95 protein-coding genes (2 of these 95 running past the window's edge) are annotated in these 115,343 nt (G+C 43.4%); 37 read left to right on the top strand and 58 right to left on the bottom strand.

The window, feature by feature from the left end; translation table 11 throughout:
* On the bottom strand, positions 1–229 hold the 5' end (the start) of the coding sequence (locus GQS54_RS09265; RefSeq protein ID WP_166423703.1) for a DNA internalization-related competence protein ComEC/Rec2. Its footprint begins 2,060 nt before the window's first position; the window shows 229 of its 2,289 coding nt (coding positions 1–229); its start codon is at positions 227–229; its stop codon lies beyond the left edge, outside the window.
* A 49-nt stretch (positions 230–278) separates the two neighbouring features.
* On the opposite strand from GQS54_RS09265, the gene GQS54_RS09260 reads away from it, so the two are divergent.
* Positions 279–818 carry a DUF2062 domain-containing protein gene (locus GQS54_RS09260; RefSeq protein ID WP_166423702.1) on the top strand — a complete coding sequence of 180 codons (540 nt, stop codon included), beginning with the start codon at positions 279–281 and terminating at the stop codon, positions 816–818.
* A gap of 93 nt (positions 819–911) precedes the next feature.
* Here GQS54_RS09260 and GQS54_RS09255 read toward each other — a convergent pair whose 3' ends face one another.
* The 4 genes from GQS54_RS09255 to smc are packed head-to-tail and all read right to left on the bottom strand — an operon-like array spanning position 912 to position 8,107.
* A complete protein-coding gene (locus GQS54_RS09255) occupies positions 912–1,250 on the bottom strand; it encodes a DUF3392 domain-containing protein (protein ID WP_166423701.1) in 339 nt (112 codons plus the stop codon).
* Between the two features lie 3 nt (positions 1,251–1,253).
* Positions 1,254–3,287 carry an NAD-dependent DNA ligase LigA gene (ligA, locus tag GQS54_RS09250; RefSeq protein ID WP_166423700.1) on the bottom strand — a complete coding sequence of 678 codons (2,034 nt, stop codon included), beginning with the start codon at positions 3,285–3,287 and terminating at the stop codon, positions 1,254–1,256.
* A gap of 49 nt (positions 3,288–3,336) precedes the next feature.
* Positions 3,337–4,599: a cell division protein ZipA gene (gene zipA / locus GQS54_RS09245; protein WP_166423699.1), complete on the bottom strand. Its 1,263-nt coding sequence runs from the start codon at positions 4,597–4,599 to the stop codon at positions 3,337–3,339.
* 22 nt (positions 4,600–4,621) lie between these two features.
* Positions 4,622–8,107, bottom strand: coding sequence for a chromosome segregation protein SMC (gene smc / locus GQS54_RS09240; RefSeq protein ID WP_166423698.1), 3,486 nt, complete (start codon positions 8,105–8,107; stop codon positions 4,622–4,624).
* Positions 8,108–8,321: 214 nt separating this feature from the next.
* Between smc and cysZ the strand changes: the two genes are divergently transcribed.
* Positions 8,322–9,050, top strand: a complete 729-nt coding sequence (gene cysZ, locus GQS54_RS09235) for a sulfate transporter CysZ (RefSeq protein WP_166423697.1) — start codon at positions 8,322–8,324, stop codon at positions 9,048–9,050.
* On the opposite strand, the gene GQS54_RS09230 is transcribed toward cysZ, so the two are convergent.
* Positions 9,047–10,099, bottom strand: a complete 1,053-nt coding sequence (locus GQS54_RS09230; RefSeq protein WP_166423696.1) for a 2-dehydropantoate 2-reductase — start codon at positions 10,097–10,099, stop codon at positions 9,047–9,049. The two genes, cysZ and GQS54_RS09230, sit on opposite strands and share 4 nt — an antisense overlap.
* A gap of 120 nt (positions 10,100–10,219) precedes the next feature.
* On the opposite strand from GQS54_RS09230, the gene GQS54_RS09225 reads away from it, so the two are divergent.
* The 4 genes from GQS54_RS09225 (at position 10,220) to GQS54_RS23255 (ending at position 14,661) form a co-directional block, all read left to right on the top strand.
* On the top strand, positions 10,220–11,446 hold the full coding sequence (locus tag GQS54_RS09225; protein WP_240919882.1) for a GGDEF domain-containing protein: 1,227 nt from the start codon (positions 10,220–10,222) through the stop codon (positions 11,444–11,446).
* Positions 11,447–11,450: 4 nt separating this feature from the next.
* Positions 11,451–12,689: a glycosyltransferase gene (locus GQS54_RS09220; RefSeq protein WP_166423695.1), complete on the top strand. Its 1,239-nt coding sequence runs from the start codon at positions 11,451–11,453 to the stop codon at positions 12,687–12,689.
* 187 nt (positions 12,690–12,876) lie between these two features.
* Positions 12,877–14,256, top strand: a complete 1,380-nt coding sequence (locus GQS54_RS09215; protein WP_205967696.1) for a diguanylate cyclase — start codon at positions 12,877–12,879, stop codon at positions 14,254–14,256.
* A 105-nt stretch (positions 14,257–14,361) separates the two neighbouring features.
* Positions 14,362–14,661 (top strand): 2OG-Fe(II) oxygenase, encoded by a 300-nt coding sequence (locus tag GQS54_RS23255; RefSeq protein ID WP_166423694.1) that lies wholly within the window; start codon positions 14,362–14,364, stop codon positions 14,659–14,661.
* 15 nt (positions 14,662–14,676) lie between these two features.
* On the opposite strand, the gene GQS54_RS09205 is transcribed toward GQS54_RS23255, so the two are convergent.
* Positions 14,677–15,402 (bottom strand): DUF3307 domain-containing protein, encoded by a 726-nt coding sequence (locus GQS54_RS09205; protein WP_166423693.1) that lies wholly within the window; start codon positions 15,400–15,402, stop codon positions 14,677–14,679.
* Positions 15,402–16,025, bottom strand: a complete 624-nt coding sequence (locus GQS54_RS09200) for a MarR family transcriptional regulator (protein ID WP_166423692.1) — start codon at positions 16,023–16,025, stop codon at positions 15,402–15,404. The genes GQS54_RS09205 and GQS54_RS09200 overlap by 1 nt, the downstream gene beginning before the upstream one ends.
* 250 nt (positions 16,026–16,275) lie before the next feature.
* Here GQS54_RS09200 and GQS54_RS09195 point away from each other — a divergent pair, with 250 nt between their 5' ends.
* Complete coding sequence (locus GQS54_RS09195) at positions 16,276–16,491, top strand: DUF3565 domain-containing protein (RefSeq protein WP_166423691.1); 216 nt, start codon at positions 16,276–16,278, stop codon at positions 16,489–16,491.
* A 107-nt stretch (positions 16,492–16,598) separates the two neighbouring features.
* Here GQS54_RS09195 and GQS54_RS09190 read toward each other — a convergent pair whose 3' ends face one another.
* Entirely contained in the window at positions 16,599–17,576 is a 978-nt protein-coding gene (locus tag GQS54_RS09190; RefSeq protein WP_166423746.1) for a purine nucleoside permease, read from the bottom strand.
* A 264-nt stretch (positions 17,577–17,840) separates the two neighbouring features.
* Between GQS54_RS09190 and GQS54_RS09185 the strand changes: the two genes are divergently transcribed.
* Positions 17,841–18,380: an isochorismatase family protein gene (locus GQS54_RS09185; protein ID WP_166423690.1), complete on the top strand. Its 540-nt coding sequence runs from the start codon at positions 17,841–17,843 to the stop codon at positions 18,378–18,380.
* Positions 18,381–18,413: 33 nt separating this feature from the next.
* Here the strand turns inward: GQS54_RS09185 and GQS54_RS09180 are convergent, their stop codons facing one another.
* The 9 genes from GQS54_RS09180 to GQS54_RS09140 all read right to left on the bottom strand — a co-directional run bounded on the left by GQS54_RS09180 (position 18,414) and on the right by GQS54_RS09140 (position 34,676).
* On the bottom strand, positions 18,414–20,144 hold the full coding sequence (locus GQS54_RS09180; protein ID WP_166423689.1) for a SufS family cysteine desulfurase: 1,731 nt from the start codon (positions 20,142–20,144) through the stop codon (positions 18,414–18,416).
* A gap of 150 nt (positions 20,145–20,294) precedes the next feature.
* Positions 20,295–20,897: a hypothetical protein gene (locus tag GQS54_RS09175; RefSeq protein WP_166423688.1), complete on the bottom strand. Its 603-nt coding sequence runs from the start codon at positions 20,895–20,897 to the stop codon at positions 20,295–20,297.
* 2 nt (positions 20,898–20,899) lie between these two features.
* Complete coding sequence (locus GQS54_RS09170; RefSeq protein ID WP_166423687.1) at positions 20,900–21,289, bottom strand: DUF2750 domain-containing protein; 390 nt, start codon at positions 21,287–21,289, stop codon at positions 20,900–20,902.
* 484 nt (positions 21,290–21,773) lie between these two features.
* Positions 21,774–23,816: an exodeoxyribonuclease V subunit alpha gene (gene recD, locus GQS54_RS09165; RefSeq protein WP_166423686.1), complete on the bottom strand. Its 2,043-nt coding sequence runs from the start codon at positions 23,814–23,816 to the stop codon at positions 21,774–21,776.
* Positions 23,810–27,772: a UvrD-helicase domain-containing protein gene (locus tag GQS54_RS09160; RefSeq protein ID WP_166423685.1), complete on the bottom strand. Its 3,963-nt coding sequence runs from the start codon at positions 27,770–27,772 to the stop codon at positions 23,810–23,812. Before GQS54_RS09160 ends, recD begins: the two co-directional genes overlap by 7 nt.
* Positions 27,769–31,257, bottom strand: coding sequence for an exodeoxyribonuclease V subunit gamma (gene recC, locus GQS54_RS09155; RefSeq protein ID WP_166423684.1), 3,489 nt, complete (start codon positions 31,255–31,257; stop codon positions 27,769–27,771). Before recC ends, GQS54_RS09160 begins: the two co-directional genes overlap by 4 nt.
* A gap of 222 nt (positions 31,258–31,479) precedes the next feature.
* The gene (locus GQS54_RS09150; RefSeq protein WP_166423683.1) at positions 31,480–32,133 is read right to left on the bottom strand and encodes a peroxiredoxin-like family protein; all 654 of its coding nucleotides are present in this window, start codon (positions 32,131–32,133) and stop codon (positions 31,480–31,482) included.
* A 226-nt stretch (positions 32,134–32,359) separates the two neighbouring features.
* Positions 32,360–33,523, bottom strand: coding sequence for an L-dopachrome tautomerase-related protein (locus GQS54_RS09145; RefSeq protein ID WP_166423682.1), 1,164 nt, complete (start codon positions 33,521–33,523; stop codon positions 32,360–32,362).
* A 151-nt stretch (positions 33,524–33,674) separates the two neighbouring features.
* Positions 33,675–34,676 (bottom strand): zinc-binding alcohol dehydrogenase family protein, encoded by a 1,002-nt coding sequence (locus GQS54_RS09140; RefSeq protein WP_166423681.1) that lies wholly within the window; start codon positions 34,674–34,676, stop codon positions 33,675–33,677.
* Between the two features lie 248 nt (positions 34,677–34,924).
* Here GQS54_RS09140 and GQS54_RS09135 point away from each other — a divergent pair, with 248 nt between their 5' ends.
* Positions 34,925–35,101, top strand: a complete 177-nt coding sequence (locus tag GQS54_RS09135; protein ID WP_166423680.1) for a hypothetical protein — start codon at positions 34,925–34,927, stop codon at positions 35,099–35,101.
* A 279-nt stretch (positions 35,102–35,380) separates the two neighbouring features.
* On the opposite strand, the gene GQS54_RS09130 is transcribed toward GQS54_RS09135, so the two are convergent.
* Positions 35,381–35,761: a DUF6789 family protein gene (locus GQS54_RS09130; protein WP_166423679.1), complete on the bottom strand. Its 381-nt coding sequence runs from the start codon at positions 35,759–35,761 to the stop codon at positions 35,381–35,383.
* Between the two features lie 438 nt (positions 35,762–36,199).
* Here GQS54_RS09130 and GQS54_RS09125 point away from each other — a divergent pair, with 438 nt between their 5' ends.
* The gene (locus tag GQS54_RS09125; protein WP_166423678.1) at positions 36,200–38,200 is read left to right on the top strand and encodes an ATP-binding protein; all 2,001 of its coding nucleotides are present in this window, start codon (positions 36,200–36,202) and stop codon (positions 38,198–38,200) included.
* A 199-nt stretch (positions 38,201–38,399) separates the two neighbouring features.
* On the opposite strand, the gene GQS54_RS09120 is transcribed toward GQS54_RS09125, so the two are convergent.
* Positions 38,400–38,876, bottom strand: coding sequence for a GNAT family N-acetyltransferase (locus GQS54_RS09120; RefSeq protein ID WP_166423677.1), 477 nt, complete (start codon positions 38,874–38,876; stop codon positions 38,400–38,402).
* A 547-nt stretch (positions 38,877–39,423) separates the two neighbouring features.
* Here GQS54_RS09120 and GQS54_RS09115 point away from each other — a divergent pair.
* The 4 genes from GQS54_RS09115 (at position 39,424) to corA (ending at position 44,616) form a co-directional block, all read left to right on the top strand.
* Complete coding sequence (locus tag GQS54_RS09115) at positions 39,424–41,679, top strand: TonB-dependent receptor (RefSeq protein WP_166423676.1); 2,256 nt, start codon at positions 39,424–39,426, stop codon at positions 41,677–41,679.
* Positions 41,680–41,688: 9 nt separating this feature from the next.
* Positions 41,689–42,765, top strand: a complete 1,077-nt coding sequence (locus GQS54_RS09110; RefSeq protein WP_166423675.1) for a dienelactone hydrolase family protein — start codon at positions 41,689–41,691, stop codon at positions 42,763–42,765.
* 20 nt (positions 42,766–42,785) lie between these two features.
* Positions 42,786–43,268, top strand: coding sequence for a Rid family hydrolase (locus tag GQS54_RS09105; RefSeq protein ID WP_205967689.1), 483 nt, complete (start codon positions 42,786–42,788; stop codon positions 43,266–43,268).
* A 280-nt stretch (positions 43,269–43,548) separates the two neighbouring features.
* Complete coding sequence (gene corA, locus GQS54_RS09100; protein ID WP_166423674.1) at positions 43,549–44,616, top strand: magnesium/cobalt transporter CorA; 1,068 nt, start codon at positions 43,549–43,551, stop codon at positions 44,614–44,616.
* A 39-nt stretch (positions 44,617–44,655) separates the two neighbouring features.
* Here corA and GQS54_RS09095 read toward each other — a convergent pair whose 3' ends face one another.
* Positions 44,656–45,369: a VIT family protein gene (locus tag GQS54_RS09095; protein WP_166423673.1), complete on the bottom strand. Its 714-nt coding sequence runs from the start codon at positions 45,367–45,369 to the stop codon at positions 44,656–44,658.
* A gap of 294 nt (positions 45,370–45,663) precedes the next feature.
* Between GQS54_RS09095 and atpD the strand changes: the two genes are divergently transcribed.
* The 10 genes from atpD (at position 45,664) to GQS54_RS09045 (ending at position 53,198) form a co-directional block, all read left to right on the top strand.
* The gene (gene atpD / locus GQS54_RS09090; protein ID WP_277344129.1) at positions 45,664–47,130 is read left to right on the top strand and encodes a F0F1 ATP synthase subunit beta; all 1,467 of its coding nucleotides are present in this window, start codon (positions 45,664–45,666) and stop codon (positions 47,128–47,130) included.
* The gene (locus tag GQS54_RS09085; protein ID WP_166423671.1) at positions 47,120–47,509 is read left to right on the top strand and encodes a F0F1 ATP synthase subunit epsilon; all 390 of its coding nucleotides are present in this window, start codon (positions 47,120–47,122) and stop codon (positions 47,507–47,509) included. The genes atpD and GQS54_RS09085 overlap by 11 nt, the downstream gene beginning before the upstream one ends.
* Positions 47,510–47,513: 4 nt before the next feature.
* On the top strand, positions 47,514–47,876 hold the full coding sequence (locus GQS54_RS09080) for an AtpZ/AtpI family protein (RefSeq protein ID WP_166423670.1): 363 nt from the start codon (positions 47,514–47,516) through the stop codon (positions 47,874–47,876).
* Positions 47,866–48,192: an ATP synthase subunit I gene (locus GQS54_RS09075; RefSeq protein ID WP_166423669.1), complete on the top strand. Its 327-nt coding sequence runs from the start codon at positions 47,866–47,868 to the stop codon at positions 48,190–48,192. The genes GQS54_RS09080 and GQS54_RS09075 overlap by 11 nt, the downstream gene beginning before the upstream one ends.
* The gene (locus GQS54_RS09070) at positions 48,182–48,901 is read left to right on the top strand and encodes a F0F1 ATP synthase subunit A (RefSeq protein ID WP_166423668.1); all 720 of its coding nucleotides are present in this window, start codon (positions 48,182–48,184) and stop codon (positions 48,899–48,901) included. The genes GQS54_RS09075 and GQS54_RS09070 overlap by 11 nt, the downstream gene beginning before the upstream one ends.
* A complete protein-coding gene (locus GQS54_RS09065; RefSeq protein ID WP_166423667.1) occupies positions 48,901–49,179 on the top strand; it encodes a F0F1 ATP synthase subunit C in 279 nt (92 codons plus the stop codon). Before GQS54_RS09070 ends, GQS54_RS09065 begins: the two co-directional genes overlap by 1 nt.
* Before the next feature lie 3 nt (positions 49,180–49,182).
* Positions 49,183–50,004 carry a F0F1 ATP synthase subunit B gene (gene atpF / locus GQS54_RS09060; RefSeq protein ID WP_166423666.1) on the top strand — a complete coding sequence of 274 codons (822 nt, stop codon included), beginning with the start codon at positions 49,183–49,185 and terminating at the stop codon, positions 50,002–50,004.
* A 29-nt stretch (positions 50,005–50,033) separates the two neighbouring features.
* Positions 50,034–51,611 carry an alternate F1F0 ATPase, F1 subunit alpha gene (locus tag GQS54_RS09055; RefSeq protein WP_166423665.1) on the top strand — a complete coding sequence of 526 codons (1,578 nt, stop codon included), beginning with the start codon at positions 50,034–50,036 and terminating at the stop codon, positions 51,609–51,611.
* Position 51,612: 1 nt separating this feature from the next.
* Positions 51,613–52,515, top strand: a complete 903-nt coding sequence (locus GQS54_RS09050) for a F0F1 ATP synthase subunit gamma (RefSeq protein WP_166423664.1) — start codon at positions 51,613–51,615, stop codon at positions 52,513–52,515.
* Between the two features lie 320 nt (positions 52,516–52,835).
* Complete coding sequence (locus tag GQS54_RS09045; protein WP_158769577.1) at positions 52,836–53,198, top strand: carboxymuconolactone decarboxylase family protein; 363 nt, start codon at positions 52,836–52,838, stop codon at positions 53,196–53,198.
* A 132-nt stretch (positions 53,199–53,330) separates the two neighbouring features.
* On the opposite strand, the gene GQS54_RS09040 is transcribed toward GQS54_RS09045, so the two are convergent.
* From GQS54_RS09040 to GQS54_RS09025, 4 genes are all read right to left on the bottom strand, one after another.
* Positions 53,331–53,549, bottom strand: a complete 219-nt coding sequence (locus GQS54_RS09040) for a DUF6500 family protein (RefSeq protein WP_166423663.1) — start codon at positions 53,547–53,549, stop codon at positions 53,331–53,333.
* A gap of 99 nt (positions 53,550–53,648) precedes the next feature.
* Complete coding sequence (locus GQS54_RS09035; RefSeq protein ID WP_166423662.1) at positions 53,649–56,204, bottom strand: excinuclease ABC subunit UvrA; 2,556 nt, start codon at positions 56,202–56,204, stop codon at positions 53,649–53,651.
* Positions 56,205–56,764: 560 nt separating this feature from the next.
* A complete protein-coding gene (locus GQS54_RS09030) occupies positions 56,765–57,418 on the bottom strand; it encodes a SpoIIE family protein phosphatase (protein ID WP_166423661.1) in 654 nt (217 codons plus the stop codon).
* A 6-nt stretch (positions 57,419–57,424) separates the two neighbouring features.
* A complete protein-coding gene (locus GQS54_RS09025) occupies positions 57,425–59,119 on the bottom strand; it encodes a universal stress protein (protein WP_166423660.1) in 1,695 nt (564 codons plus the stop codon).
* 534 nt (positions 59,120–59,653) lie between these two features.
* Between GQS54_RS09025 and GQS54_RS09020 the strand changes: the two genes are divergently transcribed.
* The 4 genes from GQS54_RS09020 (at position 59,654) to GQS54_RS09005 (ending at position 66,733) form a co-directional block, all read left to right on the top strand.
* On the top strand, positions 59,654–61,969 hold the full coding sequence (locus GQS54_RS09020) for an EAL domain-containing protein (RefSeq protein WP_205967688.1): 2,316 nt from the start codon (positions 59,654–59,656) through the stop codon (positions 61,967–61,969).
* A gap of 396 nt (positions 61,970–62,365) precedes the next feature.
* On the top strand, positions 62,366–64,072 hold the full coding sequence (locus GQS54_RS09015; protein WP_166423659.1) for a methyl-accepting chemotaxis protein: 1,707 nt from the start codon (positions 62,366–62,368) through the stop codon (positions 64,070–64,072).
* Positions 64,073–64,986: 914 nt separating this feature from the next.
* On the top strand, positions 64,987–65,766 hold the full coding sequence (locus GQS54_RS09010; RefSeq protein ID WP_166423658.1) for an SDR family oxidoreductase: 780 nt from the start codon (positions 64,987–64,989) through the stop codon (positions 65,764–65,766).
* Between the two features lie 139 nt (positions 65,767–65,905).
* Entirely contained in the window at positions 65,906–66,733 is an 828-nt protein-coding gene (locus GQS54_RS09005) for an enoyl-CoA hydratase-related protein (RefSeq protein WP_166423657.1), read from the top strand.
* 738 nt (positions 66,734–67,471) lie between these two features.
* On the opposite strand, the gene GQS54_RS09000 is transcribed toward GQS54_RS09005, so the two are convergent.
* The 12 genes from GQS54_RS09000 to GQS54_RS08945 all read right to left on the bottom strand — a co-directional run bounded on the left by GQS54_RS09000 (position 67,472) and on the right by GQS54_RS08945 (position 82,205).
* Positions 67,472–68,488: a LacI family DNA-binding transcriptional regulator gene (locus GQS54_RS09000; protein WP_166423656.1), complete on the bottom strand. Its 1,017-nt coding sequence runs from the start codon at positions 68,486–68,488 to the stop codon at positions 67,472–67,474.
* Positions 68,489–68,500: 12 nt separating this feature from the next.
* Positions 68,501–69,964 carry an MFS transporter gene (locus GQS54_RS08995; protein ID WP_166423655.1) on the bottom strand — a complete coding sequence of 488 codons (1,464 nt, stop codon included), beginning with the start codon at positions 69,962–69,964 and terminating at the stop codon, positions 68,501–68,503.
* 16 nt (positions 69,965–69,980) lie between these two features.
* Complete coding sequence (locus GQS54_RS08990) at positions 69,981–70,988, bottom strand: LacI family DNA-binding transcriptional regulator (RefSeq protein ID WP_166423654.1); 1,008 nt, start codon at positions 70,986–70,988, stop codon at positions 69,981–69,983.
* A gap of 6 nt (positions 70,989–70,994) precedes the next feature.
* Positions 70,995–72,155 (bottom strand): aldose epimerase family protein, encoded by a 1,161-nt coding sequence (locus GQS54_RS08985; protein WP_205967687.1) that lies wholly within the window; start codon positions 72,153–72,155, stop codon positions 70,995–70,997.
* 378 nt (positions 72,156–72,533) lie between these two features.
* Positions 72,534–74,102 carry a sodium/sugar symporter gene (locus GQS54_RS08980; RefSeq protein ID WP_166423653.1) on the bottom strand — a complete coding sequence of 523 codons (1,569 nt, stop codon included), beginning with the start codon at positions 74,100–74,102 and terminating at the stop codon, positions 72,534–72,536.
* A gap of 356 nt (positions 74,103–74,458) precedes the next feature.
* Positions 74,459–75,223 (bottom strand): DUF1080 domain-containing protein, encoded by a 765-nt coding sequence (locus GQS54_RS08975; RefSeq protein ID WP_166423652.1) that lies wholly within the window; start codon positions 75,221–75,223, stop codon positions 74,459–74,461.
* A 148-nt stretch (positions 75,224–75,371) separates the two neighbouring features.
* On the bottom strand, positions 75,372–75,971 hold the full coding sequence (locus GQS54_RS08970; RefSeq protein WP_166423651.1) for a gluconate 2-dehydrogenase subunit 3 family protein: 600 nt from the start codon (positions 75,969–75,971) through the stop codon (positions 75,372–75,374).
* A 2-nt stretch (positions 75,972–75,973) separates the two neighbouring features.
* A complete protein-coding gene (locus tag GQS54_RS08965) occupies positions 75,974–77,659 on the bottom strand; it encodes a GMC family oxidoreductase (RefSeq protein ID WP_166423650.1) in 1,686 nt (561 codons plus the stop codon).
* Positions 77,660–77,700: 41 nt separating this feature from the next.
* Complete coding sequence (locus GQS54_RS08960) at positions 77,701–78,600, bottom strand: TIM barrel protein (protein WP_166423649.1); 900 nt, start codon at positions 78,598–78,600, stop codon at positions 77,701–77,703.
* On the bottom strand, positions 78,593–79,813 hold the full coding sequence (locus GQS54_RS08955; RefSeq protein WP_166423648.1) for a nucleoside permease: 1,221 nt from the start codon (positions 79,811–79,813) through the stop codon (positions 78,593–78,595). The genes GQS54_RS08960 and GQS54_RS08955 overlap by 8 nt, the downstream gene beginning before the upstream one ends.
* 107 nt (positions 79,814–79,920) lie before the next feature.
* The gene (locus GQS54_RS08950; RefSeq protein WP_166423647.1) at positions 79,921–80,973 is read right to left on the bottom strand and encodes a sugar phosphate isomerase/epimerase; all 1,053 of its coding nucleotides are present in this window, start codon (positions 80,971–80,973) and stop codon (positions 79,921–79,923) included.
* A gap of 74 nt (positions 80,974–81,047) precedes the next feature.
* Positions 81,048–82,205 (bottom strand): Gfo/Idh/MocA family oxidoreductase, encoded by a 1,158-nt coding sequence (locus GQS54_RS08945; RefSeq protein ID WP_166423742.1) that lies wholly within the window; start codon positions 82,203–82,205, stop codon positions 81,048–81,050.
* Between the two features lie 305 nt (positions 82,206–82,510).
* On the opposite strand from GQS54_RS08945, the gene GQS54_RS08940 reads away from it, so the two are divergent.
* Entirely contained in the window at positions 82,511–83,527 is a 1,017-nt protein-coding gene (locus tag GQS54_RS08940; RefSeq protein WP_166423646.1) for a LacI family DNA-binding transcriptional regulator, read from the top strand.
* 74 nt (positions 83,528–83,601) lie between these two features.
* On the top strand, positions 83,602–84,504 hold the full coding sequence (locus tag GQS54_RS08935) for a sugar phosphate isomerase/epimerase (RefSeq protein ID WP_166423645.1): 903 nt from the start codon (positions 83,602–83,604) through the stop codon (positions 84,502–84,504).
* An 81-nt stretch (positions 84,505–84,585) separates the two neighbouring features.
* Here GQS54_RS08935 and GQS54_RS08930 read toward each other — a convergent pair whose 3' ends face one another.
* Positions 84,586–85,050 carry a GNAT family N-acetyltransferase gene (locus GQS54_RS08930; RefSeq protein WP_166423644.1) on the bottom strand — a complete coding sequence of 155 codons (465 nt, stop codon included), beginning with the start codon at positions 85,048–85,050 and terminating at the stop codon, positions 84,586–84,588.
* A gap of 97 nt (positions 85,051–85,147) precedes the next feature.
* Entirely contained in the window at positions 85,148–86,278 is a 1,131-nt protein-coding gene (locus GQS54_RS08925; RefSeq protein ID WP_166423643.1) for a hypothetical protein, read from the bottom strand.
* A gap of 80 nt (positions 86,279–86,358) precedes the next feature.
* Here GQS54_RS08925 and GQS54_RS08920 point away from each other — a divergent pair, with 80 nt between their 5' ends.
* The 5 genes from GQS54_RS08920 (at position 86,359) to GQS54_RS08900 (ending at position 92,632) form a co-directional block, all read left to right on the top strand.
* Positions 86,359–87,441, top strand: coding sequence for a VOC family protein (locus GQS54_RS08920; protein ID WP_240919880.1), 1,083 nt, complete (start codon positions 86,359–86,361; stop codon positions 87,439–87,441).
* Positions 87,441–88,445 carry a VOC family protein gene (locus GQS54_RS08915; RefSeq protein WP_166423641.1) on the top strand — a complete coding sequence of 335 codons (1,005 nt, stop codon included), beginning with the start codon at positions 87,441–87,443 and terminating at the stop codon, positions 88,443–88,445. The genes GQS54_RS08920 and GQS54_RS08915 overlap by 1 nt, the downstream gene beginning before the upstream one ends.
* Before the next feature lie 25 nt (positions 88,446–88,470).
* Positions 88,471–89,169, top strand: coding sequence for a helix-turn-helix domain-containing protein (locus GQS54_RS08910; RefSeq protein ID WP_166423640.1), 699 nt, complete (start codon positions 88,471–88,473; stop codon positions 89,167–89,169).
* A 167-nt stretch (positions 89,170–89,336) separates the two neighbouring features.
* A complete protein-coding gene (locus GQS54_RS08905) occupies positions 89,337–89,903 on the top strand; it encodes a VOC family protein (RefSeq protein ID WP_166423639.1) in 567 nt (188 codons plus the stop codon).
* A gap of 260 nt (positions 89,904–90,163) precedes the next feature.
* Positions 90,164–92,632, top strand: coding sequence for a TonB-dependent receptor (locus GQS54_RS08900; protein WP_166423638.1), 2,469 nt, complete (start codon positions 90,164–90,166; stop codon positions 92,630–92,632).
* A gap of 149 nt (positions 92,633–92,781) precedes the next feature.
* Here the strand turns inward: GQS54_RS08900 and GQS54_RS08895 are convergent, their stop codons facing one another.
* From GQS54_RS08895 to GQS54_RS08880, 4 genes are all read right to left on the bottom strand, one after another.
* Complete coding sequence (locus GQS54_RS08895; protein WP_166423637.1) at positions 92,782–94,716, bottom strand: EAL domain-containing protein; 1,935 nt, start codon at positions 94,714–94,716, stop codon at positions 92,782–92,784.
* Positions 94,717–94,981: 265 nt separating this feature from the next.
* Positions 94,982–96,196 carry a cell division protein ZapE gene (zapE, locus tag GQS54_RS08890; protein ID WP_166423636.1) on the bottom strand — a complete coding sequence of 405 codons (1,215 nt, stop codon included), beginning with the start codon at positions 96,194–96,196 and terminating at the stop codon, positions 94,982–94,984.
* 136 nt (positions 96,197–96,332) lie between these two features.
* The gene (locus GQS54_RS08885; RefSeq protein ID WP_166423635.1) at positions 96,333–97,211 is read right to left on the bottom strand and encodes an alpha/beta hydrolase; all 879 of its coding nucleotides are present in this window, start codon (positions 97,209–97,211) and stop codon (positions 96,333–96,335) included.
* Between the two features lie 235 nt (positions 97,212–97,446).
* Positions 97,447–98,367, bottom strand: a complete 921-nt coding sequence (locus tag GQS54_RS08880) for a LysR family transcriptional regulator (protein ID WP_166423634.1) — start codon at positions 98,365–98,367, stop codon at positions 97,447–97,449.
* Positions 98,368–98,500: 133 nt separating this feature from the next.
* Here GQS54_RS08880 and GQS54_RS08875 point away from each other — a divergent pair, with 133 nt between their 5' ends.
* On the top strand, positions 98,501–98,962 hold the full coding sequence (locus GQS54_RS08875; protein WP_240919879.1) for a PACE efflux transporter: 462 nt from the start codon (positions 98,501–98,503) through the stop codon (positions 98,960–98,962).
* Between the two features lie 389 nt (positions 98,963–99,351).
* On the opposite strand, the gene GQS54_RS08870 is transcribed toward GQS54_RS08875, so the two are convergent.
* Positions 99,352–99,774 (bottom strand): PaaI family thioesterase, encoded by a 423-nt coding sequence (locus tag GQS54_RS08870; protein WP_166423633.1) that lies wholly within the window; start codon positions 99,772–99,774, stop codon positions 99,352–99,354.
* 695 nt (positions 99,775–100,469) lie between these two features.
* On the opposite strand from GQS54_RS08870, the gene GQS54_RS08865 reads away from it, so the two are divergent.
* On the top strand, positions 100,470–101,435 hold the full coding sequence (locus tag GQS54_RS08865) for a nitronate monooxygenase family protein (RefSeq protein ID WP_166423632.1): 966 nt from the start codon (positions 100,470–100,472) through the stop codon (positions 101,433–101,435).
* 158 nt (positions 101,436–101,593) lie between these two features.
* Here the strand turns inward: GQS54_RS08865 and GQS54_RS08860 are convergent, their stop codons facing one another.
* From GQS54_RS08860 to GQS54_RS08795, 14 genes are all read right to left on the bottom strand, one after another.
* Positions 101,594–101,905, bottom strand: coding sequence for an EthD family reductase (locus GQS54_RS08860; RefSeq protein WP_166423631.1), 312 nt, complete (start codon positions 101,903–101,905; stop codon positions 101,594–101,596).
* Positions 101,906–102,100: 195 nt separating this feature from the next.
* The gene (locus GQS54_RS08855) at positions 102,101–102,451 is read right to left on the bottom strand and encodes an MliC family protein (RefSeq protein ID WP_166423630.1); all 351 of its coding nucleotides are present in this window, start codon (positions 102,449–102,451) and stop codon (positions 102,101–102,103) included.
* Between the two features lie 57 nt (positions 102,452–102,508).
* Positions 102,509–103,912: an NAD(P)/FAD-dependent oxidoreductase gene (locus GQS54_RS08850; protein WP_166423629.1), complete on the bottom strand. Its 1,404-nt coding sequence runs from the start codon at positions 103,910–103,912 to the stop codon at positions 102,509–102,511.
* Positions 103,913–104,034: 122 nt separating this feature from the next.
* Positions 104,035–106,323: a TonB-dependent receptor gene (locus GQS54_RS08845; RefSeq protein ID WP_166423628.1), complete on the bottom strand. Its 2,289-nt coding sequence runs from the start codon at positions 106,321–106,323 to the stop codon at positions 104,035–104,037.
* A 320-nt stretch (positions 106,324–106,643) separates the two neighbouring features.
* Positions 106,644–107,684, bottom strand: coding sequence for a chromophore lyase CpcT/CpeT (locus tag GQS54_RS08840; RefSeq protein WP_166423627.1), 1,041 nt, complete (start codon positions 107,682–107,684; stop codon positions 106,644–106,646).
* 16 nt (positions 107,685–107,700) lie between these two features.
* Positions 107,701–108,861 carry a CoA transferase gene (locus tag GQS54_RS08835; protein WP_166423626.1) on the bottom strand — a complete coding sequence of 387 codons (1,161 nt, stop codon included), beginning with the start codon at positions 108,859–108,861 and terminating at the stop codon, positions 107,701–107,703.
* A gap of 41 nt (positions 108,862–108,902) precedes the next feature.
* On the bottom strand, positions 108,903–110,093 hold the full coding sequence (locus tag GQS54_RS08830; protein WP_166423625.1) for a CoA transferase: 1,191 nt from the start codon (positions 110,091–110,093) through the stop codon (positions 108,903–108,905).
* Positions 110,094–110,194: 101 nt separating this feature from the next.
* On the bottom strand, positions 110,195–111,370 hold the full coding sequence (locus GQS54_RS08825) for an acyl-CoA dehydrogenase family protein (protein ID WP_166423624.1): 1,176 nt from the start codon (positions 111,368–111,370) through the stop codon (positions 110,195–110,197).
* Between the two features lie 16 nt (positions 111,371–111,386).
* Positions 111,387–111,905: a MaoC family dehydratase gene (locus tag GQS54_RS08820; RefSeq protein WP_166423623.1), complete on the bottom strand. Its 519-nt coding sequence runs from the start codon at positions 111,903–111,905 to the stop codon at positions 111,387–111,389.
* A gap of 16 nt (positions 111,906–111,921) precedes the next feature.
* Positions 111,922–112,752, bottom strand: coding sequence for a CoA ester lyase (locus tag GQS54_RS08815; protein WP_166423622.1), 831 nt, complete (start codon positions 112,750–112,752; stop codon positions 111,922–111,924).
* Positions 112,749–113,645, bottom strand: a complete 897-nt coding sequence (locus tag GQS54_RS08810) for a polysaccharide deacetylase family protein (protein WP_166423621.1) — start codon at positions 113,643–113,645, stop codon at positions 112,749–112,751. Before GQS54_RS08810 ends, GQS54_RS08815 begins: the two co-directional genes overlap by 4 nt.
* A 39-nt stretch (positions 113,646–113,684) precedes the next feature.
* Positions 113,685–114,527, bottom strand: a complete 843-nt coding sequence (locus GQS54_RS08805) for an SDR family oxidoreductase (RefSeq protein WP_166423620.1) — start codon at positions 114,525–114,527, stop codon at positions 113,685–113,687.
* Positions 114,528–114,535: 8 nt separating this feature from the next.
* Entirely contained in the window at positions 114,536–114,844 is a 309-nt protein-coding gene (locus GQS54_RS08800; RefSeq protein WP_166423619.1) for an REDY-like protein HapK, read from the bottom strand.
* 462 nt (positions 114,845–115,306) lie between these two features.
* Positions 115,307–115,343 carry the end of an ABC transporter ATP-binding protein gene (locus GQS54_RS08795; protein WP_166423618.1) on the bottom strand. It continues 647 nt past the right edge of the window, so 37 of the gene's 684 nt are visible here — the last part of the coding sequence; the start codon falls outside the window, past its right edge; it ends in the stop codon at positions 115,307–115,309.

The raw sequence follows: 115,343 nt of genomic DNA, 5'->3' as shown, positions 1-115,343 counted from the left end.
GGAGTTGCCAAGTTTGCTGCCAATGCCCTACACTTGCCATCCAAAAAATGCCCAGCAAAAAGCATATACTCAAGTTTTTAACTCGCTGGTAGCTTGAAATGGTATGCGGCAACCGCCACAGCAGTATGATAAGACAGAGGATTATTGGTAGAATGTACAGCGCAGGAAGTGACAACCAAAATAAGGCGGACATACTGGCTGCAATAAAACTGAAAAGTCTACCGTCCATAGTGCTAGGCACATCCTTTGTATCGCTTCACAACTTATTATAGAGAATTATGCTGAAAAAGTTTATTAGACGCTTTTTACCTGATCATCATAAAATTAAAAAGCAAAAAGCATTGAAGGTATTTGGTACTCTTTTACACGACCCTAACCTCTGGCATCTGAATCGTCGTTCTGCTTCTGGGGCATTTGGCGTTGGACTATTTTTCGCATTTTGGCCTGTTCCGTTTCAGATGTGGCTTGCTGCTGGCGCAGCCATCCCCCTTAGAGTGAATTTACCACTTTCAGTGGCAACCGTATGGATAACAAATCCTTTCACCATGCCGCCGATTTTTTACGGTGCATATCTCGTCGGCGCCACAATATTGGGGACGGACACCCAAGCCTTTCATTTTCAGCTAAGTTGGGATTGGGTTGTACAGAGTATCGAAACTATTGGACCTGCATTTTTGCTGGGTTGTGGGGTCTGTTCTATCGTATTTGGTTTAGCGGGCTTTTTAGGGTTGAATTACATTTGGCGTTGGTCAGTGGTCAAAGCATGGCAAGTGCGCCAAGCTAAGTACGCTGCAAGCAGAGCCCGGCTCAGAAAATAACAAAAAGCCCGCATCGTAAGCAGGCTTTCTTTATGCGAATAAAACATAAATTTATTGCATCGTTAATATCAATGTAATCATCTAAATAGCACGCTAAATATAACGCCTGTGCTCTGCTAAATACCCTAACAACAGGAATACACTAACAATACAGATCCCACGGTATAGATTGGGGATCATTAACAGCACAAGCTTTACATGGGGCGTAGTAAAAATAACAAGTGCGCCATATCCGAATGCACAGATAAGGACAAATACCGAAGTGCGCACAATAAAATGATAGGGTGCCAAAACCTGTTTAATTTTTTTGTTCAATACATCGCCATAAATAACCAATATAGTAGCGACTATCGTCATGGCAACTTCAGCATAATACGGACTCACCCAATGCGTTAAGCCAGCTAGAGCATCAAATATAATGGTTGTGTCCATGCGTTAACCTTCAAGCGCAGAAAACATTTTCAGCATCTCGTCTTCGTTCATAACTTTGACCCCTAAATCCTGTGCCTTCGTCAGTTTTGAACCTGCTTTCTCGCCAGCAACTAAACAGCTAGTTTTAGCTGAAACGCTGCCTGCGACCTTGGCCCCAAGAGCTTGTAATTTAGCTTTAGCCTGATTACGGTCCATCACGTTTAACGTGCCTGTTAAAACATAAATTTGTCCGGCTAAGGGCAACGTATCCAGAGCAATTTTTTCAATTTTTGGCCAATGCACACCTGCTTCTAATAGCGCTTTTATAACGTCAAGGTTGTGCGTTTCTCGAAAAAAATTAAATACATGTTGAGCAACAATAATCCCCACGTCAGATACAGTTTGAAGAGATTCAATATCCGCTTGTTCAATGTCTTCAAGGGTTAAAAAGTGTTGCGCTAAATTTTGTGCAGTTGCTTCACCTACCTCCCGAATCCCAAGGGAATAAAGAAATTTAGCCAATGTGGTTTTTTTACTCTTTTCTAAGGCATTAACCAGATTAACGGCGGATTTTTCACCCATACGTTCCATACTTGACAGCGGGGCGATATCCAAATTAAAGAAGTCTGCTGGGCTTTTTACCATGTCAGCATCGACCAGTTGTTCAATCAGCTTATCCCCTAGCCCATCAACATCAAGGGCTTTACGGGAAGCAAAATGTTTCATCGCTTCTTTTCGTTGTGCTTTGCAATAGAGGCCGCCTGTGCAGCGAGCAACCGCTTCACCTTCAAGCTTTTCAATAGCTGAGCCACATACCGGACACGCGATTGGAAACATAATCTCTCGTGCGTCTTCGGGGCGTTTATTAGCCACGATTGCTACGACTTGCGGTATAACATCCCCTGCCCGACGAATAATAACGGTGTCGCCAATCATGATGCCGAGCCGGCTAATTTCATCTTGGTTATGAAGGGTCGCATTCGATACCGTCACGCCACCTACAAAGGTCGGTTCAAGACGCGCAACAGGCGTAATGGCACCGGTGCGCCCAACCTGAAACTCAACATCTAGCAAGGTGCTCATTTCTTCTTGCGCTGGAAATTTATGTGCTATGGCCCAACGCGGTGCTCGTGCAACAAAGCCTAGAGCTTGTTGCATCTCGATATTATCAACTTTGAATACTACACCATCAATGTCGTAGCTTAGTTGGCTTCGCAACTCGCCTATTTTGTGAAAATAGGTTAAACATTCACTCGCGCCTTGGGCCGTTTCCAGCTCTTTGCTTAACGGTAAACCCCACTCGCTTAACTGCTTCAGTCTAGCTGAATGCGTGATGTCCAACGGCTGTTTTTCATTCTCAACCAAACCTAACGAATAGCAGTAAAACAACAAAGGTCGCGCAGCTGTAATTCTTGGATCAAGCTGGCGCAGGCTTCCCGCCGCCGCATTTCTTGGATTCACAAACGGCTTTTTGCCTTTGCTAATTTGCGCCTCATTTAACTTAACGAAACCAGAGCGAGTCATAATCACTTCGCCTCGCACTTCCAAACGACTCGGATAAGTATCACCACGCAAACTAAGTGGGACATTGGCGATAGTGCGTACATTTGAAGTAATGTTTTCACCAACACGACCATCACCACGAGTGGCTGCACGCACTAATTTACCGTTTTCATATAAGATACTGACTGCTAAGCCATCAAGCTTAGGCTCACAACTAAAGCTAATTTCATCTGTGATGTTTAATCGGTCTTTTATGCGCTTTTCAAACGCAATCATATCGTTTTCATCGAAGGCATTATCAAGAGACAACATGGGTACTTCATGCTCAATTTGTTCAAATGCGCTTAGCGCCGCCCCACCTACTTTTTGTGAAGGAGAATCAGGACTACGTAAATCAGGATGGGATTTTTCTATTTCAAGTAATTCGCGCATTAAACGATCATACTCAGCATCCGGTACCGTAGGATTATCCGCGACGTAGTACTGATAATTATATTCACTGATTGTATTGATGAGTTGCGTCAACCTTTGGGCAGGTGACAAATCATTAGACATATAGGTGTTCCAAGATATTCAAAGAAAATAGGGAGCGAAAGCTCCCAGATTAGCGATGTATCATTCGCTTACGTTCGAACTCGCGAATGCGTTCAACGTATTGTTGCAAGCCTTGTTTGGTCAACATGCTCCGACGACCATCTAGAATTTGACCATTAAATTCATCGGCGATTTTGCGTGCTGCATTATGCATCATATTGAAAACCTGATGAGGGTCTCCTTCAATGGGCAAGATCATAAATAATGACACCCCCTGTGTGGTAAACGTTTCCAAATGATCGATATCAAATACGCCAGGCTTAAACATATTTGCTAGGCTAAATAATACTGGGCCTTTACCATTAGCGTTTACATGACGATGAAAGATATCTTGGTCACCGAATTTAAAACCGAGGGTGAGCAACATTGGTAATAGGCTCGCCCCCTGAATAGGTTCGTCATCAGCAGTTTTAACGTTTAAGACTAATACTTCTTGTGGCTGTTCATCTACATTCGACTTAGTTTCATTGGATTGAACATTTGCAGAGACTTTACTACTGTCAGCTTGCTGCTCATCAAAATCGATATTCATTTGATCATCAGCAAATTTAGGCTCTTTTCGCTTGCGATTGGCAGTTTCATTTTTGCGACTATGCAACGCGCGTTCTGTCATATCGGCTTCAACCTGTTGCTTGGGTTCAACAGTTCTAGGGCTATACTGTACACTAGCATTACTTGGCTGGGACGTTGGAGGCTGCGCGTCTGGATTTTCAGCAATAGGAGCGGAAACCTGCTGTCCTCCCTTTAACAAAAATGTAGGGGGCTCGGGTATGTCCCGAGATTGCTTCGCGCCAGCATGAGTGTAATGATTAGCTTGCGCGGCATATTCAGGCTTAGGTTGGGTGACGACAGAAGCATACACTTTGCCTGGAGCCACGGTTACCACAGTCTCTAGCTGCTCAGCGATTGAAGCCTCGGATGTCACCGGCTCTAATGCCTCCTCGCTCAATGATTCGCGTTTGACGTGACGGCTTTCTTGAAGCTGCCCTTCATCCGCATGCTTAGTATCGGCTAAGTCGTCTGCAAAATGCTGATGAGATTGCTCGTCAGGTACCTGAGCACTGCTTATAACCCGAACAGGGCCAACACCTAAATCATCATCCTCATTTAATGAAAATTGTGGTTCAGCTGCTTCATTATTTGAGCGTCCTATCTTAACTTTATTTGTGGATTTAGCCGAAGTCTTTCGAGACACCCACAAACCATGCACTAACACCCCAGCAATCGCGCAGGTGCCTACTATAAATAACGTCCAACGTAATACATCTTCCATCGAATTAACTCATACCCTTTAGTTATGTTTGCGCAATAGCTAACGCTTGTTCTACATCAACAGCGACCATACGCGAAACACCCGGTTCCGCCATGGTTACGCCCGTTAAGTGACTCGCCATCTCCATCGCAATTTTGTTATGGGTGATATAAATAAATTGCACACTACTTGACATTTCACTGACCAACTTACAAAAACGCCCTACATTAGCATCATCTAATGGCGCATCCACTTCATCTAACAAACAAAATGGTGCGGGGTTCAGCTGGAAAATAGCAAACACCAATGATAAAGCGGTCAACGCTTTTTCTCCACCAGAAAGCAGATGAATTGTACTATTTTTCTTACCCGGCGGTCTTGCCATAATACTCACCCCTGTTTCCAGTAAATCATCGTCCGTTAATGCTAAATAAGCCGAGCCACCACCAAACACCTTTGGAAACAAGGTTTGTAACCCATTATTAACCTGATCAAAGGTATTTTTAAAGCGACTTTTTGTTTCTTTATCAATTTTACGGATAGCTTGCTCTAAAGTCTCAAGTGCTGACTCAAGGTCTTGATTTTGTTCATCTAAGTGTTGCTTACGTTGCGCTTGTACATCGTACTCTTCCACTGCAGCCAAGTTAACGGGCCCTAATCTAGCGACATCCGCAACGGTTCGCTCCACGTACTTTTGCCATTGTTTTTCGTCAGCGGTATCACTGAGACCCTCAAGTAACGGCTCAAGCTGAACTTTCAACTCTTTTAACTGATCAACAACACCATTGGCTCGAACGCGATAACCTTCGCATTCCAATTTAGTATTTTGTACATTTTGCTGCATTTGCTGAATCTGAATATTTATCCCTTGCTGACCTTTTTCGATCAAACCAAGTTCATGCTCAATTTCGCCCAGCTCGATCTGTAATTTCTGCTGTTTTACGTCTAACGCTTGGTGTTCAAGCAGCAGTGTTTGCAGCAAACCCACTTGTTCGTCCAGCGGAGTAGATAATTGCTTGAGCTCTAAGGCCAATTGCTCTTTTTTGTATAACATGTTCTGTAACTGAGCACTTTCCCGGGCCTGTATAACCTGTAAATTCTGCTGTTCAGCCTGTTGTCCTTTTAACGTCAATGCGTGTTGATGCTGTTGATTTTTCAAATTATCCAGCTGATGACGCTGTTCTCTTATCTGATTGTTCGACAAATCACGCTGTTGCTCAATTTCAATTTGCTGCTCTTGCATTGTCATCAAAGTATCAGCCAGCTCTTCGGTTTGCGCAGTGAGCTCGTCTAGCTGTAACTCTTCCTGCTTAAGTACTTCCTGCTGTCGGTGCAATTCAGTTTCGAGTTTGAGCTGTCGATTGCTATCGCTTTGCTGTTGTTGCAATAACCACTGAACGTGATTTTTGCTTTTATTGAGCTCATCAGAACAGTTTGCAAGTGAACGGTTGGCATCCTCTTTTTCTTGGCGTAATCGATAAACGTCTTGCGCTGCTCGCTCGTTCGCATCTGCAACTAGCGCCAAGGCAGATTGTTTATCTGGACGTGAAGCATTCAGCACACCTATCGCATTAGATCTTTGTATTGCGCCACTTTGCTCATCTGCACAACCATCAAATAACCAATCACTACCGGCCCATAATCCATCAGGGCTTACCACACTTTGGTCAGCATTTAATGTAACGCGCTCAGCCAGTACTTCTTCTCGGGTCGGCACAATTTTGATATCCCCCATCCACTTAGGGTAACGACAATCATTGAGCACTGAACTTAAAGTATTCAATTTTGTTTCGCGCACTTTAGCATTACTAAACACCGCTGCTAGTCCACGTATTTCATTCTGTAGCAACAAATTGTCTATATCATCATCGTGCTCAATCAGTAAGGCATTTTGCCACTGAGCAGTAACAGTTTCGAGTGCTTTCTCCCAGCCAGGAGTGACCTTCAATGACGTTTGCCAAGGTTTAGTGGTTATATTTTCTTCAAGGAATGCCTGTTGTAAGTCTTGATGCCCGTTCGCCAAATCTTGCACGCTTTGTAGCGCAGCTATTTGAGCCTCTATGGCATGAAGTTCGCCGCTCGCTTGGCTTTTTCGCTCGCTATATTCACGCCAATTAATCTCCGCTTGATGAAGTTTTTTACTGAGTGTTTGACAGCATAATTGCGCGTCTTCAAATTTGACTTTGTTACATTGTTGAGCTTTTTTAGCATCTTCAATTCGCAATTCAAAATCATCAGTCTGCAAACTTTTTATTTCAGCGTTTATTTCACTTATGCGTTCTTGAGTGCGCATCTGCATGGTCATAGTAGATTGAATGTTGCCATGGTAGGTCTGTGCTTGCTGTTTATATTTCTGGTGGCTTTGTTCTTGTTCCCGCCATTGATGCTCCTTACCGGCTAATCGTTCTTCACCACTTTGCAATTCCCAAGCGGCATCTTCTAAAATTTGTTCAGCTAACGCATGTTCTGATCCATGCTGAGTAATTAAGGCCGTTAAATCCAATAATCGCTGGGCACTGCTGTTCTGCTCGGTCTCACTCTGAGTTATGGCCTCTTGCAACATAATAAGCTCTTGATTAATTTGCGCTATACGCTGCTTGCGATGCAACTGGTTTTGTTCAAGGCGTGTTATATCGTTGCTCGAACGAAAATATGCTTGTTGGGTGTCTTGCAATTGCTGCTTATGGGCTTGCTGACGAGTTCGATAATTTGTAATTTCTTTTTCATCGCCGCGTTGACGAGCAATAAAAGATTCAAGATCCGTTTCTTGGCGTTGTGCTTGGTGTTCTAACTTCCTAATGGCATCGTCAAAATTTAACCAGCGGATTGCAGCTAATTCTGCGCGGTATTGGCGTTCTTGATGTTTTAGCTCTTTATAACGCTTAGCCGCTAAAGCTTGTTTCTCAAGTTTTTGCAATTGAGAGCCAAGTTCACCTCGCACATCTTCCAATCGCTCTAGATTTTCCTTGGTATGTCGAATACGGGTTTCGGTCTCACGACGGCGCTCTTTGTATTTGGAGATGCCAGCGGCTTCCTCAATAAAAATACGCAATTCTTGAGGTTTTGATTCGATTAAGCGCGAAATAGTTCCTTGCTCAATAATGGCGTAACTGCGGGGACCCAGCCCTGTTCCAAGAAACAAGTCAGTGACGTCTCTGCGCCGGCACTTACTATTATTAAGGAAGTAGTTAGATTGACCGTCTTTACTAACTAAGCGTTTAACTGAAATTTCATTATAACTGGCGAATTCACCTTGAATACGTCCTGAGGTATTATCAAAAACTAATTCAACTGTGCATTGGGATACAGGTTTTCGAGCGCTTGAACCGTTGAAAATAACGTCGATCATAGCATCGCCGCGCAGGTTTTTAGCGGAACTCTCCCCTAAAACCCAGCGTACAGCGTCAATAACGTTTGATTTACCACACCCATTAGGCCCGACAATCGCAGTCATATCATCTACAAAGGGAATACTGGTAGGGTCGACAAATGACTTAAACCCCGCGAGCTTTATTTTCTTTAAACGCATGAATAAAAAGATGATTCCAGTTTATCGTTATTATGGGAAACAGTGAAAATGTAGCAAAACTCACCCCGTGTAACAATTGACGTTTTGCTGCACAGTACTTCGTCGGTATAATACCTGAAGTTTGCATCGACATTTGCCAATTAATTCAACGTATTAGATAATTATTCGCCAGCGACAATTAAATGCACGATTAGTATACAAAAGAGGTTAACCCGTGAATTACTTCCTACAAGGCTTTTCCCTTATCCAAACAAAGGGCTTAAAGCGCTTCGTATTTATCCCCTTAACAGTGAATCTAATTTTATTTGCAGTCGCACTCTATGCCCTTTTTGGACAAATTGATGGCGCAATCATTTGGTTGGTGGGATTGATCCCCGACTGGTTAGGCTGGCTTAAAACCGCACTAAACTACATTATTTGGCCGTTAGCCGTGATCAGCGTTCTACTAGTTTTTGCGCTTATTTTTGGCACATTAGCTAACTGGATAGCGGCGCCATTTAATGGTTTATTGGCCGAGAAAGTAGAGAAACACCTTACCGGTCAAGATTTAGGGGATACGGGCGTATTGGATGTTTTAAAAGACGTTCCTCGCACTTTAGGCCGTGAATTTTCAAAGCTAACCTATTATTTGCCGCGCGCTATTGGCTTTCTATTATTGTTCTTTATCTTACCTGTGATTGGTCAAGTGTTATGGTTCCTGTTTAGCGCCTGGATGATGGCTGTTCAATATTGTGACTACCCCTTCGATAATCACAAAGTATCCTTCAAAGATATGCGTAGAACGCTCAATCAAAGCCGTGCAAACTGTTTTAGCTTTGGTTTTGGGGTTAGCATTTTTTCGATGATCCCCATCGTGAACTTTTTGGTTATGCCCGTCGCAATTTGTGGTGCAACGGCCATGTGGGTAGACAATCTTAAGCCGAAGTTACACGGTGAAATCTAAGGTTTTCGGATCAAGTCTTGCAGTTGTTTAGCACTTATGGGCCGCGAAAGATAAGCCAAATCTTTTTTCGCTCCATGTGTGCTAGTCAAAGACTCTATTAACGCCACAATGCGTTTATTAGCAGGCGCCTCCTGACCTAATCTTTCGGCAGCACTCACCACGGCACCATTAAGATAACGGATTTCAGTAGGTTTCCCTTGCGACATATCCCACCACATTGACGTTCTCACATTTGGATCGACGGCTAACATCTTATTCGCCACAAGCGTAAACAGAAAGTTCGGAAGTTTGAGTACGTAGGGCACCATTTTAGCCGGTAACGTGGTTACTTTGGGCAATTCTATTCCAAGCTCATTCGTTACCGCCAACAGCTCCCGCATAAGAGTAGCAATAACAAGGCGATATCCACGCTGCTGCAGCATATTTTTTACCGGAATGTCAGCCAAAGCGTTAATACTATTCCCCAAGTTTAATTGAAGCTTTGCCCACAATAGTGCCTGCATATCATGAGTAAGTGCGACAGGTAACAAAGCGCTATTAAGTATTTTTTGCAAGGTTTCACTGACTTGCCCGTTAGTTGTTTGCTCAATGGTTAACTGACCTTGTGAACCACGATGCAAGTGCCCCGTTTTTAGTTCAACAACATTAAACGGCACCATAACGCGTAACACCACGTTATTAGGAAAGGCATTCTGAACTGGCTTTTCTGAACCTAAGCCATTTTGGCAACATAGAATGACCGTTTTATCGCTCACTAATGGCGCGATATCTCGTACCGCTTGCGCTACGCCGTGACACTTTACCGTCAGCCACAGGAAATCACACTCTAATTGGTTGGGCTTAAGACGCGCTAAAACATCAATATCTAAAAAGTTAAGTCCTGTAACATTTGCATAATTTTCTTGGTAATCAGTTAGCGTTACCTCCGATAACAATTTATGTTTAATCGCAGGACGGCAAACTAACGCTACATTTACGCCCAATTGATGCATACACGCACCGATATAGCTGCCAATTAGTCCGGCGCCAAAAATTACATGAGACGACATACGGCTCCTTTTAACAGATTGATAATATTCATTTAATTTGCTCCAAATTAACACATGCTCTTATGAAACAAGCAAAAATTCCATACAATAATGGTTTACGCCAAGCTTGAGCCTGACACTTTGATCCATTTGCACAATATTCTACGCCATATCTTTGTTTATGCAGCGCTGTTAATTGTTGTTATTTATTTCGTAGCAACCCAACCTTCGTTATTAGTCGACTGGTTCGTTCCACTACCCTGGATTGGGTACTCAGCATTAGCGGTTGCCGGTGTCGTTGCATTGTTGTTTGGCCGTAGCCGATTGTTTTGGTGCTGTATTTTGCTTGCTTTGTTACTGTTTTTTACACATGGGAAAATAGCCATTTCAACTGAATTTTCCAGCCGTTTTCTGCTAATAACATTAATGCTATTGAGTTATTTGAGCTTTGCGAAAGACAATGGGTTCTCGCTATATAATTTGGCCATTACACTGGTGAAAATAATACTTATTGGTGGATTTAGCTGGGTAACGCTGAGCTATTTGCCGCTCGCTACACAAAACCTAATTAGCCCAATATATACTTTTGCCAATAATATTGATCCTCGATTAAATGCGCTATATACCCCGTTTGAATGGTTAATCGTGTATTTAATGCTAACGCTTTGCTTTCTAAGATTTATCTCCATCTCTGACAATAACCACGGCGCTCTGCTACTTAGTGTTGTCCTGGTTGCCATGATGCCAGCGTATGCACAATTTGAATTGCACAACGTGTTAACGCTAACACTAGCGACGAGTTTTCTATATGCCATATTAAAAGACAGCTTCAATATGGCATTTAAAGATGAGCTCACCACGATTGCGTCGCGTCGTGCTCTAATGCAATACGTCAATACGCTCGGGCGAAAATATGTTGTAGTGATGGCCGATATCGACCATTTTAAAACGTTTAATGACACATATGGACATGACGTGGGTGACGAAGTGCTAAGGCTTGTGGCGAGTCGTTTAAATAAAGTTAGCGGTGGCGGCAAGGCTTTCCGCTATGGAGGGGAAGAATTCGTATTAATATTCCCCCGTAAATCGCCGCAAGAAGTCCTGCCCTTTATTGAACAACTACGTCAGCTAATAGCCGATTATCCAATTGCTTTACGGGATAAACCTCGCCCTAAAAAAGCCCCGAAACGTTCCACGAGCAATCAATCTCAAGGAAAAACAGTTAAGATTACCGCCAGCTTTGGTATTGCCCAACGCAACAAACAAAACAGTCAGTTCAGCGATATAATGAAGCAAGCTGACATCGCCTTATATGCGGCCAAAAAAGCGGGCCGAAACTGCGTTCAACTGGCGTCTCAACCCGGATAACTCTATGTCAATTCAACAGGTATTAGTCATCGGCTACGTTTGGCCAGAGCCAAATTCATCAGCAGCAGGTCAGCATATGATGAGCTTGTTAACGCTTTTTCTCGAACAGGGTTGGTCAGTCAGCTTTGCGAGTCCAGCGCTTCAAGGCGAGCATAAAATAGATCTCACCCACTTAGGGATTAGTGAGCACAGTATCACGCTAAACTGTTCTAGTTTTGACGACTTTATTTTGTCTCAGGCACCCGATATGGTGTTATTTGATCGCTTTATGCTAGAAGAGCAGTTTGGTTGGCGAGTCGCTAAACATTGCCCCAATGCACTGCGAGTGCTTGATACAGAAGACATGCACAGCTTACGAAATGCTCGCCATCAGGCGTTGAAACAAACCCGGTCAGTAACTGAAAGCGATTTAAAAAGCGATATAGCGCTGCGTGAGGTGGCGTCAATTTACCGCTGTGATTTAACGTTGATTATTTCCGATTATGAACTCGCGTTATTAATTGATACCTTTAACGTGCCAGATTTTCTGCTTTACCATTGTCCTTTTATGCTTGATATCGTCAATATAGACACGCAAATCGGTAGCAAAACATTTTCACAGCGACAGCATTTTATTAGCATAGGTAATTTTCGCCATGAACCTAATTGGAATGCGGTATTGTGGCTTAAAGCGGAAATATGGCCACGCATAAAACAAGCCCTACCTGCTGCAGAATTACATGTGTATGGCGCATACCCACCGCCTAAAGCGACCCAATTACACAACCCTAAACAGGGTTTCTATATTAAAGGTTGGGCAGAGGATGCTAAGGCAGTGATGAGCGAAGCACGTATTTGCTTGGCCCCTCTACGCTTTGGTGCTGGTATCAAGGGTAAACTTGCACAAGCTATGCTGTGTAAAACGCCTAGCGTAACAACATCGATTGGTACTGAAGGCATGTGCAATGAAGCAGATTGGCCGGGCTTGGTAGCCAATAGCGCCCAAGAGATTGCTAACCAAGCCATTACTTTATACCGTGATCAGGCGCTGTGGCATAGCGCGCAAATAAAAGCCAACAAAGCATTGGCGCGTTTTGATAAACGACGTATTGGACCTGCTCTTATTAATCAGCTACAACAATTAAAAAGAAACTTACCTGAACATCGCCTAAAAAACTTCACCGGCAGTATGTTGCAACACCATCAACATAAAAGTACCCAATATATGGCCCAATGGATTGAGGCCAAAAACAAATATTCGTGAGGTAATAATACATCATAAATAATGGTGCTAAATTTCGGCTGTTTTTTATTCAAAATCTACCACTAAAATGGTATTCAAATAGGTGGTAAGAACACGTAGTATCTGCTACCTGTTTTTATCTCGGATTTTACTGTTGAGCACACACAATCGAAGTAGCTTGCCCCTTTTTGGCTTCAAAGTGCCCATCATGTTGTTTATTATGGCTATTGCTGTTGGCGTCAGTGGCTACTTTACCTTATCCGATTCAGTGGAAGAACAAAGCCGTCTTCAACAACAATCTATGTCACCCGCCTTCGATTTAATTACCGAAGAATTGGTCAAACCTTTACATACCGCGCAAGTTATTGCCAATACACAAACACTCCGTAATTTAATGAGTGCCGATACGATTGACGATAGTGCTCTACTTGCTTTAGTTGAGCGCATGTCAATGGATTATAACATGACCTTTTTTGTGGCCAGTGAAAACAGCCGTACTCAGTACAACTCTAACGGTACAACACTGGCTTTAAAGGAAGGTGAAGTAGAATGGTACTTTCGCGTTAAAGAACAACCACTAAATGTGGCCGCAGCGCTAGGTAATCGACAAGATGTGCATATCTATTTCGACGTCAAAGTGTTTAATGACCAAGGACAATTCCTCGGTTTTATAGGCGTTGGTAAACGTTTAAAAACATTCTTAGATGCTTTTGATAGATACAAAGACTCATTTGGTTATGACTTTGTATTTGTGGATAACAAACAAGATATAGTTTTGGCATCTGATCCAAAGTTACTTGCAAACGGCAAGCGTATCTTACAGGTCAAACAGTTACCTTGGTTTCAAGCATTAACCCCAGAGCAACAAGCCTTACCTAGCCTAAATAATATTATTGTTAAAACACTCGGCAACGCGAGCTTGATTGCGCAAATTGATATCAAAGTGCTGCGCTGGAAAATGTACATATTAACTCCGTTGTCGTCGCGTAAAGATGCCAGTACCGAGGCGTTTACTAATCATACCTCTTTGCTCGTGTTGATTATCTTTATAGTTTTTGTTGGCGCGCACTTGGTCATCCGCTTTTTTGAACGTGAGTCAGCTAAAAAACATCAACTTGACCCTCTCACTCAACTGCATAATCGAGCGCATATTCAATGGCGTTTTGATAAAATTGTCCGAGCGAATCAAGAAGCCAGCCTGATCATGGTAGACGCTGATAACTTTAAGAAAATCAACGATACCTACGGCCATAATATAGGTGACAAGGTACTGATTAGAATCGCCCAGTTACTACAAAATGAATTACGTGAGTACGATGCTATCGCGCGCTGGGGAGGGGAAGAATTTGTTATTTTACTTCCGTCAACTAAACTGGAAGAAGCACGTATCATAGCCCAGCGAACGTGCTCTATGATTGCTAGTCATCCTCTGTCTATAGACAAGATTAATATGTTTATCTCAGCGAGTTTTGGTGTGACATATTCGCCTACCCCCCGCTCTTTGGAGCGCCTGATCAAGGTGGCTGATGATGCGCTATACGAGGCGAAGCACGCGGGAAAAAGTTGTGTACGAGTGTTTGCAAGCTAGTACTAACTTAGTAGCGATCGTTCTAGTTAAGAGTTGAGTATATTAAAAAGCGATTATTACTGCATGTTATAATCGCTTTTTAACTATTTAGTTATGGAGTACATTTTGCTCGCTCGCGTTCGTAACAAGGTATTATTTACGTCTAAGTCTATCTCGGCATACTTAGTCACTTACCCTAATCAGCATAAGGTGATGACGCACATTGATCCCGTACCCAACGGTAAATATTACAAGTTCAATATCGTCTTGAAACAGCCTCAAATTGGAGGGGTTTTTCGCTGTCAGAAATGCATTCTAAATCTTTTTGGACGCGTTTATTTGTTCAGGCCAGATAAATATGAACATAGCGTGACGCGTATTGAAAAGGGCGAACGTAGAATACTGAGTATTTCATTAACACTTTAGTTTTCGTGTTAAAAATTAGAATACACTTCTATTGACCCACCAACCCAATAACAAAGCACACGAAAAACTCAATAAAGTGCCCAGCATCATATACTCAGTTAACTTCATGTCCTTTTCCTTAGTCAAATCGCCAAAGCGAAAAATTGTTTTGGCGGCAAGTAAAAAACCCACCCCTGCAAATTGACCAATTAAGATAAATGAGATAATTAAGCAACGTTCCAAGTAACCTATCCAGCGCCCAGCAGAAGCCAGTCCAGACTGTTTGTCAGCCAGTTGTTCTGTATAACTGCCCAATGCCACAGAAATTGCAATTGATGCTGGGCGACAGGCAATCACATAAGCACAACCGACTGCTAAATATTTTACCTGAAGCACCAGTAACAGCTGAGTTTTAATATCAGCTAAGGTAAAACCTGACACTACCGACCAAGCGATAAAAAGGACCAATATATGAAGTCCCTGATCCAATAAAAAGTAATACATACTATCGGTTTTATAAGACTTCCATAGATCAATTAGCAGATGGGAAAAACCTATCAAGACAACGGCAATTAATCCTTGTCCATTCAGCGCCCCACCAATCCACATACATATAATCAATAGTAAAACATGTGACAGTACATGTTTGAGTAATCCCCAAGAGGCCAGATGATGACGTTTCCTGCATGTTACCCAAGCATCTTTTTGAATATAAAAATCACCTAATATATGGGCGACGATCATCAATAAAAATAATTCCATTAATTGTTCACCTTGGCCTCGTATAAGGTTAAATACTGCTTAACTAGCTCAGCACCCATTCGGGTCAAGTGCTTTGTCACATTTTGCTGACTCGTGCCCAAAGCTGTTGCCAACTGCGAATGCGTCGGGTAATTCGCCAGTAAGTAGTGGTACAACACGTTAGATTGTATTTGCGTATGAGAGCACAATAGATGATCCAGAAACTGCGTAGCTAATACAAGGGCATCATAAAAGTCCCCTCCCTCATGATGTAAACTCATATGGCCGCTAGGCGTTATATCTAACCCTCTTCCTGATAATGTAAAAGCAGAGCCTTGAGATACGCTTGGTGTGCTACCTTCAATCAGTTGTTCTCCCAGACCAATAGACAAGGTAATCCCGATGGGCTTTGTTGCATTTGGTGCTGAAATAAGTAAGCTTTTCAATTCAATCGCGATGCGCATAGCATATTGAGGCTGGCTGAAAATCAGTTGTATTGCATCTCCTCGGTATATTTCACCTCGTACATCGAAACGCTTTTGACAAGCTTGAATATAATCCTCCATCAACCTAACCGCCAGTTGATAATCTTGGCGCGACATATTTGTCGAGTCAACTAAATCCCCTGTCAAAACAGCAATCATGCATACCACCTTTGCCTATCGTTACATGTATTTCAAGCCTAGTGTATAACCATACTTGTTTAACTCGCAATAAAAACAACCAAATTGGATTGTTAAACAGAACAACAACCTAAAAAGGATGTTATTAAATAAAACAACCAAAAAAAGTTGTATGCTTAGGACGACCTTATTGAATGCAGGATATGTAATAGAATGATCTGCAATAGTACAAATGCCAACCAACTAATATAATTACAAAGGGGAACATCACGTGCAACACGCTATTATAGGATTCACTCAAGACGATGAATTACATTGGGTAGCAAAATTAGCTTGCGGTCATCATCAGCATGTACGCCACAATCCCCCATGGACGAACAGACCTTGGGTCGTCACACCACAAGGTCGCCAACGCCATCTTAACGTCAAACTTGAATGTAAAAAGTGTGATGAAGGCGCACCAGTGGACTTTATAGTGCCTATCTAATCCTTCATACTTAAAGCGCCTAGCGGTGCAGAAAAGCAAATAGCAAGGAAAGGAAAAGGCTGACCGACAGTTTCGTTTCCCAAATAGAGGAAAAGTGGGATTTATCGCTATTTAGTCATAAAACCATCTTTAAAAGATGGCCATTTGGTCACTATTGTATCGACTACGGTTGCCCCTACTAAGACAATATTTTCCACTGTTTCAGTAAAACCTCCCGCCGTTTCGCCAGGCGCAGGATCAAGGTGTGCCAAGGTATTTTCGTTGGGATTACCTTGGTCGAAGTTAACCGCCCCGCGCAAACTCAGTATTCTATCAATACCTACAGTACGGGATAATACCTGTGCTATCGCCACACCTTCCATTTCAGCAATCATATAGTCATCAGCCCCATATAGCTGACTAATATACTGGGCTTCAGCCGACAATCCTGGACCATGAAAGAATGTATCTCCGGCGATATGCGTACCAACCGTTACCGCTGGCTTGCGACGCGCTTGAGCCTGAGGGTATCGCATGCGATAAGCTTGCGCATCTGGTGAATCTATTAATTGCACATTCCGGGTCAACGCCACAGCCCAATTTACCAGAGCACCGTTAAGTTGATAACGACGGATGTCTTCATAGCCTTGTCTTGGCATAAAAACCGGCTCACCCGATTTGCCTTCATCTGGCATCCAGCGATGCCCAAGATCATAGTCAATTAACCAACTTCCCCAATTCACATCACCAATCGTTCCTTTTGATGGTGGCGTACCACCCACACCACTAATAACAAAATAACTGTGTGTAAAGTCGAATTGGCTATTCAAAACTATAGCCTGCATAGACGAAGAAGATGCAACTTTGCCCATTCCTAAAACGGAACCACAAACACCATCTTGATTACAAAAAACTGGCCCTAACGCGCCTTTAACCATAAGCGGTTCACTGTTGGTAAAGTAGCGCTCAAACCAATGCTGAAACTCACCTGCTTTATCCCCTTGATTCGCACCAATTTCAAACATGCCCGCGATAAATACCTTAACGGGTATAGGCTTTATTTCTGCACTACAAACTAGCCCACTTAACAACAAACTCAAGGCCATAAATACATACTTCAACTGACTACTCCTAAAATTAATTAATCGGGTCTTATTAAGGGTCCCGCGTTTGCTAATTGGATATGACAAAGCAAAAAACGCACCTTAAAAAATTAAAACATAATATTTTAAAATCAATTGCTTAACTAAAAATAAAACGCTATTTCATATTACCACGCACCACAATGACGCACTAACGCACTAAATTGTATTGTTATATTGTTAGCGCTTAGCTAACGTACCATGACTATTCAAGTTAAGGATGCCTGTATGTTAACAATACAAAATACTGGCCTTGTTATTGTAGATATACAAGGTAATTTGGCGCATATGGTTCACCAAAGCGATATGTTAATTCGCAACTCACTGGCCATGATAAAAGGGGCGAAAGCGTTAAATCTACCCATAATTTATCTAGAACAAGCACCGCAAAAATTAGGCTCAACTATTGCGGAACTCGCCGATGAGTTAACCCCTTATAACGCGATAATTAAACATACATTTAACGCTTGTGACGCTACAGAATTCCCATTGGCTTTAAAAACAGCAAAAAGAGACCACTGGCTGATATGTGGTATCGAAGCTCACATTTGTGTTTATCAAAGCGTAATGGGGATGATGAACTTAGGTTATACCGTCGACGTTGTTTGTGATGCAATTTCAGCTAGAAAGGCAGAAAACAAAACTCTCGCCATTAATAAATTGAGCGCTAATGGTGCATCAATTACCAGTGTAGAAATGGTTTTGTACGAACTGATAGGTGATAGCCGTTCACCAGCCTTTAAAGCCATTTTACCGTTAATAAAATAGCTATGAGCCACTCTTGTTGCTCACGTTGCCCTGCTAAATAACTCCCTTAACATAGGCTTTTACCTGCTCAATCACAGCTTGTAGGCCATTACCCCGTGACTGACTAACATGTCGGCCTAAACCCAACTCATCTAAATAAGCGTGCAAATCAAACAGTTCAATCTGCTTAATCGTTAAATGGGCTAGTGGCTCAAAAATAATAGCCAATAATCCCCTTACGATTTTACTGGGTGAGTAAGCGGATAACGCTAAATAATTACCTTGTTTATCACACTTAAGCCAAACCTGACTTTCACAACCCATCACTTCGTATTGACCGATATAGTCATCACTTGGCAGTTTGTTTAATTGCTTACCTGCTAGCATGATTTGGCGATATGTTTCATCCCAACTACTTGCTTGCTGAATACTCAATGCAAGAGGCATTGCCCCGATATCAATAGGGCTCTTCTTGTCCTTGATTTCACTATCGGCTATTGGCACATTTTCGTTAATAAGCGTGAGAGATGGTTTTGAAGCCGTATGTTCGAATATGCGATCACAATGAATATGTGGACGAAGCGTATGCACAATCCCTTCAAGCACTTGCAAAAAATGCTGCACTTCATCTAATGTGTTGTAGCAGCTTAAAGATACCCGTACCGTACCGTCTATGCCTAAAGCCTGCATCAACGGCATGGCACAGTGATGACCGACTCGCACGGCAATATTATGTTCGTTGAGCAACAGACCCATGTCCTGATTATTCACCTCAGCAATGCTAAACGATTGAACGCAAATACTATTGTTTAAATCTCCCCACAAACGCATGCCGTTAATCTTCTTAAGACCATCAACAAGGGCGCCGTACAATGCATGTTCAACCGCATAGATAACTGGCTGATAAGTGCGCACAAAAGAAATTGCCGCGCCTAAACCTAGCACCCCAGCGATATTCGGTGTACCGGCCTCAAACTTAAATGGCAGGCCTTGAAAGGTTGTACCGGAAAAGCTAACTTTATCTATCATCTCTCCGCCAGTTTGATATGGCGGCAAGCCTTCTAACAGAACTTGACGGCCATACAACACACCAACTCCCGTTGGGCCAAAAATTTTATGCCCGCTGAAAACATAAAAATCGCATGCCAAAGCCTGCACGTCGACAGGTAAATGCGCAATCGCTTGCGCGCCGTCAATCAACGTAAGCGCACCATACTTTTTTGCCAGCGTGATGATATGGGCAACAGGATTAATATTACCCAGTGCATTGGACACATGACCTATGGCAACTAGTGCTGTTTTATTGGTGATAAGACCTTTGGCTTTATCGAGTTGCAATACGCCGTCTTCGTCCACGGGGATCACGCGAATGCGCAACCCTAGCTCTATAGCAATTTGTTGCCAAGGCACAATATTGGCGTGGTGTTCCAGTGCTGTAAGTACAATTTCATCTCCCGCTGAAATATGCCCCTTAGCTAAGACCGACGCTACTAAGTTAATACTTTCTGTGGTGCCTTTGGTCCAAATAATTTCCTTTTCACTGGCAGCATGGATAAAAGTGGCCACTTCTTTGCGCGCCTGCTCGAACGACTCTGTTGTTGCCGCAGAAACTCTGTGACTAGCGCGGTGAACATTGGCATTTTGCTGCGTATAAAATTGGTTGATTGTATCGATCACTGATTGAGGTTTTTGCGTCGTCGCTCCGCTGTCAAAATATACCCAAGGCAATTCGACTTTTTGTAGATCAAATATGGGAAATTGTTGGCGCAGAAATGACTCGGACATAACACTCTCAAAGGAAGAAATAGCAGGTGCGGATTGTTGTTAAAATCAACGCCTTAATCAAGTAAATTTGCAAATATGTAACCCTAGGCATTTGACTGAAACTCAGTGGGTTGATTTATTTGCGCGATAACGAGTGGCGCACACATGCCACTATAGGGACATTAATATTTCGATTAGCCGAATAATTTTAGCATTTGATAATTGGCGGTAATCAAAATACGGGCACACGACAAGACGATAGGCTGTGTCATAGGCAAATTCATTATCAAGCCACACTAAATTGATATGCGCTGCGGTACCACTTTTAGGCCCTGAGTTTGACAACAACGACTTAGCGTATGTGCGTCCCATAATAATATGATAGGTAGCATTAGCGACTAATTGCCCCTCATTAGGTAAATCAAGTTGATTACGAAATATAGGAGGAGTAAAAAGCAACGAAGTTTGACTCTCTGCTTGCAGCAAAAAATTATCCCGATACGTTTGCCAATTATGGCATTGAGCACCAGGTAACTCCCTAGCTAATTTAGGATCTGCGCTTCGCCAAGCAAATATCAGTTTGGCATACACGTTAAAAACCTTTCGCCATCCGTTGCCACAATGCCGATTGAGCGCTTCAATATCTCCGTCATTTAGCTCCTTTAGCATATTGAGGGTGGCAAAATCTTGATAATTTGGCCGATTAGCAATGTACACATTAATACGGGCATTGTGCTCACCTAAACCCGCATTGAATACCATAGCGCGTGACACAATTACTCGGGTTGCAGTTCCTCATCTATACACTCTAGCATTTCTTGTGCTTCAAGCATGATCCCCTCTTCATCTTCACTCAAAGGGAAAACCAACACCAAAGTGTTATTTTTTTGCATACCCGGTAACCATAATTGATGCCATTCAGTAAAATCAATTTGCTTAGGCTTACAATCTGGAAAATCATTTTTTACCCATGCCTCGGCAAATTCAGCGTAAGGCCATACAGGAATACAGGCATCATCTTCGGCTTTAAGCATTAACCAACCATTATCACCAAAAAGCCCCCATAAATGTCGGGTCTCTATCATATGGCTGATCGCATAATCAAAACGCTCCTCGGGCAACAATTTACTAAGGGCAATAAAGTCTTCCGCTGAAATATCCGTCATATTTAATTCCTGAAATAGTGAGTGTGTAAATAGTTTCTTGCGCTAACGAACACGTTATACCAGTGCGATCTGCACATCAACTTTGTGCGAATTTTAATCAAAAACTTGATTATAACCGGTTATAGGATGTTATTTAACAACATCTGGAAAAGGTAATAAATCAACGTCAGCAAAATCGGTGGCGAAGAGTACACCATCCACCCAAAAAACGCCAAAAAGACATGTGTTTTTTGCTGTTGATTAACTTGCTTTAAACCGCAGGATTGAGCACGTATTTAGATAACAGCAAGATAGAATGAGGATTGGATAATAATCATTTCTATCAAATACACTCCCCCCTCGGACACGCTAAAGGCAAAGCTAGATAAATTAAGCGTGCGCATTATTATAATGAAACCTCAATACGCTTACTGATGCATAGTTACCTAAAAGAATAAAATGGGCGTCTTAGTCATATGACAACTATTGCTAATAATCAGAGCGACTAACTTATCAAGCGTTTTGCTAAGCCGCTGCCTCGCTTACAACGCCGTGAAATACTGACCGATAAAGCCTGTTCATCGCTGTACAAAGTAAAAGACTTCTTAGCGCGGGTTAGACCAGTGTATAGCAACTCTCGGCTAAGCAAACGTGCCTGTGAGCGCGTTTCCACACGCGGTAGACACAGATAAACGTGATCAAATTCAGAGCCCTGACTTTTATGAATGGTCATCGCATATACCGTTTCATGAGGTGGTAAGCGGCTAGGTAGCACACCGCGAAGCGTCCCTTGCTCTGTTACAAACCAAACTTTCACTAAGCCTTCTTTTTGAATATCAGGCATTACAATGCCTATATCACCATTAAACAAGCCCAAACTGTGATCATTTTGCTTGAGCATAATAGGTCTACCAATATAAAAGTCACGCTCAAGCTCAATCAACCCACGCTTGTTTAACTCAGACTCAATCAAAGCATTGATTTGATATACACCCCAGTTTGCTTCTTTTTGTGCACATAACACCTGCTGTTGTTGCAATAAAGCGAATACGTCTGTGCCTTTAGTTTCTAGCTCACCGTCAAAACACACTTGTTGAACGCGCTTAAAATAGCCTTGATAACCAGCGAGTAAAGTGTCCACCAGTGCCGTTGGCTCATCACTGATATTCCACGTTACATCTGGATAGCTTGTATCCGCAAACAAGGTTTTCGAAATTGGTAACTTGCCGGTATTAATGGCTCTAGCCAAACGACCTATACCGCTGTTTTCACTAAATCGATAACTCTTGTGTAACAGGGCAAGGCTATCACTGATTTTTGCCTTATTTACCCGGCAGCTGTGAAGCTCAATCTGACAGAGATTTTTAATCACCTCTAGAGCGTCGTTGCTATACGGCGGCGGCTGATTATAAATCGAAGGTGCATCATCCAGCGCGGCTGAGCAAATATCTGATAACACACTGCCAGCCTCAACTGATGCGAGCTGGTCTTTGTCTCCGAGTAAAATAATTTTTGCTCGCTCCGGCAGCGCCCCGAACAATTTACTCATCAATGGCAAATCGACCATTGAGGCTTCATCGACTATCAGTACATCTACATGCAGCGGGTGTTGTTCATTGAAACGAAAATATGGACTGTTGGGAATACTGCCTAATAAGCGATGTATGGTGCTGCACTGATTAGGCAAATCGGCCTGCAAAGTCTCGGGTAAATCTGACATAGCAGCGCTAATGGATTGACTCAAGCGCGCAGCGGCTTTACCCGTCGGGGCGGCTAACTTAATCTGCAAACGCTTCCCTTCGTGTCTTGCTAACCCTTGGAGCAATGCCATAAGACGAATAACAGTCGTGGTTTTTCCTGTACCCGGTCCACCTGTTATCACACTGACATTTTGGCTCGCAGCTAAACATACAGCCACTCTCTGCCAATCAATCTCTGCACCATTAGAACCGACAGTATCAAGCTCACTGGCATAAGTCGTCGACGTTAGTGGGCCAAATAACTGGTTTAATAACGTTCGACCCACGTCAATGTTTAGCATAGACGAGCGACCGCTCATACTATTAATCTTAGCGGCTAAGCGCATCTCATATCGCCAATAACGCTGCATATACAATTCGTCGCCCTCAAGTATCAAAGGCTTGTTAACTCGCACATCTGGCTGGTCACCAGCAAAATTGACCACACAAGTCGATAAAGACAATGTATGGATAAGCTCCTCAGGCGAACCAAAGCGATAGTAAGGTAAGAAAGGCTGATAATAACTATCTAGCGTTAAACAACTATCTTGTTCACCTAATCGGCTACTTAAATACGCAGCTAACAAGCCAACAATATGGATACCCGCACTATCAATGACTGAATCGTTATGCTCATGCAGCATAATAAACTCGGCAAATGCAGCATCTAAAGGACGTATGCGACCCACGCTAAGCAAGTCGTGCAAGATAGTTTCAGTGGTAGGTAATTTAGGCGGCGTATTTTGCGTTGCCAACGCATCTACGCTTTCTACTGCACCGACATTACTTTTTCCGCTTAACGCTACCATAAATCTAGTTGTCCTTGTTCCATGGGATCATCTCTATCTGAGCCGCTATTGTGATGATTTACATCAGTCACTTTTTCGTCCCCCATTTTTACGCTATCAGATGCTCTGCTCTCACTGTCATCACGCTCACCATATCGACCACTGAACAATGCATCAAGATCTTCTATAAGCGCTTGAGAGGGCTTAATATAGAACACCCCATTGCCCGGATTGTCACTGTGCATGCCCCTTAAAAAAGTATAATAAGCGCCGCCCATATCGCGAGTAAAGTCATAATCAGGCCATTTATTTTTCAACCAGCGATGCAGCGCTAACGTATATAAAATAGCTTGCAGGTAGTAATCATGCTCTTGCATGGCATTGGCCATTGCTTCACCGTTGTAATCTGAATATTCGCCACCTAAATAATTAGATTTATAATCCAGTACATAAAACTTACCTTCATATTGAATAATTAAGTCGATAAAACCTTTCAACATGCCGTTAAGTTGCTCAAACTGGTAATGATGTTTTCGTTCATGAATGTGCTGATTCAATATGTGATTAAATGTCTTGGCTTGTACATCAACCAGAGGCAAATGGAATTCCATTTCAACCAGTATTTGTTGTTTATTTAAAACCGCTAGGCACAATGCATTGCCAGTTTGCGTTGTTAATTTAGCCTGTAACACGTCACGTATCCATTGTTCAACTACGCTAAACCATTTTTCATCGATCCCGTACCAGATCCCTTTTTGGGTAATCACCGTGGATAGGTCAACAGGATCAGTAAAATCAATCGACTCCAACACCCCGTGTAAAAATGAACCCGCTTGGGCGCCTTTAACGAACGTAAATTGATCCAGCACTTCCTGCTCATCTATATTCTCAATGGCCCTATCTACCTCGTCAGCATCCACTAGGTATGTTTGAGCATCAGATAACATGTCACTGTCATCAACACTTGCCGAGGTAGAGAGGCTAGTTGTCGTTTGAGACAGAGACTCGTTTTGTGAAGACACGTCAGTGCTTAACGCAGGGGTTAAAGCATCTGATACCGATTGAGAGACAATAGTTTGCTTAGCAATAGCGCTCGTTAAATCAATTTTATCCGAGCCCTCATCAAGCCCAGGAGACAAAAACTCATGATGCTGCTGACTGCTGATAGCAGAATAACTGGTCAGTCGCCAACGCCGCGTAATCGAGCGAGATAAATGAGCGGCCTTTAACCTTGGTAACATACCTGTTTGGCTGTTTTTTGCGTTTTGTGTTTGTAGAACACTTTTGAAGTCATTTGCTGCTTGCTCTGCGTTCGCGCTATTAAAAGCGTGATATCCCACATCTATATCATGGCTTAAATCATTTAAACGTTTGGCAATAATGGTATCGTTTATCTGCGTGCCTTGATTGAACAATACACGCCCAAGAGCCGTTTGCATCAACTGAGACTCTTTCTTACGTTGGGGATGTGCGTTATTCCACAGGCCAACAAAGCAGTAATGAACTGCACGCGTTAGCGCCACATACAACAGCCGAATGTCTTCCGCTAAACGTTCATGATCTGCTAAAGCGAGATTGACGTCCGCACCTAAAAAGTCAATAACAAGGCCCTCTTTATCACTATGATAGATTGCCTCTTTCATCTCACGGCAACGCGTCGCGAAAGGAATAAATACCAGCGGGTATTCCAACCCTTTACTGGTATGCTGGGTAATAATTTGGACTAAATCCTGCTCCGTTTCCAAGCGAATTTGCTGACCTTCATTATCATTATCTGGTTCGGCTAAATGCTCTTGGAACCAGTGTAAAATCTGACTTTCACCAGACATTAACTGACTTTGCACTTGCAATAATTCTATTAAATGCCGTAAATCCGTTAAACGCCGTTGTCCATCTCGATACTGTGCGACCAATCGCTGGGCAATATCAAAATGACGCAGCAAGATATTGAGCGCCATCATCAAGCCATGTCGCTGCCAAAGTTGATGCCAGTATGCGAATTGCTCGACCAACTTCTGCCAATGCCATTCTTCACTAAACAATTGATCAAGCGCTTGGGCGTCATAACAAAACAATTCACTGCTAATGGCCGCGCGCAAGTACCTATCATTGCTGGGGTTAGCGAGTGCCTGCACAATAGAAAATAAGTCTATGGCCGTTTGACTGGCAAAAACACTTTTGCGCGCCAAAAACATGCTATCCACACCCAATTCAGCTAAGGCTTGCTTGATCGTGTTTGCTTCGTTGCGGTCCCTAACCAGCACACAACAATCTCCAGCCATCAATGAACGATCAGATATTTTTGCCTCGCCTTGAGTTCCTTGTTGAATAAAGCTAGCGATACGCCATGCACACTGTTTAGCCATAGCAACTTGTGCTTCTCCCCATGCTAGCGGATTACCATTTTCACTGGTTAAATGCTGAAAATCCAAACTGCGCTGAATGTGCCCCATAATTTGCAAACCAGATTTTTGGGTAACGCTGTTGACCGCTTGAAACGGAATACTGTCTTTGAATAAAAAGCCAGCTTCACTTTGGCTAAAAAGCGTATTAACCCCTTCAACCAATCTCGGTTGAGAACGCCAATTGGTGCCTAAAGTGAATTGATGAGATTCATCAATCAACGCTTTGGCAGTAATATAAGTATGAATATCAGCGCCGCGAAAGGCATAAATAGCTTGTTTAGGATCGCCGATGGCTACCCAACAAGGGGTTATCTCAGAAAACTGCTGTGTATAAATAATTCTAAAAATATCGAACTGAACCGGATCGGTATCTTGAAACTCATCAATAAGCGCCGCGGGATAACTAAGTTGAATGGCTTTCGCTAATGACTGCTCAGACCCGGAGATATTTATGCCATCAGTATCATTAGGTTGAGCTTCTTGAGAGTCGATTTGGCTGTTGTTTTGTTGTTCAATAAGAGCTTGGTGCAGGTTACTGAGTAAGTCGTCCGGCGACAATAACTGCAAACGTTGCTTATTAGTCGCTAAGTTCGCTGCAATATGCTCTAACGCATCCACACTGTAAGCGAGTAAAAGCGCTTCATGGCACTGTTGTTGAAAGCGCGCTAACATTTCGAAACGAGAAAAATCTAAATGTTCTAAACTCTTTGATGTTTTCTTCATTGCCCCAATGACTTTTTCAGGACTAAAGGCTTGCCACAGATCTTTATCAAAATCGGCTTGGGTACTATCGCTCTTACAAAAAGCCTGCATTTTTGCAATAAAGTCTGCTTTACCCAATTTGGTATTTGCTTTGAGATCGGCGTCGATAATTTGCTGAGCAACATTGTTGTCCAGCCACCAACGCTTAGTGTCATGAACCGATTCAATATAACGCATAACACTTTTGTGGCTGGTTACAATATCGACTTTTTTAAGTGGAGTAATATGACGATATAACAAAGACCGCAGGTTGGACTGCAGCGCGGACGGGCCTCGCCATATATTCAACAGTTCTTTGAGTATCTGAGCCGGGATATCCACGATATGACCCCGCCAATAATCCTCTACCGCCAACTTTAACCACTGGGATTCATCAAGCACCAGACTTTGTTCATACATAGCGCCACTTTCAAATGCGTGCAAGCTCAACATGCGCTGACAAAAACCGTGGATTGTAAATACCGAGGCATCATCCATTTGCTTTATCGCCAACAACAGCCGGTGACTATCAAGTTCGATATTGGTGCTGCGCTCAATTAGATGCTGAGTGAATTCATCATTACTTTGGCCCGCATAAAAATCTAAATAAGCGCTGTGCAAACGTTGTCGAATACGTTGTTTTAGCTCGGCTGTCGCGGCGTTGGTAAACGTTACAACTAAAATTTCATCTACACTTAGCGGCTGGCATTCATCGCCTAACAACAAACGTAAATACAAGTTAACAATGGTGTAGGTTTTACCCGTTCCAGCGCTTGCTTCGATTAATGATGCGCCGACCAAAGGAAAGGTTTTGGTATCTAAAGGGATCATGACTTACCCCCTACGCTTTCAAACAAAGGGCCAAGCAAGGCATGACTAACTTCGCCAAAGGCATCAAAATGCTCAGTTAAATCTGGGCACACCCGGCGAATATGCGGCTCATCCCCCTCACCTTTTGCAAAAAAACTGCCATAAAATGCATTCTGCGCTTTTAGTAGTGCCTTTTTCTCATCACTACCACTTAACCATTCGTACGCAGTTTTAGGGTAGAAATGCAGTACCTGCTGCAGTCCAATACGCCAATAACGTATAAAATGGGCAAGTTGCATTTTCGCTTCATTCTCGCCTATAGCGCCGATGTTAAATGGTTCTTTGTCGTCAATACCGATAAAATATGCCCGCTTATCAACCGCCACGTTACCGCTGGCACACAAGGCTAACCACGTTAGCCATAACTGAGTAATGTTATTACCTTTAACTTTCCCCGGACGCCAGAAAACTAAATTACCATTATATAAATTATCCACCCAACCCGTTATTTGTATCGCCTGATTGAGTCCGCTGTCTTGCCCAATTTGGGCAGCACTTTTATCATCGCGGTCCTGCCCATCCTGTAGCATATAGTTAAGCGCAAAGTTAATTTCTGCCCGCTTCGGAGGTACCTGTTCTAGCGAGCCGCCTATGACGGTGGCAATGGTGTCAATTAAGGCTTGTGATTGTTTACGTATGGGTTGTAGGCTGATATCTGCGATATTGCCTGTTGGCAATTTTCCCTCTGCCCGCAGACGCACCGTCCAATCATCTTGCTGTGTGGTAACAAAACGTTCGTTTAACATATATCGTGACAAAGCATCGAGCTCAAAAGGTTCATCGTCACTTTGCACATCATAAATACGGGTTAGCCGGGTCTGCCAGCGCTGGGTAAAAAATGCTTTCGCCGGATTACTGAAAAACAACAAGAGCTCATCCAGCTCAACGTCTGTGACTTGCGCTAAGTCTGGCAAAGGTGATAATGAATTAGGGCAAAAGTCTACTGGCTTGTCGCTAACAATATGCCCATCGACAAGTTGCTGCGCCAACGGTAACCAGTGCGTTTGAAAACTGCGCTGCACAGGCGGCGTTCCAGTTTTATTCATGCTTAACTGCCCATTGCCCTCATTAAAATATATAGGGTTAAAAGGCTGCAGTGCATGAACGTGATAAATATGTTGATACAGGTTTAGAGCACACGCTTGCGGCGTAACTGTCTCGTCACCCGCTAAACAAAATGTTTGCTCCGTGTATTCCAGTAATTCACTAAGCAATATCGATGGGCTACGTGCTGAATTATCCTTGGCGCTAAACCCTTGAAAACTCAAATAGAGGCGCTTACGAGCTGACAATATCGCCTCTAAAAATAGGTATCTATCATCCAATCTACGTGAACGGTCTCCCCGTCGGCCCTTGCCAATACGCATTAAATCGAATCCTACAGGTACGACTTGACGTGGGTAGTCACCATCGTTTAGGCCTAATAGACACACAACGTTAAATGGCACGCTACGCATGGGCATAAGGGTGCAAAAATTCACATACCCTGCCAAAAACCGCTGCCCAACGCCTTTACTCGACAGGTTTTTTTCAAGCTCAGCAAAAAAAATATCGTGCACAATTTCACCGTCATATTGGCATTGGTGCATACTCATTTGCTCGATAGATTGGCGTAGTTGTAAAAGGTATGGCTGGTCGTCATCATCAGGCAGATAAATATTCTCAATCAATTCAAGCGCTTCAGTTATTTTACCTTTAAGGCTATCTTTGCATTGGCAAAACGCTAATGCTTTACCCAACTCACGACTGAACATATAAAACTTACCTAAGGCGATAACATGTTGCCCTTCTATATGTTCGTATGGAGCAATTTGCTGAGATGAATCATCGAACATACCTTGTCCATCCATGGCATAACCGGCCAACAATCGCTGCAGACCGAACAGCCAAGTATTTTGTGCTTCGTTAGGCAATGCCCAACGCGATTTGTCGCCACCGTCCCAGCCCCATCGCACACCGGCGTCAGCCAGCCACACACTGAGCAAATCAAATTCGTCAGGCGTAATAGCAAATTTACGTTGAATTGCCGGCACTTCGCACAAAGACAGGACATCAGATAAGCTGATACGGCTCTGGTGCAGAGACATTAATTGAACAAAGCTATTGAGTAAGGGGGATTCTTGCTGAGCATTGCGATCAGAAATCGCATAAGGGATGCTGAGGGCTCTTTCTGAGCCACCAAACACCCCATCGATAATAGGCGCGTAATTAGCGACATCAGGCATCATTACAATCACATCCCCTGGGTGCAGTTCGGGATCTTGCTCAAAAAGGTGCAATAACTGATCATGCAGTATTTCAAGCTCACGTACCGCAGAATGACAAGCATGCACTTGAAGTGACGTATCGTGATGCTCAATCGCTATTTTTGGATACAACGAACCGTTTGTCAGCAATTCTTGGGCCGGCAAGGGTTCGCTAGCGCCCCGATGGGTTAATGCTAAAACCTCATGTTGAATATGCCCGAGCAAACTCTCAGGCTCCTGTTCGATAAAGGCCTCATGCTGTTCTACATCCAAGCCTAAAATCATATCTTGATAGTCTCGGCCCTGCTTACCCCAAGACGCCAGTAATGGATTACCCACCAGCAAGTAATCGTCCACACCATGGATGCCACCATCTGATTCGTCATTGGCTTGCTTTAATAGGTTGTGCAGTTTAGCCTGCAATACTTGCTTATTATCCACAATATCGCCCCAATAATGGGCACTTGGATTAAACCAAAAGATGATAACGTCACGACTTTTTGCCAACGCTGCGAAAATTTCCAACTGCTGAACTGGCATTGCAGATAAACCAAAGACAAACAGCGGCTTTGGCTCGGGTTTTTGGCTACTGGCGTTTTCCAACTCACTGAGCAAACGTTGATGCAGATTGGCCCGATGATAAGGTGATTCATTAAGCTCTTTAACAAAGTCGACCAAGGAGCGCCACAAAACAGGTTGCCAAGGTTGTGATGCAACATCGGTATCCGGTAAAGTATTTTCACCTTTCTCCCAGCTTAAAATCCATTCAGGCCGATAAACTAAGTATTGATCATAGATATCAGCGATTTTTTGGCACAACTGGTATAACTTAAGAGGCTGATTTTCATTTAAATATTGCGCGATACTAGCGAATTCGTCCTTGTCGCTCATAGCCGGTAAAATGCGCATGAGCTTCCATGTCATATTGTCTTTAGTAAAAGCGGATTGTTCGGGCAAATCGTTTACGTAACCTTTGTACAACTGCCATATGTAACTCGAAGGTAGAGGGAAATCGATATTCGCGGCGATACCCAGTGCTTGACCTATCTCTATTTTCAACCACTGAGCCATTCCAGGGCTTTGAACCAATACTACATCCGGTGAAAATACGTTCGTCATCGTACTTTTACTCTCGCCAAGCCAACCAATAAGGTAGGCTGCAAGACTTTCCATTTTATTAGATTGAACCAGATGCAACATAGGGAACTTCACTTGGGAAATTGATGCCCAAGTGTAGCAAAAATACTGTTTATAAAACCACTATTGTTTGGTCGTTGAATAGTGTCTTAGCATACGGAAAAGTGAACTAGGTCAACAAGTTGAAATGGCATTAAACTTGTCAAAGCATAAGCTTATAAAGACTACGTTATATTCTGCTGAACCCTATGTTCAGCCCAAAATACGCATTGCACAGACAGCTTTCTAAGCGCGATATATCTTTAATGCGTTAAGTATATCGGCTGGCTCAGCACGTGTTCTGTAATCAACGTCCACATAACGCCAAAGCACAACGCCATCAGCGCCTAAAACAAATGTACCTGGGATGGGTAACACACTGCCATTGCCATTATTTATATGCACTAAATCAAGACCTCGGTCTTTACGCATATGCTGCAAAATAAGCTCTGGTACCTGCCAAGCAACACCATAAGATGACGCAACTTGGGCATCTTGGTCTGACAAAACATGAAATGCTAATGCACTTTTTTCACTTTTCGACAGACTTTTATCGGGTACTTGCGGACTAATAGCAACCAATTGTGCGCCAAGTTCATGAATATCGCCGAGAATAGCCTGCAATGCTCTAAGTTGTAAATTGCAATACGGACACCAGTCACCTCGATAAAATGTCACCACAACTGGGCCGTTGACACATAAATCGGCGAGTGTGACTATCTCACCTAGGGCATTAGGTAAACTAAAGTTAGGTGCCTTTTGTCCGACTAAAAGCGCCGCCTTACCTTGTTCAAATTCCCGTGCTTTTTCCATCAAGTTATCCATGGCCTGCATAAACTCAGGTTTGGCCTGCCTCGATTTTGCTATTTGCGCATCAGTTTGTTGCTTAAGGCTGGTCAACTTGTCTCTCCTATTAAATTAATTCTTAACGATAATCCAATATCCATAGCTTAAACCAATAAACCATATTAATTATTTCAAGCACGAGGGGACTAAACTTTTGGCATTGAGTCAATTTTATTTTGGTAACGTAAAATAACAACGCCCGGATCACCGGATATGAATGACCAAGACGTCATCGACTCAGAATAACCTGATCCAATACTGAATATCGAGAAAGGTCCAATTAACGATCTGCTCTACCTTCTGCTAACACAGGGAAGCGCATCACTTTAAACTCCCCTTTGCTGGCATTTACTCCGCCATTTAATACAGGGGAGCGATGCAACTCATTTACGGTAAAATAAATATAACCATCTGTTCCATTCGCAAAGCCATCAGGCCAAACTATGCGCTGATCCTTATATAAAGTGCGGCGATTTCCTGAGCTGTCAGTTACTTCAACGGCCCCCTGAGTCACCGATGTTACATACACATTCCCAGCGCCATCGATGGTCATTCCATCAGATAGTGACTTGTCTCCATACCGCTTTATCTTCTCTTCAAGGGCGACCGTATCCAAAGTACTATCAATGAGATCGTCTGTTAGTATCCGGTAGATAGATGTGCCAGACATAGAGCCGAAATACAACCACTTCGAATCGGGATCAATAGTAATTGGGTTAACACCTAAACGTGCTGGCTGGCCTCCTAATGTGATCACCCGGCCTTCAATTGTCATATCGACGTCTTCAGCTTGGGTGAACTGGCTGCCTTCAAGTACCCGCCTTGTTTGACCCGTTTTTATATCAACCACCACAATCGCCGCTTGACCGTTACCTGCGGTATCGGCTAAATAAATTTTGCCGTTTTTATTGTCGATAGCGAGGTCATTTAAAAATGAACTAGCCCTAATCATTGGCTTGGCGATATAAATAATTTTTTCAAGGCTCTCAGTACGTGTATTCCAACCAACAAGTCGACCAGCATGATCTTCATCAGAGGTATCTAGCATCCAAAGTACACCTTTTTGATCCACATCAACGCCCAATACATTGTACAAACCAATTTGATTTTCATCAGGTGACGATGCCCATGCAACAGTAGGATAGGGTTTAACCGAGCCGTCGTTAAACAGCTCAACCATTTTAACGGCTTGGCCATAAAAACCGTGTACGCTCAGAAACTTGCGTCCATCAGGACCTATCGCAATATTGCCTGGAGGCGTATTAGCCTCAAACGAAGCATATGTTTCAAGTTCCTGACCTATCTCTTGTTCAGCGCTGCTTTGTGAATTAACTGGTTGGCTATGTCCGTGCGCTTGCCTCATCATCAACCCAGATGCAGCCACTAAGGTAAAGAGTGTTAATCCTGTGGCAATCACGCCCCTAGGGCTCGATTTTAAATTCATATCTATCTCTTCTTTTTGTATTCTTGTTCGTTAACAGCACCGACACATTGCCGATGTATATCACTTCGTATTACGTAAATCGAAATTATGCTGCGTTAAATATCAATGGACCCATTGCAAGGGACAAATTTTAAGGGATAAATCGTATGGCCTAAAAACCTTCCAAAACCAACTTACCCACTGAGCTTTGTGACTCAAGTTTCTTATGGGCCTTGATTAAATTTTCGACCGTTATTCGACCTAAATTCTCACCCAGCGTAGTAACAAGAGTGTGGTTATCAACCAACTGCGCTATTTGAGTCAATATCTCATGTTGTTTTTGCATATCGTCCGTTTTAAAGAGCGAGCGGGTAAACATAAATTCCCAGTGCAGTGACACACTCTTTCGCTTTAAAGCTCCCACATCAATAGCGCCAGGGTCATCGATTAGCGCAAACTTACCCTGTGCAGCGATGCACTCAACTATTTCAGCAAAGTGATCGTTGGTATTGGTTAGACTGGCAATATTATCTATACTCTCGAATCCGAGCTCGGCGAGTTGTTTGCTCATTGGCTTGTGATGATTAATCACGTGGTCAGCACCTAATTTTTGCACCCATTTAGCACTTTCTTCCCTAGACGCGGTTGCAATAATGGTAACATCGGTCAGTTGTTTAGCCAGTTGAACCATTATAGAGCCCACACCACCAGCAGCACCAATAATTAACAATGTTTGCTTGCTCTCGCGGGTCAGTTGCAGGCGATCAAATAGCAATTCCCACGCAGTAATGGCGGTTAACGGCAGTGCGGCAGCCTGAGCATCCGAAATCGAGGTAGGCGCTAAACCGACGATCCGCTCATCTACTAATTGAAATTCTGCATTGCTACCCTGGCGCGACATATCACCTGCGTAAAAAACACGATCACCCGCTTTAAACAAGCTCACATCCTGACCTACGGCTCGCACGATGCCGACCCCGTCGTAGCCGAGTACTTTAATATTTGGCTCTGGGTTTACTTTAGCGCGCAGTTTTGCGTCCACCGGATTAACAGAAATGGCTTTGACCTCGACCAATAAATCTCGACCCGTTGCCGTTGGTATATCAAATTCATACGCTTGTAATGCGCCATCAAATAACACTTCGCTGGGGTGTCTATAACCAATCGCTTTCATTATGTTCTCCAATACAGCCAGTAAAATAATCATTATCAATAAATTAATGCTGCCATTGTAATTCAGTTCCTTATTTTAAAAAGCCATGAATACATCAAACACCTTCAATTAATATTTGAAGAGCTAAGCCGATTTAACAACATCGTGGATAAATGATGGTAAATTAACTACCAGAAAAAATGCATACACGTATATACATTTGATATACACTAAAAACAGGTAGATCGTGATTCAGTTCGGGCAATATATTGAGTGCTAAGAAAGCAAAGAAGAAAAATAGTCAGTTTATTGTTCGCATTAATGATCAAGAGCGTGCTGAGTTTGTAAACTTATGCGAAGAGCTTGATACGAGTGCAGCCCGAGAAGTTCGTCGATTTATTCGCGAGTTCATGACTCAGCACAATCGCCCTTCTTCACAAGCGTAATGGCTGAGTAGATGACAAACTAAACTTAATATAAAAAGGAAGATCCCATGGCAAAAGCAAATGCAAAAGCTCTTAAAAAAGAAATCAAAAACCGCAAAGCTAAAATTGCTAAGCAAGAAGGCAAAGTGAAAAAGTTGAAAAAACAACTTAAGAAAGCAAAGTAATCTCGCACAATTGACAAGCCGGATAGGACTTGTTCCTCCGGCTGTTTTTACTCTGTCTTAAAGCCATGCGAAATCGCGTTTACGAACGTAACTTTATTCTTTAATAAATAAAAACTCAGCTATTTTGACCTAGTAATTTAGCAAACGTGAACCCCATCACCGCACCAAACACAATATGTAGCATAAAAGTCATTATGGGTGCCATGATCCCCATGGAAAGACCAAATAACCCTGCGCCACTCATTGGCATAGGGCCAATCATCATTAGCAGCCACGCAGCAATACCTAAAATTATGCCTTTTACAATTTGTGAGCGACCCGGTATAGCAGCATTAAATATGGCAAACGTACCACCCCAAGCAATCGAACCAATAGCAAAATGCATGATCCAACCTGTGGTAAGGCTTACTTGGGTACCCATTTTTTCAGCTGCCATGGTAGACAACATATGAACGGGATCTAAGTCAGGCATCACGCCCATATTTTTTTTAATCATCATTAACCCCGTTATTTAAATACTTGCTCTGGACATCACGTTTGTATCACGCTAAGTCAAGTTTATAAACGTTCTACGGATTTATAACGAACTGGATATTCCTTTGAAAACCGAGTCAATTAATGACCAATTGACACTGTCGAGTCGTGAAATTTAACGCAGATAACCTTGCATTATTACGAAACAAAATAACAATTCTACTACCTACCGGCCTGCTTATAAGGCGCTTACGGGTATTTACTTCACAAATATAATGCTGCTATTGGCGAAAAACGTTTAGTCAAAAACCTGATTTATATAATATGCTATGACAGATATTTAAAAAAACCTCAGTAACAATTCGTTAGGTATATGCCAACCCTATCGGTACAGCAAACTTGGCGTATTTTCACTCACTTAAGGGGTTACTATCGGCACTTTCGCCGCGCTGGAAGATTTATGGTTCAAGAATTTACTGCTAATACCCAACTAAATTTTATGTCCGGTGGTGGCGAAATGGGTGCCCGCATTCGCGCCTATGACTGGAATACAACGCCACTGGGCAACCCAGAGGACTGGCCGCAACCGTTAAAAACCAGTTTACGTTTACTTTTATCAACCGGCCATCCTATGCTGCTCTGGTGGGGAAAAGAGTTAATTCAATTTTATAATGATCCCTACTCTTTGACCTTAGGATCCGAGCGTCACCCCAGTTCAATGGGTCAACGAGGACGTGAGTGCTGGGAAGAAATATGGACTCAAATCGAACCTCAAATTACACGTGTCATGTCGGGAAACGGACATACTTGGAATGAAAACCAACTGCTTCTTATTACACGCAACGGTAAACGTGAAGAAATGTATTGGACCTATAGCTACAGCCCTGTTGATGATCCTAGCGCTGAGTGCGGTGTCGGCGGCTTGTTGGTCATAGCCACTGAAACCACAGAACACGTGCTCGCCGAACAAAGAATGAAGATAGCGGAAGCTCGGTGGCGCTCGCTTTTTGATCAAGCTCCAAGTTTTATGTGCGTACTGCAAGGCCCAGAACACTATTTCGAATATGCCAATCGCAATTATCTTGAAATGCTTAATCAACAAGATATTTTAGGTAAGAAGGTAATAGATGTTATACCCGAAGTAGCCTCGCAAGGTTTTATCACCTTGCTCGATGAAGTTTATAAAAGTGGTAAAAGTCATCACGGTGTGGCTGTTCCGTTAAGTTTCAGTACGAAGGAGCCCATTTATGTTGATTTTATATATCAACCAATATCAGCGCCAGACGGCAAAGTTAGTGGAGTATTAGTCGAGGGTACTAATGTAACAGAGCGCGTAATGGCAAATAAATCACTGCAAGAAGAAGACCGGCGAAAAGATGAGTTTCTTGCGATGTTGGCCCATGAGTTGCGCAACCCATTAGCCCCAATCCGAAATGTCAGTGAGATGCTCACCCAGTCGGCTCAACAGGATGATAAGTTACAAAATATTGGCAATATTTTGGCCCGGCAAGTCACCCACATGACCCACCTGATGGATGACCTATTGGACATATCGCGGATCAGCCAAAATCGTATAACCTTACAACATGAACCGGTAAGCTTATTTAGTGTCGTTAATGTCGCCTTAGAATCCTTGCACAGCGCAATAGTGGCAAAAAATCACCATATTGATCTTATCGATATCGAACTTAGACCTTATGTAAGTGGTGACATGACTCGACTCGTGCAGTGCGTGACTAATATTATTAATAACGCGGTAAAATACACCCCGACGGGCGGTAAGATCACCATTCAAATAGCAGGTACTTCGAACCTGGCAGAAATTATCGTGTCTGACAACGGCTGTGGGATCGCCCCTGCCATGCAAAATGAAGTATTCGAGTTATTTACTCAGGCAAACCAAACCTTAGATCGTTCACAAGGAGGATTGGGCATAGGTTTAAATATCGTCCAGCGCTTAGTGCACATGCATGGGGGTGACGTAATAGTTTATAGCGAAGGTTTGGGCTGTGGGTCACGATTTAGTATTCGTTTGCCAAGTATAGCCAGCCCCAAATTAGCCAAGCAAGAGCCAAACCCACTGCAAAACACCTTGAGGCGTATTTTAGTCGTCGATGACAATACGGACTCAGCTGATACCATGGCAGAGCTATTAACCTTTCAAGGGCACGACGTTAGGACAGCCTATACGGCTCGACATGCACTAAAATCCGTTGATGATTTTGATCCCGAAATTGTATTACTCGATATCGGATTGCCTGATATGAACGGTTATGAAGTAGCAGAGAAAATCATTCATAAAAATAACAAACGACTTCTTGTGGCGTTAACCGGTTATGGTCAAGCAGAGGACGTGCGCAAAGCCAAAGCGGTTGGGTTTAATTTCCATTTCACCAAACCGGTGAATTTAGCTGAACTTAGCAAAGTCTTCAGTACACCAGTATCAGACATCATGGATTAAAAATAAACCCAGCGTGATTTTCGGATCTAAGGTTATTTCAAGTAGATAACAAAACGCTGCCGCAGACCCATTTAAAATCACTAATAACTCAACGAAGGGTTATCCAACGGCTAGTTTGATAGATTTGTTCCCGGCGAAATATCAATTGCGCTCAACGCTAAATTTCAAATGGCTGACCGCAGACTCCGATGCACAAACGCTAATGCATGCGCTGACTCTTGTAGGCCGCATCATATTTAGCACACTTAATAATCGCTATCATATCTTCATTCTCGTCGTCCATTCCCACTTCAGCGAATCCAAATGAGGCGTAAAAATCTTTCGCAACGGGATTTTGAGGATCGTAACAAATTTCAATTTCAGCAACACTCGGATTTAATCGTATGTCGTTGAGCATTAACGCTAACGCTTCACGCCCGATGCCTTTTTGTTGATGTTTGTGGTCTACCATAAACCGCCAAATCGATACTTTTTCTGCGGATTCAAACACCCACATAAAAAAGCCAACGGGCTCTTCAGCAAGATAAATAACCCGAGTCTCAAACCCGTCATTATAAGTCGACTCAACCAAAGACCACATATTGCACGCCACATAATCTTCCTGAGCGGGTGTTACATCAAGATCACACACTGCCTCGTAGTTATCTTTGGTGACTTGGCGAAGCGATACATCCATTTTATTTCCTAAACTTTAAATAGTTACTTTTGCACTCGATAAGCTTAGTTTGCGAAATCGAAGGTTGATTATAAGATTTTCTTTGCTGGCAATCATAAACGAAGTTAAAACGTCGTTTATGATCTTTTCATACTTTATGCATATTGTTTACTGCACTTTACTTACTCCATATGGCTCAGTGAAAATAATGAAATCCGCTTTCACGTGTTTATCGCTTATTATTCAAAGGATTTCGGTCGTAATTTTATAATTGAGTTTGTCGAACTAATCTGCGGTGTGAATAACCGAAGGCTATTGGATCGGTATTTTTTATTTTTAGAAGAAAGTAAAGACTAACCTCTTTTTCAATCAACTTCGCTACATATTTCTAGCGAATTTAGTCATTTCCAGCTCTTTAAGGGTAATTATAGAACGACAAAAATGTCATTAAGTGATTAAATTTCCTACATAATATCATTCCCCACCTTGCTAAGTGAGCAAACTACAACCAACATGTGTTAGCCCTCGGCAACTTTTGTTCAATGTGATTTTAAAAAAGGAATGTTTAATGGCCAGATTATATTCTTGGCGTCCCATCAAAAAGACAATTTATAAAAACGGGCTGGTTATCACGTTGCTGTTATCTGTGTCATGCACGAGCCTCGCCCAACAGGTGCCTAAGTCGCTAATCGAAAAGAACAAAGAATACGAAGTCGTTGTCGTTACAGCACAAAAGCGCGCGCAAAAATTATCTGAAGTTCCGATAGCTATTTCATCTTTTAATGCCGCCAATATTGAGCAAACCAGCATTACTCAGTTAACGGAACTAGCTGATTTCATCCCGAATTTGTCTATTACGCGCACAGCCGATATTAGTTCCGCCATTACCATCCGAGGTATTGGTTCGAATAGTCGCAATATTGGCTTTGATACCCGAGTAGGTGTTTATTTAGATGGAGTATATTTAGGGCAATCCCCCGCCCTTAATCAAGAGCTACTTGATTTAGCGAGGATTGAGGTGTTGCGTGGTCCACAAGGTACACTGTTTGGTAAAAACACCGTGGCAGGCGCCATTAATCTGATATCCAAAAAACCCTCGGATGAATTAGAAGGCCAAATCAGCGGATCATTGGGCAATATGAATGCCCGTGAAATTCAAGGACAGATAAACCTACCTATTTCTGATACTAGTGCCGTGAAATTAGCCGCCACTAAGCTGGATAGAGACGGCTATATTAAAAACTTGCTCACTGGACATGATCTTAATGAACGTGACGCGCTGGCTTATCGAGGCCAGTTCTTGACACAATTGTCCGACAAATTGGAATTCAATTTTAGTATCGATGGCCTGAACACCGAACGTCTCTCTTTCTTAGGCGAAGCAATATCAGATACCTTAGGAAATACACTCGATACCGGCGCCCCGAATAAAAATGAAGTCGCCACCACTATTGATACCTACGAAAAACGTGATATCTGGGGAGCAGCAATAGATTTTACCTACCGTACGGACAATGGCTACGATGTTAAATCGATTACTGCTTACCGAGATACCGATAGCTTTTATCGCAATGACTCAGATTATGCTACAGCGGATTTATTAGTGATTGAATACGCAGATCAATATCAGCAATGGTCACAAGAACTTCAGTTAATTTCCGAGCAAGGGAAATCACCACTCGATTACATAGCGGGAATTTACCTTTACCGGCAAAACGCTGACACCCAAAGAGATGTGATAAATGGCTCCCTGTCTTTTATATTTGGTAATGTGCCAGGTACGTTAGTCAGTAACAGTGGTTTGGTCACGACCGACAGTTATGCGGCCTATTTTAATAGTGGATACAACCTAACTGACACAACTTCACTCGCATTTGGCCTGCGCTATACTGATGAAACCAAAGACATCGATTGGCTACTAGATGGATCAAATTCTGGCGCTTTCCGTATTGGTAGCACCGATGGTAGATTCACAGACTCACGCGGTGACCGTTATTTATCTTACGCATTAAGCGTCAATTATGCTCTTAATAACAGCCTCAACAGCTATGCCAAATATTCGACCGGTTTTAAAAGCGGTGGCTTCAATCTGGACTTTATCACTAGCAGTGATCTTGCAGCTGGTATCGAGTTTGACAAAGAAACAGTAGGGAGTGCCGAACTGGGTTTAAAAGGTAATTTTTACCGAAATAGCTTAATTGTTAACTTTGCCGCATTCAGCTCGGTATTTAAAAATTATCAGGTTAATCAATTTATTGACTTAGGTAATGGGGCTTCATCTATTTCAATCCGTAATGCTGCGCAAGCCAACTCTCAGGGGATTGAGCTTGAGATGACTTACCGACCCATCAGCAATTTAGAAATTCAAGCCAGCATGGGATTATTAAATACTGAGTTTGATAGTTTCCCCGGCGGTTTAACTGGCGGAGGTGACGCCGAAGGCAACAGTCTTATCAATGCACCTGACAGCAACTTTTCAATCGGCGTGCAATATTTAACCCAAATTAACGCTTTAAACGCAGACCTTTCTTGGCGATTAGATATTACCCATAGCAGCGGATTTTTCACCACCGTAGATAATGTAAAAACTGAAACACTGACTGATAGCACGGTTGTAGACTTCGGTCATGTAAACACTCTTACACTGATTAATGCTCGTATTGGTTTACTGAGCAACGACAATGGCTGGGAAGCCTATCTTTGGGGCCGTAATCTAGCTGACGTTCGTGACCCTATCGATAATCGCAAAGACTTTTTCGGCACGGTTACCGCCAACTACCAAGAGCCCCGCACGTATGGCGTGGAAGTAAAATATAGCTTTTAGGAGAATCAAATGCGCATTTTTTTATTCTGTTTTTCAATTGCGACGTTTGCCTGTATGTCTCAGGACAGAAGGCTTCCACCACCGTTGCCGGATTTCCCTGATTATCCTGCCGTTACTAAACCAACCACTGTTACCAGCGGCGAAGTCTACTTTTCCTCGGTTACCCCTGGCGACTACAAATGGTTAATTCTGCCCACGCAGCCCCTTCCTGTAACGACGGTGAAAGCACAGCTATTTTTACCCAGCACAGCAAGCCGTGATAAACCGGTTCCGGCAATGGTTATTATTCATGGCAGTGGTGGTGTATTGCTCAGTCGAGAAATAGCCTATGGAAAATGGATGGCCAGTCATGGCATTGCTGGTTTAGTCGTCAACTCTTACGCTGCTCGTGGCGTAACTGACCAAACACCCTACGGTTTGCGGGTCGCCATAGTGAGCGATGCAGACGAAGTGGCTGATGCCTATAGCGCCTTAAAGTTTCTTAACCAACATCAAGCCATTAACCCTAACAAAATCGGTGTAATGGGATTTTCTTATGGTGGAATGGCCAGTCGCGCCGCACTAGATAAACGTATATATCAAAATTTGGCAGCCAAAGTACCTGCATTTGCCTTACATCTTGATTACTACGGACCCTGTCACTTTGATTTACAAACCACTATAACCACAGGCGCGCCATTATTTAGTTTACGGGGGGCAGAAGATAAATCTAATGACTTAGAAGCGTGCGCACGTATTGAAAATAACCTACGAGATGCTGGCTCTGCCATAGGCAGTACTATTTTTCCTACTGCTGGTCATGGCTGGGAAATGGCTTCTGCTAGACAATTCGTCGCTACATTGAACCCAGCGCCATGCAAGCAGGTGCTAATGGACAATGGGGATTGGCAAGTGAATGGAGAGACCATAGTCGTTCCGCCTTTACCTGATCGGAAGCAAAAATACCATTTCAGGTTAAGATTGCTAGGACAAATGAAACAATCCTGTATGTCAGAGGGGTATATTATGGGAGCGGATAAACCCACCCACGCGCTAGCCAATATATTGCTCGAGCAATATACCCAGACCTATTTACTCAACAAATAACAGTATAAAAGGTACCAACGGTGAAAAGATTATTCATTTTATTTAGCGCAATGCTGGTGTGTATATCCAGCAACGCACATCCACAACCTGATCACGCAATAACACGTCTCAGTTCTGATGCATTTAAACAGCATAATCTGCCGTTTTCACAAGCGGTACGCGTCAACGATATATTATATCTATCCGGTGAATTAGGGGTAATTCCAGGTCAATTAAAGCTAGTTGAAGGCGGCGTTATTCCAGAGACACGCCAAGCATTAGAAAACATTAAAAACACGCTAGAAAGATTTGGCTCAGGGATGGACAACGTCATCAAATGCACGTTATTTTTGGCAGATATCAAAGAATGGGGCGCGGTAAATAAAGTCTATATAGAGTATTTCAAACAGGGGCTTCCAGCACGCAGCGCCATTGCTGGCAGTGGTTTAGGCTTAGGCGGTAGAGTTGAAATAGAATGTATTGCGCTAGCCCCAAATGCTCAACATCAGTCTCCTGCTGGCTAGCCAATCATTTGCGATTAGTCATCGATATTGTCAACACCATACTGGCTTACTGTTTAGTCGCCAAAAGTAAGTAACGTAATAAAATAACCGAGTTGCAGATTTCCACACGGTCATGACACAAAGCCCGGCCAATCTGGTTTTATAACGAGTTAAGCTCGATCTTCATAGCCGTAAAAAGCATTATAAGCAGAGTACACTTTGCCATATTGGCACCCTATCAACTGTGTTATATGCTTGTCCTATCATAGTAACAGTTTGAACATTAGCCTCTAGGAATGCAATGAAGTTATTTCGTAAGCAATACAACCAACCAGGCACACGCCCCGGTGTCATCAATGAGAATAGTGAGGGTGAGTTAACCCTATCGGTATTTGATTATAATGCCAATCAACTCGTTGAAAGGCATGACGCGACTGCGGAGCAATGCGCAGCCCATATCCATAATGACAACATAACGTGGGTGCATGTTCAGGGTGATCCGGATAAAACAACATTAACGCAGTTAGCCAGTGACTTTGGTATTCCCGAGCTATTTATTGAAGATGTGGCCAGCATGGGACAAAGGCCTAAGATTGAAATGCAGGAAGAGCAAGTTTTTACAATACTCACACTCCCTTTGCAAACAACAGACGGTGTGACTCTGCAACAAATTAGTTTGTTTTTAATGCCAAATACGGTGATTTCATTCTGTGGGGGGAAATTCAACCCGTTTGCAGGGGTAAACAGTCGATTAAGTGCGCCGACAGGGCGACTCAGAAAGCGTAAAGCTGACTACTTATTCTATAGCTTGGTGGATACGGTAATCGACTGGGGGTTTCCGGTGCTTGAAAATTACGCTGACCGTATCGATGCGACAGAAGATTTGCTACTAGATAACCATGATAAAAACATATTACAGAAAATACACAGCCTGCGCCGGGAGATACTGATCTTGAAGCGGCAAATATGGCCGCAACGTGAGTTAATCAATACCTTACTGCGCGACGATATCTCAGATTTAATTACGCCCGAGACTAAGGTATTTTTACGAGACTGTTACGATCACTGTATTTCTATCCTCGAATTAATAGAAACCTACCACGAAATGACGAATGGCTTGATGGAACTATATATGAGTATCGTCAGTTTGAAGCTCAATGAAGTTATGCGCGTACTCACTATTATCGCTACTTTATTTATTCCTCCCACCTTTGTGGTAGGAATTTACGGTATGAACTTCAGTCACAGCGCTGGGCCGTTAAGTATGCCAGAGCTCTATTCACCCTACGGTTATATCGGCGTATGGCTAGTGATGCTCGGTATGATTGGCGGCATGTTATTATTTTTCAAAAAACATAAATGGATTTAATTGGCACTGCGCCAACTTCCATCAACTGAAGCGCGTCTTCTAAAAAGGAGTCGTGCCGAGCATTTGGCCGATACCGTAGGTTATCGCCATTGCCAATGCCCCTCCAACCAACAGTCTGATAACGGCAGAGCGCTTGCTAGATTGGCCAAGGTAGGCACTTAACCCACCGGTTAATCCTAGCCCCACTAACACTCCAACAAACGTCACCGAAATACGTATATCCGCCGGCGATATTAGCATTGCAATCACAGGTAAGGCGGCACCAATCGAAAACGACAACATAGACGTTCCTGCCGCCACCCAAGGGTTAACTACCTCTTGTTCATTTATACCGAATCCGTGACGAAGAAGTGCACGGAATACTTCCTTGTCACTGAACTCTTCAATGACAAGGCTTGTCGTTTTCACACTCACTCCTCGCTCGCGCAGAAATGAGGCAATCCATTCTCGTCCCTCATCAGGGTGCGCCTTCAGCAGATGGCGTTTCTTAGCTATCAACGCCGTTTCGGTATCTCGTTGGGTGCTCACCGAAACAAACTCACCCAGCGCCATCGAAATGGCTCCAGCGGAAAGTCCCGCTATGCCAGCAGTAGTAATATCTTGAATATTGGCTGAAGCAGCCGCGACACCGACTACCAACCCAGCAGTTGAGATAAGCCCATCATTGGCTCCAAGCACCCCTGCACGCAACCAGCTTAATCGGGTCACAAGCGAGCTGCGGGTGTGTTCGTTTATTGGTGCCTCATCGCTCATGCTGAACATCCTATTTGATTTTTAATACAACAATTAATCTGCCCAGTCACATTATTTTTTGTTTGAAGCCTATTCATTGCTAATAACTTAACAAGCACTTGTGGCGCTATAGATCACCTAATACTCGGTTCATTATTTTGCGTCACCACAATATCAAAGACAATCGTAATAGGCCTATGGAACGTGGTTAACATAATATCAAGTATTGTTGGTAAAGTTGATGAAGGTCAACATGTTACTACTGATTTGAGTCATTATATTAGGTGAGTCAAGCCAAGACACCGAATCACGCAAATGCCGAGTCCACTTAAATCTAATTCAATGCAACAAAATATTAGTGATAACACGGTAAATAACGGTGTGATTGCGGCTGTGCGTGGCAGCATTGTAGATATTATTTTTAATCAACGTGTGCCAGCTATTCACAATATTATTTACGCACAGAACCGACAAATTACGCTTGAAGTAGTAGCCCAATTATCCAATCAAAAAGTACGTACTATTGCCTTGAGTGCAACCCAAGGGTTAGCCAGAGGCATGGTTGCTGAAGATACCGGTGGCCCCTTAAAGGTGCCGGTAGGGCCATCCACACTTTCGCGCATGTTTAACGTATTTGGCCAAGCCATAGACGGTAAAGAATTTAACAGTGAAATTGCCTCGCGCAGTATCCATCATGCCCCTCCTGCTCTGACAAACATATCAAGTGAGTTACAGATATTCGAAACGGGAATAAAAATAGTAGATGTGCTTTGCCCGCTTGAACGAGGCGGAAAAGCAGGCCTATTTGGTGGTGCTGGTGTGGGCAAAACTGTCTTACTTACCGAAATGATCCACAACATGGTTAGTCATCAACAAGGTGTAAGTATTTTCTGCGGTATTGGTGAGCGTTGCCGTGAAGGTGAAGAGCTATACCGAGAAATGAAACAAGCTGGTGTATTAGATAATATGGTCATGCTCTTTGGCCAAATGAATGAACCCCCTGGAAGCCGATTTCGTGTGGGTCATGCCGCTCTGACCATGGCTGAATATTTTCGCGATGATGAAAAGAAAGACGTTCTTTTGCTTATCGATAATATTTTTCGCTTTATTCAAGCAGGCTCTGAAGTCTCGGGGTTAATGGGACAAATACCGTCACGGATGGGGTATCAACCCACCCTAGGCACCGAATTGTCCAGTCTGGAAGAACGTATCGCCAATACTATAAACGGCGCCATCACATCAATCCAGGCAGTCTATGTGCCGGCTGATGATTTTACCGACCCTGCGGCGGTTCATACCTTTTCACACCTTTCGGCCACGTTAGTATTATCCCGTAAGCGCGCCAGTGAAGGCTTTTATCCGTCTGTAGACCCCTTGCAATCAAATTCAAAATTAGCCTCATCAAGCGTAATCGGCGAGCGCCATTACCGTGTCGCACAACAGGTTCGGCAAATACTGGCACAGTATAATGAATTAAAAGACATTATTGCTATGTTAGGTTTAGAGCAACTATCGATAAAAGATCGCGACATCGTGACGCGGGCAAGACGCTTAGAACGCTTTTTCACTCAGCCATTTTTCACCACTGAACAATTTACCGGTATGCAAGGCAAGTTCGTCACCTTAGAACAAACATTGGAGGGTTGTGAACGTATTTTAGGCGGGGAATATGATCACTATCCAGAGAGTGCTTTGTATATGATCGGTCAAATAAGTGAAGCGATTAATACCCAAACAGATAGGTCAAATGAACCGATAAATGGAGCAAAGAATGAACGTTAAAATTTTGCTACCAAATGAGATTTTTGCCCAACTGACAAACGTCACCAGCGTTGTGGCAGAAACGCCTCAAGGAAGTTTTGGTATTCTGCCTAACCGACTAGACTGCGTTACACCTCTTGTGCCGGGTATTTTAACTTATCAAACCTCTTTACAAGACAGCCATTTTATTGCTGTTGATCAAGGCATACTGGTCAAAACAGCCCAACACGTCATTATATCTGTGCGCCGCGCCATTCGTGGCAATTCACTAGAAGCCTTACAGCAAGCAGTTAAACAGGAGTTTTTGACGTTAGATCAAGAACAACAAGCACTGCGCAGCGTACTCGCTAAATTAGAGACGGGGTTTTTAAAACAATTTTCAGCCCTGTCGAGACAATAACCTAATGGATGAGGAGAAAGACCACTTTGACTCCAGCAATCATAAACCTAGAAAGGCGTCTTTTTTAGCTGAGCAAATTGATGCAAAAGTCGCTTTGAAGTTACAAGCCAAAAGACGCAAACATGCCGGGGTTTGGTTTGGTCTGGGCACAATGGGCATCATTGGCTGGTCAATTACCGTCCCGACGCTTATCGGTGTCGGTATCGGTATTTGGCTAGACAGATATTACGCTGAACAGCGCTCTTGGACACTAGCACTGTTGTTGGCAGGTTTGGCCATAGGGTGCTTTACTGCGTGGAGCTGGATAAGCAAAGAATATGCAGCAATGCATAACGACGATAGGAACAGTGACGATAATGATGAGTAATTTTCAACCTCATATGTTGACTTTAATAATCCCTTTTGTAGTGGGGATAGTATTGGGCTGTTGTTTTTTTTATGCTTTATGGTTAACGGTAGATAAAGGCTTACAGTCAGGACACCCTGCAGTATGGTTTTTAGGCGGTATATTGGCGCGTATGGGCACAGCTGTTGGCGTATTTTACTGGGTATCCGATAACGACATATGGCGCCTTGTGGCAAGTTTGATTGGATTCGTTATAGGTCGCATATTGATGACGAAATACCTCACTAAAATAAATGAAAACCAGCTAGTAAAAAAGGCTATTCGTCATGCACCTTAGTCCTGATGAGATAATTTATTGGCAGTATGGTTTTATAAAACTCAACGCCACACTGGTTTTTACGTGGGCAGTTATGCTTGTTTTAGTCATTAGTGCACACTTAATTACCCGTAAATTAAATACTAAATTACACCGTTCTCGTTGGCAGAATGGGCTAGAAATTATCGTCATCACCATCATGCAGCAAATTGCGGAGGCGGGTTTAGCCAAGCCTAAGCAATACATGGGATTTCTTGGCACCTTATTTCTATTTATCGCGATGACCAACTTACTGACAATTATTCCTCGTTTTGAGCCTCCAACCGGCTCTTTATCCACCACTGTGGCCTTAGCTTTCTGTGTGTTTATTTCGGTGCCCTTTTACGGAATCAAAAACAAAGGTCTTAAAGAATACTTATTGTCATACACCCAACCGACGTTATTTATGTTGCCCTTTAATATTATCGGTGAGTTGTCCCGTACGTTAGCCCTCGCCGTGCGCTTATTCGGTAATATGATGAGTGGAGCCATGATACTTGCGATTTTACTGGTCATTTCCCCACTGATATTTCCAGTCATCATGTCTATTCTCGGCCTCCTAACTGGCATGGTACAGGCATATATATTTTTCGTATTGGCCTCTGTGTATATTGCGGCAGCCAGTGTGATAAACAAACATCAATCTCTTACACTACATCCGCCTAAACCTATGACTCCAAAGGAAAAATAATGGATAGCCTAACTTTGATAGCAATGTGCTCAATCATCACCGCTGGCCTGACGATCAGCATAGGTGTACTAGGGCCATCACTGGCTGAAGGGTCAGCCGTAGCCAGCGCGCTAAATGCTTTGGCACAACAGCCTGATGCATCTTCGACCATCACTCGCACCTTATTTGTGGGGTTAGCGATGATTGAATCTACGGCAATTTATTGTTTTGTTGTTTCTATGATCGTGTTGTTTAGTAATCCATTTTGGAACTACTTTATTGCACAAAATGGAGGCTAGTTCATGCCGATAGATTGGTTTACAGTCGTAGCACAAGGGATTAATTTTCTGATCCTGTTGTGGCTGCTTAAACGGTTCTTATATCGCCCTATCATTGATGGGTTAGATGCCAGAGAGAGCAAAATAGCGGGCATTCTCGCAGACGCCGAAAGCAAGGAAAAGCAAGCTTTGGGATTACAAAATCAATATGAGCAAAAACTTAAATTGATTGAACAACAAGGAACACAAATCGTTGACAGTGCTAAGCAAGAAGCCGAAATTAGCGCAAAAAATATAATCGATGAGGCTCGTCTAAGTGCTGATGATTTATTGAAAAAACGCTTAACTGCCCTGCAGCAAGAAATCTCACAGTCAAAGCAAGGTGTGCTGCAAGAAAGCATGCGCGAAGTCTATGCCTTATGCCGCAAGGTACTCGGTGATTTAGCAGACAAAGAACTAGAAAACATGCTGTTTGAAAAGCTTATTCAACGTTTAAATACGTTACAAGAACGTCAAATTTCAGAACTCAAGAATGCGCTAGCTGGCAGTGGTAATCGCGTTCTAGTGCGCAGTGTATTTTCCCTCAACAACGCTCAGTTATCACTGCTACAAGAGTGCCTGCAAAACAATTTTGTAGCAGACAAAACACTAAAAATAGAGCTTACGCAAAGTTTGGTACCTCATCTTATTAGTGGCGTTGAGCTTACGCTCAACGGTTGGAAAATATCCTGGAGCGCACATGATTATTTAACTGAATTACAGCAGCAGATAGAATCAGTTCTCGATTTATCGCCCTCGAACAACGATACGGATAAACACGCCGTGCCAATAAACCAAGGTGTATAAATAACGAACATCAGGAATAAGAAAATAGCATGAAACTCAGCTTTGAAACCGAATTAAAACATAGCTATCAGCAGCTATTTGAGCAATTTAAGCATAGTCGCCAGACGACTCAGCCAAGCTTTGTTTTACAAGAAATAGGGACAGTTAAAAGCGTTTCGGCTGGTGTGGCTATTGTTGACGGCTTGCCTGGTGTGGGATTTGAAGAATTACTACTCTTCTCTGATAACATTCACGGAATCGCCTTTAACATTGATGAACATGAAATTGGCGTCATTTTACTCGGTGACTATAGTCAGCTAAATGCGGGAGATGAAGTTCAACGCACAGGCCGAGTAATGGATGTGGCAGTAGGTAATGAGTTAATCGGACGGGTTATTGACCCCCTTGGACGCGCACTCGACGATAAAGGCCAATTATCCAGTACTCTGCGTATGCCAATAGAGCGCCCTGCTCCAGCGATTATGGCTCGCTTACCCGTGACCGAGCCTCTACAAACCGGTCTCAAGGTTTTAGATGCCCTATTGCCCATTGGTCGTGGCCAACGTGAACTAATAATGGGTGACCGACAAACCGGTAAAACATCTATCGCCATTGATACGATTATCAATCAAAAAGGCAAAGACGTGATATGTGTTTATTGCGCAATAGGCCAAAAAGCGGCTTCTGTTGCAAAAATATTGGCGACCTTAAAACAGCATAATGCCTTTGATTATACTGTCGTAATGGTAACTGAAGGGAACGATCCTCCTGGGCTTGATTATATTGCTCCTTATGCCGCGACCACTATTGGTGAATTCTTTATGGGTCAGGGTAAGGATGTACTTATTGTCTATGACGATCTAACGCAGCACGCACGCTCATACCGCGAGTTATCATTACTGCTACGCAGACCACCAGGGCGCGAAGCATTTCCTGGAGATATATTTTATCTTCACTCACGATTACTTGAGCGCTCTACCCACCTAAATAACGAAAATGGAGGCGGTTCGCTCACCGCCTTGCCTATTATTGAAACAGAAGAGCAGAATATGTCGGCCTATATTCCGACCAACCTTATATCAATAACCGACGGTCAAATTTACCTGTCGCCTACCTTGTTTTCCCTTGGGGTGTTACCAGCCGTTGATGTAGGAAAATCTGTTTCTCGGGTGGGCGGTAAAGCGCAGCGCGTAGGGTTTAGAAAAGTGTCGGGAGCATTAAAGTTGGCCTATGCACAATTTGAAGAACTGGAAACCTTCGCCCGCTTTGGCGCCCGTTTAGACGCTAATAGTTTACATACCATAGAACATGGTCAGCGTATTCGAGCTTGCCTTAAACAGGCTGAATCGCGGCCGTTAGCGGTCGGCGCGCAAATTGTCATATTACTCGCGTTAACCAATGGTCTTTTAGATTCAATTTCACTGTCCTCTCTCAACGAAGCCCAAATAGCAATGGTTGCAGGCTTAGACTCACTACCACAGCCTATAATCACACGCTTAGAACAAGCTGACAGTTTAACCGACGACGATAAACAACAAGTGCTCAATATGTTAACAACCGTGTTACAGACTTTTATGCCTGCGGATACTCAACTCACTCATATCACGCAACCAATAAGCCCGAGTTGACATGAGTGAATCGAGTAGCGGTTTACAACACAAAATCAATAGTGCCGGTGATTTAAAAGCAGTTGTGCGTACGATGAAAGCTATGGCCGCGGCGAATATCAATCAATATGAAAACGCCGTGCATGCTCTTGATGATTACTATCACACTGTACAATTGGGGTTAATGGCGTACTTTCTTAATGTTGGTAGTCAAGTGGCTTCTGCGCATTTCAAACATTCCTCAACCGCTGCTAAAAAACATAAGGCAGGTATTATTGTTATAGGCTCTGATCAAGGATTGGTAGGGCAATTCAATGACACTTTAGTATCTTTTATGGTAACTAACATCAATAACATGGCTGGCGATAAACTTATCTGGACCGTCGGTGAGCGTATACAAGCCCATCTTGAGGATCTCAAATATCCGCTGCAACGACCGTTTACGCTACCTAACTCAATCGACTCAGTGACCACATTGGTCACCGACATATTGCAAGAAATCCACTTGCACCAGCAAACTAGCCAACTTCAAGAGGTGTATCTGTTTTTCAATCGTACGCTTGAGAATGCACAGTACGAGCCCACATGCCATCGTATTTTACCTTTAGATAACCTATGGCAGCAGACAATTTTAGCTGAGACTTGGCCTACATCCTGTCGACCACAATTATTAGCCAACACAGAAATTACCTTTAGTGCCTTAATTGGCGAGTACCTCTTTACCACATTGTACCGGGCCAGCATTGAATCGTTGGCCAGCGAAAACGCGAGTCGGTTGATCGCCATGCAACGCGCAGAAAAAAATATTGAAGAAATTCAAAGTCTATTATTCCGCCAGTATCACCGCCAGCGGCAAGGTGCGATAGACGAAGAATTATCAGATTTGGTGGGGGGGTTCGAAGCCCTAATTAACGCAACGGAATAAACTTCCGTCGCGTTAATTGGAGGTGCTGCGTGCTCATTGCCCCCTACCATACTACTCTTAGCATTTACCGTAATATTCCTACTTTGTTGATCCCCATCAATGGATAAAAAACGAAATACGCGATACTTAGTTTCGCTCTTACGCAGCGTCGGTGATCACACTGACCATGAAATATGACAGTTATCTATGCCGAATATGATTGAAAATGTAGGCTTAAGGCTAAGTGTGAATTCATGCCTTCTTCTGGCAAGTAGCAAGAAGATTAGCGGTCTAAGTAGCTATATAAAATTGTGCTAAATCAAATCTAAAGGGAAACCGCAATGCAACCAACTGATCACATAAATACTTATCAAAAATTGCAGGAACTCAGTGCAAAATTAATTGCTGAAATCCCAGAAACAATGGCTGGCTTTGGTGAGTTACACGTTAATGCAGTAAGTAAAGGCGCCTTGGACGGTAAAACAAAAGAATTAATTTGCTTAAGTATCGCTATATCGGTGCGTTGCAACGGCTGTATTGCATTTCACGTGCACGATGCCTTAAAGGCAGGTGCGAATAGACAAGAAATAGTTGAAACGATAGGCGTAGCAATCTTGATGGGGGGTGGGCCTTCAATGGTTTACGGTTGTGAAGCATTGGAAGCGTTGGACCAATTCGAGTTGAATGAAGATTTACCACTGTAATTGGGTCCGTATAGACGGTTCGCCATTTATTTAATAGGTTGCTACTAGCAACCTATTAAATAAATTTGCAGATTTTTGATCGACAACGCTGAACAGTGATTTATCACCGTTTTAAACACGCAGGTAGACTGTCTAATGTCCCTCCTCAACCATCTGTTTAATTTTTTGTGCTTTAACGAAATGGTCCAACTGATGAGTTTGTATCCACCACGTGGCTGCTTCCATGAGTAACACGGGATTATCATTTCTATTAGCAAAAAAAGCATAGAATGAAAGACCTACATTCGTACCTTTGCTAGCAATTTTCTTATTACATACCTCGATTACTTTCGCTCGTAATTCTGCTCTCATGCTCCGCCCACTGGTAATACGTGTACTTTTTAAATACGTTGGCATAACCTATTGCGCTGTAAAAAAACAGGTTACACCGTTTTTCAGTATCATAAACACTTAGCTTACTGAATTCAAAAACGGGGCGGTACGACTCGTTTTCGACCTTGCTACTTTTATGGGCGTACCTTGAGCGACAATATTCCCCCCTTTATCACCAGCACCAGGACCAACATCGATCACCCAATCGCTGTTATTAGCCACTTGCATATCGTGCTCAACCATAATGACCGTGTTGCCGACCTCAACGAGTCCATTTAGTTGTGCCATTAACATAGTCACATCCGCTGGGTGCAGACCCGTTGTCGGCTCATCAAGCACGTATAGGGTATCCCCTCGCTGCTGGCGTTGAAGCTCAGTCGCCAGTTTTATTCGCTGGGCTTCGCCTCCCGATAATTCGGTGGCAGGTTGGCCTAAGCGTAAATAACCTAAGCCTACATGCAATAAGGCATCTAATGTTCGCAATATATGAGGTTGCTGGGCAAAAAATAACTTTGCCGACTCCACTGTCAAATCAAGCACGTCAGCAATGTTTTTTTCTCGATAGATGATTTCAAGTGTTTTTTCATTATATCGCTGACCTCGGCACACCGGACAAGGGGAATAAACACTAGGTAAAAATAGTAGCTCCACGCTCACAAATCCCACCCCTTCACAATTTGCACAACGACCTTTTATCACATTAAATGAGAAACGGCCCGCATCATAACGACGTTTCCTAGCTTCGTCGGTAGATGCAAATAATTTGCGCACATTGTCAAACATACCAGTGTAAGTGGCTAAGTTCGAGCGAGGCGTTCGACCTATGGGTTTCTGGTCAACCGTTATCAATCGGCGTAAATGTTGCATTCCATCAACAATCCATCCACCGGTTGATGTTTCAAACTCGCTATCCAATAAATCTGCTTCGTCGGTTGGCGCGGCTTCGCTTTTACTCACTCCGAGTGACGCGTTTACGAGTTCTACAAGTGCTTGACTTACCAAGCTCGACTTACCCGACCCCGACACCCCTGTTACCGTTGTCATCACGCCTAAAGGAAACTCGACGTTTAGCTGATGAAGGTTATTGCGTTCAACCTGCGCTAACCGCAACCAGCCAGTAGGTGCTCTTGAAATACGTTTCTGTGGCTTATTTGAGGCAAACAAATGACGACTCGTATGCGACTGAGTAACGTCACGTAACCCTTCTAGTGGGCCATTATAGATTACGTTTCCACCATGTGTACCGGCATCTGGCCCCACTTCGACTATCCAATTGGCATGGCGAATAACACTCACGTCATGCTCCACAACAAAAACCGAATTACCTGCCTGTATTAGTTCATCCAGCGCGCCCAATAACGCCTGAGTATCAGCTGGGTGTAGGCCAGCCGATGGCTCATCTAAAACATAAACCACACCAAACAGTTGCGAGCGTATTTGCGTGGCTAATCGCAACCGCTGTAGTTCACCAGGTGATAAGGTTGGAGTGCTACGTTCAAGGGAAAGATACCCTAATCCTAATGTAGTAAGCGCTTCGACGCGGGCCAAAATATCACTAGCAATACGTTGCGACACAATAGCCTTTTCTCGATTTAACATGTCGTCCGCGGGCCTAGTATTAGCAGCTTTACGTAGAACCGATGCGACCTCTGTGAGGGTTAACTGAGACATTTCACCAATATCTAGTCCTGCAAACTTAACCGATAGTGACGCACGCTGAAGTTTCTTGCCGCTGCACTGGGGGCACTCGGATATCTGCATATATTGCGAAACACGTTTTTTAGTGCGAGGGCTCTGCGTCGTTGCGAAAGATTTTAAGATGTAGCTTTTGGCACTTGCAAACGTGCCCATGTAACTTGGTTCCTCACCTTTTTCAATTGCGTCTTTGGTTTGGGCAAAACTGTATTCAGGAAAAACAGGTACGGTGGGCGTGTCATCGGTAAATAAAATCCAGTCACGAGCTTTTTTCGGTAATGCTTTCCACGGTGTATCAATGTCATATCCCAATGACACCAAAATACGGCTAAGATTTTGGCCTTGCCACGCTGGCGGCCACGCTGAGATCGCGCGCTCGCGGATTGTCTTACTGTCGTCGGGAACCAGTAACGTCTCAGTCACCTCAAATACCCGACCGATACCATGACATCCAGAGCACGCACCTTGTGGTGTATTAGGCGAGAACGCGTCGGCATAAAGTATCGATTGGCCTTGGGGATAAACCCCAGCCCTGGAATAAAGCATACGCAAAGCATTCGAAATGGTCGTGACACTGCCCACGGACGACCGGACCGATGGCGTCCCCCTTTGTTGCTGCAAAGCAACTGCTGGCGGTAATCCGTCAATAGAGTCCACATCAGGTTCATCAACTTGATCGATCAATCGGCGCGCATAAGGTGACACCGAATCAAGATAACGACGTTGTGACTCTGCAAACAATGTCCCAAAAGCAAGCGAAGACTTCCCCGAACCAGATATGCCGGTAAAAACAACGAGCGCGTTACGTGGTATATCCACATCAACGTTATTTAAATTATGAACACGCGCACCGCGCACCTGAATACAATGTTCTTTGTCACAAAGCACGTTATTCTTTTTCACTCGGATGTTTACTGAACCTGTTTGCGCTTTTGACATTAATTGGTTGCTCCGGTTGTGTTAAAATTTACCAAGGCATCTATGTAAGATATTGGACTCGATGTAGGTTTAGTTATTTACTAGTCGGGGATGTCAGCGAAAGACCAAATTTGATCATATAAATGCAACAGCTAAGGCGCTATTTCTGCCCATGTACACCAGTGCTCTTGAGCGAATATCATTGGTAAATAAATATTAAACTAAGATTAAATCTAGTTACGGTAGAAGCGTGATTTAGATCACCCCGTGTGCTGAACGTTCAACAGAACTAACGAGATTAAATCGTACACTCAATAGATATTAAGAAATGAATAACGGCTAATGCAACTCGAAATAGATTACTATATTTATCGGGTGTAAATTTGAGCAGTATTACTGAGTTTCAATAAATTTAGATAGTTTCGATTTGTTCACTGTGTTTTTCGTGTCAATTGGGGTAATTATGCTCTTTCCAGTCGTGGCACAGTATTTTTATCTGATTGCCCCTGCTATTTAGGGGTTTATTTTGTCAAGTAGACAGTTTTACAGTTAAGTATTTATGTCGCTTTACTCGATTGAGTCTACTTTTTTTTTCCATCCTCGCAGATTACCAGTAATGTGAAATCGTCCTGCAGGCTCCCAGTAGACCGTATCGCCGCCCCTCGAATCGATTCGATCATTGCCTCAGGATCCCTAACCTCTATCGCTTTTTCCCGTATCTGGTCCCACCCCGCAAACTTCCAAACCCCGTCAGTCATAGCGAGTATTGTCCACGGGGGCGCCAAGGGGAACTTAAAACCAAAAGCCGCAGCGCGACCTGATCCAACAGGTGGGTTCTTCATTTGTCCTTTGGTCAGAACCTGAACATCCCGGGCAGTGACAGCCATTAAAGCGCTGTCACCGCATGCTGCCCCAAATAGCTTATTACGCTTTACCGCGAATGCTATCAAAGTGGTAAACCCAGCGTCTGCGTTTGCGCGCAACGCCCGGTCGATTCGCCCCAATAGCCGCTCCCATTTTTGTGTCCACAACAGGCTCCAAGGCCTGCTATCAGCAGCGGCTTGCAATATTAATCGACAGGCTTGTTGCGCGGCGACCTTAGCGCCCGGTTGCCCCCCTTGCCCGTCGGCAATCGCAACGAGTAGCAAATCTGGTGCTTTAGGGTGCCATTGCACCATAAATACATCCTCATTTTCACCATATCCGGGACGGGTATCGCTGACTATATTCAACATAGTTGGCTATCCGCAGATCAGCACAGGTTGATTGCTTTGTTGCAATACCGGCGCCACTGCACTACCTACATTGATATACCACGGCGCGTTCCTGCCATGCGCCCCCATAAGGATCAGATTACTATTTTGTTCTTTAACCGTATTCAGGATCGCTTGGACAATAGCGACTTTTTGCTCGGTAATATAAATTGCCTCAATGCCGTGAGACTCCAGATAATGACGAGCCCGTTGCTGAATGTTGTCCGCCGAGATCTGCGCGTCATGAACTGTGAGCACCGCCAGTTCTATGCCCCACTGACCCGCCAGATAGGCGGCAGTATAAAGCGCCTCTCTGGCTAGACCACTACCGTCATATGCTAGCAATATCCTGTCCAAAGGAGATTCCTCCTGTGTTACCACTAAAACAGGTCGTGGACAGGAGCGTAACAAAGTGCGCAGTCCCTCACTGAGCTTGGTATCAGTCTGTCCACCAGTAAGACACATTACCGTCAAATCAGTATAGCGGGCACGCTGACAGATCCGTCTAATGCGCTTACCCGCATCAATCGCTAGTCGGCCAGACAAATCGAATTTTCGGCAGCGGTCATTAAAATTGTTTTGCAGTTCTTCCATCTTCGGACCATGACGTTCACTGCGAACAGGAACGATATGAAGACCATGCAAGCGGGCACCATTTTCACGCCGAGCAATCAATGCCGCATGGGTCAGACTGCTCCAGCCGCTGTCGCAACCGTCGATCGCCACGAGTATATCGACAAATAAGCGACCTTTGACCAATGCAGATTGTGGTTTTGAAGTACCTTGATGTTTGTAAATATTACGTATAGGTTCGCTAGTCGCCCTATAACCAGACGAGCGCGGTTCAATATCACCGGCGGCAGTTTCTGCGGTAATATCCCATCCCAAGCGTTCTTCGAGTTCCGTTCTGTGCTGAGTGATATATAGATAGAGGTCGGTATCAGTGCGTCCAGAAAATTCCTGCAGCATCCCCTGCTTATGAATGATATCTACAACAGGTTGGTAAAGGGTATCATACCAATGCAGCACAGCTTCGACGTAGGTAATTTCTCGACGTTGTTCGAGCCCCATATAATAACGATGAACATTGATATGCTCGAACAAAGCGACGTACTGGCCAGGGACGGTTACGGTCAAATCAGCGCCAGGACGAATGTGATCGAGACGTGTTTTCTCGAGGAACTCAGCAAGCTCGGCCTTAAGGATAAGTTCGTCAGGCTCCACATTTAGCGCCAGAGGAACCTTAGTTTGCACTTGCGTAACATAAGCCTGAAAATGGCTGAATCCCATTTCCCGGGCCACCGATACACGATGATTACCGTCTTTGACAAAGTACGCTTCGCCAATCTGATAGACTTCGATGGGCGGTACCCCTTTGAGCCCGGTCATCGCCATTTTTACCCTGGCCCAACGTTCCGAATTGATGCCATCACGCGGCAGAAATCGGCGGTTAAAGTCTCGGTAGCGACCCACACTACCGACAATAGAATCAATTGGAATGTCTTTGAGCAACTGCGCTGAGACTTCCAGCCCCTTGAGCTTGTGAACGACATCGTCATAGGACAACAGGTCGGAAGATTTCCCTTTGAATTGAAAAACAATTTCTTGCAACGCCGCGCGGCGCCGGGCGCGGCGAAAGTCCTCGCGTGCACCCAAAGGGTTGTTGCTGAATTCGAATGACATTAGTCAATGCTCCTGAGTTGCTGGGGGAGTGCTTACCGACCATGGGGTACAAATAAACCAATATTCCAACATAATACGCTTTGCTAATTAAGCATTATTGAATTGAGCTTGGTACGTTTCATCACGAGTTCTTAAAATACGCGATTGGTTAAATCAATTAATTTACATCCAGTAAAGCTAAAATTACATCTTATAGCCAGTAGATTATAGAGCATAATTAACTTACAAAATCTGGACGAAATAGAAAAACAAATTTGGCTCGCCTCGACGAAGAAAACTACGTGGCTGAAGTCCATAAATTAACGAGTAACAATTATGCTTACTTAGCTACCGATGAGGATAGCCATAGTGTAATGATTGATTACTCCCCCTGTAAGCTCAATGTAGAACAAATATGTACAATTTGAAAATGGGTGTCTATTTACCCTCTGCCGTGTATATTATTTATAGTAGATTCTTTTATTTTCAATATATTAGCTAATCGCGCAGCAATATTTCCTGAGATAAATACCATGAATAGGAAGCTAATTTAGTATGACGGTTAAAATGGAACACCGCACTTTAGAAGACAAAATTCTATTGGCAATTACCGCAGCGGCAACTCTAATATTATTTCCTTTTTTTATTGCCAGTTTGTTCGCTGATGATAAAGAGCATATAGCAGTTGATCTCGTTGCGGTTGGGGGGATTTTCACTATATTTCTTGGTGTTTGGTTTACCAGCAAGGTAAAACTTTTTAGCGGTTTATTTGCTGTTCTCGCTCAGGTCACGATTTTATTAGGCATCTATATAAAAGGTGCAGGTCTAATTTATTGGATTTTTCCTATCATCATCGCCAGCTTTTATTTATTACCGACCCTCGTTGCTAGCATATTTAATATTCTTTTAATTACAGTTGCTTGTTTCATTACCTATGAGCAATTTGATAGTTTCACGTTGCCACGGATTATTGCAGCATTTGTAGTGACAAATATCTTTTCCTTGATATTTTCCATGTTTATGCAAAACAAAAATCGCCAGTTACTTGAGAAAGATAAAGTAAATCAACTACGCAATAATATTCTAGAGTCGATCGCCAGTTCAAGTAAGTTGTCAAAAGTACTGCCTGCCATTGTTCATGCGATAGAAAATGAATTCCCTGACGCTATATGCAGTATTTTGCTACTAGATGAATCAGGTAAGCACTTAAAACTCGGCGCCGCGCCAAGCTTGCCTGATTGTTATAATCAAGCACTTGACGGCTTAGGGATTGATCAAGGCTTTAGCTCAAGCGGCGCAGCGGCCTTTACCGGAAAACGCGTTATCGTTACCGATATCGCATCTCACCCTGATTGGGCTTCTTGGAAGGCATTAGCGAAAAAAGTAGAATTAGCGGCCTGTTGGTCTGAACCCATCATCGATAACCAGGGAAAAGTATTAGGTACTTTCTCTATCTACCATCGTAAAATATCGGCCCCAAAAGCCTCTGAATTCAAACTAATTGAGCAATTTTCAAATCTTGCCCGTATAGCAATAGAGCGAGAAAAAGCAGATGAAATCATCTGGCAACAAGCTAATTATGACAGCTTAACCAACTTACCGAATCGTAATTTATTACAAGAACACTTAACCACTGCGATTGCCAATGCGCAACGTGAGAATAAGCAAATCGCTATTGCTATGTTAGACCTTGATAAATTTAAAGATGTTAATGATTCATTAGGACATGGCGCTGGAGACACTGTACTTATCGAGTGTTCAAAACGTATTAAAAGTGCCATTAGAAAGAATGATATTGCCGCACGCCTAGGAGGGGATGAATTTATTATCGTACTTGTGGGGGCAAGCATACCTGAAGATATCGACAATATTGGCCAGAAACTATCAAACACGCTAGCACAACCTTATATCATTGAAGAAAAAAAAGTTTATTGTACTGCCAGCATAGGTATTGCATTTTACCCAGATGATGCACTAAGCATTGACGGACTGCTAAGAAACGCAGATCAAGCTATGTACCACGCAAAAATACGCGGCCGCAATAGCGTTCATTATTTTACTGATAATATGCGCGCTGACTTTATCAAGCGAATGGAAATTATTCAGGACTTACGCATCGCTATTGCACAACAACAATTCTATATGGTTTATCAACCTATAGTGAACTTGGCAAACAACCAAATAATGAAAGCCGAAGCACTTATTCGCTGGGAACATCCTGAAAAAGGTTTGATTTCACCATTGGACTTCATTCCTATTGCGGAAGAAATAGGGCTCATTGTTGAAATCAGCGATTGGATATTCAATGAGGTTTCGCAACAAGCAAAAAATTGGCGAGAAAAATACGGTAATGGTTTTTCAATAAGCATCAATATTTCCCCCCTGCAATTCCAAAATGAAGGTGAACAATTCAATGCTTGGACTGAATCACTTATAGCGCAAAATATACCATGTGACGCTATTGCGATCGAAATTACTGAAAATCTATTAATGGAAAATCAAACTGACGTTGTCGACATATTAGCTAAGCTCCGTCAGCGAGGCATTGCCATATCAATTGATGATTTCGGTACGGGCTATTGCTCTTTTTCTTATCTTAAAAATTACGCTATTGATTACTTAAAAATCGATAAAAGTTTTGTGCAGAATATGACTGCTGATAACAATGACGCTGCGCTATGCGAAGCGATTATTGTCATGGCAAAAAAACTTAATATCCATGTCATCGCTGAAGGCATAGAAACTGAACAACAAAAGCAATTACTGATACAAGCTGGTTGTGTTTTAGGGCAAGGATACTTATTGGCACGACCGCTTTTAGTCGATGATTTTGAAAAGTTACTTATTAAACAAAAAACCTACATTATATAAATTTTGGGCCTCAGACTCTTAATTCGCTATCGTTAGTGTGTGACCAAAGACCGAGCACATCATATTGCACACATTATGTTGGGCTCGGCTCTATTGTAGTTATATAACCTAGTGCACTACCGAAATAAGTCATAAATGAAGTGAGCAAATCAATACGATTTGTAATAATAAATACCCTCTTATTTTCTTGTCTTTTTATCGCCACTTTTGACTCCGTTGAAAAATAGCACACTCGCAAAAAGTGAACTGGTATGGATTCAGTAAAATTGATTAATGTTATTAACGGTAGAGTTTTCACAATAGTTAAGATTACATACCTATCTGGTTACCTTGTTCTATACTCTCTTTGCTTTTCTTATATCCATGTCTATATAAAATTAATTAACAGGGATCAACATGACTATAAAGACCCGTCTTCTGTCGATGCTCACCGCAATTATCATTTTAGTTTCTTTCGCTATTCTGTCTCAAAGTATTGCTCGCAATAAAAATATCGACCAAATGAGCAATAGCTCGGTGCGTTATCTCTCTTATCTCGTTGCCAATGAATTTCGTCAAACATCGATGGATTTAACAAAGCTAGCGCGTAGCTATATCGCCACCGGAGACCCAAAATATGAGGATGAATATTGGAATATCGTGAAATGGCGTAATGGTGAGAGTAAACGCCCTGATTCTGTCGACGCGGCTTTATATCCAGGGAAAATAAAGAAGCAAACTAATATTATGAAAGAGTTAAATTTTTCAACGAAAGAATTCGCCCGGTTAGACCAAGCAAATGAAAATTCTATTGCACTCATTAAAACAGAAACCCAGGCCATGGAATCAATTAAAGCAGGAAAAATAGTGGATGGCCCATTCTCCCCCCTAGTAGGTGAAACCATCAATGCTTTTGCTTTACGGATTCTATTCAACGATATGTACCACAACGAAGTAATGAAAATCATGGAGCCAGTTAATGAATTTTTCCGTGCACTGGATACTCGTACGGCAAACGAACTAAAGGATGCGCAAGAGGACGTTTCGTTCTGGTTGAATATAAGCCTGATTTTGCAGCTCGTCATAGCAGCACTCGTGCTACTGTTAATATTGTTTATTATTCAAGCTTTATTTAAACCACTACAACAGGCTATCAATGCGATGTTAAATATTGGTGAAGGAGACGGCGACTTAAGTAAACGTTTAAATGACAACGGTGACGACGAATTATCTGCATTAGCCCGTGGCTTTAATCTTTTTGCTAATCATATTCAAACAGTGGTTATTGAATTACGCGGAGCGATTGATGATATATCTACATCAGCAACACAATTAAACGCAACAGCGACATCAACAAACCAAGCCATTAGCGAGCAAAAACAAGGAATTGAACAATTATTAGCGTCTCTTGAGCAAATACTTCCAGCGGTTGAAGAAGTGGCTCAATATGCGATACGAGGCGTTAATTTAGCCAACTTATCAAATCAAGCAGCATCTGATGGACTGAAAATTGTTGACCAAGCCATTAGTGACATTAATCTATTGAATAATGATATTGATAATTCTTCTGGGGTCATAAATATACTCGCGCAAGATGCTAATAATATTGGTTCAGTACTAGATGTTATTCGAGGTATTGCCGATCAGACCAATCTATTAGCATTAAACGCCGCGATTGAAGCAGCCAGAGCGGGAGAGCATGGTCGGGGTTTTGCTGTTGTAGCGGATGAAGTGCGCACGTTGGCCCAGCGCACTCAAGATTCTACATCTGAAATTCAAGCAATGATTGAAAAACTGCAAATTGGAGCAAAAGGTGCAGTAGAAGTCATGGAAAATAGCAAAATTAGAACGGTAGCTTGCGTTGAGAAAACAAGAGAAACAGGCGACTCATTAAAAAAAATAACCGAATCTGTTCTGCTAATTACCGACATTAACAGTCAAATCGCCGTTGCTACCGAAAAGCAAAATGCAACAATACATGAAATAAAACATAACGTAGATACTATCACTTATCATGTAGATAGCACTGCGCAAGGTTCACACGAAACAGCAAAAAATAGCCACTTCACCACAGAACTGACGCTGAAAATCAAAGGATTAATAGACCAATTTAAAACCGCTTAATGGCTTATTAACACTAAAGCTGTAGGTTAAAATAACAGCGATGTAATGGTCGACAGCCTGCCCCTGGCCCCTGAAGCACCATGCAATAAACCAGGGGAATTCCTAACAGATTACCGCACTGCTCGACGCAGAGTTGATGCGTTTTTTTGCGGGTTCTTCACCTGCTACGCCCTTTCTAGCTAAAGTTAAGTAATATTGTTTGAACGGCTCTATGCTTGGGTAAAGTCATATTATTTAAATAAATCTACAATTTGCTACTTTTACTATCGTGGTGATGCTGTCTCGAATCTAGCCTGTTTCCAGACCGTTATCCTGCATCGACGCATGTACGTTATTTGCAAAATGTCATAACGGCTTAAATCATGATCACACTCTTACCCTGATTTTTCGCCACTACTTCGAGAAGACCTTGAGCCATAAAAGCGCCTAAACTACGATAACCGTAGATAGGAATGAATATCTTCTTGCTTAGAAAAAAGATTTTGAACGTTGACTTCTCTCTTTAAGATATTGAAATGAATTCCCAAAGAAATCACGGTGAAGATTATTTTTTAGAATGATGATCAATTAATTGGTCAACTTAAGTTATTTGAAAAATAAATTAACAAGTCATTAATTACAAATGCAAAAATATCACTCTAAACACATGATTAATATACAATAAATACCAACTTGATTTGCCCCCCTACAACCACTGATACGTTTCAACATCATTTTAGTCCGTCTGAGTTTGACTTTATGATGGAGGCTCGCGCACTGGTATTCATTCATTAATGAGTTAATATTTTGTGAACCAAACGTTTGGAACATCTAAAATTGTTCAGTAATGCTCAGTTAAGGTGTTGCCTAAAACCGTTTACTCAATAGAAGTCCTAGACCAAATATATTAAACATAAATATAGGGGAGATACCTTTTGGAACTACAGAATAATATTGTGGTAATTACAGGAGCCGGCAGTGGAATTGGACGAGCATTAGCCGTTCATTTTCATGCACAAGGCACGAAAAAAATTGTGGCCGTGGATATCAATTTAGGTAACGCTCAAGAGACTGCTGACATGGTCAATGGTGTTGCCATGATGGCCGATGTAGCTAAAGAAGTTGACATCGCTAGGGTGATTGAAGAGACCGAAGCCAACATAGGCCCCATCGATCTGTTTTGCTCTAACGCCGGTGTTGCTTTAGGAGAGAACATCGATTCCCTTAATTCTGAATGGCAGGCATCGTGGGATATCAATGTTATGTCACATGTCTACGCCGCACGACACTTAGTACCGCGTATGGCCGCAAGAGGCGGTGGTTATTTTTTAAATACCGCATCTGCTGCAGGTTTGCTTAATCAAATTGGTGGCGCTGCTTACGGTGTAACGAAACACGCTGCAGTAGGCTTCGGTGAATGGTTAGCTATTCACCACAAACACGAAGGTATTAAAGTTTCTATACTGTGTCCTCAAGCCGTGCGAACCGCCATGACAGCTATTGAAAACGATGCCACCGCAGCAGCGGCGAGCAATGGCATGATCGAACCCGAAGAGCTTGCCCAATGTGTTGTTGAAGAACTGCGCAAAGAAAGTTTCCTGATTTTGCCTCACCCTATTGTGCTGGAATATATGCGTAATAAAACGTCTAACTACGATCGATGGATTGGCGGTATGAATAAACTTATGCGTCACATTATGGGTATTGGAAAATAACAGAGCAGAGTGAAATACGTTTTGCTGTGGGTGCTGTGGCAGTTGAAATTAACGAAGGTTTGTAAGCGTTATGCGCGAGTATACCTATTTGCATTTGTGCAATATAAATTAAAGTCAGTTAGAGAATAGAGGAATTAAAATGAGCTTTTCATCTAAGGTATTAAGTATCGAAAAAAATGGGCAGGTTGGCATACTTTGGTTAGACCGTGAAGCCAAATACAATGCACTGTCTACAGAATTGTGGTCAGCCATTCCTCAGGCGCTTGATACGCTGTGTGAAGACGGAGAAATAGGTGCGATAATTCTAGCGGGTCGCGGCAAGCACTTCTGCGCCGGTATCGACCTAGTAGAAGATGGCTTAAGTGAACATAAAAATGCTAAAGCACGTTCTAAAGCCGAAGCCAATATTCAGCAATTAGCCAATACTCAAAAATTTCAGGCGGCCATTACTGCCATCGCGGACTGTGCAGTACCTGTTGTAGCTGTAGTGCAGGGAGTCTGTTTAGGTGCAGGTGTAGATCTGATTACTGCCTGTGATATTCGCATAGCCAGTGCATGTTCCGTATTTAGCGTACGTGAAACACGATTGGGTCTAGTAGCTGATGTGGGCACTTTGCAACGTCTGCCAAAAATACTTAATGCTGGTCATGTTGCGGAGTTAGCATACACGGGTAAAGATATTAAAGCCGACCGTGCTGAGAAAATTGGTTTGGTCAACGATGTTTACGAATCAGCAGAAGCGACTATGGATGCGGGTATGGCTCTGGCAAATGAAATTGCCGCTAATTCCCCAATGGCAGTGCGCGGCACCAAATTTATTCTGCGTAAGTCAGAGAATATGACCGACGAGCAAAGCTTAATGTTAAATGGAATGTTCACAATGATGACCAGTTTGCAGTCGAATGATTTACAAGAGGGCATTAAGGCGTTTGCAGAACGCAGAGCGCCGAAGTTTACAGGTAGCTAAACAACCAACAGAATGATAGTTGTTTCGACTGTCATTCTGTTGAATTTCCACCTTAGCAACTTAATAAGTCCGGGATTGAATATAGTTGCTAAAAGTAGCAATCAGGTAGATTCCCATAATAGAAATATTTAAATTTTATACCTAAACAAAGCTTGCTGGGTATTCCCTGTAATCCCCCATAAAGTCGTATCCGACTTTATTACTAATCACATCTAAAAATATTATGTGCGAATAAGTAATAAAGAGAGATTCTAGTTTTACATTTGATAAATTAATTATCGCTCTAGGAATAATGCCAGTGGTTGCTTCTGATTAGTTTATCGACCTTGGTAGTGATGCTATTACTTTGCGCTGTGGATATCCTTATCATCAACCAAGTGCTACTGCTAAAGCTGTTGATACAGAGATAATTTCACTTGGGTAGGTGTAATCGTTCAGGTCAATTAGGTGCAATAGCGTTGCCTGTGACAGACTCGTCACGCTCTCGTAATGGCAAAATCCGCTATGCTCCTGCAAATATAGACTCAACTTTCACTGCAACAATTACTGGTTATTAATTTAAATTCTGTTGAAAGCGTATGTATTTGTCTCTTCATCGAACACCACTTCTAAGGTGTTAACATTACCAACTAAGATGATGTCTAGGGTCAATCCACCACTACAATTGCAAAAAATGCCTTCGCGCTGAAGTCATCAATAACAGCATATCTCAGTGCAATTAGGTCATAATTGAAATAATCAGCCTATCTTTTGCACAGACTGCCTTACAATCAATTCTGGTATATATTTATGCTCATCAGGGCGAAACTCTAGTTGCTCAGCGCTATCGCCCTTACTCAACCTAAGAGCCAGCTCAGTCGCTTTCATGGCCATGTCTTCAATAGGATTATGAATAGTAGTCAGCTTAGGCTTCATGCATTGGGCCAATATAAGATTGTTGAACCCCATCACCGACACATCGCTTGGAACACTGAGACCGTGGGCTTTTAACATGGATACAGCACCCACAGCAATGGCGTCGTTATAAGCTAAAATAGCGCTGAACTCCATGCCTCTGGCGAGTATATTTTGCACGGCGATTTCCCCCCCTTCATAAGTAGCGGCACCCTGCTCAAGCATTTCAATTTCGTAATGCACAGGGTACTTAGCCAACTGGGCTTTAATGCCCTCAAGGCGCTGTCGAGTATTATTTTGAATACCATCAACACCAATTACGACAATTTTCTTATGACCTTGCTCAATAATATGGTCAGCCATTAACGCCCCACCCAATTTATCATCAAGCCAAATACAACGATTTTCGATTTCTCTAATATGCCGATTAAGCAGCACTAAGCCTGGTATTTTTCGAGCATACTCAATCAAGGTTTTATCATCAATCATGGCGCTGTGTACTACCAACGCCTTATACCGGTGTTCAAGTAACACCTCTATGGCATTGAGTTCACTGGTTCGGTCAAACGCACCTGAGTTAAGAAAGATTTGCAGGTCTTTTTGTACGGCTATTTTCTCTATCCCGTGGGCCATTTTGGCAAACAAAGGGTCGGTTAAATCAGCTAATACAATGCCGATAGAAGCGTTGTTCTGCACATTGATCGCTTGAGCGTTTGCGTTTGGCTGGTATTGCATTTCGCGCATAATACGTTTGATTTTTTCGCGCGTTTTAGCACCCACTTTGGGGCCGTTGTTGATCACTCGGGAAACGCTAGCTGGTGACACACCAGCGGCTTTTGCTATATCTTTAATCGTCGGCATAACACGCTCACTTTATGTTTGGCCCAAAGCATTTTTAGTTTGGCAAGACGCCATTTGATGTTCTGCTAAAGGATAAATTTTTACGATAAAAAGTGACAAAAAACACAGTAATAAGGGTCCTCCAGCTAAACAAATCCGCATCCACAATATACTGTCAACGCTTTGCTTGGCACCAGCGCTTGCGTCAAAACCAACCGCATTTAACAATAAACCTGAGCCGACCATGCTGATAACAACACTGAAATTAATGACTTTGTTCTGTACTGAAATAAAATAACCAACTTTATTCCGCCCTGACAACGATCGTTCATAAGCGCATAAATCGGCTAGCATGCTGGGAATAATAACTGAAATTGCCACCCAAGAAGGCGCACCAAGTAAGGCATCGATGACGACGCCCCACTCATGGCCTGGCTGATATATAAACCATTTTAATATCGCTCCCAATGCCGTTATCCAGTATATGATACTTAAAGTTCTAAGTTTACCGAGCTTTAGGGTTAACGCAGCAAATAGCGGGATCATCACCAGTGTCACTATCGCAAAGGTAGACGACAAAATCCCCTTCCAGGACGCACCTTCAGCCAAATCACCATCTTTAACAAAATAGACCAATAGGTAAAAGTCAAAGCTGGTAAAAATAGCGATAGCACCAAATTTAATGAGGGTCAGGCTGAGCAATAAAAACAATGCACGTTTAACGACCGTATCATCAACTGGTGCGTTTACTGGCATAGTCGATAACGCTGAATTTCTGACGGACAGTTTGTTGTTTTTCCGATCCGTAATAAATAGCTGATTTGTTAGGTGAACGGGCGTTTTATTAGCAGCACTATTTGTAACCATAGGCTTAGTAACTGAAAACCATGCCGTTAATACAGAAAAAAGACCTATCAATACGATACCAATAAACCAGCCCACGTATTGGATGCCTAAGTAAATACTGCCCCACACAGATAATTGCGCTAACGGAAACAACCAAAAATAGGCAAAGGTCCCTATCCGCTCAAACAACGAGCCGAACGCCATAACCTTAACACGTTGTTTTTCGTCAATACTGAACTCAAACGCTAATGATTTCACGTTTATAGTAAGAAAGGTAAGTCCAATGCAAAACATAAAATTAACCAATAGTACATACATCAACGTCGCGTTGTTGCTCCACTGGTTTGGTGCCATCCAAATAGCCCCAAATAACAATCCGCAAGCAATACCAGATACGAGTAATATTCCCCTTCGATTGCCTTTTCGAGCATTAATGCCATCCGACACCTGCCCCACTTTTTGGCTGATAAAGGCAGCAAACATAATAGGTGCGGCGATCACCAGGCTCAGCCAAAAAGGGTCAATCCCTAAAGTCATTTGAAAGTATGGTATGGCCATAGCACTTAGGCTTTGGTTAGCAAAAAATAATGCTAAAAAGCCAAAACCAATAGCCATTTTATGTTGGCGAGGAATATCCGGCAGATTCAGCATTTAGCAATACATATCATTAGCACTTCGTGGCTGATTCACGCCTAACAAGGAATGGTTTGTATTGGTAACCTTTACCGATTTGTATAACAGAACTGTCTTTGGCGATGAGGCTCAAAGCTAATTCGGTCGCCTTACGCGCCATGATGTCGATAGGGTATTTAACTGTGGTTAATTTAGGCATACAGTATTTAGCAAGCAAAACATCATCAAAGCCGACTATCGAAACGTCATCAGGAATATGCCTGCCTAAATCAGTCAGTGCGGATATCACACCGGTTGCCATGGCATCGTTGTAACACAATACTGCACTGAATTTTATACCCTGGTTAATTAGACTTTCAATGGCTTTTCGCCCACCGGCGTAATCCGGTGAACCATGTGCAATATGATCATCTGGCAAGGTAATATCATGCTCAGTGAGAGATTGCCGGATACCGGTGAGCCTATGGGTAGCATCGTAAACACGTTCTTTAGTTGAGATAACCACTATGTTTGAATGCCCCAGCGATGCAATATAATCCGCCATAACTTTACCGCCACCGATATTGTCAAACCACACGCAGCGTTCGCTGATTTCTGGAATTAATTTATTTATCAGTACAAAGCCCGGAATTCGCTGGGCTAACTCAACCAACACGTCATCAGCTAAGGCCTTACTGTTCACTACCATCGCTTCACAGCGCTGAGCCTGTAAACTTTTTATCGCCATCAATTCTTTTTGCGCATCTAATGAACCAGTACTGACTAACACCTTGAATTTACGCTTTCTAGCAACATCTTCGATACTGCTGGCCATTTGTGCGAAAAATGGATCAGCCAATTGAGAAATGACCACGCCGATAGTATGAGTACTTTTACTGACGAGTGCTCGGGCGTGAGCATTTGGCCTAAAGTCGAGTTCAGCGATCGCTTTTTCAATCCGCATTTTCGTTTTAGGGCTTACCACTACGGTTGCACTTAACACCCGAGAAACGGTGGCCGGCGACACACCGGCTAATTTTGCTACATCTTTAATAGTGGCCATTTAATATTACTGCCTGATCCCAAATCGATAGAGGGTAGTTTCTGAGTAGGTTTTCCCAGGTCTTAACAGGGTTGAAGGAAAATTAGCCTGATTAACAGAATCCGCAAAGTGTTGGGTTTCCAATGCAACCCCGTGACGATGCTTCATGGGCTTACCCTGTTTGCCAATTGCACTGCCATTCATAAAATTTCCGGTATATACGTGGACCCCAGGCTGAGTAGTCAATATCTCTAACACCCGGCCACTGCCGGGCTCGAAGAGCTGGGCTTGATAATGCAATTTACCATCATATTGGTTAAACACCCAAGTGTGATCAAAGCCGCCATAGACTTTATCCACTCCGCCTGCCAATTTTAACTGGCTATTGGGTGTTATCAGGCTTTTTTTCAACGTGACCGGAGACGTTAAATCAAAAGGAGTTCCTAGCACACTGACTAATTTACCTGTAGGCAGTAAACCTGCTTTAACTTCGACAATGCTGTCAGCTGCTATACGCAGTTGGTGCTGTTCGACATTGCGTTTTTGATTGCCTGCCAAATTAAAATAAATATGCGAAATAAGATTAATCGGCGTCGCTTTATCGCTGGTTGCACTAAATGTAACGCTAAATTCATTATCGTTATTTAAGCTAAACAATACGCTTATTTGGGCATTGCCTGGATAACCTTCTTCACCATCGGGTGATAAATAACGCATTTCAACTTTTTCGTCTACTTGCTTAGCTTGCCACAGTTTTTTATTAAACCCCTGCTCGCCTCCATGGGCGTGGTTGCCTTTGTTTCCGCCATTAGTTTTAACACTTAGCTGTATTTTTTTGCCGTCTATATAAAAACGTCCACCAGCAATACGGTTAGCGAATCGTCCTACTGTTGCGCCGTTGTAACAGCAGTCATCCACATATGCTTGTGCACTGTCGTAACCTAGAATGACATCCTCTAATTTGCCGTTCCTATCAGGCACATTGATTGACGTCACATATGCCCCCCAATTAGTTAAGCTAACCTGCATGCCATTTTTATTTTCCAAGGTAAATTGCAGAATGTTTTGCCCTTGATAATGTCCCCAAACCTCTTTACTCACCGTTACTTGTTCACTATTGGCAAACGCACTGGCATTCACAATAACGGTCGCTAATAGTAATAGCACTAAAGCCGTTGACGTAACCAAGCGAGGCCCTAAGCACCGCCTAAAAACAGCAGAAAAGATAGTCAATTTGATACTCAGAGACGGCTTCAAGATAAAATAAACTATACGTCAAAGTAATTAAAAAACCAATCAAATGAAATCGGTTTACCTAAATAATCGATCAAATGTAAATTAGTTGTATCCAAGGGTATAGGTAATTATTGCGAGGAGTATATGTATTACTGGGATATCTAACACACGTCAACATCCCTTAAATACACTAAAATCTAGGGTTATTGACAGTCATAAATTCATCATGAAAAATCAGTGTTTGATTTTAAAACTTACAAATAAAAAGAAAAATAAACTAATTGTTATATGCAAAAAAGGCTGCAAATATGCAGCCTCAATTAATTGCTGTTACCACCAAGTAGCGTATAAGCCTATTAAGATCAACACACATCCAATACCGGCGATATTGAAACCTTTTGTAGTGCTAAAACTTACGTCGCTTATACTAACACTCTGATCATTTTTCGGTGCTGATTCACGCAAAGATACGACATAGGTCAATGCTAAACACATCAAAAATACAATGCCGATACGATCCATAAACGGTATCTCAGGTAAGAATACCGCGAACAGCACAGAAAACACTGCAGATCCAATGGCAGCAGCAAGTGCACCTGTGGAAGTAGTGCGCTTCCAGAACATACCCATTAAGAAAATAACGGTTATACCAGGAGAAAACAGCCCTGTAAATTCTTGAATATATTGAAATGCCTGCTCTGATTGACCAATTAAAGGTTGGGCGACACACACCGCTATAATGAGTGAAGTAACGGTTGATATACGTCCCACGTTAACGTAGTGATTTTCGTTTTCCTGATGGCGTATTGGTCGATAAATATCCATGGTAAATATAGTGGAGATACTATTTGTCATCGAGGCTAACGATGAAATGATGGCCGCCACTAATGCCGCAAACACTAATCCTTTGATCCCTACTGGCATCAACGACATCATCGACGGGTAAGCCTGATCTGCTTTTTCAAGATCAGGAAATAAAATTACCGCGGCAATGCCGGGTAGCACGACAATAATGGGCATTAATAACTTTAAATATGCAGCGAAAGCAATACCCTTCTGCGCTTCTTGAATACTTTTTGCTGCCAATGCGCGCTGAATAATGTATTGGTTAAAGCCCCAATAACCGACGTTCATTACCCATAAACCACCCACTAAAACCGAAATACCTGGTAGGTTCATATATTCGCTATTGTCAGGGCTTAGGATCATATCGAAATGGCCTGGCACTTTTTCGGTCAATATACTGAAGCCTTTGACCACTCCTTCCCCACCGGAGATTTGCTGCAATGCTAAATAACTAAGAAAGAATCCACCAAAAACCAGTAGTACAACCTGAATAATATCTGTATAGGCAACTGCTTTAAGGCCGCCGTAAGTGGAATAAGCAACAGAGAATACCGCTAGAAAAATCATGCCATATAACCAGTCAATACCGGCTACGCTTTGAATAGCTAAGCCACCTAACCACAACACAGAAGTTAAGTTTACGAAGATAAACACCCCTAGCCAAAACAGTGCTAAGGTAGTTTTCACTCGGCTATCGAAGCGCTGCTCCAAATATTGAGGCATGGTATAAATACCATTCTTAAGGAAGATAGGTAATAAATATTTGCCAACCAAAATCAAGGTAATTGCTGCCATCCATTCATATGACGCAATTCCTAAGCCCAGTGCAAACCCTGAACCTGACATTCCGATAATTTGTTCAGCAGAGATATTAGCCGCAATTAAAGAAGCGCCTATTGCCCACCACGGTAGTGACTTGCTAGCCAAAAAATAATCTTGGGTTGTTCTATCATGAGATTTTTCGTCACGAGAAATCCACAGGGCTATCGATAATAATCCTATGGCATATACAATAAATACGCCCAAGTCTATCGGGTCGAGTGAGTAGTTCATTTATTATTATCCTTACATATGTTTGTTGAAACTTAACACTCAACCCTATGACCAAGGCGAGTACTCTTTTTAGAACAACCTGCAAGTTGGTGCAAAAAGTATGACGTAGCACTTAGCAGCCTTTTAAGTGCATCAAAGTATTTCAGGCGAAAAACTATACGCGAGCCAAATACAAAACACCACCGATAATGAAATCGGTTTACCTTATTGTAATAATATCTTTATGCGAATTGCTTTGATTGCTTTTTGCTCACCCAAACGAAGAGATTCTGCCTACCTACCTAGACCTTTAAGCCGCACATAAAAAGAGCCGCGCATGCGGCTCTTTAATGATCTACAACTATCTCGCGTTTGGGTTACAACTCGCGTACCCAAATATTACGAAAGCTAACTAAGTTGCCGTGATCTTGTAACTGAAGCGGTGCACAACCATGAGCCTCATAGCTAGGTGCGCCGATCCATTCTGTTTTTCCTTGTATCTCGGTGTGGTTTTGTAACAACACGCCGTTATGCATTACTGTCACGTATCCAGGCTGGTTTAATTCTTTGCCTTTAAAACGTGGGGCTGTGTATATAATGTCGTAATACTGCCACTCACCTGCAGGACGCATTGCATTTGCAAGAGGAATAGTTTGTTTGTATACACTGCCAGCTTGACCGTTTGCGTAAGTTGGATTCTCATATGAGTCAAGGACTTGCACTTCATAACGCTGTTGGAAGAACACCCCACTATTATTACGTTGTTGCCCTTGCATGCCTTCTACTTGGGTCGGTGTACGCCATTCCATATGCAACTGTACGTCACAGAAATTTTGCTTAGTTTTAATATCACCAGCGCCAGGTTTAACCGTTAATACGTCGCCGCCAATGCTCCACTTAGCTTCGCCACCTTTTAAGGCTTCCCATGCGCTCAAGTCATCGCCACTAAATAACACTATGGCATCTGACGGTGCTTTGCCGACCGGAGTAGATACACTTGCAGGCACAGGTTCCCAGACTTCGGTTTTTTCAGCTAACTTCTCGCGCTCAGCCTGAGTCTGCTCAGCTTGAGCGTAGCTACTTATGACAGCTGAACTGGCAAGAAGTAACGTAAGGTTGAGCAGGGTTTTATATTGCTTCATGATGTAATCCGTCTTGGTTAAATTCTTTTTACTAAGCATCGCTTCCCCGTTAAAGTGATTAACAAGGAAGCTAATTTTCTTAGCCGGAAAATAGGCGGGTAACGCCCATAGTACTTAAGCTAAAGTGGTTTAAAAAAGGCTTAAAGACTTATGTTGCCCAAGCTTTGTCACCTTTTTTATACGGGAAATCACCGTCATAGCGTCCAGGGATCGCCACATAGCGCAACACTTTATTCGCACCGACTTCAGAGGTAAAAAAGGTAAACAGGGTTAATTGTTTAATTAGCGTAAACGAATGTGGTAACTGTTTTTCTTCATCTTTACGCTCTTTACTGGCAAGCTCCTGCTTCTTATTAAACACGCCTGCCTCATCGTCCAGTGAAGCCAACAAAGCGGCACGCTCGTCGTTACTCAATAGTAAAAAGTCTTTACCATAAGTAGATTTCGCCAAGGTTTTGATTGATGCAATCCCCGCAGTGAATGCTTTTCTCTGAGCTGGCGTGTAACAATCGGTAACCATAATCGCCATCATAAGCCCCACGTTGGCATCTTTTGCACCAGGGGTATCAGTGCGAGGAATAATCACCTCCCCCACTTCGTTAAAAAAAGCCACGTCATCTTTAGAAAAGTCCGTTTGGTTAACACTTTTCATCGGAAGCGTGATATACGCCATGGCATTACTGCTGATAAACGCCGTGCCTGTGGCAGCGGCTATCATTTTTAATAAATCGCGTCTATTCATACTCATGATCACAGGTTCCCTTTTTTCAGCTCTTCAACTGCGAAGTCTGCCGCACGTGCGGTTAACGCCATATAAGTCAAAGAAGGATTAACACACGAAGCTGACGTCATACACGCACCATCGGTGACAAAAACGTTCAGCGCATCCCACACTTGGTTATGACCATTTAACACTGATGTTTTAGGATCTCGACCCATACGTGCCGTACCCATTTCATGAATGCCCTGACCCGGGAAATAATCTGAATCATAGCCTTGTACGTTTTTCATGCCTGAGGCTTCGAACATATCGATGGCATCCTGCATCATGTCTTTACGCATGCGCTTTTCGTTTTCTTTTATCTCTACATCCATGGCTAAAACCGGTAATCCCCATTTATCGCGCTTGGTAGGATCCAAGAAAATTCGGTTACTGTGATCAGGCAACATCTCACCAAATGCGGTCATACCAATTTGCCAAGAACCCGGTTCACTAACCGCATTTTTCAAATTAGCGCCAATGCCCATTTCGGCTACGTCGCGGCCCCAACCTTGTCTACTAGCAGAACCTTGGTAACCGAAACCGCGCACATAGTCACGCTTATCTCCACCCCAGTTTCGAAAACGTGGTACGTAGAAACCACTTGGACGACGTCCGTAATGGTACTTATCTTCATACCCTTCCACCATGGCATGGGCACCAATTCGAAAATGGTGATCCATTACATTGTGGCCTAATTCACCACTGCTGCTTCCAAGCCCTCCATCCCAAACATCAGTCGCTGAATTCATCAACAACCACGTAGAGTTAAATGACGAGGCATTTACAAACAGAATCTTGCTGGTAAATTCGTACGTTTCATTTGTTTCTGCGTCAATAATAGCCACGCCTGTTGCGCGTTTTTTATCTTTGTCATAGAGAATTTCGGTCACGATAGAATATGGACGAACTGTTAAGTTACCCGTTTTAACTGCCGCAGGAAGCGTGGATGACTGGGTGCTAAAATACCCACCAAATGGACAGCCTAGCCAGCATTTATTTCGATATTGGCAGTTAGTTCTACCTTCTTTCGGCTTGGGCTCGGTCATATTCGACGTGCGTCCTGGGATCAAATGACGCTGACCTTTAAAGGACTTTTGAATTCTAGCGGCTACATCTTTTTCTACGCAGTTCAATGGCATAGGCATTTGATATTGCCCATCAGGCAACACATCTAAGCCGTCACGGCTACCACTGATGCCCGCAAAACGTTCTACATAATCATACCAAGGCGATACATCTTCATAACGAATAGGCCAATCAACTGCGATCCCTTCTTTACCGTTTGCTTGAAAGTCTTCTTTGTTTAAACGGTAGCTTTGACGACCCCACGTTAATGAGCGTCCACCTAAATGGTAACCACGGTACCAATCAAAACGTTTTTCTTCGACGTAGGGGCTGTCTTTTTCATTTGCCCACATACCCAGTGTCGGTTCGTTTAATGGATAATCACGCTTCAATACCGGATAATTATCAATCATCTCTTGGGTGCGTTCGCCCCTGTGGGGATAGTCCCACGCTTCTTTATGCGCGTTGGTGTAATCTTTAACGTGCTCAATGTTTCTGCCCCGTTCAAGCATTAACACTTTAAGCCCTTTTTCAGTTAACTCTTTCGCTGCCCAACCACCGCTGATACCTGAGCCAACGACGATTGCGTCATAATGATTATTTGTCATTTTCGGTCCCTAATTGCTTGCTGCGTGACGACCCAATAGGGTTAAACATCACAAATTTTAATTGCATCGCGTAACGATTCGATTTTGCCTGTCTTGGTTTCAGGGGTGGGAATAAACTCCTGAGCGAGATAGCCGTTGAAACCAACATCTTTAATCGCCCGAGCGATTGCCGGATAAAAAAGCTCTTGGTTATCGCCTATTTCATGGCGTCCTGGCACACCTGCGGTGTGATAATGGCCAAAGTACTGATGATTATTTTGAATGGTGCGAATAATATCGCCTTCATTGATTTGCATATGATAAATATCGAATAGCAATTTGAAGTTCGGGGACCCCAAGGCTTTACACAGCGCAACACCCCACTGAGAACTATCCGCCATGCAATCGGGATGATCGATTCGGCTGTTAAATAATTCCATTTGAATAATCACGCCTTTTTCTTCGGCGTAAGGCATGATCCGTTTAAGTCCCGTGACGGCGTTTTTAAGCCCTTGCTCTTTGCTCATGCCACGAGCATTACCACTGAAACAAATGAGGTTTTTGTACCCTGCTTCAGCAACTAAATCGATGTGTTTGAGATATCGTTTTTCTAGTTCGTCATGAAATTGTGGATGAATAAAGCCATCGACCAAGTTAAGTTCAGCACCATTGCACATAGACGAATCGATACCGTAACGTTTTAATATCGGCCACTCATCAGGGCCAATTAAATCGATAGCCGAAAAGCCTATTGATTTAACGACTTGGCACAGTTCTTCGACAGATAAGTCACCGTATGTCCAGCGCGCAACTGAATGATTAATATTGCCTTTAAAATGCGGCATTGTCGCCTTATTGGCTTCTTTAACAGTACTTGCGCAGCCACTTACCGCAGTCCCCGTGGCTAATGCAGCGCTGGTTACCACCATGCCTTTGAGCATGCTCCGACGAGGATTATTCATTATTTGATACCTTTTCATCTTTAAATGTGAACATAAATATAACGAACACAACGAGGGCAAACGCAGCAGGGAATAACCAAATATCGAGCCATGAGTGCATTGAGCCATTTGTGTATTTTTCGGTAATCTGACCAGCAACCCAAAAGCCAATTAACATACCCACACCATAAGTGGCCAATGTAATTAAACCTTGTGCAGCGCTTTTTACTTTGTCACCGGCTTTTGAATCGGTATAGATTTGCCCTGAAACAAAAAAGAAGTCGTAGCAGATACCATGCAATGCAATACCTACCAGTAATAGCGCAACCCCGCCGTCAGCATCGCCGTAAGCAAATAGTGCGTAACGCACAACCCAAGCCAACATACCGATCAATAACGTTATTTTAATACCAAAACGATTCAAGAATATCGGTAGAGCTAGCATAAATAACACTTCTGATACCTGACCTAAGGTCATTTTTCCTGTGGCGTTATCCACTCCAATTTCTGTTAAGAATGGATTGGCATTTTGGTAATAAAATGCCAGCGGAATGCAAATCAGCACCGAGGACAAAAAGAACACCAAGAAATTTCTGTCTTTTAATAATGCAAGTGCATCAAGACCGAGTACTTCTTTGAGGCCAACGCGCTCTCCGGCACTTTTAGGAGGTGTTTTAGGTAACGTAAAACTAAATAATCCAAGTATTAATGATGCACCTGCACACAATAAAAACGTATTGCGCAACATGCCATCTTCAATAGCTTGCTTTGAATCCCATGAGAAGGCATAACTAATCGCCAAACCAGCTACAATCCAGCCAACGGTGCCCCATACGCGAATTTTGCCAAATTGCTTAGACGGATTATCCATTTGAGCAAATGATACAGAGTTAACCAAGGCCAACGTCGGCATATAAGCAATCATGTATCCCAATACAAAGGGGTAAAATGCATCAAAATCAGGTGCTTGATACAAACAATACATCAGCACAGCACCAATCAAATGCAACACACCTAAAATACGCTCGGCGTTAAAGTATCGATCTGCAATCAAGCCAATCACGAACGGCGCGATAATCGCTCCCCAAGACTGGGTCGAAAAGGCCATACCAATCTCGCCACCTGATGCTTGTAAGGTATTGGCTAAGAAAGTGCCTAAGGTAACAAACCAGCCACCCCAGATAAAAAATTGTAAGAACATCATCACGCTTAGTCGCGTTGTTATCGTATTCATTTGTTAACCCTTGATTATGATAGCAGTGGCAAGCATGTGTCTGCGCCCACTCATCATTTATGTGCGGTGCTTACGCGTATTTTGCCCGTACGTACCGCTTTATATTGCTACAACCCTAAAATACGACGATTACGTTGCTCGTCACTATCTGCACCGGCAAAATCGTCGAACGCACGCCCTGCAGGGGTAATAATATGCTTGGCGATAAACGGGGCCCCCTCAGCTGCCCCTTGAGCTGAATCTTTTAAGCAACACTCCCATTCGAGTATTGCCCAACCTTCAAAGCCGTATTGCGTCAGCTTGCTGAAGATCCCGTTAAAATCCACTTGCCCATCGCCTAGTGAGCGAAAACGCCCTGGACGCTCCTTCCAATCTTGATAACCGCCGTATACTCCCGAACGGCCATTAGGATTAAACTCAGCGTCCTTTACATGAAACATCTTAATACGCTCATGGTACAAATCGATAAACGCCAGATAATCCAATTGTTGCAATACAAAATGGCTTGGGTCGAATAAAATATTAGCTCTAGGGTGATTATTCACCGCTGCCAAAAACAGCTCAAATGATGCGCCATCATGTAAGTCTTCGCCCGGGTGTATTTCGTAACATACGTCCACACCAGCGTCATCAAACGCATCTAAAATAGGCAACCAGCGTTTAGCTAGCTCAGCAAAACCTTGTTCGACTAGGCCCGCAGGTCTTTGCGGCCAGGGGTAAACCAAGTGCCATAAGAATGCGCCAGAAAATGTAGCATGAGCCGTTAAGCCTAGTCTTTGACTCGCCTTGGCAGCCCACATCATTTGTTCTATTGCCCACTCAGTACGTTGGGCTGGTTTACCGCGTAATGCTTCAGGTGCAAAGTTATCAAATAGTTCATCATAAGCTGGATGAACAGCCACCAATTGGCCTTGTAAATGGGTTGATAATTCCGTTATTTGAACACCGGCCTTGGCACAAATTGCCATCACGTCATCACAGTATTCTTGGCTTTTAGCAGCTCGTTCTAAATCAAAAATTCGATTATCAACGGTAGGCACTTGAATGCCCTTGTAGCCTAAAGACGCTGCCCAAGTTGCAATCGATTCTAAGCTATTAAATGGCGCTTCATCACCCATGAATTGGGCTAAAAATATTCCAGGGCCTTTGATCGCTGGCATTGCTTTCTCCTTTATTGTTCGACTTATGCAATCCGCTAGGCGGCTTACTCATTACCGGCTTGTGCAGTAATCACTTATTTAGTATTCGGTACGGGGTGCCACTTGGACTCGCTAACGCTGCTGGCAAGCATCGCATCAATAAACGCCATTCCCCTCAAGCCCGAATCAATCCCTGGCACGCCAGAAGCCTTACCGAGCTCATTTATTGTGCTTTTTACGGGTTTTGCCTCGTTAATGGCCTTGGCAAAATAGCGATATAAATTAGCCATCGCTTCTAAATATCCCTCAGGATGACCAGCTGGCGTGCGGCATCGAGCAGATGCTTCCTCACATAATCCAGGTTGCCCCATGCCAGCACGTAATACGCGATAAGGTTCGCCCAGCGGACGATGAATAATAGAATTAGGTTCCATTTGCTGCCACTCTATAGCGCCTTTATCACCGTAAACACGTATTTTCAAAGCGTTCTCTTCACCGGCACATACCTGGCTGGCAATTAATACGCCACTGGCGCCACCATCGGTACGAATAAGTGCAGCACCATCGTCATCAAGTCTGCGGCCTTCAACGTGGGTTTGCAGATCTGCACAAAGAGATGTCACCTGCTGTTGTAATATAAATTCGACTAAACCAAAAGCGTGAGTACCTATATCCCCCATAGCACCACTGCCACCAGATTGCGCGGGATCAGTGCGCCAAGACGCTTGCTTATTATGACTTTCTTCATTAGCCGATAACCAGCCTTGCGGGTATTCCACATATACTTTGCGAATATTGCCTAGTAACCCGCTGCTCACCATATGTTGTGCTTGCCACACCATGGGGTACCCCAAATAAGTGTGTGCAAGGCCATATAAAACGTCGCTATGTTTAAGCTTTGTTTTTAATTCATTTGCTTCATCCAGCGAAATAGCCGCAGGTTTTTCGCAAAACACGTGAAAGCCTGCTTCGATTGCAGCAATAGAGATTGGCACATGCATATGATTGGGCGTAACAATGATAAGCGCTTGCATACGCTCATCTTCTGGCAGCGCAAGTTCATTGGTTAATAGCGTCTCCCAGCCAGAATAAATTCGATTATCGTCTAAACCCAAGCTGTCTCCGGTACGCTGGTTGTTCTGATTGTCGCGACTAAACGCCCCACAAACCAATTCAATTTGACCATCTAACGCCAATGCATGACGGTGTACAGCACCGATAAAAGCTCCTTCGCCGCCCCCTACCATTCCCATTCGTACTCTGTTTAGTTTTGCCACTTAATCACTCCCTTGCTGTTATAGACCCACAGCAAATGTTATACAAATGTACAATATCGTTAAAATGTAACGGGTTTCATTTGGTTGTGTCAACCAAAATTAGCAATAAATAGGACAAACAACGGTTATTTGTTAATGGTTAGTTGTAATAACGTACAAATATAGTGTGAGATCGCATAATTTAACTAGATTTTTTAAATTACTTCGGTATTATTTTTACATTAAATGCTAACGGTTACATTTTGTATTTTAAACTATGAAAAACACGTTAATAACTACATATGAGTAATATTCGTCAAGTTGCCACTTTGGCTGGCGTTTCAGTTGCCACTGTGTCCAGAGCACTACAGCAGCCAGAACGCGTATCGCCCAAGACACGCTCAAAAGTCATGTTAGCGGTGAATGAGGTTGGGTATAAGCCAAACCTAATGGCAGTGAAGTTCCGCTCAGGCAAAACCCATAACCTAGTCGCATTGGTACCCACTGTTGCAAACGTTTTCTTTGCTCGTGTTATCAGTGGTATGCAGATCGCCGCAGCCCAACGTGGTTACGCCATCCTGTTAGCCAACACACTAGGTGATGAGGACATTGAAGCTAATTACGCCAAGATGGTGCAAACCTCCCAAGCCGATGGGTTAATTCAATTGAGAGCCCATAATCCGTTCGACTCATCGATCAACAAGCCTGGTGAATTACTGCCAATGGTCAATGTGTGTGAAGTCATGAGCGACATTAACTGCCCAGTTGTTACCCTAGATAATCGTTCGGCAGCAAAAGCCATGACCCTACATTTAATAGAATTAGGCCACAGCAGAATTGCATTGATTAAAGGCCCACAATCAAGCCCATTGACGTGCGAACGCTTAGCTGGCTATCGAGATGCGCTAACTGAGGCGGGATTAACGTTTGACGAATCGCTGCTTTATCCCGGGGACTTTACCTTGCAGTCAGGTCACGATGCAGCGAGTAAAATTTTAGCCAATAAAAATCGCCCAAGCGCAGTCTTTTGCGAAAACGATGAAACAGCCATAGGTGCCATGCAATGTTTTAAACAAGCAGGACTGGCTATTCCTCGGGATATATCAGTGGCCGGTTTCGATGATATTTCGTTTTCTGCTTTTTGCGATCCCCCTCTTACTACGATTGCCCAACCAGCCGAGGAATTCGGCCAATCAGCCGTTTCACTATTAATCGATTTACTCGAAGGCAAAATTACCAAAGCGCCAAAAGTCATCATGCCCTTTGAATTAATTGTTCGCGGCAGTACTGGGCCTGCGCCTAAAGGCACACTAGCATAAACAGTTTTCATCAATGCGGGGCATTAAATCCATTTGATGCACCGCATGACCAAACACTGACATGGAGAATTAATATGAAAAACTTTACCCATAGTGCATCCGCTGCGCTAAGCACGAGTACCCACTTAGTGTACCAAACTAGCCGACGACGCTTTGTCAAACTAAGCGCCGCCGCTATGGGTCTTGCAGTTATGCCGGGCTCATTAGCGTTTGCTGCAAACATGATGACAAAAAATCAAGCCGTGGGACTACAGCTATATACCCTTCGAGATATGATGGCTGTTAGTGTACCTGCGACCTTAAAGTTAGTTGCAGCAGTGGGCTACAAGGAATTGGAGTTCGCTGGTTACTTTGATCATAAACCGAGTGAAATAAAAACAATATTACACAACGAAGGTTTAACCGCCCCCTCGGCACACATTGGACTAACTAACTTTGATAGCGGAGTAAACGGCGTGATTGACCACGCTTTAGAGGTAGGCCATAAGTACATCGTTATTCCCTATTTGACTGAAGAGCAACGAGGCACTGGCATAGATGTCTATAAAAAGTTGGCTGAACGGTGCAATGGTATAGGCGAAGCATGTAATAAAGCCGGACTAAAACTGGCTTACCATAACCATGCATTTGAATTCGAAATGCGCGATGGGCAGCTACCCTACGATGTTCTGCTAAATGAAACTGACAAAGAAATCATGGCCATGGAAATGGACCTATTCTGGATGGTTAAAGCAAAACAAGATCCCCTTGCCTATTTTAAAAAACACCCTGGCCGCTTTAAGTTATGGCACGTTAAAGATATGGACGAAGCAGGTAACTTTGCCGATGTAGGCACCGGCACCATTGATTTTGCGCCTATATTTGCTCAATCCGCGCTATCAGGGGTAGAGCATAGATTTGTAGAAAGAGATAAAACAGACGATAAATTACAAACCATTCAACAAGGTTATAAAGCCGTCTCTCACTTACTGGCCTAGCCTTTAAACGTTATATATCTGAACCGAGTATTTCAAGTAATAAGGTCACAGAGCCCACTCGCTTTGTGCCCTTTTTCATACTTACTTATCCTTTAATAACAATGTCATAAAGCAACTATTTGGATCTGGGGAGTAATCTGCAAACGGACTACACTCTACAAAACCAAACTTACGATATAAGTTTTTAGCGGGTTCAAAGTAATCCATAGTGCCCGTTTCTAGACTTAGGCGGCGCAGCCCTTTTTGATTAGCTTGAATCAATAAATGCTGTAACAAAGCACTAGCCACACCGCGATGGCGTGCATTAGGTGCACTGCGCATAGATTTAATTTCGCCGTGACTATCTGATAACCGTTTCAATGCCACGCAGCCTAATACTCTGTTGTTTTCGCGAGCTGACCAAAACGTAATCGATTCGTGTTTAAGCGCCTGCATATCTAACGCATGTACGCTTTCGGGTGGCGATGTGGCGTACATATCTGCTAAGTGCTCTTCTAGCAAACCTCGCACCCCATCGCAGCTTAATGTGTCCACGGCTATCTGCATCCCTTTGCGCTCCTTACCTTCGAAATGAAATATTCGGTCTGTTCACTAATACCAACTCCAGCAAATAATTAACCATTCAGCGAAAATTTAAAAGGACTTAATGAATAGTCGTCTCGAACTTAAGCTCGGTAACGGGTGGCGTTACTAAGGTTGGTTTTGGCAGTATCTGCCAGCTTGAACCATCAGGCCCGCGCAGCACAAAGCTTGATTCACCAAATTCATTGTTTTGCATTGCTGAGGACGTAATACCTTGCTCGTCAGCTAATCGCTTTATCAACTTAGGATCAACTGCATATAAAGAGTGCAAGGTAATCCCAGCATATCCTGGCTTTTGCAATGCGCTTCGGTCAGGGCGCGCGTCAGGGTTAACAAAAAACTTCAGCTTACCAGAAATGTTATTTGGGCTGACAAACCCGCGATAATAATGGCTGCTGCCATCAGCCATATTAAACACTACTTTTGGTCCATCTTGCCAGTCACCATCGAGCACCACGGGCCCTTCAGGCTTTAGTCCAAATACATCACGATAGTAATCGGTCTGTCTGTTCATATCTTCTTTAGTACTGCCAGCTAATATAAAATCATTATGGGTAATTTCGCTGGTTTTCAGTGGGCTTTGAGCCGTTATCGAGCCATACCCTTTGATGACGTAGCCGTAACGTTGAAACAAGACCAAGTTAAATAAGTCACCGTATACCGCCATTTCCCGCACGCCGGTGCGGCGCTTAAGTACATCAGGTTTCCCTTTTGTCATCCCATATAAATCGGCATATACAGGTTTAGTCGGCAACCATTTTTGCCCTGCCTTGCGTGCATCAGCAAATACATCATGGATACGGTGCACATCATTTGTACGCATGACCATCATGCGTTGACCAACCGTTTCTGGTTGAGCGTAGCCGACTCCGTCTCCTAATAGTGATTGCCATTCAAGTACACGTATAAGGCCATGACTGTCAGTGTCACCATTTTGTAAGCGATAAGACGTCAGCGCGCTGTCCACTCCGTAAAGCGAACGTGCTTTATCTTGACCTAATTGACCTTTGTCAATTTGCTGAAAGCCGAATTCAGCCAAATATTTGAGCAGTTTTTCACTATCATCAGTGCCTATCATCACTTCGTAAACACCACTGACACCCGTATCTGGCAACGGTTTTTCTGCTGTATTAGCAACGCCACATATGCCCAATAAAGCGCCCAATATCCACAATTTAGAGAATACCTTCATTTAGTTACCTTTTTTTCAGTACTTGTATATGATTTGGTGACCCTAACATTTGTACGGACAAATTTTTAATGAGTTTGAAATTGAATAAGCGATTTTTGATTTTAATCATGGGCGCACTTTTAGCGAATATAACGTTAGCGAAACATGCCTACGCTGACTCTAATGATGCGTTAGCCCCCAAAAGTAGTGTGCGAGACGCTCTTGCTATGCCGCTGCATACAGTGACCATTGCCACGGTATCTTTGGAACAAAGCTTGTTGTTTTATCGGGACGGTATGGGCATGCAGGTTGAAGGGCCGTTAAACATCAGCCCTGAACTGGAAAAAACACACCGTGCACTATGGCAAATGCCAGACGACCTAAGTTGGCAAACCTATCGCCTATACCGAAAAGGGATAGAAAGCGCCATACAGATTCGCCTTCTCGTACTAAGCAAACCCATGCCAACCATTCACGATAGTTGGAATTCACGAGAGCTAGGGCCATTCTCATTAGGCTTTCCGAACACGGATACCAGCACGCTGGATAAACACATTCGTACTTTGGGTTTCGGTGCACTCAATGTCCTTGAAAGTTACCCCATCCCTCGCGCCGACGGCAGCACGTATCAAATCGACGAAACCATTTTTAATGCACCGGATTTTAATCACGGGGTCGCTATCACCCGCGGCAATGGCATGGCGCAATTGGGCCCAATAGATGCAAACGGTAAAGGTGGGCCAGCATATTCAGCACAGGTGATCACGGATTCAGAATCACAGCTTACCTTTTATACCGATGTGCTTGGCCTGGAAATTCGCTCAGACAGAGTATTTAAATCCGCTGGCGATAAAGGCGCGATGAATCTGCCAAATGGCACAGAGTTTAGGTTTGCTATCGTATACAGCAAGGGAGCCACAACCGGTCATATGCTGTTTGTTGATTTTCACAACGTTGAACCGATCAAACCCAAAAATGCGCCTAGCTTACCGAATATCGGCTTAGGAATGTGGAGCTTCCCTGTACGCTCGATGCAACAGGTAATGGACAATGCCAAAGTACACGGCGCAACGATTGTCAGCAAGCCTAAACAGGTCAACGATCCGCTCGTGGGCAAATCAATGGTCGCTACGCTGCGCGCACCCAATGGCTTTTTAATTGAAGTGTTCGAGGAACAAAGATAATGCGAGCCCTATTTGCTTTACTATTGTTATTAAGCCCTCTCGGTCAAGCCCAAGACTTTACCTTAAAAGGTTTTACTGAAGCGGTTTTTATTGTTTCTGACATTGATAAGACTAGCCAATTTTATCAACAGCATGCTGGTTGGGAAGTACGTTCGACGGCGGATGTCGACCCACAATTAAAGTCGCTTTGGCAACTGCCTAAAACGGCTAACGTTAAACAAGTGTTACTAGCGAATAAAGGTGAGAAGCGGGGCTACGTGCGCCTGATTCAAATTGACAATGTTGCGCAGAAAATCATTCGAGCTAACACGCAATCATGGGATGTAGGCGGTATATTCGACGTTAATGTACGCGTTGCCGACATGGTACAAAAACGAGCTCAATTACAGCGTGCAGGCTGGCGTGGCACGAGTGATCCGGTATCATTTACATTCGGTCCCTACGAAGTGACCGAGTGGATAACCACAGGGTTCGATGGAATCAGTTTTGCAATGATTGAACGCATAAAACCCACCCTAGAAGGCTGGCCAAACGTTAAACAGATGAGCCGCGTGTTTAACTCAACACAAGTAGTGAGCAATATCGACACCTCGTTAGCCTTTTATCGCGACGTTTTGGGCTTTCAAGTTTACTTGGAGCATAAAGGCGCAAGCAAAGAAACGGGCCCAAATGTGCTGGGTTTACCGTATAACCTAACCACAGAAATTCCGCGTTCGGTGTATATTTTGCATCCGCAAAAAATCAACGAAGGCTCAATAGAGCTATTACAATTTCATGGCGCCAAGGGTAAAAATGTTAGCGCCTTGGCATCACCACCGAATTTAGGCATTGTCACCCTGCGCTTTCCAGTAGACAATTTACCTGCACTGAGAACACATCTGCTAGCAAGCGAGGTAAAAATAGTATCTCAGGCAAGCTTAGATTTACCGCCATACGGACAAGTGGATATGTTGGCAATTAGAACGCCAGACCAAACATGGATCGAATTTTATCAGGCGCATTAACATAATAATAAAATAGGCTGAATTCATGTCACTCGATATCAACAAAGTAGTAATCAAGACCTCCCTTAGCTCATGCTTCGGAAGCCACTTTAAAGAAGTTGAAGGCGCAAATGCTTTTATCGAAGAGTTAGCCAAAGACGCTGAAGAAGTCTCTTTCGCTCAAGGAGAGTACGTATTTAAAGAGAAAGATGCGCCGGAATATGTGTATATCCCAGAATCCGGCTCTTTAATGCTTGAAAGGTCTACCGCCTCTGGCTCACGGCAAGTTTTTGCATTTTTGTTTACCGGTAATCTAGCGGGATTATCTGAAAACGTCAGTTATAGCTTTAGTGCCAAAGCATTAACCAACTGTGTGGTTATTCGTATTAGTCGTAAATTAATGCAAGACATTTTCGATAAATATCCATCGGTAGCAAAGCGTTATCACGATATGACTGGCCACATCCTGTCATTGATCCTCGACCAATTATTTATTATGGGACAGAAATCCGCTCACCAACGTTTAGCCCACTTCTTATTAGATATGGAGCACAGATTAGGACGTGGCACCCATCGGTTCTTTTTACCCATGAGCAGACAAGACATCGCTGATTATTTAGGTATGAGTTTAGAAACGGCCAGCCGTGGCTTTAGTAAATTGAAGAAAGACGGATTAATCTCCATCGAAAGCAACTACCAAATCACTGTTACGGATAGCGAAAAGCTTATTTCTTACGCTGATTAATTTGTCCATCAGCAGTACAAAGCAGCACACTTGATCATTATCAATGCGCCATTTTTAGATGGCGTAGATATTGTTGTTTCTTTATCAACTAAGTATTCATCAATAATATCAGCATAAATTAAACGAGCAATATCAACGTCAGTAACAACAATAATGGAAGACCCAATATGAAAATCAGATCATCTTTATTCGCAGTCATGCTGTGTGCACTGCCCTGTATTCAAAGCATTGCTGCGCCTGTTAGTGACGAAGAGCGTATCTCTGTCGATATTCGCCGCACGACCTTTCTTGTCAATGACATTGATACATCTTTAAAGCTATACCGTGACGCACTCGGTCTAAACGTTATTTACGATCAGATGATCAACAGCCCCATGGAAAATGGCGAAACACGTAAACGCCGTTTAGTGTTGCTGCAAGCTAACGACACCTTTATCGGCGCTTTAGGTTTGCTGCAATACATTTACCCTGAGAAACCCCAGCGCCAAGAAAAATTCGATGAGCCGGTTCCTGGCGATCCCATCATGGTAATGAACGTGTCAGATTTAGACACCCGCTGGAAAAGCGTTGAGAAATCCCCAAAGGTTGCGGTGATAGAAGCCCCCCATCATGTTGAATATCCTCGGGCCGATGGCGGTAAAATAGCCGTAATGGTATCGATGATCCGTGATCCTGATGGTTATTGGTTGGAAGTAAACCAATTACTAGATGCGCCTGCTAAGGCGAGCGATTAGAAGGCGACAAGCCACAAAAGATGACAAAACTTATATGTTTTTGTTTTTCAAAGCACCTAATAACTTATTGTTATTTAGGTGCTTTTTACATATTAAACATCAATAATCACTGTGAGTTACCTACTGCACAACCAGTAGTGTGAATTGATTAGCTTTGTTGATTTTTGTCAAACCTGTGCTGGGTAAGCAATGCTAGATTGTCGTTGGCGATAAAAATAATAATTTGTCTGTACCTATCCACTACACACACAGGAATACCAATGATATTCACTACAAAAAAGCTCTCTCTGGCGATAGCGTCAATTTTAATAACCCAACCATTGATGACCATCGCACAAGAAGTTCCAGCGAATTCAGCCGCTGAAGAGTCACTAGAGATAATTGAAGTGACCTCCCGTAAAAAAGTGGAGTCATTGAACCGCATTCCTGTGGCAGTTTCAGCCTTTTCTGACACCATGATTGAGCAACAAGGCTTTCAAAGTATCGATGATATTGCCCGCTTTTCATCGGGTCTAAGTTTCTCTAAAGCTTTTGGCCGTGCTACTGAGCGCCCTGTTATTCGCGGTATGGGTAATGTACTTGCCGGCATACAGTTCGGCGTTGAATCAGGCGCAGCTTACTTTATTGACGGTAACTACTACTCTGGCGACGTGCAAAGCTTAGACATGTCTGACATTGCTCGAGTTGAAGTGGTGAAAGGCCCACAAAGTGCGTTGTACGGGCGAAACTCTTATTCAGGGGCAATCAACTTTATTACCAAAGGCCCCGATCACGGTGAATTTACCGGCAATGTGAAGCTAAACTTAGCGCAGGATTCAGAGCGCACCGCAACAGCTTATATCAGCGGCCCGTTAAATGATTGGTTAGCAGCCAGTTTGAGCGTGCGAGATTTTCAAGTCGACGGGGATGACGATTGGCGCAATATCGTCACCGATGAAATTGTAGGCGGTGAGGACACTCGTTCGGTGAGCATCGTTTTAGATGCGGCTCCCTCTGACAAACTCGGTGTGCGTTTTCGATTTCAAAGCCAAGAAGACAGAGATGAAACACGACCGTTTTTCTTAACACCCACCAGTGAGAACAACTGCGCACCGGGCTATCGTTCCCTATCATCTTGGGCGGCTTCAGGCTCCGCGAATAACTTTCAATACTTTTGCGGTGAAATTAAAAACCAACCTATCGCCCTCAATGATAAAGCAGATGCTGATGGCATACCAAATGAAGTGCCAGGCGTTCCGGTTAACAGTTTCTTACCTTCTGGCTCGACCTTTTTTGGCACCCCATATGACACAGCCGATGGCACCGCCTATGGCGGCGTCGGTCGAGATTTAATCATCTCAAGCTTAGCGATTGATTATCAAACCGATGCAGGCTACAGCATGTCACTGGCGCTTGGCTATCGTGATGATGATATAAGCACCGGCTCTGATGGCGATAATTCATCGGTTAATTATACTTTTGCACCAGGCCAAGAAGCCTTTTTTGCCAATACCTCTCGCCAAGAAACCAAAGATAAAACCGTTGAATTTACTCTGCAATCTCCCGAGGGTGAACTAGAATGGATGGCAGGCGCCTTTTACTATGACCAAGACAGAGATAGCTTTGATTTAACCTTTGCTGACGCCAAGGTGGGTATCTTCCAAGATAACAGCACGATAACGAACAAGGCCGTATATGCGTCTGTGGATTATCAATTTAGTGACAAAATTGACGGCACATTTGAAGCGCGCTGGGCAGAGGAAGAAAAAACCGTAACCGAGTTTGCCCCAGATGGCCTAATGACATTTGACGCAGATGGCAGTTGGAACAACTTTACCCCCAGAGCCACTGTGAATTACCGTTATGACAGCGACACCATATTTTACGGTATCGTCGCCCAAGGCGTTAAACCCGGTGGTATAAATGGTTCAGCCGGCGCCGACACGGGCAAACCCACCTACGAGCAAGAAGAAATCACCACTTTTGAGCTTGGCTTAAAAAGCAGTGCCTTTAACAATATGTACGCCACGCTTTCCATGTTCTACAACGATGTAAGTGATATTCAACTGACTACCCCACTGAATGTGCCATCAGGCAATATTACCTCTGTCGCCACAAACCAAGGCGAAGGCGAAGTCTTTGGTATCGAAGTGGATATTAACGCGCAGTTTACCGATAATTTGTCTGGTCGTTTTACTTACGCCCTAGCTGATACTAAATTCACCAAAGGCTGTGACGACTTTCAGTGGTCATTAACCAGTGGTGGCGGTGTACTAACCCCTGGTACGACGACCGGTACGGATTTCCGTGACGATTTTGGCATCACGACACCTGCTAGTTGCTCAATAGATGGCAATGCGTTCCCTCTTAGCTCCAAACATCAAGCAAGTGCATTCTTAGAATACATCACCCCTATCACAGGCGATCTCGAGGCATTTTTTAATATCGACGCCAGTTATGAATCGAAAAAATACGTGCAAGTGCATAATTTGGCCTACGTACCCAGCGCCATTATCATGGGTGCTCGAATGGGCGTAAACGGGGAAAATTGGCGAGTTAGCTTGTATGCCAGAAACTTAACAGATGAAGATGCCCCTGTTTTAACATCTCGTTGGTTAGGCATTCCTTACTTTACCTTTTCATCCCTTAATACCGCACCGGACGGGGCCGATAATGGGTCACCACGAGCGTTCTTCAGTGCCGCTCGCCGTGGTCGACAAGTGGGTATCGACGTGACCTATCGCTTCTAGCATTTAAACCCACAAACATAAGGTTAAAAACGGAGCCAAGCGCTCCGTTTTCGCGTTATTCCCACGAACTTTTCTACGGTAGAAATCGGCTAATATTTTACAAGAAATAAATAACAATATAGTTGATGTTACAGTTGCAGCATTATGGTCTATTTATGGTGTTTAGGTTCCTTATACGCATCTAAAGGTTTCGGCTTTGTGTACCAATAACCTTGTTGTAGCGCGATGCCTGCTTTTTTTGCACTGTTGGCTTGTTGCTCAGTCTCGATGCCTTCTACTACGGAGCGCATGCCTAATGAAACAATAACATTATTTATTGCACTTAAGGTTTCAACCAAGTTCCCGTCGTCATTAACAAATGCTTTATCTATTTTCACAGATGTCGCTTTAATTTTTTGCAAATAAGCCAATGACGAATAACCAGTACCAAAATCATCAATACTGATATTTATACCTGTTGAAGAAATAGCGGTCACCGGATTGTTGGTACTGTCTAAATCATCTAACAGTACACTTTCGGTAATTTCAATAATAAGATCCCTAGGGCTTAGGCGGTGTTTGCACAAAGTGGACAATAAATAGGGTGTCAGTCCCTTATCTACCAAATGGATACTCGAGATATTAACCGCAATGCGAGCTTGGCTATTGGTATACTGTCTTAGCCTGCCCAAACTGGAAATAGCGGTGTTTATAACCCAATTTTCTATTTCATGGATCAAGCCAGTGCGCTCGGCGACGTCAATAAGCTCTTGAGGTGATACATGTCCTAGTTCTGGATTAAACCACCGAAGCAACGCTTCAAACGAATAGATACTGTTATCGTAAGGATCGATAATAGTCTGATAATGCAATGATAATTCACCTTTTTCAATCGCTTTATTTAGCTGCTGAGTCACTCTGCTTTTGCGCAAAATTTCTTTTTCCATACCGGCAATGAAAATAGTCGAGCGTTTTTTACCTCGTTTCTTGGAGCAGTACATTGCGGCGTCTGCAAAACGTATTAGTTCAACTAAGTCGTCACTATCGTCAGGGCATCTTGCCACTCCAAGGCTCGCTGAAATAGCGAGCAAACTGCCATTATCGTCCTCATAAGGAACTGATAATGTATTAACAATCGATTGCGCAATTTCATCAATATTTAACGCACGATTGATATTGGGTAAGGCAACAACAAATTCATCTCCACCAAAACGACAACAATCTAAAGCAGCAAACTCAAGTGCCATTAATCGAGTGGCCACTTGTTGTAGGACTAAATCTCCGGTTTGATGGCCAAGAGAATCGTTAATCATTTTAAAACCGTCAAGATCAATATAGAAAATCACGATATTTTGTTCGGCCGTCAGTTTGGGCTGAATTATGACACTAAACCCCCGACGATTAAGTAATCCGGTTAATGAGTCTGTATGGGCTTGTTCTAACAGTAGAAACTCACGTTTTTTTCGTTCATCTATATTGTGTAATTGACATAACATCGATGCATTATTTTCCGTGTCTTTTGACGCGCTAAAAGAGGCCCTAAACCACGTATCGCCAGCCAATGCGTGGAGTAGCAAATCCGTCTCATATTTTTGTTTTTTGCTGAGACTGTGTTTTATGACAGCTAATAATTCGGGCTTGCAGAGTAAATGAGATAAGCTTGGTCGCACGTTGCCAAATTCGCTGCTAAACGGCGGATTACAGCTTTGAAAACAACCCTGCATATCAAATGTCGCCATAATGGCAATGGCATTAGCATGAAAAGATTCGGGGATTATATTTGAGGGGGTTGCTTCCACCTGCATACCCATACGATTATCGGCTAACCGAATGCCTGACAACCAACAATACGCTTTCTTATCTATTCCGTTAGGCGAAAAGTGCCATAATTCGATAAGACTCTCATTATTGTAAAACTTATTTTGATATTCTCTAAGACCATCTTTAACTGCTTGAGATGCCCCTTCCTCAAAGTTTCGCGATTGTAATTCCTCAAGACTCGGACTTTCCCACCAATCAAGTGCTGATTGATTTGCCCAGACAATGCACGATTTATCTATATCGAAAATCCACACTGCTGTTTTAAGTTCATCCTTTTGAAGCATAATTTGATATTCGCCTGTCGTCGGATAATAAATCTTTACTACACCTTATTTTATTCAAGCCGCCTGCAAATATTAGGCGCTAAAATAACATACGTCATATCATCGAAGGGCAACGAAATTATCAAAGTAGAACTGCATCATCGTCCATTTTTAATTCAGGCAAAAATCCAGCATTATTCGTCAATGTGACGATTGACCGCTTTTTTTGGTTACCTAATCATACACCCATTTATCAGTAATAAATTTAAACGCTAAACAACGAGGATTATTCCTGACTCATTTCGATTAAACGACTATACGTTCGACGGAATTCAAAAATAAGCGCACCTTCAAGATATAATTCTGCCAACGGCACATCACAGCTTAAATATAGCCTAACTTTTTGATCATATAACTCATCAATCAAGCTAATAAAACGTCGCGCGATATCATCGTTCGCAGCATAAGATAAAATACGCTCTCCGGTAACGGTAGCTTGGTTTTCACCGGTTCCATCTTCGGTACCACGAGCTTTAATCCATCCCCTAACTTGCCCACCTAATTGCGGCACACCACTTAACATTACAATGTTAAAGCGAGTAGCAATCTCCATATAATCAAGTTGTGAACGAGGACCTTCACATAAGGCGTAAAAGTCGAACCATGCCACAGTATTTTCTGCATTCGTGTCGGTGGCAGCCACAACGGGAATATCCCGATGGCAAATATGTACGCTGGTATTGTTAATCTTTACTGAGCCAGATACTTGGTTAATACCAGAAAAAATAGCCGCAAAATCCATTTTGGCAGTATTGCCAATATATTTGGATGCCGCGCTGAATAAGGCCTCACTCTGCTGTGCATGTAATTGATGTAAACGGTGATCTTGCTCACCAGCAAGATGAAGCATATGTGTATGCTGCTGCAACAGAGCAATGAAGGGCAGAAACTTATGCCGTGCTAAACCATTTTCGTATAAACGCTCTATGGGTATATTCGACGTAGCGACTAACACTATGCCTTCTTTAAACAAGCTTGCAAATAATCCTGCTAGGATCATGGCATCGCCAATATCAGAAACAAAAAACTCGTCAAAACATACGACGCGGTAATCTTTAGCCAGTTCTTTAGCGACGCGTACCAAGGGATCTTCCTGACCGGTTTGTTCTTTAAGCGCTTGGTGAATACGTGCCATAAAGCGATGGAAATGCAGTCGTAACTTCCCTTTTTGCGGCAAGCAATCGTAGAACAAGTCCATTAAAAATGTTTTCCCCCGCCCCACATCTCCCCACAAATAAAGCCCTTTGACTTGTGAAGGCCCGCTTTGGTTTGGCTTCATAAGCTGATGATAAAGACCATCAAGCGCTTCAATTGCTTGGCGCTGACTAGCATCTTCAATCAAAGTTTTACCCAGTTGAGACTGATAAACACTAAATGGTGAGAGTGATGATAAGAGTGGTGGTGAAAGTGGCATTGAGCGCTGGGTTTGCCCATCAGGCATGGTGGAAGATCCTATGATATACAATCAGTAAACCGGCACTTTAGCTACTTTTCGCCAGTCAGCCAAATGAAATTTACTGACTAATGACTAATACTAAACGGCAATTTTTAGCCGTAAACATTGGTAGGACGGTTTTTTATACTACTAGCTCTTCAATTTTTCGAGCCACTAAATAAGGATCTTCCATGGGGATAAAATGCGTATGGTTGGGCAAGTAGGTTTCTGTTGCTTTTGGTATTAAGTCGACTAAGCCCTTGTATGTGGCAGACGGGCGAAAATCAAAAGGCGCGTCGTCTGGCGTGCGTTCTTTTACCCGCAATATTTTTACCGTCGCGGTAATTGAGGATAAATGCTCAAGCAGTAAACCGTTGCCATAACTTTGGTAAATCGCCGCCTCGCACACTGGCGGGCAAGCTAGCTCAAACAGCTCACTGTCGCTTTTTGGCAAAAGGCCATATTCGCAATAGTCTCTTAACACTTGTGGATCCCAATCACTAAAAGGCGGGCGGCTACTAAAGCGCGCAAACATTTCATCTGCGGACGTCCAGTCGTTGCGCCTTGAGGCTATAGGACTTTTTGCCGGATCTGTTTGCAATGGATCGGGAGAATCTGGGGTGAAAACAACAGGATCTAATAACAAAATATGCTTAAAGCGACTGGGTAATTTCACCGCTGCTTGTAAAACCACATGCCCGCCCATTGAGTGCCCACAAGCTGTGATGTCGCTCAAATCTAGGGTTTCGATCAACGCGATAAGATCATCGCCAAATAGCTGAAAGCTGTATGGTGGTGTCGAGTTATCGCTTAAGCCATGATTACGTAAATCAACTGCGTACACATGCCTGTCACCCAATTGCGCTATCACTTTATCCCATACGCGCGCGTGAAACCCAGCGGCGTGCACCAGTAATACAGGCGGCCCACTGCCCTGCCATTCACATACATTCAAAGTAATGCTATTTTTCATACCTGAATGTAACGTTATGCGGTGATTTATAGGTTGGCGCTGAGTCATAGGTTCTTCTCCATGATGAATTGCGTATGGATTGACAAACTAAGTTTCGAATAGGCTGCTGCTTGATTAGGGATCTTACCCCTAGATTAGGCGCAAATGAAATAGGTCTTTAAAATCACATGCCATCATCAATATTAATATGACGTCCAGGATCGGTGAGCAAAGCTCACCATAAAAAAGCGCAAACCTGAATCACTGGCAACAATGACATCGCGACATATTCAGTACATTTGCTTTAAGAATGCGTTATCGCGCCCTTTGATTTCCAACTGTCTTTGGCGAGCACATTTTTTTGCAGTAACAGCTTAAGCCTATCCAATACTGGGCCGCCAGCCTGACTTCTTGATATTAAACACCCCACAGACGTTAACCAGCCATCATGCTCGTGGGTAACAGGCAGTACAACCACATCACCTTGCTTAATATGCTGTTTCACCGCAAGTTCGGGCACAAGCGCCCAGCCAATGCCATTGATAACTAAATCGATCAGTGTTTGATGGGTATTGGCATACCAGACCTTTGCGCTGATGCTATAACTGAACCACAACTCTTTTTGCTCAGCACTACGATGTGCACACTGGCGATAAGACGTTAAGTCACTACTTTGCACCACGGGCAATTTAGCCAGTTCATGCTGCGGTGAAGCAATAGTGAGAAACCTAGCTTGGCCCAACAAGAAGAAGTCCATATCAGCCTTTAGCTCCCCGTCGGCGTAGACTATTCCTACTTGTGCTTTACCTTCTCTTACTAACGATTCGATGTCGTAGGTCGACGCGGAGATTATTTCAAAACTTGTTATAGGGTATTCATCCGCGAGTATTGAAATGATTTGCACAAACCCTGAGTGATTTAAACTTTCGTCAATGGCGATAATCAATTCGTGCTCATAGTGTTTTGATAATGCTTCAACTTTTTGATCAAAGTAATTTTGTTGATCCAATATTGAATAAGCAACGGGAAGGAGTGCTTTGCCACTGCTTGTTAGCGTTGGCACATTTTTATTCCGGGTGAATAAATCTTGGTTAATCGCTATTTCAAGGTTTGAAATGGCCTGGCTCACCCCAGATTGAGCACGCTTTAACTTACGCGCAGCACCAGAGAACGAACCAGTTTCAACGACTGTGATAAAGATTTTTAGCTGCTCGAAGCTGTACATAACACTCTTATTTAATTGAAGTACACCCTCCAACCTTATCACACTATGTGATAGCTATTAACTTTCTCTTGCTTTCCAGCCTGTCATAATCCCGTCCCTATTAAGGTAATTCAGTGATTAAAAGAGAGGTTTTATGAATGTAAAAATGAGTACACCAGAACGCATATTTCAAGCGATTTTGTTTGAAGTGCTGGCCGTCACGCTATCTATTATTGGCTTAATCGTATTTACTGAACATCCGGTATCAGCACTATCAGGAACGATGATAACTGTGGCGACCATTGCGATGGGTTGGAATTTTATTTTCAATTGGTATTTTGACCGTTTTGCCACTGGCGCCAAAGAAAAGCGCTCGTTCGTATTGCGTCTTTTTCACGTGATTCTGTTTCAAGGAGGACTGTTGATTTTCACCATTCCGGTCATGGCGTACATACTTAACATTGGCTTATGGCAAGCACTATTGATGGACATAGGCGTAACGCTTTTCATCACTTTTTACGCGTTTATGTTTAACCTTATTTACGACCAAACGCGAGCTTGTCTTATTAGTAGTAAACAAGTGCGTAGTAAACAAACTCGTGAGGTTGCTCTTTAAGCATATTCTTTTCAGTAGTTAGTATGCTTGCCGACAGTGCGTATTAAGCTTGTTACTTAACCTGAGTTCTGGATAAGAAGTGTCGCTCCAATGGAATTTAAGATTATAATTCAATGGCTTACAAATTCACATCCAAGTTATTTTACTCTAAAGCTTACTCGGTGACGAAATTTTTCGCGCATAGCAAGGCGGATTGGCGTACGTAATAACGTGTTATTGCTAGACAATCCAACGCAGCTTGGCACAAAAAAAGCGTTATCGAGAGGCTCGGCTTATCCAGTATTCAGGTTACTTAACAAGACTAGCAAAAAGTGCCTATCTACATTTCGCAGGGTTTTATCGCACTTTTTTCGCTCGTTTCGGCACTTTGTCGCGCTTTGACTTTTACGTTATTTAGGTGCTCTGGAAAGCTTGGCCACCGAACTCGCGGTGGCGGTTAGCACATTGTTTTCGTTATAGATTCGCCCTTCCATAAAGGCAACTTTATAGCCTTTTTTTACCGCCCAACCTTCAACTCGTAATTTACCTGCACGCGTTGGCTCCAGGTACGTCGTTTTTATTTCCAACGAGGAAATATTGGTTATATCTCTATTTAGGGCCATCACCGCATGGCTCATCACAGTATCAAGCATGGCGGTAACGAAGCCACCCTGCACAACGTCTATAGAATGGCAGTAATCCGTGCCAATATTGAATTCAAACCGGCATGCATCTTTTTCAGCATCAAAATCAACTAGCTTTCCACCCAGTAAACCTATGAACATTGGAGCATGATGATTTATCTTTTCAATGGCTTGTTCTTTACTCGTCATAAAAATAGTTACCTATGTTTTCATCTGATGCGGCAAAGTGCCTCGTGATGAGCAAATGCAATTATTATCGATACAAGTAACAATGGATAATTTCATCTGATGATGGGTATTTATAACGTGGGGAATATATCTACAGGGGCCATTACCGATTAGATTTGACTAAACCTCCAGCAAGTACCGATAAATAAATACCCGTGGACAGTGTATTGCCCCTAGACGTTCACAACTTAAACAGAGAATAAATCCAGCAACTCGTCCCTGCGATAATTGAAAGCATCTAACATTGCAGTGGTTTTGTCACACTTCAGTAAGCCAAATTAAACCACGCTAGAGAGGCCGGACTCAATTAACTCCTTTTGCGTTACCTTTTTTTGAGAACACATTTTGTAATAAATACTAACTATGGATTAGTATAAATTTCAATCGTTAGTTTACGGTTCTTAAGGCGGATATACTGTGAAGTTGTTGAAGGGTGATGCTTGTTTTTTTATCTCTTTCCGTGTTGGACGTTTGACCTATTGAGATATGTATACGTTTTCGCTTCACCATTAATAGGCTGATCTATGCCAATGTGGGAATGCGTTGTAAATCGAACGTTATTTTACAACCTATCGAATTTTCGTCGCTTCTTTAAGCTGTTTAACCATGGTTATTTAGATTGCTAAATACCCCCTAATTTAAATATCGAGAATAAAGTGTCTATACCAAAAGTCATGCAAGGACGTCTTTCCATCCCCGTTGTGGGCGCTCCACTATTTATTATTTCAGGGCCAGAATTAGTTATCAGCCAGTGTAAGGCAGGAGTCGTTGGTTCGTTCCCCGCATTGAATGCGCGTCCAGCCGCAATGCTAGACACCTGGCTGACCCGAATCAATGAAGAGTTAGATGCTTATAATCAAGCTAACCCAGACTCTCCAGCTGCCCCATACGCCGTCAATCAAATAGTGCACAAATCAAATGACCGACTAATGCACGATGTAGAAATATGCGTAAAACACAAAGTGCCAATAGTCATCACTTCATTAGGGGCAAGATCAGAGGTATTTGACGCGATTCATTCCTATGGCGGAATATGTTTACACGACGTAATTAACAATCGCTTTGCCAAAAAAGCGATTGAAAAAGGTGCCGACGGTCTTATCTGCGTAGCGGCCGGTGCAGGCGGTCATGCTGGCACCCTTTCACCCATGGCTTTTATTCAAGAAGTGAGAGAGTGGTTTGATGGGCCTGTTTTGTTATCAGGGGCTATTTCTGCAGGCCAAAACATATTAGCGGCGCAAGCTATGGGCGCTGATTTGGCCTATATCGGGTCGGCCTTTATTGCCACCAAAGAAGCTAACGCCGATCAAGCATATAAGCAGGCCTTAGTGGATTACGCCGCTAGCGATATCGTATATACCAATTTATTTACTGGAGTTCATGGTAATTACCTAAAGCCTTCAATAGTAGCGGCGGGCATGGATCCCGATAACCTACCCCAAAGCGATCCTTTGAAGATGGACTTTGGCTCAGGCAGTAGTTCAAAAGCGAAAGCGTGGAAAGATATTTGGGGCTGTGGCCAGGGCATTAACGCGATCAAGCAAGTTCAATCTACCCAAGATCTTGTTAGTAGACTAACATCTGAGTACGAAGCGGCGAAAAAAAGACTGCTATCCCTATAGAAATACGGGCTGAATAAGTGTTGATTAATAAACACTAGCGCGATACCAAAAGGATAGTATTTGCCTTCAGACAGTAAAAAGCCAGCGAGGGCGCTGGCTTAGTCGTCACGTTGCTTTAAGTCGAGCATTTAACTTAAGCGCTAATTTAAGAGCTTAATTTATTGCGTTATGTCACTGATTTGCACTGTAGGATGCGTATTAGTGAAATTGACCAAATCCGCCAAAATCGCCCCTTGATGAGGGCCAAACGATTGCTGGAATGATTCAACTGATTCAAAGACCAAATGCCCCATAGCAATATACGCAGGTGCTTCACCTGGCGCACCGCCTGCTAAACCTAAATCAGCATGGGCTGAAACAAGCGCGTTACCGACTAATTCAGCAACAAGGGGTAAATGTGTGGCAAGGTAATAATCCATATCGAAGGTGGCAGTTTCACTGTTTGGGTATAATACGCTGACTTTAATCATTAAATTTATCCTATTCGGGTGATACTAATCATTGGTGCTTACACTAAAAAAATCGGCCTACACACCAACATGAACAACTGTTCAATTATGTATTAAGCCAGGCGACCGCGCCAGTGGTTTATTCATGTATTCACGTTTGGTAACTTATTTGAAAAAAACCTAGCACGCCTTTGCAGGCTGCATCACCCGGCTTATTCACATAGCACGGCAGTTTATAGCTGCCATACGGCCAATGTGTACCACCAAATCATCTCCTTTTCCGCGAATGCTATTGGGCCCATTACTATACAAAAAGCCCGATGCTGCGCGTTCCTGTTTTAGCTCAATATCTTCGTTATTACGGGTCATCACCGCCCGTTCGCTGTCGTTATAAAAACGTACTATCACAGGATCATTGCGCTCACATTCAAATATCACTTGCGTGTACTGCTTTGCCTCTTCTACCTGTGCACGCTTGTTATCTTCTAGGTTAGCTTCTGGGCTACATGCCTGTAGACCAATAATTAATAATGGCATGAGTAGCACCGCTTTGATGTTAGCTTTCATCTTGGTTATCCCTAAAATAATCAATTGAATATCTGCTCTGTCCCACGATAAAGAACGTTAGAGTCGATCGCTTAATTCTTGCGCCGCTCGCAAACCCGATACTATCGCAGACTCCATTCCCGAATGCATAAACTCTGTGTGCTCACCAGCGAAATGCAGCTTACCTTCGACACTCGCCATATGCGGCACCAACGCCTGTACTTGTCCTGGAGCGAATTGAATGTACGCACCTTTTGAAAAGCGTTCATTGCCCCAAGACTGATGATGCACCACGTCAGTTTTGCCCTTAAGCCCTGGGTAATAGGTGTTTAATGCGCCCTTAACAATGTTAACGGCTTCTTTAACCGTCAGCTTATCTAATGCTTTTGCTTGTTGGCCGTTTATCCAGCTGGTTAAATACGTTAACCTACCGGCATCATCGACTTGGCTAAACACTCGGCCAAGTGAGTTATCCGTCCATAAATTTGTCGCTGCAAGCATGGAAACATCAGCCTGTTTTTTAACAGCAAAATGCACCTGCGTCACTGGCGTATACACAGCTTCATTGATAGCACGTCGCTTTGATGCACTGATGTCCCCTTGAATAATTACGTCTTTCAATGCTGAAAAAGGCGTCGTTATAACGATGCGCTTGGCACTGTATTCACTGCCATCTTCACAGCGCACGTTAACATTGTTTGCTCCTTCAGTGATGTGACTAACGACTTTTTGCCTGTGTATCCCATCGCCAATATCATCAGCAAGAGCTTGGGTAAATCGACTATTGCCGCCTGCTACTTTCTGCGCCCCACGCCCGCCAACTCTCGCCAAGCTCAAGCGGTAAAATGCATCTGCGGCGGATAAGTCATGCAAACTCAACGCGTTTAAGTTTGCATCCATTAACCGTAGAGCTTCCGGTGATATATTTTGCTTTTGAAAATACGCCTGCAATGAAATATCCAGCGGCGCGTATTTTGCTGACGTCCAGTCTGACGGCAATGTATATTTGGGGCCTGCCGCTAGGGCAGCGTAATATAGGCTTGAGGGTAAAATATTCTTGTCCTCAAGCTTGTTTTGCTCGTGGGCCGGCCAATCATCTGCGCTGATGCGCTGGCCATTGATAACAAAAGTGTTTTGCTTGGCGTAATTGCCCAAGGATACCAGCGGTAACCCTAACTGCTCGGCATAAGTGCGCATTAGGCCGTAACCTTGACCAATTTGCAGACCACCCGCCTCTGCGTTTACTCCGTGTGAATTAAGCGTGAGTATACGCCCGCCAATTCGCTCACGGGCTTCTAGTACCAGTACATTATAGCCTTGTTGTTTCAGATACCGCGCACTGGTTAACCCAGCTAAACCTGCGCCGATAACTATAACATCAGCGTTGTTATCACCTTTGGCCCAAAGCGGCGCAGACATGCCACCAGCCCCTAGCAGTAATGAGCTGGCAGCTAAGCCTTTTATGATCTGCCTACGTTGCATAATAAACCTCTGTTGCAGTGGTACTGAATTTTAGTCAATAAAAAAGCGAGATAAAACTCGCTTTTTATAAATTGAAAATAACCTGAGCTTCTAGCACGTCAGATTATTATCTGAGTAACAAACTAGAATTTGTATGAGGCAGTGATGCCAAACTCTCGACCACGGCTAGGCGCAACTGGGAATGCACGAGAACCATAGGCAAAGCTTTGTACATCAACATATCTAAACACATATGTCGGCGTGTCGTCGTCCGTCACGTTGTTGACCCAAGCCGTGATACGCACGTTCTCTAGTTGAACTCCGGTTTTAAGATGCAATAGCTTACGCGAGCCAGTTTCAATTAAGTTGTGTACATGAGCATAACGGGTTGAATCATAAGCAAAATCTAAACGACTAAAGAGCTCCATGCCGTCGTTGATTTGGGTCGAGTAATTAAGGGCAAGTGTAGCTTCGTTTTTCGGTACTTGCGGCGGTGTATTGCCTTTTAAGTTGCCGAATTCACGTAGGTTGTCACCCACACAGAAGCTTGAAGCACCACCAGGGGCGAAGAAGCGGCATTGGTTAGAGTCAAACAACTCCTCAAACTGGGCGTCGGTGCGTGACAAACCAAAGTCTAGATTGAAGTGCTCGTTGATAATCCATTTACCTTGAATTTCAATCCCTTTGATTTCAGTAGAGCCCGCGTTCGAAGTATAAGAAACTGGCGGTCCTTCTACATCATCGAAGCTATCGGTTAGCTGCTGCTTAGTCCAGTCCATGGTGTACGCTGCGGCCGAAACGTAAAAGCTGCCATCAAACATTGTCGATTTCACGCCTAATTCGTACATCACCATGTCTTCTTCATCGATAACCACTAAGTTATCAGGTAACAAAGTGCTGGTGTTGAACCCGCCAGGGCTGTTGCCTTCAGAGCGCGTTAAATACACCAAGGTATCGTCATTTAGATCGTACTCGCCGATAAAGCGTGTGGTCGTGCTGTCGAACTCATTACTGACATGAGCAAATTGTTCGTTTTGAATTAGAGTGTCGTATGCTTCGGTGGTCACTTCGTCGCTAGAACGGCGAATTTCAGCCGATAAACGGAAGTCATCGGTAAACTCATAGGTACCCATGGCCATGAACGCGGTGTTATCTAACTCTTCCGCGAAGTTGTCTACCGCTGAAGGATCAGCCTCTGAATGCCAAATATACGCGCCAACTGACCAATACAACCTGTCATCAAATGCGCTCGAACTGAAGCGAATTTCATGGCTGTATTCATCTGAGCCAGACGAATCAAGGGTATACCACGAATCAGCAGATGTGAAATAAGGTCCACCACTGAAAAAGCCGAAACTGAATGATTGCTCATCGCCGTTGTAGGTCTGATCCAAGCCTGTTTCGCCATCATAGGAGTTCCAACCACTGATCAGTGAAACCGTTCCGAAGTCAAAATGATGATTTAATTTAAAGCTAATATGTTCACTGGTGTTGCGTAAACCATAGGCGTCGTTTGGTAAGAAACCACCACCACCTAAGCTGATAGGCTGATTAGTTAGCGCTTCGCCGCAGTAATACGGACGCGTATCTAAGAAGCAGTTGTTATTCTCAGCGCCTTGAAAACCAAATGGCTGGGTTTCGTCGTCATTTTCATTGTAAATATAGTTAACGGAGATGTCGGTGTTCTTGCTTGGTGTAAAGTACAGTCCCAACATGCCTGATTTGGTTTTCTCGCCGCCTACGTCCGGGCCGCCCTCTTTGGTATTTTCCCAATCACCGTCATAAGTATCTGCAGAAAGCGACGCTCTAAAGGCAAACATATCATTTAGTTTGCTCGATACACCTGCAGCCAGTTTCTGATTGCCGTTTTGGCCTAAGGTCAGATTAACGTAGCCTGATAATTCGTCATCCGGTTTACGGGTAATAAAGTTGATTGCACCCGAAAAAGTACGGCGACCATACTGTGCACTTTGTGGACCTTTAACAATTTCAACTCGCTCAATTAAATCAAGGGGTAAGCTCTGAATTGAACCGCCGAAGAATACTCCATCGATGAAGTACGAGGCTTTTTGTGAACCAAAGCCAGGGATCCACGATACGCCGCGTATCACCGGTATGTCAGATTGACGACCGAAGGTTTTCTCCATGGACATACCCACCGCGCTGATCGCGATGTCATTAATATTTTGTAAACCACCTTTTTCAATATCATCTGCACTGAAAGTCGTCACAGAAATAGGAATTTTGTTTAACGTTTCATTACGATAACGCGAAGTAACCTCAATTAACTCAATCGCTTCTTTATTAAATTCGGTTTCTGTATCCGGGGCGGCCTCTTGAGCAAAAGCTCCAAGTGGTGCGGCGACAAATGGTGCTATTAGGGCTAGCTTAATCATTTGCGCTAATTTGCTGCGACTGTAATGCATGTTCATGGGTGATCCCTCTGACTTTATTGTAATAGTTCGTTTTAGTGTGCATTCCCGATAACAAGAAGGTAACGAGTTGACGACTATCACTTTAGCCAAATTTGCACGGACAAATTAGTCCAAAATTTCCACGATTGACATTTATCAAAGGAATGAGCTTGATAAATGTCAATGTAAACGAGTGACGAGAGACCCGTTAAAAAAATATTAAGAATAGCCGCTAGAATAAGATCTAACTCATGACTAGCACGAATAAAAAAGGCGAGTCATAAACTGACCCGCCTTCTCTAAGAACCTAAGGGCGTAACCCCTACCCCCAAACCAAATTAGAATCCGAAATGCGGACGCGTCGCCTTAATCTTTAAGCCAGCTTGCATCCAGCGCAGATTCATTCCAGTGGTAGGGTTGGTTCGATCACTCCATATATAAGTGATCGTTTTACCACTAGCATCATCAATTAGACCAAATTTAAAAATGGGGTCTGAGGTATTTTGATAAGTTAGTAGGGCCAATTGAATGGAATAGCCTGACTTTTCCCCGGTTTTTGCATCTTGCAAGGCAACAATTTGCCCTTCGTTATGCATAAGCAAATCACGATTGAAAATCCATTTAGCATCGTCTGGAGCATCTTTACCACCGATACGCGTGCCGCCCCAACCAGTAAAATAAACTACCTTACGATTTTTATGTGGGATACCCGCTTTATTGCCAAACACATAATTACCGTCTTCGTCAGCGGCTTTATCCGCTATCCAAATTTCGTTATCCGTTAAGCGCAGTGTATCGTTGAAGAATATTTTTTTACCACTGCGTTTTGATACAATACTGCAACTGTTGTGGCCCATCGTGCCGTCGAAGTATTCGCCGTTATAGCGCCAATACACTTCGCATCCAGGATAAGTTATTATCTCGTCTTGCGTTAAAGTTTGATAAACCTGTGGATGTAAGTGAGCATCAGCATACTTCGCTTCATTCTTAAAACGATAAATATTTAATTGCAATGCCCCTTTCTCTTCGTTTTGCACAAATTGATATAAGCGCTGGCGGTATACCTTGCTTGGATCGCCGTCCATATATTGTTTTACAAAATACGTTGTGCCTTCAAGGGCCGGTGTTGCCAGCGGCGCAAACACATGATGAATATGTTCATGTACCTGTAATTCAGCATCATTTTCTTTTGAGATGTTGTCTTGCCAATGTTGTTCGTGGTTATCAAACTCAGCTGCAAACCATTGGTGAAAGAGTGCTTCTTGAATGGTGTCAATGTCTTGTTCTTTTGCCGAGGCAGCCACCTGTGACATACCTTCTTGGCTAGCACATCCTGCCAAACTGGCAGCGACACATAACGCAGCGATAATTTTTTTCATATCTGTCCCTAAAGAGTTAAATAAACGCATTTTCACTGCGCATGGTTGCAATATCTTGTTGGCTGTAGCCTAGTTCACCTAACAGTGATTCGGTATCTTGGCTAAACGTAGGTAAGGTAAATTTAGGGTCTGCTGGCTCTTGCTGAAACTTAACCGGTACACCCAGATGTAAGTTGCCATGTTCATCGGTTAACAACATGTCTCGCTGAACTAGATGCTCATCACGTACAGCATCATTTAAACTGCGAACCGGTGACCAACACACATCGATGTCAGTCAAAAACTCCGTCCATTGGCTTAGGGTTTTAGTCGAAAATGTAGCTTGAAAAAAGCTTTTTACCGGCAGTTGTGCCTCACCAGGAGGTTGAGAGCAAAGTGGAATTAAGTCTTCTCTTTTCAGTGCAGTGAGTAAATTTTTAGCAAATTTAATTTCACTGCCACCGAGGGTTAAATGTTGGCCATCGCTGGTTTGGTAAATATTGTACATGGCAGCACCGCCCCAGCTGCGCTCTTCTTTGGGTTCAGGGGAGCGATTTTCGGCAAACGGTGGGCCCATTACGTTTGCGTACCAAGCCACCAACGAGTCTTGCATGGAGATATCAATGTAATCCCCTTGGCCGGTTTTCTGGCAGCGTAACAACGCCATTAGTACCCCTGAAAAGGCCATTAAGCTGCCGGCCATATCTGCTACTGGCATGGCCGGCTGTGCGGGATTGCCGTCTTGCCCTTGATTAATCTGTAATGCTCCTGAGTCAGCCTGAATACTCAAATCATGCGCAGGGTTTAATCGTTTGGGACCCGTTTGGCCATAAGCAGAAATTGAGCAATAGACTATCTTAGGGTTAATTTTTTTTATCGTTTCAAAATCAATACCGAGGCGCTCAACAACGCCAGGGCGAAACGCTTCAACCATCACATCAACCGTTTCACATAGTTTATAAAAAGCTTGTTTTCCCGATTCACTTTTTAAATTCAGATTAATACTTTTTTTACCGCGGAATACATTTCTAAACCACACCGATTGACCGTTTTGCTGTAGGCCAATTTCCCTTACCGGTTCTCCCGTTGGAGGCTCAAGACTAATTACCTCAGCACCATGATCAGACATCATCATGGTAAAATGCGGGCCTGGTAAGAACAGAGATAAATCCAGTACTCTAATGCCGTTTAATTTCACTTAACAAACCTCCTTTGCATTGACGTAAATGTGGGCGCACATCACACCGCTTTACTTGCGCTAAGCTCAGCAATTTGCGCGGCGCTGTAGCCAAGCTCCGTCAGTAAAGATTCAGTATCTGTACCCATAGGTACCGCCGCTTTACCGCTTAGGCGCTGACCATCAAGTTTGATAGGATTAGCCAGTATTTCCATTTCTTGATTGGCAGGATGCGGCACACTTTGCACCATACCGATATCTCGAATATATTGGTTATTTAACGCTTGTGGTACGTCATAAACGGGCGCACACGGAATTCGTCCTTTGAGTACTTCGAGCCAATAAGCGGTTGGGTGCGCAGCTAACACGCGATCAATCTCAGTGGTTAAAATATCGCGATTTTCTCGCCGACCTGCAACAGCCGAAAAACGTGACTCTTTCAACACCGCATCATCTAAAATATCCACCAGCACATCCCAAAATTTATCCGTCATGGCCATAAGGAATACGAAGCTATCTTGGGTTTTATAAAGCTGACATGGCACGGTTGCAGGATGTGCTGAACGCGCTACGCGCTTTACCACGTGGCTTTCGTTTAAATACCAAGTGGCGGGATAAGATAACTGATGCAACGCCACATCAAACAGCGAAACATCGACATCGCGCCCCTGCCCCGTACGATGAGCACCTAACATAGCCGCAGTTAACCCCAATGACGCTACAGCACCTGTCATAAAGTCCACCATTGAGACCCCAAAGCGAGTGGGTGCTTGGTCTGGCTCACCCGTTAGTGACATCAAGCCCGCTTCGGCTTGCATTAAATAGTCATAGCCTGGCCAACTAGCACGATCGTTATCTCGGCCATAGGCTGATAAATGCCCGCAGACAATTTTCGGATTAATGTGTTTCAACTGCTCGTAGGTAATACCTAGCTTTTGCGGCTGATCGCCACGTAAATTATTGGTTACCGCATCGGCAGTTTTCACCAGTTTTTCAAACACTTTGCGCCCTTCTTCTGATTTTAAATTCAGCGTTAGGCTTTTCTTGTTCACGTTAAAGGTTTGATAAAAATAACTGTCGTTTTCACCTAGAAAAAACGGTCCCGTTTGACGAGACACATCCCCTCCAATGGCAGGGTTTTCAATTTTGATCACCTCTGCACCCAAATCTGCTAAATACATGGAGCCATAGGGGCCTGCGCCATATTGTTCAACTGCGATAATTCGTACACCATCAAGGGGAAGTTGTGTCATGGCTGTGTCCTTTGCTCTAGCTGTTTTTTGACTGTATTTCGATAGGGAGCAGCGCTTGGAAAATTCATTTACTAAGCGCTGCTAACAAGCATTAAATTAAATTAAATTTTATTCTTATCTATAATTTGTTTAGCAATGATAATGCGTTGCATTTCATTGGTACCCTCGCCAATACACATCAACATGGCATCTCGGTAGTAACGCTCAATATCGTATTCAACTGAGTAACTATATCCGCCAAAAATACGCATGGCTTCATTGGCACAAAATACCCCTGCTTCTGAGCCAAAGTATTTGGCCATACCCGCTTCCATATCACAGCGCTCATTAGCATCGTATTTAGCGGCGGCCTGCTCAATCAACAATCTTGCAGCTTCAACCTGCGTGGCCATTTCGCCTAATTTGAGCTGAATAGCCTGATGTTGGCAAATAGGTTTGCCAAAGGTTTCACGCTCTTGTGCATAACGCACCGCCAGTTCAGTGGCGCCTCTAGCAATACCTGCTCCTCGAGCAGCTACGTTTATGCGCCCGAGTTCCAGGCCTCCGATAGCATGCTTAAAGCCTGAACCTTCTTTTTCACCCACCAAATTTGCAGCGGGCACACGTACGTTTTCAAATACGACTTCACAGGTATCGATGGAGCGATAACCCATTTTTTTCATTTTCGATACGGTTATGCCTGCTTTGAATTCGCCGTTTTCGTCTTTGGTTTCAACGATAAACATACTGGTGCCTGTATGGGCTGGCAAAGCGTTTAGATCTGTTTTCACCAGTACAGCTAATGAATTACCGTTAAGTGAATTGGTTATCCACGTTTTTGCACCATTGATGATGTAATCATCGCCGTCTCTTACAGCGGTGCTGCGAATCGCTTGTAAATCGGTGCCTGCGTTTGGCTCCGTCAGGGCTACGCCGCCACGTAATTCACCGGTGGCCATTCGCGGCAAAAAGCGTTCTTTTTGCGCCTGAGTACCGCAGCGTTCGATGGCTGAAGCTTGAATCAAATGAGAATTAAAGATGCCGCTTGGTGCCATCCACGCTGACGCCACTTTCATCACGATTTTTGCATAAATCGATGCTGGCAATCCCAACCCACCAAATTCTTGGCCGATAGTAGCGCCGAATAAACCTAGCTCTTTCATTTGCTCAGCTAGTGCATGTGGGTATTTGTCTTCTTGATCATATTCTTTGGCAATGGGTCGCACGTCGTTCTCAACCCATTTGTCGATCATGTCTATGATCCCTAACTCATCTTCTTTTGACCATGCTTCAGACATAGCGCACCTCTACTGATTAATAGTTAACTTTCTCTTCTACTGAGTAACCTTGTTTGGCAATCAACATCTTGCGCACAAAGCTGCCTACTTGCTTACCGTCTTGATTAAAACCAAGGGTTTCAACGGTAACAATGCCGGCGCCTGGGCGAGACTTAGACTCGCGCTTATCCAGTACTTTTGACTCAGCGTATAAAGTGTCATCTTCAAAAACGGGATACGTCATTTTGATGTCTTCCCAGCCCAAATTAGCAATGGCTTTTTGGCTGACGTCGGTCACACTCATGCCCACCATTAAGGCAACGGTGAAGGGCGAACATACAATACATTTACCAAATTCACTGGCTTTAGCGTACTCGTCATCAAAATGCATAGGATGAGTATTCATGGTTAACAAAGTGAACCAGGTATTGTCCGTTTTAGTGATTGTGCGTCCGGGACGGTGCTCATAGGTGTCACCCACCGTAAACTCTTCAAAACATCTGCCGAAGGTTTCGCGATAACGGTTTTCGCCGACTTTTTTTACATTCTGGACCATTAGTTTTCTCTCTCGGTTATCGATTTGAAGATGCGTTTTTAACTAACGCTAACGTTCGTTGACAGGCTAAAATTATCGGCCTGTCGACCATTTTATTGTTTACCACCACCACGCCAGCATCTGGCCCATCGACTGCGGCCATCACTTGTTGTGCGTAAGCCACTTGCTCTTCGCTGGGCATAAAGGTTTGGTGAATGGATTGTATCTGACAGGGGTGAATAGCCGCTTTGCCGCTAAACCCTAGTGCTTTTACGTTGTTGGTTTCATCGACGAGCCCAGCTTCATTTTTGATGTCCACAAATGGCACATCAATAAGGCCAACATTGGCTTTAGCCGCCGCGAATACCAACTGACTGCGAACAAAAAGAAGTGGCTGATAACTGAATTCACAGCGCAGCTCTGCTGCCATGTCTGCACCGCCGAACATGATGTGTTCTACTTGCTGGCTCGCGCTGGCTATTTGGTAAGCGTTTTCAAGCCCTTTTAGGGTTTCAATTAGCGGTATAAAGCGTGTATTGGCTTTGCCGATAACACGCTGTGCGTGCAACACATCATCAGCTGATTCGCACTTCGCTAACATCACGACATCAGGTGCTAACGTCGTATTCGCAAAAGCCTGTAAATCTTTTTCACCCGTTTGGGTGCCCACAGGGTTAATGCGCACGCAAAGTGTTTGCGTTTTTTGCACGCAAGCTAAAACAGCGTCGCGGGCGGAGTCTTTATCATTCGGTAGTACGGCATCTTCTAAATCGATGCAGACTAAATCAGCCCCTGCCCCTAGGGCTTTTTCAAAGCGCTCAGGGCGTGAGCCCGGTACAAACAGCAAGGAGCATAAAATATTGCTCATGATGCTGTTCCGTCCTGCTCTTTAGCTACGTAGCTCGTTGCAGGTACTTGCTCTTGGAAGGTTTCAGCGATCTGCTGACGTGTGGTAAACCACACTCCAGGTTTCTCGCTTACGTATTTCAAGAACGCTTCAAGTGCGCCAATACGCCCAGGACGACCGATAATACGCAAATGCAACCCTAAGCTCATCATTCTTGGCTGCTCTGCGCCTTCTTCGTAAAGCACATCAAACGTATCAATGGCGTATTTCAACCAAGCGTCAGGGGTGAGCGACGGCGCAACCCACATTTTCATGTCGTTTGAGTCCAAGGCGTAAGGCACGATAACCATAGGTTCATCTGAACCTTGCACTGCATCCCAAAATGGCGCATCGGCGCTGTAATCATCCATGTGATACAAGAAACCTTCTTCTTGCAACAAGCGCCGGGTATTTTCGGTAAGTAAGTAGCGCGATAACCAACCCAAAGGTCGCTTACCTGTGGTTTTTTCAATGCTGGTGACAGCGTCTTTTATAAATTGACGTTCTTCGTTTTCGTCCATGCGAAACTGAAACACCCAACGATAACCATGGGAGCAGGCTTCGTCATTTCTACGACGAATAGCCTCTGCAATCTGCGGTGCACGCTCCAGACTTAATGCCGCAGCAGTCCAGGTGGCAGGCATCTGGTATTTATCAAGGAGTTTAATGATGCGCGGTGCGCCTTCATTGATACCGTATTGATAGTTCGATTCGTTACCATAATTACGCATGGGCTTTTTCAAATGAACTTGTAACTCGTCCACAGGCTCCATGCCTTTATCGCCTTCTTTGACACTGTACTCAGAGCCTTCTTCAACATTCACCACGATGGACATGGCAAGTCGTTTATCTTTTGGCCATTTAAAATCTGACATTACATTGCTCTCTTACGTTCTTTTTTTGCACATCTAACATTAGTGATATTCTTCGCCGCCAGACACGTTCATGCACTCGCCCGTGATGTAGCTAGCTTGGTCTGAACATAGAAATGCACAGGCTTTTGCAGTGTCTTCTTGCAAGCCTGGTCGACCCAAAGGAATGCGGTCTCGCATGTCCTGCATATACTGTTCGTGTCCTTTGCCTGTCACCTCTGAGAAATGCGCGTTCTGCCACGCCCCTAAGCCAGTAGTCACGTGGTTAGGGCAAATTTCATTGACGTTAATTTTATGGCTGCCAAGCTCAATGGCCGCGACGCGGGTTAAGCCATTCATGGCGTGTTTCGAGGTGGTGTAAGCGGAAGCATGGCCAAACGCTGATTTAGACGCTTGAGAGCCAATATTGATGATTTTACCGCCCCGGCCCTGTTTAACCATCTGCTCAGCGGCGTACTTAATGCCAAGAAAGGTGCCGCGCAGGTTAACCCCAAGTACGGCGTCCCACTCATCCACTTGCATGTCTAAAATAGACTTCATTAAATAACCGATACCGGCATTATTTACCCAGATGTCGACCGAGCCGTAAGTCTCTGCCGCGAAATTAACCGCGGCTTGTACGTCTTTTTCATCCAGTACGTTGCATACAAACGCGCAGGCTTCACCACCAGCTTGCTTAATGTCTGCGACAATTTGATTCATTTCATCGCTGTGGCCAATGGCGCTATCAGGGGTATGTTCACTAACAGATTTACCGATATCGGTGATCACTACCTTGCAGCCTTCTGCGGCTAAACGTTTTGCCATCGCTTCGCCAAGACCGGCCTGTCGCCCGGCGCCGGTTATCACAGCTACTTTGCCTTTTAGTTCTGGATATTGAGACATAATGTCCTCTACAGTTTTGACGTCATGATAAAGATAGGATTGTCAGCAAACTGCTGAAATTCGCTGGCGACTTTTTGCATCGTTGCGGTAGCGACATCTTGACCGAATTGGTCCATATCGTTGATTTTAAGAATTTCGATATATTCATAAGGCGGCGTTGCCTCACTCATCAACACACCTTCAGCTTTAAGTACTTCGAATGAATCAACCGACGCGAGGCCGCCTGCGGTGGGAATATCTGTTTGTGTGGCCCATTGACGATAAACACTTTCATCAACACCTGCTTGTAGATTGAATAATACGACTATGGTGGTCATTGGCTGTCTCGAGCAAAATAATTTGTACGGACAAATTTAGAGTGCCCCACAAGACAAGTCAATCATTGCTGAAATTAGCTTTTAAGAAATTGACAAAAAGCAATTGGCGATGGAGATATGTCGTCTCTAAAAAGAACCCGCATTAATCACGAATGCGCTCGACGGTCGACGGTCGACGGTCGACAATTGAATATTCATATAACTATTCTTGACTACCATAGACTTAGCAATCGTTATAACGAGGTTTAGGCAACGTATATTGCACCCTGGCTATTTAGTGACGCTTTATACAAAACGCAAAACAAGATAAACGCTGAGAGCTAAGGTAAAAGCTAAGGTGGGGGCAAACTGAAGAGGTAAAGAATGCTGTAAAACAGAATTTTTGCTAAGGTTTAACAGTAATTGAATTATCTTCATTACTGCTATCACTGAGGCCGTTACAGGTTTTAATCATATTTATTATTAGGTGGGTGCTATTTTGCCATCGGTAATTCGTATT

Origin of the sequence: Paraglaciecola sp. 20A4 (assembly GCF_011378905.1) — a bacterium.
Lineage (GTDB): Bacteria > Pseudomonadota > Gammaproteobacteria > Enterobacterales > Alteromonadaceae > Paraglaciecola.
Note: the sequence above shows the minus strand (reverse complement) of the source record. Positions and strands in the feature narration are given on the sequence as shown.

What these genes read in the sequence shown, in the direction of transcription:
- GQS54_RS08960 (WP_166423649.1), bottom strand. Translation starts at nt 78,600, where the DNA reads ATGAATAATCCTCGTCGGAGCATGCTCAAAGGCATGGTGGTAACCAGC.
- GQS54_RS08975 (WP_166423652.1), bottom strand. Translation starts at nt 75,223, where the DNA reads ATGAAGCAATATAAAACCCTGCTCAACCTTACGTTACTTCTTGCCAGT.
- GQS54_RS09020 (WP_205967688.1), top strand. Translation starts at nt 59,654, where the DNA reads ATGACGGTTAAAATGGAACACCGCACTTTAGAAGACAAAATTCTATTG.
- GQS54_RS08945 (WP_166423742.1), bottom strand. Translation starts at nt 82,205, where the DNA reads ATGGGAATGGTAGGGGGCGGCGAAGGAGCTTTTATCGGTGCTGTACAC.
- zipA (WP_166423699.1), bottom strand. Translation starts at nt 4,599, where the DNA reads ATGGAAGATGTATTACGTTGGACGTTATTTATAGTAGGCACCTGCGCG.
- GQS54_RS09085 (WP_166423671.1), top strand. Translation starts at nt 47,120, where the DNA reads ATGAACGTTAAAATTTTGCTACCAAATGAGATTTTTGCCCAACTGACA.
- zapE (WP_166423636.1), bottom strand. Translation starts at nt 96,196, where the DNA reads ATGCCTGATGGGCAAACCCAGCGCTCAATGCCACTTTCACCACCACTC.
- GQS54_RS09255 (WP_166423701.1), bottom strand. Translation starts at nt 1,250, where the DNA reads ATGGACACAACCATTATATTTGATGCTCTAGCTGGCTTAACGCATTGG.
- GQS54_RS08910 (WP_166423640.1), top strand. Translation starts at nt 88,471, where the DNA reads ATGTCACTCGATATCAACAAAGTAGTAATCAAGACCTCCCTTAGCTCA.
- GQS54_RS09130 (WP_166423679.1), bottom strand. Translation starts at nt 35,761, where the DNA reads ATGATTAAAAAAAATATGGGCGTGATGCCTGACTTAGATCCCGTTCAT.
- GQS54_RS08885 (WP_166423635.1), bottom strand. Translation starts at nt 97,211, where the DNA reads ATGACTCAGCGCCAACCTATAAATCACCGCATAACGTTACATTCAGGT.
- GQS54_RS08935 (WP_166423645.1), top strand. Translation starts at nt 83,602, where the DNA reads ATGAAAAACTTTACCCATAGTGCATCCGCTGCGCTAAGCACGAGTACC.
- GQS54_RS08870 (WP_166423633.1), bottom strand. Translation starts at nt 99,774, where the DNA reads ATGACGAGTAAAGAACAAGCCATTGAAAAGATAAATCATCATGCTCCA.
- GQS54_RS09080 (WP_166423670.1), top strand. Translation starts at nt 47,514, where the DNA reads ATGGATGAGGAGAAAGACCACTTTGACTCCAGCAATCATAAACCTAGA.
- GQS54_RS08825 (WP_166423624.1), bottom strand. Translation starts at nt 111,370, where the DNA reads ATGTCTGAAGCATGGTCAAAAGAAGATGAGTTAGGGATCATAGACATG.
- GQS54_RS09160 (WP_166423685.1), bottom strand. Translation starts at nt 27,772, where the DNA reads ATGATCCCTTTAGATACCAAAACCTTTCCTTTGGTCGGCGCATCATTA.
- GQS54_RS09005 (WP_166423657.1), top strand. Translation starts at nt 65,906, where the DNA reads ATGAGCTTTTCATCTAAGGTATTAAGTATCGAAAAAAATGGGCAGGTT.
- GQS54_RS08840 (WP_166423627.1), bottom strand. Translation starts at nt 107,684, where the DNA reads ATGAAAAAAATTATCGCTGCGTTATGTGTCGCTGCCAGTTTGGCAGGA.
- GQS54_RS09035 (WP_166423662.1), bottom strand. Translation starts at nt 56,204, where the DNA reads ATGTCAAAAGCGCAAACAGGTTCAGTAAACATCCGAGTGAAAAAGAAT.
- GQS54_RS09070 (WP_166423668.1), top strand. Translation starts at nt 48,182, where the DNA reads ATGCACCTTAGTCCTGATGAGATAATTTATTGGCAGTATGGTTTTATA.
- GQS54_RS09125 (WP_166423678.1), top strand. Translation starts at nt 36,200, where the DNA reads ATGGTTCAAGAATTTACTGCTAATACCCAACTAAATTTTATGTCCGGT.
- GQS54_RS08875 (WP_240919879.1), top strand. Translation starts at nt 98,501, where the DNA reads ATGAATGTAAAAATGAGTACACCAGAACGCATATTTCAAGCGATTTTG.
- recC (WP_166423684.1), bottom strand. Translation starts at nt 31,257, where the DNA reads ATGTTGCATCTGGTTCAATCTAATAAAATGGAAAGTCTTGCAGCCTAC.
- GQS54_RS08800 (WP_166423619.1), bottom strand. Translation starts at nt 114,844, where the DNA reads ATGACCACCATAGTCGTATTATTCAATCTACAAGCAGGTGTTGATGAA.
- GQS54_RS09115 (WP_166423676.1), top strand. Translation starts at nt 39,424, where the DNA reads ATGGCCAGATTATATTCTTGGCGTCCCATCAAAAAGACAATTTATAAA.
- GQS54_RS08995 (WP_166423655.1), bottom strand. Translation starts at nt 69,964, where the DNA reads ATGCTGAATCTGCCGGATATTCCTCGCCAACATAAAATGGCTATTGGT.
- GQS54_RS09180 (WP_166423689.1), bottom strand. Translation starts at nt 20,144, where the DNA reads ATGTCCGAGTCATTTCTGCGCCAACAATTTCCCATATTTGATCTACAA.
- GQS54_RS08950 (WP_166423647.1), bottom strand. Translation starts at nt 80,973, where the DNA reads ATGCCAGCGATCAAAGGCCCTGGAATATTTTTAGCCCAATTCATGGGT.
- GQS54_RS09205 (WP_166423693.1), bottom strand. Translation starts at nt 15,402, where the DNA reads ATGGAATTATTTTTATTGATGATCGTCGCCCATATATTAGGTGATTTT.
- atpF (WP_166423666.1), top strand. Translation starts at nt 49,183, where the DNA reads ATGCCGATAGATTGGTTTACAGTCGTAGCACAAGGGATTAATTTTCTG.
- GQS54_RS08855 (WP_166423630.1), bottom strand. Translation starts at nt 102,451, where the DNA reads ATGAAAGCTAACATCAAAGCGGTGCTACTCATGCCATTATTAATTATT.
- GQS54_RS09030 (WP_166423661.1), bottom strand. Translation starts at nt 57,418, where the DNA reads ATGTTGAATATAGTCAGCGATACCCGTCCCGGATATGGTGAAAATGAG.
- ligA (WP_166423700.1), bottom strand. Translation starts at nt 3,287, where the DNA reads ATGTCTAATGATTTGTCACCTGCCCAAAGGTTGACGCAACTCATCAAT.
- GQS54_RS09050 (WP_166423664.1), top strand. Translation starts at nt 51,613, where the DNA reads ATGAGTGAATCGAGTAGCGGTTTACAACACAAAATCAATAGTGCCGGT.
- smc (WP_166423698.1), bottom strand. Translation starts at nt 8,107, where the DNA reads ATGCGTTTAAAGAAAATAAAGCTCGCGGGGTTTAAGTCATTTGTCGAC.
- GQS54_RS08830 (WP_166423625.1), bottom strand. Translation starts at nt 110,093, where the DNA reads ATGACACAACTTCCCCTTGATGGTGTACGAATTATCGCAGTTGAACAA.
- GQS54_RS09170 (WP_166423687.1), bottom strand. Translation starts at nt 21,289, where the DNA reads ATGACGGATATTTCAGCGGAAGACTTTATTGCCCTTAGTAAATTGTTG.
- GQS54_RS08860 (WP_166423631.1), bottom strand. Translation starts at nt 101,905, where the DNA reads ATGATTAAAGTCAGCGTATTATACCCAAACAGTGAAACTGCCACCTTC.
- GQS54_RS08815 (WP_166423622.1), bottom strand. Translation starts at nt 112,752, where the DNA reads ATGAGCAATATTTTATGCTCCTTGCTGTTTGTACCGGGCTCACGCCCT.
- recD (WP_166423686.1), bottom strand. Translation starts at nt 23,816, where the DNA reads ATGGTAGCGTTAAGCGGAAAAAGTAATGTCGGTGCAGTAGAAAGCGTA.
- GQS54_RS08965 (WP_166423650.1), bottom strand. Translation starts at nt 77,659, where the DNA reads ATGACAAATAATCATTATGACGCAATCGTCGTTGGCTCAGGTATCAGC.
- GQS54_RS08805 (WP_166423620.1), bottom strand. Translation starts at nt 114,527, where the DNA reads ATGTCTCAATATCCAGAACTAAAAGGCAAAGTAGCTGTGATAACCGGC.
- GQS54_RS09120 (WP_166423677.1), bottom strand. Translation starts at nt 38,876, where the DNA reads ATGGATGTATCGCTTCGCCAAGTCACCAAAGATAACTACGAGGCAGTG.
- corA (WP_166423674.1), top strand. Translation starts at nt 43,549, where the DNA reads ATGAAGTTATTTCGTAAGCAATACAACCAACCAGGCACACGCCCCGGT.
- GQS54_RS09075 (WP_166423669.1), top strand. Translation starts at nt 47,866, where the DNA reads ATGATGAGTAATTTTCAACCTCATATGTTGACTTTAATAATCCCTTTT.
- GQS54_RS09040 (WP_166423663.1), bottom strand. Translation starts at nt 53,549, where the DNA reads ATGAGAGCAGAATTACGAGCGAAAGTAATCGAGGTATGTAATAAGAAA.
- GQS54_RS09095 (WP_166423673.1), bottom strand. Translation starts at nt 45,369, where the DNA reads ATGAGCGATGAGGCACCAATAAACGAACACACCCGCAGCTCGCTTGTG.
- GQS54_RS09145 (WP_166423682.1), bottom strand. Translation starts at nt 33,523, where the DNA reads ATGAATTTAAAATCGAGCCCTAGGGGCGTGATTGCCACAGGATTAACA.
- GQS54_RS08990 (WP_166423654.1), bottom strand. Translation starts at nt 70,988, where the DNA reads ATGGCCACTATTAAAGATGTAGCAAAATTAGCCGGTGTGTCGCCGGCC.
- GQS54_RS09230 (WP_166423696.1), bottom strand. Translation starts at nt 10,099, where the DNA reads ATGTCGTCTCATGTAATTTTTGGCGCCGGACTAATTGGCAGCTATATC.
- GQS54_RS09185 (WP_166423690.1), top strand. Translation starts at nt 17,841, where the DNA reads ATGTTAACAATACAAAATACTGGCCTTGTTATTGTAGATATACAAGGT.
- GQS54_RS09190 (WP_166423746.1), bottom strand. Translation starts at nt 17,576, where the DNA reads ATGGCCTTGAGTTTGTTGTTAAGTGGGCTAGTTTGTAGTGCAGAAATA.
- GQS54_RS08820 (WP_166423623.1), bottom strand. Translation starts at nt 111,905, where the DNA reads ATGGTCCAGAATGTAAAAAAAGTCGGCGAAAACCGTTATCGCGAAACC.
- GQS54_RS08970 (WP_166423651.1), bottom strand. Translation starts at nt 75,971, where the DNA reads ATGAGTATGAATAGACGCGATTTATTAAAAATGATAGCCGCTGCCACA.
- GQS54_RS08915 (WP_166423641.1), top strand. Translation starts at nt 87,441, where the DNA reads ATGCGAGCCCTATTTGCTTTACTATTGTTATTAAGCCCTCTCGGTCAA.
- GQS54_RS08955 (WP_166423648.1), bottom strand. Translation starts at nt 79,813, where the DNA reads ATGAATACGATAACAACGCGACTAAGCGTGATGATGTTCTTACAATTT.
- GQS54_RS09200 (WP_166423692.1), bottom strand. Translation starts at nt 16,025, where the DNA reads ATGATTGCTGTTTTGACAGGGGATTTAGTTGACTCGACAAATATGTCG.
- GQS54_RS09000 (WP_166423656.1), bottom strand. Translation starts at nt 68,488, where the DNA reads ATGCCGACGATTAAAGATATAGCAAAAGCCGCTGGTGTGTCACCAGCT.
- GQS54_RS09110 (WP_166423675.1), top strand. Translation starts at nt 41,689, where the DNA reads ATGCGCATTTTTTTATTCTGTTTTTCAATTGCGACGTTTGCCTGTATG.
- GQS54_RS08905 (WP_166423639.1), top strand. Translation starts at nt 89,337, where the DNA reads ATGAAAATCAGATCATCTTTATTCGCAGTCATGCTGTGTGCACTGCCC.
- GQS54_RS08810 (WP_166423621.1), bottom strand. Translation starts at nt 113,645, where the DNA reads ATGTCAGATTTTAAATGGCCAAAAGATAAACGACTTGCCATGTCCATC.
- GQS54_RS08925 (WP_166423643.1), bottom strand. Translation starts at nt 86,278, where the DNA reads ATGAAGGTATTCTCTAAATTGTGGATATTGGGCGCTTTATTGGGCATA.
- GQS54_RS09140 (WP_166423681.1), bottom strand. Translation starts at nt 34,676, where the DNA reads ATGAAAGCGATTGGTTATAGACACCCCAGCGAAGTGTTATTTGATGGC.
- GQS54_RS08940 (WP_166423646.1), top strand. Translation starts at nt 82,511, where the DNA reads ATGAGTAATATTCGTCAAGTTGCCACTTTGGCTGGCGTTTCAGTTGCC.
- GQS54_RS09015 (WP_166423659.1), top strand. Translation starts at nt 62,366, where the DNA reads ATGACTATAAAGACCCGTCTTCTGTCGATGCTCACCGCAATTATCATT.
- GQS54_RS08980 (WP_166423653.1), bottom strand. Translation starts at nt 74,102, where the DNA reads ATGAACTACTCACTCGACCCGATAGACTTGGGCGTATTTATTGTATAT.
- GQS54_RS08845 (WP_166423628.1), bottom strand. Translation starts at nt 106,323, where the DNA reads ATGAACATGCATTACAGTCGCAGCAAATTAGCGCAAATGATTAAGCTA.
- GQS54_RS08900 (WP_166423638.1), top strand. Translation starts at nt 90,164, where the DNA reads ATGATATTCACTACAAAAAAGCTCTCTCTGGCGATAGCGTCAATTTTA.
- GQS54_RS08930 (WP_166423644.1), bottom strand. Translation starts at nt 85,050, where the DNA reads ATGCAGATAGCCGTGGACACATTAAGCTGCGATGGGGTGCGAGGTTTG.
- GQS54_RS09025 (WP_166423660.1), bottom strand. Translation starts at nt 59,119, where the DNA reads ATGTCATTCGAATTCAGCAACAACCCTTTGGGTGCACGCGAGGACTTT.
- GQS54_RS09220 (WP_166423695.1), top strand. Translation starts at nt 11,451, where the DNA reads ATGTCAATTCAACAGGTATTAGTCATCGGCTACGTTTGGCCAGAGCCA.
- GQS54_RS09055 (WP_166423665.1), top strand. Translation starts at nt 50,034, where the DNA reads ATGAAACTCAGCTTTGAAACCGAATTAAAACATAGCTATCAGCAGCTA.
- GQS54_RS09260 (WP_166423702.1), top strand. Translation starts at nt 279, where the DNA reads ATGCTGAAAAAGTTTATTAGACGCTTTTTACCTGATCATCATAAAATT.
- atpD (WP_277344129.1), top strand. Translation starts at nt 45,664, where the DNA reads ATGCCGAGTCCACTTAAATCTAATTCAATGCAACAAAATATTAGTGAT.
- GQS54_RS08880 (WP_166423634.1), bottom strand. Translation starts at nt 98,367, where the DNA reads ATGTACAGCTTCGAGCAGCTAAAAATCTTTATCACAGTCGTTGAAACT.
- GQS54_RS09215 (WP_205967696.1), top strand. Translation starts at nt 12,877, where the DNA reads ATGTTGTTTATTATGGCTATTGCTGTTGGCGTCAGTGGCTACTTTACC.
- GQS54_RS09045 (WP_158769577.1), top strand. Translation starts at nt 52,836, where the DNA reads ATGCAACCAACTGATCACATAAATACTTATCAAAAATTGCAGGAACTC.
- GQS54_RS09065 (WP_166423667.1), top strand. Translation starts at nt 48,901, where the DNA reads ATGGATAGCCTAACTTTGATAGCAATGTGCTCAATCATCACCGCTGGC.
- GQS54_RS08895 (WP_166423637.1), bottom strand. Translation starts at nt 94,716, where the DNA reads ATGCTTCAAAAGGATGAACTTAAAACAGCAGTGTGGATTTTCGATATA.
- GQS54_RS08850 (WP_166423629.1), bottom strand. Translation starts at nt 103,912, where the DNA reads ATGCAACGTAGGCAGATCATAAAAGGCTTAGCTGCCAGCTCATTACTG.